Annotated in this window: 100 protein-coding genes, 1 pseudogene and 1 riboswitch (1 of these 102 running past the window's edge); of the genes and pseudogenes, 65 read left to right on the forward strand and 36 right to left on the reverse strand. The window is 72.8% G+C overall.

Annotation, left to right across the window (positions count from 1 at the left end; translation table 11 throughout):
- From CHR28_RS27100 to nusB, 4 genes are all read left to right on the forward strand, one after another.
- Positions 1–781 (forward strand): AAA family ATPase (locus CHR28_RS27100; protein ID WP_179272577.1); only part of this gene is annotated, 781 nt, incomplete at its 5' end.
- Between the two features lie 160 nt (positions 782–941).
- On the forward strand, positions 942–2048 hold the full coding sequence (locus CHR28_RS27105; RefSeq protein WP_094056323.1) for an aminopeptidase P family protein: 1107 nt from the start codon (positions 942–944) through the stop codon (positions 2046–2048).
- 49 nt (positions 2049–2097) lie between these two features.
- On the forward strand, positions 2098–2664 hold the full coding sequence (efp, locus tag CHR28_RS27110) for an elongation factor P (RefSeq protein ID WP_031486831.1): 567 nt from the start codon (positions 2098–2100) through the stop codon (positions 2662–2664).
- A gap of 2 nt (positions 2665–2666) precedes the next feature.
- Positions 2667–3101, forward strand: a complete 435-nt coding sequence (gene nusB, locus CHR28_RS27115) for a transcription antitermination factor NusB (protein ID WP_094056324.1) — start codon at positions 2667–2669, stop codon at positions 3099–3101.
- A 204-nt stretch (positions 3102–3305) separates the two neighbouring features.
- On the opposite strand, the gene bldD is transcribed toward nusB, so the two are convergent.
- Positions 3306–3809, reverse strand: coding sequence for a transcriptional regulator BldD (gene bldD, locus CHR28_RS27120; RefSeq protein WP_030166512.1), 504 nt, complete (start codon positions 3807–3809; stop codon positions 3306–3308).
- A gap of 266 nt (positions 3810–4075) precedes the next feature.
- On the opposite strand from bldD, the gene pyrR reads away from it, so the two are divergent.
- The 14 genes from pyrR to CHR28_RS27190 all read left to right on the forward strand — a co-directional run bounded on the left by pyrR (position 4076) and on the right by CHR28_RS27190 (position 20684).
- Positions 4076–4642 (forward strand): bifunctional pyr operon transcriptional regulator/uracil phosphoribosyltransferase PyrR, encoded by a 567-nt coding sequence (pyrR, locus tag CHR28_RS27125; RefSeq protein ID WP_094056325.1) that lies wholly within the window; start codon positions 4076–4078, stop codon positions 4640–4642.
- 102 nt (positions 4643–4744) lie between these two features.
- A complete protein-coding gene (locus CHR28_RS27130) occupies positions 4745–5722 on the forward strand; it encodes an aspartate carbamoyltransferase catalytic subunit (protein WP_094056326.1) in 978 nt (325 codons plus the stop codon).
- 5 nt (positions 5723–5727) lie between these two features.
- Positions 5728–7014: a dihydroorotase gene (locus CHR28_RS27135; protein WP_094056327.1), complete on the forward strand. Its 1287-nt coding sequence runs from the start codon at positions 5728–5730 to the stop codon at positions 7012–7014.
- A complete protein-coding gene (locus CHR28_RS27140; RefSeq protein WP_094056328.1) occupies positions 7011–7580 on the forward strand; it encodes a PH-like domain-containing protein in 570 nt (189 codons plus the stop codon). The genes CHR28_RS27135 and CHR28_RS27140 overlap by 4 nt, the downstream gene beginning before the upstream one ends.
- Complete coding sequence (gene carA, locus CHR28_RS27145; RefSeq protein ID WP_094056329.1) at positions 7577–8719, forward strand: glutamine-hydrolyzing carbamoyl-phosphate synthase small subunit; 1143 nt, start codon at positions 7577–7579, stop codon at positions 8717–8719. The genes CHR28_RS27140 and carA overlap by 4 nt, the downstream gene beginning before the upstream one ends.
- Positions 8712–12020 carry a carbamoyl-phosphate synthase large subunit gene (gene carB, locus CHR28_RS27150; protein ID WP_094056330.1) on the forward strand — a complete coding sequence of 1103 codons (3309 nt, stop codon included), beginning with the start codon at positions 8712–8714 and terminating at the stop codon, positions 12018–12020. Before carA ends, carB begins: the two co-directional genes overlap by 8 nt.
- A 70-nt stretch (positions 12021–12090) precedes the next feature.
- A complete protein-coding gene (locus tag CHR28_RS27155) occupies positions 12091–13197 on the forward strand; it encodes a quinone-dependent dihydroorotate dehydrogenase (RefSeq protein WP_094056331.1) in 1107 nt (368 codons plus the stop codon).
- Positions 13194–14039, forward strand: coding sequence for an orotidine-5'-phosphate decarboxylase (gene pyrF / locus CHR28_RS27160; protein ID WP_179272578.1), 846 nt, complete (start codon positions 13194–13196; stop codon positions 14037–14039). The genes CHR28_RS27155 and pyrF overlap by 4 nt, the downstream gene beginning before the upstream one ends.
- Positions 14040–14316: 277 nt before the next feature.
- The gene (locus tag CHR28_RS27165) at positions 14317–14640 is read left to right on the forward strand and encodes an integration host factor (protein WP_003977346.1); all 324 of its coding nucleotides are present in this window, start codon (positions 14317–14319) and stop codon (positions 14638–14640) included.
- 58 nt (positions 14641–14698) lie between these two features.
- The gene (gmk, locus tag CHR28_RS27170; protein ID WP_094056332.1) at positions 14699–15292 is read left to right on the forward strand and encodes a guanylate kinase; all 594 of its coding nucleotides are present in this window, start codon (positions 14699–14701) and stop codon (positions 15290–15292) included.
- Between the two features lie 70 nt (positions 15293–15362).
- Positions 15363–15635, forward strand: coding sequence for a DNA-directed RNA polymerase subunit omega (gene rpoZ / locus CHR28_RS27175; protein WP_003988945.1), 273 nt, complete (start codon positions 15363–15365; stop codon positions 15633–15635).
- A gap of 124 nt (positions 15636–15759) precedes the next feature.
- A complete protein-coding gene (coaBC, locus tag CHR28_RS27180; protein WP_094056333.1) occupies positions 15760–16962 on the forward strand; it encodes a bifunctional phosphopantothenoylcysteine decarboxylase/phosphopantothenate--cysteine ligase CoaBC in 1203 nt (400 codons plus the stop codon).
- 237 nt (positions 16963–17199) lie between these two features.
- Positions 17200–18408 (forward strand): methionine adenosyltransferase, encoded by a 1209-nt coding sequence (metK, locus tag CHR28_RS27185; protein ID WP_094056334.1) that lies wholly within the window; start codon positions 17200–17202, stop codon positions 18406–18408.
- 110 nt (positions 18409–18518) lie between these two features.
- Positions 18519–20684 (forward strand): primosomal protein N', encoded by a 2166-nt coding sequence (locus CHR28_RS27190; protein ID WP_094056335.1) that lies wholly within the window; start codon positions 18519–18521, stop codon positions 20682–20684.
- 104 nt (positions 20685–20788) lie between these two features.
- Here the strand turns inward: CHR28_RS27190 and CHR28_RS27195 are convergent, their stop codons facing one another.
- Positions 20789–21334 (reverse strand): hypothetical protein, encoded by a 546-nt coding sequence (locus CHR28_RS27195; RefSeq protein WP_094056336.1) that lies wholly within the window; start codon positions 21332–21334, stop codon positions 20789–20791.
- 245 nt (positions 21335–21579) lie between these two features.
- On the opposite strand from CHR28_RS27195, the gene fmt reads away from it, so the two are divergent.
- Positions 21580–22512 carry a methionyl-tRNA formyltransferase gene (gene fmt, locus CHR28_RS27200; RefSeq protein ID WP_094056337.1) on the forward strand — a complete coding sequence of 311 codons (933 nt, stop codon included), beginning with the start codon at positions 21580–21582 and terminating at the stop codon, positions 22510–22512.
- 383 nt (positions 22513–22895) lie between these two features.
- Complete coding sequence (locus tag CHR28_RS27205) at positions 22896–24314, forward strand: RsmB/NOP family class I SAM-dependent RNA methyltransferase (RefSeq protein WP_094056338.1); 1419 nt, start codon at positions 22896–22898, stop codon at positions 24312–24314.
- On the opposite strand, the gene CHR28_RS27210 is transcribed toward CHR28_RS27205, so the two are convergent.
- A complete protein-coding gene (locus CHR28_RS27210; RefSeq protein ID WP_094056339.1) occupies positions 24295–26436 on the reverse strand; it encodes an MMPL family transporter in 2142 nt (713 codons plus the stop codon). The two genes, CHR28_RS27205 and CHR28_RS27210, sit on opposite strands and share 20 nt — an antisense overlap.
- A 131-nt stretch (positions 26437–26567) precedes the next feature.
- On the opposite strand from CHR28_RS27210, the gene rpe reads away from it, so the two are divergent.
- From rpe to CHR28_RS27245, 7 genes are all read left to right on the forward strand, one after another.
- Positions 26568–27254 (forward strand): ribulose-phosphate 3-epimerase, encoded by a 687-nt coding sequence (rpe, locus tag CHR28_RS27215; RefSeq protein WP_094056340.1) that lies wholly within the window; start codon positions 26568–26570, stop codon positions 27252–27254.
- Positions 27255–27332: 78 nt separating this feature from the next.
- The gene (locus CHR28_RS27220) at positions 27333–28376 is read left to right on the forward strand and encodes a sugar-binding transcriptional regulator (RefSeq protein ID WP_094056341.1); all 1044 of its coding nucleotides are present in this window, start codon (positions 27333–27335) and stop codon (positions 28374–28376) included.
- Between the two features lie 24 nt (positions 28377–28400).
- Entirely contained in the window at positions 28401–28718 is a 318-nt protein-coding gene (locus tag CHR28_RS27225) for a barstar family protein (protein WP_094056412.1), read from the forward strand.
- Between the two features lie 161 nt (positions 28719–28879).
- Complete coding sequence (locus tag CHR28_RS27230; protein WP_179272579.1) at positions 28880–30322, forward strand: GuaB1 family IMP dehydrogenase-related protein; 1443 nt, start codon at positions 28880–28882, stop codon at positions 30320–30322.
- 298 nt (positions 30323–30620) lie between these two features.
- Positions 30621–32087: an amino acid permease gene (locus tag CHR28_RS27235; RefSeq protein ID WP_094056343.1), complete on the forward strand. Its 1467-nt coding sequence runs from the start codon at positions 30621–30623 to the stop codon at positions 32085–32087.
- A gap of 10 nt (positions 32088–32097) precedes the next feature.
- Positions 32098–32550: an Lrp/AsnC family transcriptional regulator gene (locus tag CHR28_RS27240; protein WP_053668336.1), complete on the forward strand. Its 453-nt coding sequence runs from the start codon at positions 32098–32100 to the stop codon at positions 32548–32550.
- A gap of 136 nt (positions 32551–32686) precedes the next feature.
- Entirely contained in the window at positions 32687–33883 is a 1197-nt protein-coding gene (locus tag CHR28_RS27245; protein ID WP_094056344.1) for an MFS transporter, read from the forward strand.
- Here the strand turns inward: CHR28_RS27245 and CHR28_RS27250 are convergent.
- Complete coding sequence (locus CHR28_RS27250) at positions 33852–34487, reverse strand: Repetin (protein ID WP_094056345.1); 636 nt, start codon at positions 34485–34487, stop codon at positions 33852–33854. The two genes, CHR28_RS27245 and CHR28_RS27250, sit on opposite strands and share 32 nt — an antisense overlap.
- Before the next feature lie 318 nt (positions 34488–34805).
- Here CHR28_RS27250 and CHR28_RS27255 point away from each other — a divergent pair, with 318 nt between their 5' ends.
- The gene (locus tag CHR28_RS27255) at positions 34806–35594 is read left to right on the forward strand and encodes a carbon-nitrogen hydrolase family protein (RefSeq protein WP_094056346.1); all 789 of its coding nucleotides are present in this window, start codon (positions 34806–34808) and stop codon (positions 35592–35594) included.
- Between the two features lie 47 nt (positions 35595–35641).
- Positions 35642–37339, forward strand: a complete 1698-nt coding sequence (locus tag CHR28_RS27260) for a flavin monoamine oxidase family protein (RefSeq protein ID WP_094056347.1) — start codon at positions 35642–35644, stop codon at positions 37337–37339.
- On the opposite strand, the gene CHR28_RS27265 is transcribed toward CHR28_RS27260, so the two are convergent.
- The gene (locus tag CHR28_RS27265) at positions 37336–38049 is read right to left on the reverse strand and encodes a DUF5995 family protein (protein ID WP_094056348.1); all 714 of its coding nucleotides are present in this window, start codon (positions 38047–38049) and stop codon (positions 37336–37338) included. The genes CHR28_RS27260 and CHR28_RS27265 overlap by 4 nt on opposite strands.
- 175 nt (positions 38050–38224) lie before the next feature.
- Between CHR28_RS27265 and CHR28_RS27270 the strand changes: the two genes are divergently transcribed.
- On the forward strand, positions 38225–39355 hold the full coding sequence (locus CHR28_RS27270; RefSeq protein ID WP_094056349.1) for a glycoside hydrolase family 6 protein: 1131 nt from the start codon (positions 38225–38227) through the stop codon (positions 39353–39355).
- Here the strand turns inward: CHR28_RS27270 and CHR28_RS27275 are convergent.
- The gene (locus CHR28_RS27275) at positions 39334–40713 is read right to left on the reverse strand and encodes a uracil-xanthine permease family protein (protein ID WP_094056350.1); all 1380 of its coding nucleotides are present in this window, start codon (positions 40711–40713) and stop codon (positions 39334–39336) included. The two genes, CHR28_RS27270 and CHR28_RS27275, sit on opposite strands and share 22 nt — an antisense overlap.
- A 141-nt stretch (positions 40714–40854) precedes the next feature.
- Here CHR28_RS27275 and CHR28_RS27280 point away from each other — a divergent pair, with 141 nt between their 5' ends.
- A complete protein-coding gene (locus CHR28_RS27280) occupies positions 40855–41313 on the forward strand; it encodes an acyl-CoA thioesterase (protein ID WP_094056351.1) in 459 nt (152 codons plus the stop codon).
- On the opposite strand, the gene CHR28_RS27285 is transcribed toward CHR28_RS27280, so the two are convergent.
- Positions 41273–42478 carry an MFS transporter gene (locus tag CHR28_RS27285; RefSeq protein WP_094056352.1) on the reverse strand — a complete coding sequence of 402 codons (1206 nt, stop codon included), beginning with the start codon at positions 42476–42478 and terminating at the stop codon, positions 41273–41275. The two genes, CHR28_RS27280 and CHR28_RS27285, sit on opposite strands and share 41 nt — an antisense overlap.
- 136 nt (positions 42479–42614) lie before the next feature.
- Between CHR28_RS27285 and CHR28_RS27290 the strand changes: the two genes are divergently transcribed.
- The 10 genes from CHR28_RS27290 to CHR28_RS27335 all read left to right on the forward strand — a co-directional run bounded on the left by CHR28_RS27290 (position 42615) and on the right by CHR28_RS27335 (position 51973).
- A complete protein-coding gene (locus CHR28_RS27290; protein WP_094056353.1) occupies positions 42615–44021 on the forward strand; it encodes an ROK family transcriptional regulator in 1407 nt (468 codons plus the stop codon).
- Positions 44022–44329: 308 nt separating this feature from the next.
- A riboswitch (FMN riboswitch) is annotated at positions 44330–44460 on the forward strand.
- Positions 44461–44605: 145 nt separating this feature from the next.
- Positions 44606–45214, forward strand: a complete 609-nt coding sequence (locus tag CHR28_RS27295) for a riboflavin synthase (RefSeq protein ID WP_094056354.1) — start codon at positions 44606–44608, stop codon at positions 45212–45214.
- Positions 45211–45852 (forward strand): nicotinamide mononucleotide transporter family protein, encoded by a 642-nt coding sequence (locus CHR28_RS27300; protein ID WP_094056355.1) that lies wholly within the window; start codon positions 45211–45213, stop codon positions 45850–45852. The genes CHR28_RS27295 and CHR28_RS27300 overlap by 4 nt, the downstream gene beginning before the upstream one ends.
- On the forward strand, positions 45849–47141 hold the full coding sequence (locus tag CHR28_RS27305) for a bifunctional 3,4-dihydroxy-2-butanone-4-phosphate synthase/GTP cyclohydrolase II (RefSeq protein ID WP_094056356.1): 1293 nt from the start codon (positions 45849–45851) through the stop codon (positions 47139–47141). Before CHR28_RS27300 ends, CHR28_RS27305 begins: the two co-directional genes overlap by 4 nt.
- A gap of 19 nt (positions 47142–47160) precedes the next feature.
- Positions 47161–47646 carry a 6,7-dimethyl-8-ribityllumazine synthase gene (gene ribH, locus CHR28_RS27310; RefSeq protein WP_031116695.1) on the forward strand — a complete coding sequence of 162 codons (486 nt, stop codon included), beginning with the start codon at positions 47161–47163 and terminating at the stop codon, positions 47644–47646.
- Between the two features lie 34 nt (positions 47647–47680).
- On the forward strand, positions 47681–47953 hold the full coding sequence (locus tag CHR28_RS27315) for a phosphoribosyl-ATP diphosphatase (protein WP_028423093.1): 273 nt from the start codon (positions 47681–47683) through the stop codon (positions 47951–47953).
- Positions 47954–48009: 56 nt separating this feature from the next.
- A complete protein-coding gene (hisG, locus tag CHR28_RS27320) occupies positions 48010–48858 on the forward strand; it encodes an ATP phosphoribosyltransferase (protein ID WP_094056357.1) in 849 nt (282 codons plus the stop codon).
- Positions 48859–48871: 13 nt separating this feature from the next.
- Complete coding sequence (locus CHR28_RS27325; protein ID WP_094056358.1) at positions 48872–49327, forward strand: PH domain-containing protein; 456 nt, start codon at positions 48872–48874, stop codon at positions 49325–49327.
- Positions 49328–49565: 238 nt separating this feature from the next.
- On the forward strand, positions 49566–50900 hold the full coding sequence (locus CHR28_RS27330; protein ID WP_094056359.1) for a hemolysin family protein: 1335 nt from the start codon (positions 49566–49568) through the stop codon (positions 50898–50900).
- Positions 50897–51973, forward strand: coding sequence for a hemolysin family protein (locus CHR28_RS27335; RefSeq protein WP_094056360.1), 1077 nt, complete (start codon positions 50897–50899; stop codon positions 51971–51973). The genes CHR28_RS27330 and CHR28_RS27335 overlap by 4 nt, the downstream gene beginning before the upstream one ends.
- Before the next feature lie 10 nt (positions 51974–51983).
- Here the strand turns inward: CHR28_RS27335 and CHR28_RS27340 are convergent, their stop codons facing one another.
- Together CHR28_RS27340 and CHR28_RS27345 are read right to left on the reverse strand one after the other, a co-directional pair.
- Positions 51984–53846 carry an AAA family ATPase gene (locus tag CHR28_RS27340; protein ID WP_094056361.1) on the reverse strand — a complete coding sequence of 621 codons (1863 nt, stop codon included), beginning with the start codon at positions 53844–53846 and terminating at the stop codon, positions 51984–51986.
- A gap of 433 nt (positions 53847–54279) precedes the next feature.
- Entirely contained in the window at positions 54280–54933 is a 654-nt protein-coding gene (locus CHR28_RS27345) for a hypothetical protein (RefSeq protein WP_094056413.1), read from the reverse strand.
- 221 nt (positions 54934–55154) lie between these two features.
- On the opposite strand from CHR28_RS27345, the gene CHR28_RS27350 reads away from it, so the two are divergent.
- From CHR28_RS27350 to CHR28_RS27355, 3 genes are all read left to right on the forward strand, one after another.
- Positions 55155–56534, forward strand: a complete 1380-nt coding sequence (locus CHR28_RS27350) for a peptidase C39 family protein (protein WP_094056362.1) — start codon at positions 55155–55157, stop codon at positions 56532–56534.
- A 91-nt stretch (positions 56535–56625) separates the two neighbouring features.
- Positions 56626–56772 carry an SCO1431 family membrane protein gene (locus CHR28_RS37310; protein ID WP_107473142.1) on the forward strand — a complete coding sequence of 49 codons (147 nt, stop codon included), beginning with the start codon at positions 56626–56628 and terminating at the stop codon, positions 56770–56772.
- 75 nt (positions 56773–56847) lie between these two features.
- Positions 56848–57504, forward strand: a complete 657-nt coding sequence (locus tag CHR28_RS27355) for a TetR/AcrR family transcriptional regulator (protein ID WP_094056363.1) — start codon at positions 56848–56850, stop codon at positions 57502–57504.
- Between the two features lie 51 nt (positions 57505–57555).
- Here the strand turns inward: CHR28_RS27355 and CHR28_RS27360 are convergent, their stop codons facing one another.
- A complete protein-coding gene (locus CHR28_RS27360; RefSeq protein WP_094056364.1) occupies positions 57556–58818 on the reverse strand; it encodes a glycoside hydrolase family 18 protein in 1263 nt (420 codons plus the stop codon).
- 332 nt (positions 58819–59150) lie between these two features.
- Between CHR28_RS27360 and CHR28_RS27365 the strand changes: the two genes are divergently transcribed.
- Positions 59151–60323, forward strand: a complete 1173-nt coding sequence (locus tag CHR28_RS27365) for an acyl-CoA dehydrogenase (protein WP_094056365.1) — start codon at positions 59151–59153, stop codon at positions 60321–60323.
- Here the strand turns inward: CHR28_RS27365 and CHR28_RS39025 are convergent.
- The gene (locus CHR28_RS39025) at positions 60286–60534 is read right to left on the reverse strand and encodes a hypothetical protein (RefSeq protein ID WP_094056366.1); all 249 of its coding nucleotides are present in this window, start codon (positions 60532–60534) and stop codon (positions 60286–60288) included. The genes CHR28_RS27365 and CHR28_RS39025 overlap by 38 nt on opposite strands.
- Before the next feature lie 158 nt (positions 60535–60692).
- Positions 60693–61127 carry a hypothetical protein gene (locus tag CHR28_RS27375; RefSeq protein ID WP_094056367.1) on the reverse strand — a complete coding sequence of 145 codons (435 nt, stop codon included), beginning with the start codon at positions 61125–61127 and terminating at the stop codon, positions 60693–60695.
- A gap of 269 nt (positions 61128–61396) precedes the next feature.
- On the opposite strand from CHR28_RS27375, the gene CHR28_RS27380 reads away from it, so the two are divergent.
- From CHR28_RS27380 to fxsA, 4 genes are all read left to right on the forward strand, one after another.
- Positions 61397–61837: an Lrp/AsnC family transcriptional regulator gene (locus CHR28_RS27380; RefSeq protein ID WP_006136660.1), complete on the forward strand. Its 441-nt coding sequence runs from the start codon at positions 61397–61399 to the stop codon at positions 61835–61837.
- A gap of 51 nt (positions 61838–61888) precedes the next feature.
- Positions 61889–63490: an amidohydrolase gene (locus tag CHR28_RS27385; protein ID WP_094056414.1), complete on the forward strand. Its 1602-nt coding sequence runs from the start codon at positions 61889–61891 to the stop codon at positions 63488–63490.
- 537 nt (positions 63491–64027) lie between these two features.
- Positions 64028–64858, forward strand: coding sequence for a polyprenol monophosphomannose synthase (locus CHR28_RS27390; protein ID WP_094056368.1), 831 nt, complete (start codon positions 64028–64030; stop codon positions 64856–64858).
- Between the two features lie 81 nt (positions 64859–64939).
- Positions 64940–65518, forward strand: coding sequence for an FxsA family membrane protein (gene fxsA / locus CHR28_RS27395; protein ID WP_094056369.1), 579 nt, complete (start codon positions 64940–64942; stop codon positions 65516–65518).
- Between the two features lie 138 nt (positions 65519–65656).
- Here fxsA and CHR28_RS27400 read toward each other — a convergent pair whose 3' ends face one another.
- The 4 genes from CHR28_RS27400 to yczE all read right to left on the reverse strand — a co-directional run bounded on the left by CHR28_RS27400 (position 65657) and on the right by yczE (position 69147).
- Entirely contained in the window at positions 65657–66031 is a 375-nt protein-coding gene (locus CHR28_RS27400; protein ID WP_003977404.1) for an RNA polymerase-binding protein RbpA, read from the reverse strand.
- A 266-nt stretch (positions 66032–66297) separates the two neighbouring features.
- On the reverse strand, positions 66298–67644 hold the full coding sequence (locus CHR28_RS27405; protein WP_107473143.1) for an MFS transporter: 1347 nt from the start codon (positions 67642–67644) through the stop codon (positions 66298–66300).
- A 49-nt stretch (positions 67645–67693) separates the two neighbouring features.
- A complete protein-coding gene (locus CHR28_RS27410) occupies positions 67694–68461 on the reverse strand; it encodes a glycerophosphodiester phosphodiesterase (RefSeq protein ID WP_094056370.1) in 768 nt (255 codons plus the stop codon).
- Positions 68458–69147, reverse strand: a complete 690-nt coding sequence (gene yczE, locus CHR28_RS27415) for a membrane protein YczE (protein WP_179272580.1) — start codon at positions 69145–69147, stop codon at positions 68458–68460. Before yczE ends, CHR28_RS27410 begins: the two co-directional genes overlap by 4 nt.
- Before the next feature lie 64 nt (positions 69148–69211).
- Here yczE and CHR28_RS27420 point away from each other — a divergent pair, with 64 nt between their 5' ends.
- On the forward strand, positions 69212–70711 hold the full coding sequence (locus tag CHR28_RS27420; RefSeq protein ID WP_094056372.1) for an SCO1417 family MocR-like transcription factor: 1500 nt from the start codon (positions 69212–69214) through the stop codon (positions 70709–70711).
- 520 nt (positions 70712–71231) lie between these two features.
- On the opposite strand, the pseudogene CHR28_RS27425 reads toward CHR28_RS27420, so the two are convergent.
- Positions 71232–72765 (reverse strand): annotated as a pseudogene (locus CHR28_RS27425) (hypothetical protein); the annotation flags it as partial.
- A gap of 37 nt (positions 72766–72802) precedes the next feature.
- Entirely contained in the window at positions 72803–72997 is a 195-nt protein-coding gene (locus CHR28_RS27430) for a hypothetical protein (protein ID WP_030843336.1), read from the reverse strand.
- A 297-nt stretch (positions 72998–73294) separates the two neighbouring features.
- Between CHR28_RS27430 and CHR28_RS27435 the strand changes: the two genes are divergently transcribed.
- The 5 genes from CHR28_RS27435 to CHR28_RS27460 all read left to right on the forward strand — a co-directional run bounded on the left by CHR28_RS27435 (position 73295) and on the right by CHR28_RS27460 (position 78794).
- Positions 73295–73687, forward strand: a complete 393-nt coding sequence (locus CHR28_RS27435; protein ID WP_094056373.1) for an ankyrin repeat domain-containing protein — start codon at positions 73295–73297, stop codon at positions 73685–73687.
- A gap of 300 nt (positions 73688–73987) precedes the next feature.
- A complete protein-coding gene (locus tag CHR28_RS27445; protein ID WP_094056374.1) occupies positions 73988–75406 on the forward strand; it encodes a hypothetical protein in 1419 nt (472 codons plus the stop codon).
- Between the two features lie 186 nt (positions 75407–75592).
- Positions 75593–76720 (forward strand): glycosyltransferase family 4 protein, encoded by a 1128-nt coding sequence (locus CHR28_RS27450; protein ID WP_094056375.1) that lies wholly within the window; start codon positions 75593–75595, stop codon positions 76718–76720.
- Positions 76717–77895 carry a glycosyltransferase gene (locus tag CHR28_RS27455; protein ID WP_094056376.1) on the forward strand — a complete coding sequence of 393 codons (1179 nt, stop codon included), beginning with the start codon at positions 76717–76719 and terminating at the stop codon, positions 77893–77895. The genes CHR28_RS27450 and CHR28_RS27455 overlap by 4 nt, the downstream gene beginning before the upstream one ends.
- A gap of 68 nt (positions 77896–77963) precedes the next feature.
- A complete protein-coding gene (locus CHR28_RS27460) occupies positions 77964–78794 on the forward strand; it encodes an SGNH/GDSL hydrolase family protein (RefSeq protein ID WP_256984433.1) in 831 nt (276 codons plus the stop codon).
- Between the two features lie 305 nt (positions 78795–79099).
- Here CHR28_RS27460 and CHR28_RS27465 read toward each other — a convergent pair whose 3' ends face one another.
- Genes CHR28_RS27465 through CHR28_RS27485 form a run of 5 tightly spaced genes read right to left on the reverse strand, consistent with a single transcriptional unit; the run spans position 79100 to position 83481 of the window.
- Positions 79100–79969: a biotin-dependent carboxyltransferase family protein gene (locus CHR28_RS27465; RefSeq protein WP_094056378.1), complete on the reverse strand. Its 870-nt coding sequence runs from the start codon at positions 79967–79969 to the stop codon at positions 79100–79102.
- Entirely contained in the window at positions 79966–80583 is a 618-nt protein-coding gene (locus CHR28_RS27470; RefSeq protein ID WP_094056379.1) for a 5-oxoprolinase subunit B family protein, read from the reverse strand. Before CHR28_RS27470 ends, CHR28_RS27465 begins: the two co-directional genes overlap by 4 nt.
- On the reverse strand, positions 80580–81338 hold the full coding sequence (locus tag CHR28_RS27475) for a LamB/YcsF family protein (protein WP_094056380.1): 759 nt from the start codon (positions 81336–81338) through the stop codon (positions 80580–80582). The genes CHR28_RS27470 and CHR28_RS27475 overlap by 4 nt, the downstream gene beginning before the upstream one ends.
- 17 nt (positions 81339–81355) lie before the next feature.
- Positions 81356–82183 (reverse strand): putative hydro-lyase, encoded by an 828-nt coding sequence (locus CHR28_RS27480; RefSeq protein ID WP_094056381.1) that lies wholly within the window; start codon positions 82181–82183, stop codon positions 81356–81358.
- On the reverse strand, positions 82180–83481 hold the full coding sequence (locus CHR28_RS27485) for an MFS transporter (RefSeq protein WP_094056382.1): 1302 nt from the start codon (positions 83479–83481) through the stop codon (positions 82180–82182). Before CHR28_RS27485 ends, CHR28_RS27480 begins: the two co-directional genes overlap by 4 nt.
- A gap of 170 nt (positions 83482–83651) precedes the next feature.
- Between CHR28_RS27485 and CHR28_RS27490 the strand changes: the two genes are divergently transcribed.
- From CHR28_RS27490 to CHR28_RS27505, 4 genes are all read left to right on the forward strand, one after another.
- Positions 83652–84347, forward strand: coding sequence for a GntR family transcriptional regulator (locus tag CHR28_RS27490; RefSeq protein WP_094056383.1), 696 nt, complete (start codon positions 83652–83654; stop codon positions 84345–84347).
- Positions 84348–84417: 70 nt separating this feature from the next.
- A complete protein-coding gene (locus CHR28_RS27495) occupies positions 84418–85944 on the forward strand; it encodes a hypothetical protein (RefSeq protein ID WP_094056384.1) in 1527 nt (508 codons plus the stop codon).
- A 109-nt stretch (positions 85945–86053) separates the two neighbouring features.
- The gene (locus CHR28_RS27500) at positions 86054–86935 is read left to right on the forward strand and encodes a hypothetical protein (protein WP_094056385.1); all 882 of its coding nucleotides are present in this window, start codon (positions 86054–86056) and stop codon (positions 86933–86935) included.
- A 63-nt stretch (positions 86936–86998) separates the two neighbouring features.
- Entirely contained in the window at positions 86999–91651 is a 4653-nt protein-coding gene (locus CHR28_RS27505) for a hypothetical protein (protein WP_094056386.1), read from the forward strand.
- 51 nt (positions 91652–91702) lie between these two features.
- Here the strand turns inward: CHR28_RS27505 and CHR28_RS27510 are convergent, their stop codons facing one another.
- From CHR28_RS27510 to CHR28_RS27545, 8 genes are all read right to left on the reverse strand, one after another.
- Entirely contained in the window at positions 91703–93253 is a 1551-nt protein-coding gene (locus CHR28_RS27510; protein WP_094056387.1) for a GMC family oxidoreductase, read from the reverse strand.
- 16 nt (positions 93254–93269) lie between these two features.
- The gene (locus CHR28_RS27515; RefSeq protein ID WP_094056388.1) at positions 93270–94832 is read right to left on the reverse strand and encodes an APC family permease; all 1563 of its coding nucleotides are present in this window, start codon (positions 94830–94832) and stop codon (positions 93270–93272) included.
- A 39-nt stretch (positions 94833–94871) separates the two neighbouring features.
- On the reverse strand, positions 94872–96338 hold the full coding sequence (locus CHR28_RS27520) for an aldehyde dehydrogenase family protein (protein WP_094056389.1): 1467 nt from the start codon (positions 96336–96338) through the stop codon (positions 94872–94874).
- The gene (locus tag CHR28_RS27525; protein ID WP_094056390.1) at positions 96313–97461 is read right to left on the reverse strand and encodes an aromatic ring-hydroxylating oxygenase subunit alpha; all 1149 of its coding nucleotides are present in this window, start codon (positions 97459–97461) and stop codon (positions 96313–96315) included. Before CHR28_RS27525 ends, CHR28_RS27520 begins: the two co-directional genes overlap by 26 nt.
- Before the next feature lie 14 nt (positions 97462–97475).
- A complete protein-coding gene (locus tag CHR28_RS27530) occupies positions 97476–99926 on the reverse strand; it encodes a GcvT family protein (RefSeq protein WP_094056391.1) in 2451 nt (816 codons plus the stop codon).
- Positions 99927–100000: 74 nt separating this feature from the next.
- A complete protein-coding gene (locus CHR28_RS27535; RefSeq protein WP_143655907.1) occupies positions 100001–100228 on the reverse strand; it encodes a hypothetical protein in 228 nt (75 codons plus the stop codon).
- Between the two features lie 5 nt (positions 100229–100233).
- Positions 100234–101319 (reverse strand): S-(hydroxymethyl)mycothiol dehydrogenase, encoded by a 1086-nt coding sequence (locus tag CHR28_RS27540; protein WP_094056393.1) that lies wholly within the window; start codon positions 101317–101319, stop codon positions 100234–100236.
- A gap of 249 nt (positions 101320–101568) precedes the next feature.
- Complete coding sequence (locus CHR28_RS27545; protein WP_179272581.1) at positions 101569–102399, reverse strand: IclR family transcriptional regulator; 831 nt, start codon at positions 102397–102399, stop codon at positions 101569–101571.
- Between the two features lie 309 nt (positions 102400–102708).
- Here CHR28_RS27545 and CHR28_RS27550 point away from each other — a divergent pair, with 309 nt between their 5' ends.
- Entirely contained in the window at positions 102709–103032 is a 324-nt protein-coding gene (locus tag CHR28_RS27550) for a bifunctional 3-phenylpropionate/cinnamic acid dioxygenase ferredoxin subunit (protein WP_094056394.1), read from the forward strand.
- A gap of 88 nt (positions 103033–103120) precedes the next feature.
- On the forward strand, positions 103121–104302 hold the full coding sequence (locus tag CHR28_RS27555; protein ID WP_179272582.1) for an NAD(P)/FAD-dependent oxidoreductase: 1182 nt from the start codon (positions 103121–103123) through the stop codon (positions 104300–104302).
- A 220-nt stretch (positions 104303–104522) separates the two neighbouring features.
- Here CHR28_RS27555 and CHR28_RS27560 read toward each other — a convergent pair whose 3' ends face one another.
- Entirely contained in the window at positions 104523–105047 is a 525-nt protein-coding gene (locus CHR28_RS27560; protein WP_179272583.1) for a hypothetical protein, read from the reverse strand.
- Between the two features lie 420 nt (positions 105048–105467).
- On the opposite strand from CHR28_RS27560, the gene CHR28_RS27565 reads away from it, so the two are divergent.
- The 4 genes from CHR28_RS27565 (at position 105468) to CHR28_RS27580 (ending at position 110011) form a co-directional block, all read left to right on the forward strand.
- On the forward strand, positions 105468–108488 hold the full coding sequence (locus CHR28_RS27565) for a sensor histidine kinase (protein ID WP_094056396.1): 3021 nt from the start codon (positions 105468–105470) through the stop codon (positions 108486–108488).
- A complete protein-coding gene (locus CHR28_RS27570) occupies positions 108485–108919 on the forward strand; it encodes a roadblock/LC7 domain-containing protein (RefSeq protein WP_094056397.1) in 435 nt (144 codons plus the stop codon). Before CHR28_RS27565 ends, CHR28_RS27570 begins: the two co-directional genes overlap by 4 nt.
- A 9-nt stretch (positions 108920–108928) precedes the next feature.
- Complete coding sequence (locus CHR28_RS27575; RefSeq protein WP_094056398.1) at positions 108929–109324, forward strand: DUF742 domain-containing protein; 396 nt, start codon at positions 108929–108931, stop codon at positions 109322–109324.
- A gap of 81 nt (positions 109325–109405) precedes the next feature.
- Positions 109406–110011, forward strand: a complete 606-nt coding sequence (locus CHR28_RS27580) for a GTP-binding protein (RefSeq protein ID WP_094056399.1) — start codon at positions 109406–109408, stop codon at positions 110009–110011.
- A gap of 106 nt (positions 110012–110117) precedes the next feature.
- Here the strand turns inward: CHR28_RS27580 and glpK are convergent, their stop codons facing one another.
- The 4 genes from glpK to CHR28_RS27600 form a co-directional block, all read right to left on the reverse strand.
- The gene (gene glpK / locus CHR28_RS27585) at positions 110118–111635 is read right to left on the reverse strand and encodes a glycerol kinase GlpK (protein ID WP_094056400.1); all 1518 of its coding nucleotides are present in this window, start codon (positions 111633–111635) and stop codon (positions 110118–110120) included.
- A gap of 19 nt (positions 111636–111654) precedes the next feature.
- Positions 111655–112452, reverse strand: a complete 798-nt coding sequence (locus CHR28_RS27590) for an MIP/aquaporin family protein (protein ID WP_094056401.1) — start codon at positions 112450–112452, stop codon at positions 111655–111657.
- A 951-nt stretch (positions 112453–113403) separates the two neighbouring features.
- Positions 113404–115074: a bifunctional diguanylate cyclase/phosphodiesterase gene (locus CHR28_RS27595; protein ID WP_094056402.1), complete on the reverse strand. Its 1671-nt coding sequence runs from the start codon at positions 115072–115074 to the stop codon at positions 113404–113406.
- Positions 115075–115327: 253 nt separating this feature from the next.
- Positions 115328–115343: the 3' portion of a lipid-transfer protein gene (locus CHR28_RS27600; protein WP_094056403.1), read on the reverse strand. It continues 1175 nt past the right edge of the window; 16 of the gene's 1191 nt are visible here — the last part of the coding sequence; its start codon lies beyond the right edge, outside the window — the gene reads right to left on this strand; its stop codon occupies positions 115328–115330.

Genomic DNA, 115343 nt, shown 5'->3' on the forward strand with positions numbered 1-115343 from the left:
CCCGGCCGCGCCACCACCGCATGCCGCGCCCCCGCCCGGCCCGGCCGCGCCACCACCGCATGCCGCGCCCCCGCCCGGCCCCGCCGCGCCGCCACCGCAGGCCTCTCCGCCACCGCAGGCCTCCGTTCCGCCGCCGGACACCACCGGCCATGTGCCGCTGCCGCCGGGCGGCCCGGTCGCCATGCCGAGCGCGCCACCCGCCGCGGCGGCTCCCGACCCTTCCGGTACGACGCTCGCCGTGCTGCTCATCGGCCCCGCGGGCGCGGGCAAGACCAGCGTCGCCAAGTACTGGGCGGACCACCGCCGCGTGCCCACGGCGCACATCAGCCTCGACGACGTGCGCGAGTGGGTCCGCTCCGGCTTCGCCGACCCGCAGTCCGGGTGGAACGACAACTCCGAGGCGCAGTACCGCCTCGCCCGCCGCACCTGCGGCTTCGCCGCGCGCAACTTCCTGGCCAACGGCATCTCGTGCATCCTCGACGACGCGGTCTTCCCCGACCGGCCGGTCGTCGGCCTCGGCGGCTGGAAGCGTCATGTCGGGCCCGGCCTGCTGCCGGTCGTCCTCCTGCCCGGGCTGGACATCGTCCTCGAACGCAACGCGGAGCGCTCGGGGAACCGGCGGCTGTCGGACGAGGAGGTCGCCCGTATCCACGGCCGGATGGCCGGCTGGTACGGATCGGGTCTGCCGATCATCGACAACTCCCAGCTGGACGTCCCGGAGACGGCGAGGGTCCTGGACGACGTCCTGGCCAGGTCGATAGCGAGCCCACCGCAGTGGTGAACGCCCCGCGGGGGCGCGGGGAACCGCGCACCGAGCCCCCACGCACGCGCGGACGGCACGCCACCCCGAACGGCACCCCCACCCACCCGGACATCCCGGGCACCGCCCACTCGGACGCCCTCGACCGGCGCCGAACCGGCGGACCTCATAGGCTCGGGTCATGTCAGAGGTGTACGCGGCCCGCCGGACGCGTCTGAGGGAATACTGCAACGCGGGCGGCAGCGCGGCGGCGCTGGTCTCCCGCCCCGCCAACGTGCGCTATCTCGCGGGCGCCGCCCCGCACGGCGCCGTCCTGCTGCTCGGCAAGACCGAGGATCTCCTGGTGTGCGGCCCGTCCGCGGACCGCCCGTCACAGGAGCGCCCCGACGAGGCCCTGCGCGTCCAGACCCTGCCCGGAGCCGCCGGCGGCGACCCGGCCGTCGCGGCAGCCGACCTGGCCCAGGGCCAGGGCGCCGACTCCCTCGCCGTCGAGGAGCACCACCTCACCGTGGCCCGGCACAGAGCCCTCGGTTCCGTCGCCCCCCGGCTCCGTCTCGCCGGCCTCGGCGGCGCGGTCGAGCAGCTCAGGGTCGTCAAGGACGAGGAGGAGATCTCCTGCATGCGCATCGGCGCGGAGATCGCCGACCAGGCCCTCGGCGAACTGCTGGAGTCCATCCTCGTCGGCCGCACCGAGCGTCACCTCGCCCTGGAGCTGGAGAGACGCCTGGTCGACCACGGAGCCGACGGACCGGCCTTCCCGACCTCCGTCGCCACGGGGCCGAACGCCGGACGCCCCGGCCACCGCCCCACCGACCGCCGTGTGGAGGAGGGCGACTTCCTCTCCGTCTGCCTCGGTGCGACCTACCGCGGCTACCGCTGCGAGATCGGCCGCACGTTCGTCATCGGCACCGCTCCCGCGGACTGGCAGATCGAGCTGTACGACCTGGTCTTCGCCGCCCAGCGGGCCGGGCGTGAGAGCCTGGTACCCGGCGCCGCCTGCCGGGACGTCGACCGTGCCGCCCGCCAGGTCCTGGACTCCGCGGGGTACACCGAAGGCCTCACGGCCCTGACCGGACACGGTGTGGGGCTCGAAATCGACGAGGACCCTCAGTTGAGTCCCGCGGCCATGGGTAAACTGGACGCTTGCGTGCCGGTCACCGTCGAACCGGGGGTCCACCTCCCGGGCCGGGGCGGTGTCCGGATCGATGACACGCTCGTCGTCCGCCCCGAGGCGGACGGCGGACCCGAGCTACTCACCATCACGACCAAGGAGCTGCTCGCCCTCTAGGAAGGTGCGTGCACCGGGGTCGTACGTCAGTCCAGGAGATTCCGCAACCGTGGCTTCCACGAACGACCTCAAGAACGGCATGGTGCTCAAGCTCGAAGGCGGCCAGCTCTGGTCCGTCGTCGAGTTCCAGCACGTCAAGCCCGGCAAGGGCCCGGCCTTCGTGCGCACCAAGCTCAAGAACGTGCTCTCCGGCAAGGTCGTCGACAAGACCTTCAACGCCGGCGTCAAGGTCGAAACGGCCACCGTCGACAAGCGCGACATGCAGTTCTCCTACATGGACGGCGAGTACTTCGTCTTCATGGACATGGAGACCTACGACCAGCTCATGGTCGACCGCAAGGCCGTCGGCGACGCCGCCAACTTCCTGATCGAGGGCTTCACCGCCACCGTCGCCCAGCACGAGGGCGAGGTGCTCTTCGTCGAGCTGCCCGCCGCCGTCGAGCTCGTCGTCCAGGAGACCGAGCCGGGCGTCCAGGGCGACCGCTCCACCGGTGGCACCAAGCCCGCCACGCTGGAGACCGGCCACCAGATCCAGGTCCCGCTCTTCATCACCACCGGTGAGAAGATCAAGGTCGACACCCGCACCAGCGACTACCTCGGCCGGGTGAACAGCTAACCGTGGCTGCCCGCAACACGGCCCGCAAGCGCGCCTTCCAGATCCTCTTCGAGGGGGACCAGCGCGGCGCCGAGGTCCTGACGGTCCTCGCGGACTGGGTCCGGCTCTCCCGGACGGACACCCGCCAGCCGCCGGTCAGCGAGTACACGATGGCGCTGGTCGAGGGCTACGCGAAGCACGCGAAGCGCATCGACGAGCTGATCGCCCAGTACTCGGTCGGCTGGACGCTGGACCGGATGCCCGTGGTCGACCGCAACATCCTGCGGCTCGGCGCGTACGAGCTGATCTGGGTCGACGGCACCCCGGACGCGGTCGTCCTGGACGAGATGGTGCAGCTCGCCAAGGAGTTCTCCACGGACGAGTCGCCCGCCTTCGTGAACGGCCTGCTCGGCCGGCTGAAGGAGCTCAAGCCGTCACTGCGCCGCGACGAGGCCTGAGCCGCGACGGGGTCTCTAGAGAGGCCGAACAGACGGAACGCCGGAGGGCCCGCAGCAGGAGTGCTGCGGGCCCTCCGGCGTCCCCGCGTACGGCGGGGGCTGCCCGCCTGGCGCAGACGCCGCCGGGGGTGGCTGGAACCCTCTGGTTCCAGCCACCCCCGGCGGCACGTTTCTGCTGGCTCCGCGGGCGGTCCCGCGGAGCGGTCAGCCCTCCTCGTGGGAGGCGACCGCGCGGCGCGCGTCCGCGTCCAGGACGCCCCAGCTGATCAGCTGCTCGGTGAGCACCGAGGGCGACTGGTCGTAGATGACGGCGAGTGTGCGCAGGTCGTCCTGGCGGATCGAGAGCACCTTGCCGTTGTAGTCACCGCGCTGCGACTGGATCGTGGCCGCGTAGCGCTGCAGGGGGCCCGCCTTCTCGGCCGGCACCGTGGCCAGCCGCTCCAGGTCCAGGACCAGCTTCGGCGGCGGCTCGGCGGCGCCGCCCGGGGTCGTGCCCGGGAGCAGCTCCTGCACCGGAACGCCGTAGAAATCCGCCAGCTCGGCAAGGCGCTGCACGGTCACGGCACGGTCGCCGCGCTCGTACGAACCGACCACGACCGCCTTCCAGCGTCCCTGGGACTTCTCCTCGACACCGTGGAGGGAAAGGCCCTGCTGGGTGCGGATCGCCCGGAGCTTGGCCCCGAGCTGTTTGGCGTATTCGCTGGACATATAGCTCCCCGGCACTGTGTCGACGCGTCTGGCGTGGGTGCCAGCCCGCGCGGCTGGTAACTCACTGTGAGGTTACGCAGCGTTACTCTGCCGCGTCAAGCCGAATGGTCCGCACCGACTCTTCCGTGGTATCGGCACCCCGTTGGGCCGAATAGGTGATCCGAGGGGGCCGTCCGGGCGATCGCCGGGGCCTGCTACCGTGGATGGCGCAATCCCGACGTCCTTTAAGGTCCGTCCCGTGAGGCGGAGAAGGAGGTCCGTTTCGTATGGACACGCACGACGCACCGTCCGATGCCCGGCCCGTTCTCGAAGGGCCCGACATCGCGCGGGTACTGACCCGCATCGCCCACGAGATCGTCGAACGCGCCAAGGGCGCCGACGACGTGGTGCTCCTCGGCATCCCGACCCGGGGCGTCTTCCTCGCCCGGCGGATCGCCGACAAGCTGGAGCAGATCACCGAGCGCAAGGTCCCCTGCGGCTCGCTCGACATCACCATGTACCGCGACGACCTGCGCATGCACCCGCCGCGTGCGCTGGCCCGCACCGAGATCCCCGGTGACGGCATCGACGGCAAGCTGGTCGTCCTCGTCGACGACGTGCTCTTCTCCGGCCGCACCATCCGCGCCGCCCTCGACGCCCTGAACGACATCGGGCGCCCGCGCGCGGTGCAGCTCGCCGTGCTCGTCGACCGCGGCCACCGCGAACTGCCCATTCGCGCCGACTACGTCGGCAAGAACCTCCCCACGTCGTTGCGGGAGACGGTCAAGGTCCAGCTCGCCGAGGAGGACGGTCGCGACACCGTGCTGCTCGGTGCCAAGCCGGACGCCCAGTAGCGCCTCGGGCGTACGCCGCTGTCGTACGCCGGCTCAATGCGCGCGCCCGCGCGCCCGTCTGCCCCGAATCTCCCGTTTGAACTGCCTTACGGAGCCTGACAGATGCAGCGTCATCTCATCTCGGCCGCCGACCTCACCCGTGACGACGCCGTCCTGATCCTCGACACCGCCGAGGAGATGGCCCGGGTCGCCGACCGGCCGATCAAGAAGCTGCCGACCCTGCGCGGCCGCACGATCGTCAACCTCTTCTTCGAGGACTCCACCCGCACCCGGATCTCCTTCGAGGCCGCCGAGAAGCGCCTCTCCGCGGACGTCATCAACTTCACCGCCAAGGGCTCCAGCGTCTCCAAGGGCGAGTCCCTGAAGGACACCGCCCAGACCCTGGAGGCCATGGGCGTCGACGCCGTGGTCATCCGGCACGGCGCCTCGGGCGCCCCGTACCGGCTGGCGAACTCCGGCTGGATCGACGCGGTCGTCGTCAACGCCGGCGACGGCACGCACCAGCACCCCACCCAGGCCCTGCTGGACGCCTTCACCATGCGCCGCCGCCTGATCGGCCCGGACGCCGGACTCGGCCAGGACCTCGACGGCCGGCGCATCACCATCGTCGGCGACGTCCTGCACAGCCGGGTCGCCCGCTCCAACGTCGACCTGCTGCACACCCTCGGCGCCGAGGTCACCCTCGTCGCCCCGCCGACGCTGCTGCCCGTCGGCGTCGAGGCCTGGCCCTGCGAGGTCTCCTACGACCTCGACAGCACGCTGACCAAGTCCGACGCGGTGATGATGCTGCGCGTGCAGCGCGAGCGGATGAACGCCGCGTTCTTCCCGACCGAGCGCGAGTACTCCCGCCGCTACGGCCTCGACGGCGACCGCATGGCGCGGATGCCCGAGCACGCCGTCGTGATGCACCCCGGGCCGATGGTCCGCGGCATGGAGATCACCGCCGAGGTCGCCGACTCCGACCGCTGCACCGTCGTCGAGCAGGTCGCCAACGGCGTCTCCATCCGGATGGCCGTCCTGTACCTGCTGCTCGGTGGAAACGAGCCCGCCGTCACCCACCCCCGTACCGAGGAGAAGTAAGACAGATGAGCAAGACCCTGATCCGTGGTGCGAAGGTGCTCGGCGGCGAGCCGCAGGACGTGCTGATCGACGGCGGGACCATCGCCGAGGTGGGTGCCGGTCTGAGCGCCGAGGGCGCCGAGGTCGTCGAGGCCGACGGCAAGGTGCTGCTGCCGGGCCTGGTCGACCTGCACACCCACCTGCGCGAGCCCGGCCGCGAGGACTCCGAGACCGTCCTCACCGGCACCCGGGCCGCGGCCTCCGGCGGCTACACCACCGTCTTCGCCATGGCCAACACCTTCCCCGTCGCCGACACCGCCGGCGTCGTCGAGCAGGTCTGGCGGCTCGGCAAGGAGCACGGCTACTGCGACGTCCAGCCGATCGGCGCCGTCACCGTCGGCCTCGACGGCAGGAAGCTCGCCGAGCTGGGCGCCATGCACGAGTCGGCCGCCGGCGTCACCGTCTTCTCCGACGACGGCAAGTGCGTGCACGACGCCGTGATCATGCGCCGGGCCCTGGAGTACGTGAAGGCCTTCGGCGGCGTCATCGCGCAGCACGCGCAGGAGCCGCGGCTGACCGAGGGCGCCCAGATGAACGAGGGGATCGTCTCCGCCGAGCTGGGACTCGGCGGCTGGCCCGCGGTGGCCGAGGAGTCGATCATCGCCCGGGACGTCCTGCTCGCCGAGCACGTCGGCTCCCGCGTCCACATCTGCCACCTGTCGACCGCCGGGTCCGTCGAGATCGTCCGCTGGGCCAAGTCCCGCGGCATCGCCGTGACCGCCGAGGTCACCCCGCACCACCTGCTCCTCACCGACGAGCTGGTCCGCACGTACAACCCCGTCTACAAGGTCAACCCGCCGCTGCGCACCGAGCGGGACGTGATGGCCCTGCGCGAGGCCCTCGCCGACGGCACGATCGACATCGTCGCCACCGACCACGCCCCGCACCCGCACGAGGACAAGGACTGCGAGTGGGCCGCGGCCGCCATGGGCATGGTCGGGCTGGAGACCGCGCTGTCGGTGGTGCAGGAGACCATGGTCGACACGGGCCTGCTGGACTGGGCCGGCGTCGCCGACCGGATGTCCGTCAAGCCCGCGCAGATCGGACAGGCCACGGGCCACGGCCGCCCCGTCTCGGCAGGTGAGCCCGCCAACCTCACCCTGGTCGACACGGCATACCGTGGACTGGTGGAACCCGCGGGCTTCGCCTCGCGCAGCCGCAACACCCCCTACGAGGGGCGTGAGCTGCCGGGCCGTGTGACGCACACGTGGCTGCGGGGCAAGGCCACGCTCGTCGACGGGAAGCTCACGTGACACCTGTACTCCTGCTGGCCGCCGAGAAGGAATCGGCGGAAGTGACCGACTGGGCCGCCCGCATCGGCTGGGTCGTCGGCCTCGCCCTCTTCGTCGCACTCGTCTACTGGCTGATGCGCGAGGGCTGGAAGTGGCGCGGCACCCTCCAGGGCGACCTGCCCGAGCTGCCCGTCACCCCGGACGACCCGGGCCCGGCACGCCTGACCATGAGCGGCCGGTACCACGGCTCCACCACCGCCGGGCAGTGGCTCGACCGCATCGTCGCCCAGGGCCTGGGCACCCGCAGCCGCGCCGAGCTCACACTGACGGACGCCGGCCTGGACGTCGTACGCCCCGGGGCACAGGACTTCTTCGTCCCGCTGGCACAGCTGCGCGAGGCCCGGCTGGACAAGGGCATCGCCGGCAAGGTGCTCACCGAGGGCGGCCTGCTGGTCGTCACGTGGGCGCACGGCGACCGGGTGATCGACTCCGGCTTCCGCTCCGACCACGCGGCCGAGCACAACGAGTGGGCCGACACCATCAACACCATGATCGAGAAGAACACCAGGGAAGGCGCCGAACGATGACCACCTCCACCAGGGGAGCCGCAAAAACTCCCGCCGTACTCGTCCTGGAGGACGGCCGGGTCTTCCGCGGCCGCGCCTACGGGGCCGTGGGGGAGACCTTCGGCGAAGCGGTGTTCTCCACCGGCATGACCGGCTACCAGGAGACCCTCACCGACCCCTCGTACCACCGCCAGGTCGTGGTGATGACCGCCCCGCACATCGGCAACACGGGCGTCAACGACGAGGACATGGAGTCCAAGCGCATCTGGGTCTCCGGCTATGTCGTGCGCGACCCCGCGCGGGTGCCGTCCAGCTGGCGCTCCCGGCGCACGCTGGACGAGGAGCTGGCCGCGCAGGGCGTCGTCGGGATCTCCGGCGTCGACACCCGCGCCCTCACCCGCCACCTGCGCGAGCGCGGCGCCATGCGCGTCGGCATCTTCAGCGGCGAGGCCGTCCGCGACGACGCGGCGCTCCTCGCGCGCGTGCAGGAAGCCCCGCAGATGAAGGGCGCGAACCTCTCCGCCGAGGTCGCCACCACCGAGCCCTACGTCGTGCCCGCGATCGGCGAGAAGAAGTTCACCGTCGCCGCGGTCGACCTCGGCATCAAGGGCATGACCCCGCACCGCATGGCCGAGCGCGGCATCGAGGTGCACGTGCTCCCGGCCACCGCCACCGTCGAGGACGTCTACGCGGTGAACCCGGACGGCGTGTTCTTCTCCAACGGCCCGGGCGACCCGGCCACCGCCGACCTCCCCGTCTCCGTGATGCAGGGCGTCCTGGAGCGCGGCACCCCGCTGTTCGGCATCTGCTTCGGCAACCAGATCCTCGGCCGCGCCCTCGGCTTCGGCACCTACAAGCTGAAGTACGGCCACCGCGGCATCAACCAGCCGGTGCAGGACCGCACGACCGGCAAGGTCGAGGTCACCGCGCACAACCACGGCTTCGCCGTCGACGCCCCGCTCGACCAGGTCTCCGAGACCCCGTTCGGCCGCGCCGAGGTGTCGCACGTCTGCCTGAACGACAACGTGGTGGAAGGGCTCCAGCTCCTCGACCGCCCCGCCTTCAGCGTCCAGTACCACCCCGAAGCGGCAGCGGGCCCGCACGACGCCGCCTACCTGTTCGACCGCTTCGTTTCCCTGATGGAGGGCCAGCGTGCCTAAGCGCACCGATATCCAGTCCGTCCTGGTCATCGGCTCCGGCCCGATCGTCATCGGCCAGGCCGCCGAGTTCGACTACTCCGGCACCCAGGCGTGCCGCGTCCTGAAGTCCGAGGGCCTCAGGGTCGTCCTGGTGAACTCCAACCCGGCGACGATCATGACCGACCCGGAGATCGCCGACGCCACCTACGTCGAGCCGATCACCCCCGAGTTCGTCGAGAAGATCATCGCCAAGGAGCGCCCCGACGCGCTGCTGCCCACCCTGGGCGGCCAGACGGCCCTGAACACCGCCATCTCGCTGCACGAGAACGGCGTCCTCGACAAGTACGGCGTCGAGCTGATCGGCGCCAACGTGCAGGCGATCCACAAGGGCGAGGACCGCGACCTGTTCAAGGAGGTCGTGGAGGAGGTCCGCAAGAAGATCGGCCACGGCGAGTCCGCCCGGTCCTACATCTGCCACTCCATGGACGACGTCCTCAAGGGCGTCGAGGAGCTCGGCGGCTACCCGGTCGTCGTCCGCCCCTCCTTCACCATGGGAGGCGCCGGCTCCGGCTTCGCCCACGACGAGGAGGAGCTGCGCCGCATCGCCGGCCAGGGCCTCACGCTCTCCCCGACCACCGAGGTGCTCCTGGAGGAGTCCATCCTCGGCTGGAAGGAGTACGAGCTGGAGCTGATGCGCGACAAGCACGACAACGTCGTGGTCGTCTGCTCCATCGAGAACTTCGACCCGATGGGCGTGCACACCGGCGACTCCATCACCGTCGCGCCCGCGATGACGCTGACCGACCGCGAGTACCAGGTGCTGCGCGACGTCGGCATCGCGATCATCCGCGAGGTCGGCGTCGACACCGGCGGCTGCAACATCCAGTTCGCGGTGAACCCCGAGGACGGCCGGGTCATCGTCATCGAGATGAACCCGCGCGTCTCCCGCTCCTCGGCCCTCGCCTCCAAGGCGACCGGCTTCCCGATCGCCAAGATCGCCGCCAAGCTGGCCGTCGGCTACACGCTGGACGAGATCCCGAACGACATCACCCAGGAGACCCCGGCCTCCTTCGAGCCGACGCTCGACTACGTGGTCGTGAAGGCCCCGCGCTTCGCCTTCGAGAAGTTCCCCAGCGCCGACTCCACCCTCACCACCACCATGAAGTCGGTCGGCGAGGCCATGGCCATCGGGCGCAACTTCACCGAGGCCTTCCAGAAGGCCCTGCGGTCGCTGGAGAAGAAGGGCAGCCAGTTCACCTTCGTCGGCGAGCCGGGCGACAAGACGCAGCTGCTGGAGCAGGCCGTCCGCCCCACCGACGGCCGCATCAACACCGTCATGCAGGCCATCCGCGCGGGCGCCACGCCCGAGGAGGTCTTCGACTACACGAAGATCGACCCCTGGTTCGTCGACCAGCTCTTCCTGATCAAGGAGATCGCCGACGAACTGGCCGAGGCACCCGAGCTCACCGCCGACCTGCTCGCCGAGGCCAAGCGGCACGGCTTCTCCGACCAGCAGATCGGCGAGATCCGCCGCCTGCGCGAGGACGTCGTCCGCGAGGTGCGGCACGCGCTCGGGATCCGCCCGGTCTACAAGACGGTCGACACCTGCGCCGCCGAGTTCGCCGCGAAGACGCCGTACTTCTACTCCTCCTACGACGAGGAGACGGAGGTCGCCCCCCGGACCAAGCCCGCCGTCATCATCCTGGGCTCCGGCCCGAACCGCATCGGCCAGGGCATCGAGTTCGACTACTCCTGCGTCCACGCCTCCTTCGCCCTGAGCGACGCGGGCTACGAGACCGTGATGGTCAACTGCAACCCGGAGACCGTCTCCACCGACTACGACACCTCCGACCGCCTGTACTTCGAGCCGCTGACGCTGGAGGACGTGCTGGAGATCGTGCACGCCGAGCAGCAGGCCGGACCGGTCGCGGGCGTCGTCGTGCAGCTCGGCGGCCAGACCCCGCTGGGCCTGTCGCAGGCGCTGAAGGACAACGGCGTGCCGATCGTCGGCACCTCCCCGGAGGCCATCCACGCCGCCGAGGACCGGGGCGCCTTCGGCCAGGTCCTCAAGGAGGCCGGCCTCCCGGCCCCCAAGCACGGCACCGCCACCACCTTCGCCGAGGCCAAGGCCATCGCCGACGAGATCGGCTACCCGGTCCTGGTGCGCCCCTCGTACGTGCTCGGCGGGCGCGGCATGGAGATCGTCTACGACGAAACCCGGCTGGAGTCCTACATCGCCGAGTCCACCGAGATCAGCCCCTCCCGGCCGGTCCTGGTCGACCGCTTCCTCGACGACGCCATCGAGATCGACGTCGACGCCCTCTACGACGGCGAGGAGCTGTACCTCGGCGGCGTCATGGAGCACATCGAGGAGGCCGGCATCCACTCCGGCGACTCGGCGTGCGCCCTGCCCCCGATCACCCTCGGCGGCTTCGACATCAAGCGGCTGCGCGCCTCTACGGAGGGCATCGCCAAGGGCGTCGGCGTACGCGGCCTGATCAACATCCAGTTCGCGCTCGCGGGCGACATCCTCTACGTGCTGGAAGCCAACCCGCGCGCGTCCCGGACCGTCCCCTTCACCTCGAAGGCGACGGCGGTGCCGCTGGCCAAGGCCGCCGCCCGGATCTCGCTGGGCGCGACCATCGCCGAGCTGCGCGAGGAGGGGCTGCTGCCGAAGAACGGCGACGGCGGCGAGCTGCCGCTGGACGCGCCGATCTCCGTCAAGGAGGCCGTCATGCCGTGGTCGCGCTTCCGCGACATCCACGGCCGCGGCGTCGACACGGTCCTCGGCCCGGAGATGCGCTCCACCGGCGAGGTCATGGGTATCGACTCCGTCTTCGGCACGGCCTACGCCAAGTCGCAGGCGGGCGCCTACGGCCCGCTGCCCACCAAGGGCCGCGCGTTCATCTCGGTCGCCAACCGCGACAAGCGCTCGATGATCTTCCCGGCCCGCGAGCTGGTCGCCCACGGCTTCGAGCTGCTGGCCACCTCCGGGACGGCCGAGGTCCTCAAGCGCAACGGCATCAACGCCACGGTCGTGCGCAAGCAGTCCGAGGGCGTGGGCCCGAACGGCGAGAAGACCATCGTCCAGCTCATCCACGACGGCGAGGTCGACCTCATCGTCAACACCCCGTACGGCACCGGCGGCCGCCTCGACGGCTACGACATCCGTACGGCGGCCGTGGCGCGCTCCGTGCCGTGCCTGACCACGGTCCAGGCGCTCGCCGCGGCGGTCCAGGGCATCGACGCCCTCAACCGCGGTGACGTGAGCGTCCGCTCGCTCCAGGAACACGCGGAACACCTGACCGCGGCCCGCGACTAGCAGCCCCGAGGGGGACACCGGAAACGGTGTCCCCCTCTTCGTGAGGACGCCACGTCCTCGTGAGGACACCATGTACAAGATCTTCTTCCGTCTCGTCTTCAAGCGGCTGGATGCGGAGCAGGCCCACCACCTGGCCTTCCGCTGGATCCGCCTGGCCGCCCGCGTGCCCGTGCTGCGCACCTTCCTCGCGGCCGCCCTCGCGCCCCGCCACAAGGAGCTGCGCACCGAGGCCCTCGGCCTGCGCATGCACGGCCCCTTCGGGCTCGCGGCCGGCTTCGACAAGAACGCCGTCGGCGTCGACGGCATGGCCATGCTCGGCTTCGACCACGTCGAGATCGGCACGGTGACCGGCGAGCCGCAGCCCGGCAACCCCAAGAAGCGGCTGTTCCGCCTGGTCGAGGACCGGGCGCTGATCAACCGCATGGGCTTCAACAACGACGGCTCCCTGCGTGTCGCCGCCCGCCTGGCCTCCCGGACGCCCGTCTTCCGGACCGTCGTGGGCGTCAACATCGGCAAGACCAAGGCCGTACCCGAGGAGGAGGCCGTCGCGGACTACGTGAAGTCCGCCGAGCGGCTCGCGCCCTACGCCGACTACCTGGTGGTCAACGTCTCCTCCCCGAACACGCCCGGGCTGCGCGACCTCCAGGCCACCGAGGCCCTGCGCCCCCTGCTGAGCGCCGTCCGCGAGGCCGCCGACCGCACGGTGCCCGCGCGGCGCGTCCCGCTGCTGGTGAAGATCGCCCCGGACCTCGCCGACGAGGACGTCGACGCCGTCGCCGACCTCGCCGTGGAACTGGGCCTGGACGGCATCATCGCCACGAACACCACCATCGCGCGGGACGGACTCGGCCTGGCCTCCGACCCGGCGCTGGTCAAGGAGACCGGCGGCCTGTCCGGCGCGCCCCTGAAGGAGCGCTCCCTGGAGGTCCTGCGCCGCCTCTACGCGCGCGTGGGCGACCGCATCACCCTGGTGGGCGTCGGCGGCGTCGAGAACGCCGAGGACGCCTGGCAGCGCATCCTGGCCGGTGCCACCTTGGTCCAGGGCTACAGCGCCTTCGTTTACGAGGGGCCCTTCTACGCCCGCGCGATCCACAAGGGGCTCGCCGCGCGCCTGCGCACCAGCCCGTACGCCACGCTCGCCGACGCGGTGGGCGCCGACGTGAGGAAGACGGCATGAGTGGTCTGGAACCCTTCGGCGCGCGCCTGCGCCGGGCGATGGACGAGCGCGGTCCGCTGTGCGTGGGCATCGACCCGCACGCCTCCCTGCTCGCCGAGTGGGGCCTGAACGACGACGTGGCGGGCCTGGAGCGGTTCAGCCGCACGGTCGTCGAGGCGGTCGCCGACCGGGTCGCCGTGCTCAAGCCGCAGAGCGCGTTCTTCGAGCGCTTCGGCTCGCGCGGCGTCGCGGTCCTGGAGCAGTCCGTCGCCGAGGCCCGGGCGGCGGGCGCGCTGGTCGTGATGGACGCCAAGCGGGGCGACATCGGCTCCACCATGGCGGCCTACGCCGAGTCCTTCCTGCACAAGGACGCGCCGCTGTTCTCCGACGCGCTGACCGTCTCGCCCTACCTCGGCTACGGCTCGCTCGCCCCGGCGGTCGCGCTGGCCCGGGAGAGCGGCGCGGGCCTGTTCGTGCTGGCGCTGACGTCCAACCCGGAGGGCGGCGAGGTGCAGCACGCCGTGCGCCCCGACGGCCGGAACGTCGGAGCGACGATGCTGGCGCACCTGGCCGCCGAGAACACGGGGGAGCAGCCCCTGGGCTCCTTCGGGGCGGTCGTCGGCGCCACCCTCGGTGATCTCTCGACGTACGACCTCGCCATCAACGGACCGCTCCTCGCGCCCGGCATCGGCGCCCAGGGGGCGACGCCGGCGGATCTGCCCCGGGTCTTCGGGGCGGCCGTGGGCAACGTCGTGCCGAACGTCAGCCGGGGCGTGCTGCGCCACGGTCCCGACGTGGTCGCTCTGCGTGACGCCGCGGCACGCTGCGCGGACGACATCCGGCAGGCCGTGACGTCCTCCTGAGGCGGTCCAGACCATACCGCGAGACCTCCGATGAGTGGTCCGGGGGGCCTCTGAGTCTGAATACATCCTCAAATCCGGGGCAGTATGTCCTAAATGTCCGTTCAGGTGAAGGCTGACCAGGACTTTTCCGCTGTTCTCGCTGACTCTGGCGCACTTGCCCGCTAGTCTCCGACGAGAGAGCGGGCAAGCGTGTGTTGCTCGTGGCTCCCCAGGTGTGGGGCGACTAGGTTCCTCACCGGTCCGTATCCGACAGTTCGACATCCGAGGTGACGTAGGCGTGGCTCTTCCGCCCCTTACCCCTGAACAGCGCGCAGCCGCGCTCGAAAAGGCCGCCGCGGCTCGCCGGGAGCGGGCCGAGGTCAAGAATCGACTCAAGCACTCCGGCGCCTCCCTCCACGAGGTCATCAAGCAGGGCCAGGAGAACGACGTCATCGGCAAGATGAAGGTCTCCGCCCTGCTGGAGTCCCTGCCGGGCGTGGGCAAGGTCCGCGCCAAGCAGATCATGGAGCGACTGGGCATCTCCGAGAGCCGCCGCGTGCGCGGTCTCGGTTCCAACCAGATCGCCTCCCTGGAGCGCGAGTTCGGCAGCACCGGTTCCTGAACCGGTCACTCCGGGGAAGCGAGTAACGGGCACTCCGGGATTGCTGGATAATCGCTGCATGGCTGCAACACCCCGGGGGACGACCCCCGTGCCCCCGGACGTACGTCCGCGGCTGACCGTGCTCTCCGGCCCCTCCGGGGTCGGCAAGAGCACGGTCGTCGCTCATATGCGCAAGGAACACCCCGAGGTCTGGCTCTCGGTGTCGGCGACGACCCGCAAGCCGCGCCCCGGCGAGCAGCACGGCGTCCACTACTTCTTCGTCACGGACGACGAGATGGACAAGCTGATCGCCAACGGCGAGCTGCTGGAGTGGGCCGAGTTCGCCGGCAACCGCTACGGCACGCCGCGTGCGGCCGTGGCGGAGCGCCTGGAGAAGGGCGAGTCCGTCCTGCTGGAGATCGACCTGCAGGGCGCCCGGCTGGTCCGCGAGTCGATGCCCGAGGCCCAGCTGGTGTTCCTGGCCCCTCCCTCCTGGGAGGAGCTCGTGCGCAGGCTCACCGGGCGGGGCACCGAACCGCCCGAGGTGATCGAGCGCAGGCTGGAGGCCGCCAAGATCGAGCTTGCCGCCGAACCGGAGTTCGACACGACGCTGGTCAACACCTCCGTCGAGGACGTGGCGCGCGAGCTGCTAGCCTTGATGAACGTCGTGTGACCATCGCTGGCCGATCCGGTCCTCGCTGATCATCCCGACAGAATCTTTCCCATCCATCGGAAGGTAGAGCGTGTCCTCTTCCATCTCCGCGCCCGAGGGCATCATCAACCCGCCGATCGACGAGCTCCTCGAGGCCACCGACTCGAAGTACAGCCTCGTGATCTACGCGGCCAAGCGGGCCCGCCAGATCAACGCGTACTACTCGCAGCTCGGCGAGGGTCTCCTCGAGTACGTCGGTCCTCTCGTCGACACCCACGTCCACGAGAAGCCGCTCTCGATCGCCCTTCGCGAGATCAACGCGGGGCTGCTCACGTCCGAGGCCGTCGAAGGCCCGGCGCAGTAAGTAGTATTTGCAGCTTGACGCTGACTTTTCCACAGGCCCGGCAGGCCGACTGCCGGGCCTGTGGTGTGTCATGGAGTCGTACGGTGGGCCGGTCGCCGAGGTCCGGGGAGAGACGGGGAGAGACGTGGACAAGCCGAAGGTCGTTCTGGGGGTCAGCGGCGGCATCGCCGCGTACAAGGCCTGTGAGCTGCTGCGGCGGCTGACGGAGTCGGGTCACGACGTGCGCGTGGTGCCCACCGCGTCCGCGCTGCACTTCGTCGGTGCCGCGACCTGGTCCGCGCTCTCCGGCAAGCCGGTCTCCACCGAGGTCTGGGACGACGTGCACGAGGTGCCGCACGTCCGCATCGGGCAGCAGGCCGACCTGGTCGTCGTCGCCCCGGCCACCACCGACCTGCTCGCCAAGGCGGCCCACGGCCTCGCTGACGACCTCCTCACCAACACCCTGCTCACCGCCCGCTGTCCGGTCGTCTTCGCCCCCGCCATGCACACCGAGATGTGGGAGCACCCGGCCACCCGGGAGAACGTGGCAACGCTGCGCCGCCGCGGCGCCGTCGTCATCGAGCCCGCCGTGGGCCGCCTGACCGGCGTGGACACCGGCAAGGGCCGGCTGCCCGACCCGGCCGAGATCTTCGAGGTGTGCCGCCGCGTGCTCGCCCGGGGCGTCCGCGAGCCGGACCTCACCGGCCGGCACGTCGTCGTCAGCGCCGGAGGCACCCGCGAGCCCCTGGACCCGGTCCGCTTCCTCGGCAACCGCTCCTCCGGCAAGCAGGGCTACGCCCTCGCCCGCACCGCCGCCGCCCGGGGCGCCCGCGTCACGCTGATCGCGGCCAACAGCGCCCTGCCGGACCCGGCCGGGGTGGACGTCGTTTCCGTGGGCACGGCCGTCCAGCTGCGCGAAGCGGTGCTGGAGGCCGCCTCCGACGCCGACGCCGTGGTCATGGCGGCGGCGGTCGCCGACTTCCGCCCCGCCGTCTACGCGGCCGGGAAGATCAAGAAGAAGGACGACCGGGAGCCGGAGCCGATCACGCTGGTGCGCAATCCGGACATCCTCGCGGAGATCTCCGCCGAGCGGGCCCGCGCCGGACAGGTCGTCGTCGGCTTCGCCGCGGAGACCGACGACGTCCTCGCCAACGGCCGGGCCAAGCTGAAGCGCAAGGGCTGCGACCTGCTCGTGGTCAACGAAGTGGGGGAGCGCAAGACGTTCGGCTCCGAGGAGAACGAGGCCGTCGTGCTCGGTGCCGACGGCAGCGAGACGCCCGTGGCGCACGGACCGAAGGAAGCCCTGGCCGAAACCGTGTGGGACCTGGTCGCCGAGCGCCTGCGCTGATGTTTCCGGAGCTTCGCGGCCCTGTGAAACCCGGCCAGTCGGGGCGTGGCGCCTCTGGTCAAGCTCGCTCGGCATTGGGCAGAATGCCCGTGCCGCAGGTCACAGCACTCCCGAGTGGCGAGACGGGGGGACCGTGTCCGAAGCGTGACCCGTAAACTGTTCCACGGACGGCGCCGGGTGCAGCCCCCGCCGTCCGCCAATGATCAGCCAGCAGCCGCTGCAACCCCAGGGAGCGTTGTGTCCCGTCGTCTGTTCACCTCGGAGTCCGTGACCGAGGGTCACCCCGACAAGATCGCTGACCAGATCAGCGACACCATTCTCGACGCGCTCCTGCGTGAGGACCCGACCTCCCGGGTCGCCGTCGAGACTCTGATCACGACCGGCCTGGTGCACGTGGCCGGTGAGGTCACCACCAAGACGTACGCGGACATCGCGACGCTGGTCCGGAGCAAGATCCTCGAAATCGGCTACGACTCCTCGAAGAAGGGCTTCGACGGCGCCTCCTGCGGCGTCTCGGTGTCCATCGGCGCCCAGTCGCCCGACATCGCCCAGGGTGTGGACACGGCGTACGAGTCCCGGGTCGAGGGCGACGAGGACGAGCTCGACAAGCAGGGCGCGGGCGACCAGGGCCTGATGTTCGGCTACGCGACGGACGAGACGCCGACGCTGATGCCGCTGCCGATCTTCCTGGCCCACCGCCTGTCCAAGCGCCTGTCCGACGTGCGCAAGAACGGCACGATCCCCTACCTGCGCCCGGACGGCAAGACGCAGGTCACCATCGAGTACGACGGCGACAAGGCGGTCCGCCTGGACACCGTCGTCGTCTCCTCGCAGCACGCCTCCGACATCGACCTCGACTCGCTGCTGGCTCCCGACATCAAGGAGTTCGTCGTCGAGCCGGAGCTGAAGGCGCTCCTGGACGAGGGCATCAAGCTCGACACGGAGAACTACCGCCTGCTGGTCAACCCCACCGGCCGCTTCGAGATCGGCGGCCCCATGGGCGACGCCGGCCTCACCGGCCGCAAGATCATCATCGACACCTACGGCGGCATGGCCCGCCACGGCGGCGGCGCCTTCTCCGGCAAGGACCCGTCCAAGGTCGACCGCTCCGCCGCGTACGCGATGCGCTGGGTCGCCAAGAACGTGGTCGCCGCGGGCCTCGCCACCCGCTGCGAGGTCCAGGTCGCGTACGCGATCGGCAAGGCCGAGCCGGTCGGTCTGTTCGTCGAGACCTTCGGCACCGCCAAGGTCGACACGGACCGGATCGAGAAGGCGATCGACGAGGTCTTCGACCTCCGCCCGGCCGCCATCATCCGCGACCTCGACCTGCTCCGGCCGATCTACTCCCAGACGGCGGCGTACGGCCACTTCGGCCGTGAGCTGCCCGACTTCACCTGGGAGCGCACGGACCGCGTGGACGCGCTGCGCAAGGCGGCGGGGCTGTAACGAGCCCCCAGGCCTGAGGCCCGGTTCCCCTCGGGGGCCGGGCCTTCGCCCTGTCCCGAGCCCTTCCCGGGCGCCGCCGGATGTCAGTGGTGTTTGGTAAGAATGCAAGCGTGAGCAGCGAGAACGGACAGGCGGACGGCGGTGCGGAGGGTGCGCCGCCCGAGCAGCTCGCGCTCATCCGGGAGAGCGTGCGCAAGGCGCAGACGCCCCGGGCCAAGCCGCGGACGTGGCGGGGCGCCGCGCTCGCCAAGGAGCTGCCCGTCGCCCGGGTGCTCGTCGACAAGGGCGTGCTCCACCTCGACCGGTACTTCGACTACGCGGTCCCCGAGGAACTGGACGAGCAGGCCCAGCCGGGCGTGCGGGTGCGGGTCCGGTTCGGGGCCGGGCGCCACCGGGTGCGGGAGGGGCGCCGGGAGGGTGGCGGCCTGATCGACGGGTTCCTCGTCGAGCGGCTGCCCGAGTCCGACTACTCCGGGCCGCTGGCCGCCCTCGCCCAGGTCGTGTCGCCCGAGCGGGTGCTGAGCGAGGAGTTGCTGGGGCTGGCCCGGGCGGTCGCCGACCGCTACGCGGGCAGTCTCGCCGACGTCCTGCAGCTCGCCGTGCCGCCGCGCAACGCACGGGCCGAGCAGCGCGCGTCCCCAGAGCCCCTGCCCCCGCCGCCGGCGCCCGGGGCTGGGTCCTGGCAGCGGTACGAGCGGGGAGCGGCCTTCCTGGAGTCGCTGGCCTCGGGCGGCGCCCCCCGGGCCGTGTGGAACGCGCTGCCGGGCCCGCAGTGGAGCGAGGAGCTGGCCCGGGCCGTCGCGGCGACGCTGGCCTCCGGCCGTGGGGCGCTCGTCGTCCTGCCCGACGGACGGGCCGTCGCCCGGGCCGACGCCGCGCTGACGGCCCTGCTGGGGGAGGGGCGGCACGCGGTGCTCACCGCCGACGCCGGCCCCGAGAAGCGGTACGCGCAGTGGCTCGCGGTGCGGCGGGGCTCCGTACGGGCCGTGATCGGCACCCGGGCCGCGATGTTCGCGCCGGTCCAGGACCTCGGGCTGGTCGCCCTCTGGGACGACGGGGACGACAGCCACAGCGAGCAGCACGCCCCGCAGCCGCACGCCCGCGAGGTGCTCCTGCTGCGGGCCGCCCAGGACAAGTGCGGCTTCCTGCTGGGCAGCTGGGCCTGCACGGTGGAGGCCGCGCAGCTCGTCGAGAGCGGCTGGGCGCGGCCGCTCGTCGCCGGGCGGGACCAGGTGCGCGCCGCCGCCCCGCTGGTACGGACCGTCGGGGACGGCGATCTCGCGCGGGACGAGGCCGCCCGGGCCGCCCGGCTGCCGACCCTGGCCTGGCAGGCCGTCCGGGAGGGCCTGCGGCAGGGGCCGGTGCTGGTCCAGGTGCCGCGCCGGGGATACGTGCCGCGCATGGCCTGTGCCGGCTGCCGGGCTCCCGCCCGGTGCCGGCACTGCTCGGGGCCGTTGGAGGCGCCGGACGGCGGTGCCCTGTGCTGCGCCTGGTGCGGCCGCGCGGAGGAGAGCTGGCACTGCCCGGAGTGCGGGTCCTTCCGGCTGCGCGCCACGGTGGTGGGGGCGCGGCGGACGGCCGAGGAGCTGGGCCGGGCCTTCCCGGCGGTGCCGGTGCGCACCTCCGGGCGCGAGCATGTGCTGGACACGGTGCCTGGGGCGCCCGCGCTGGTGGTGAGCACGCCGGGCGCGGAACCCGTCGCCGAGGGCGGTTACGCGGCGGCGCTGCTGCTGGACGGCTGGGCCATGCTCGGGCGGCCCGATCTGCGGGCCGGTGAGGACGCCCTCCGGCGGTGGATCGCGGCCGCTTCGCTGGTCCGGCCGCAGTCCGCGGGCGGCACGGTGGTGGTCGTGGCCGAGCCGACGCTGCGGCCGGTGCAGGCGCTGGTCCGGTGGGACCCCGTCGGGCACGCGGTGCGGGAACTGGCCGAGCGGGCCGAACTGGGCTTCCCGCCGGTGTCCCGGATGGCGGCCGTGTCGGGTCCGCCGGAGGCCGTCGCCGACTTCCTCCGTACGGCCGCACTGCCGCCGGAGGCCGAGGTGCTGGGGCCGGTGCCGCTGCCCGTCACCACGGCCGGGCGTCCCCGTCGGACCGGGGCCCCGCCGCCGGGGGAGCAGTGGGAGCGGGCGCTGGTGCGGGTGCCGCCCGGGCGGGGAGCGGCGCTGGCCGCCTCGCTGAAGGCCGCGCAGGCCGCGCGGATGGCCCGGGGGAGCGCGGGTGGGAGCGGCGCGGGAGCCGCGGTCTGGGTGCGGATCGATCCGGCCGACATCGGCTGACCGGCCGGCCGCTCGAAGACGCCGTCCGGGAGCCCGGCCGCGTCGCCCGGACACGCGGCTGCCCTCCCGGGTGCGGTCCGGGAGGGCAGGGCAGAGGGGGGCTGTCAGCCGTTGCGCGGGCCGGGGAAGGCCGTCGGCCTCGCCTCGTCGCGCAGAGCCGGGCTGCCCGCGGTGGGCTGCGTCGGCATGGAGCGGGCGGCGGGGACCGTCGGGACCGTGGGCAGGCCGGTGGTCACGTTGACCGTGCGGCTGCCGGACGGCTCCGGCGTGTGCTCCGGCTCCGCCGTCGCGGTCTGCGCCGTGGCCCGGCGTGCGCCGTAACGGCGGTGGACCGCCTGCTTGGTGACTCCCAGTGCGGAGCCCACCGCGTCCCACGAGAAGCCGAGTGAGCGGTCGAAGTCCACGGCCGCCGTGACCAGCGTCTCGACACTGTCCCGCAGCTCCTGGGCGAGACGTACGGTCGGGGCGGGGGCGCGTCCGTAGACGACGAAGCCCGTGGAGGGGCCGGAGCGGCGCGGGCGGTAGACGTTGCCCAGCTGGGCGGTGAGGGTGCGCAGTGCGTCCACCTGCCGGCGGACCCGCTCGATGTCCCGCACCAGCAAGTGCAGGCTGGCCCGAGCCTGGGCGTCGTGGGTTGCGTGGTCGGCCATGAACAAGCCTCTCGAACCGGCGTTGAAAGGAATGGGCCGCCATCGCGGCCCGTTGTGGTCAACTCTGTCTTGACCAACGCGGATTCGCTCTGCTGGTCACGGTGTGGGGGCGCGGGAGCATATGCGTGCGCCCGTTTGCGCCGGGCGTGCGCCTCGGGCTCCTGCCGCCGGCGGCGATCCGTTTCCGGCTCATAGACTTGGGCCTTGCACACGATCGCCCCCGACCGAGAGGCCGCCACCACCCCATGAAGCTCGTCTTCGCCGGTACCCCCGAGGTCGCCGTTCCCGCTCTGGACGCTCTCCTCGCCTCCGGGCGGCACGAGGTGGCCGCCGTCGTCACGCGGCCCGACGCGCCGGCCGGGCGCGGGCGCAGGCTGGTCGCGTCGCCCGTCGCCGAGCGGGCGGAGGAGGCCGGGATCGAGGTGCTGAAGCCGGCGAAGCCGAGGGACCCCGAGTTCCTGGAGCGGTTGCGGGAGATCGGCCCCGACTGCTGCCCGGTCGTCGCCTACGGCGCGCTGCTGCCCCGGGTCGCCCTCGACATCCCCGCGCACGGCTGGGTCAATCTGCACTTCTCGCTGCTGCCGGCCTGGCGGGGCGCGGCGCCCGTGCAGCACGCCATCATGGCCGGCGACGAGATCACCGGGGCCTCCACCTTCCTGATCGAGGAGGGGCTCGACTCGGGGCCGGTGTACGGCACGGTGACCGAGGAGATCCGGGCCACCGACACCAGCGGGGACCTGCTCACCCGGCTCGCCTTCGCGGGGGCCGGGCTGCTCTCGGCGACCATGGACGGGATCGAGGACGGCACGCTGAAGGCCGTGCCGCAGCCGGCCGAGGGAGTCAGCCTGGCCCCCAAGGTCAACGTCGAGGACGCCCACCTCGACTGGAACGCGCCCGCGCTGCGCGTCGACCGGGTGGTGCGGGGCTGCACGCCGGCGCCCGGCGCCTGGACCACGTTCCGCGGTGAGCGGCTCAAGCTCATCCAGGCCGCTCCCGTGCCCGAGCGGACGGACCTCGCCCCGGGGCAGATCGCGGCCGGCAAGAACAACGTGTACGTCGGCACCGGCTCCTACGGGGTCGAGCTGCTGTGGGTGCAGGCGCAGGGCAAGAAGCCGATGCGGGCGGCGGACTGGGCCCGTGGCGTGCGCATCGCCGAAGGGGAGCGGCTCGGCACCTGACCCGCTCCCCGGGCGGGTTCCGGCTCGCCAGCGGTGCGCGCCGCGGATCCCGCCCGGCCGGCCCGTGGGCCCTGCCCGGCCACCCCGCGTGTCCCGTTGGGCCCACCCCTTGGGTCCCGCCGGCCACCTCGCGGGTCCCGCCGGGCTCACCACCCGCGTGTGTCCCGCCCGGTCCACACCATGTGTGCCGTCCGGCGGCCCCGTGGATCCCGGCCGGCCACCTCGCGGGTCCCGCCCGGCCCACATTCGGCCCACCACCCCCGTGTGTCCTGTCCAGCCCACCCCGTCTGTCCCGCCCTCCAGCCCACCTGCCCCGGGGCTCCTAGCCCGGTGCGGCGTAGGCTGGGGCGCGCACTTCCTCTCACCACCGGAGCACCTTTTTCGTGAGCGACCAGCCCCGTCGGCCCCGCCCGTCCGGCAAGCCCTACCGCCGGCCCAAGAAGGACCCCGTCCGCATCCTCGCCTTCGAGGCGCTGAGGGCCGTGGACGAGCGGGACGCCTACGCCAACCTCGTCCTGCCGCCGCTGCTGCGCAAGGCGCGGGACAAGGGTGACTTCGACGCCCGGGACGCGGCGCTCGCGACCGAGCTGGTGTACGGGACGCTGCGGCGGCAGGGCACGTACGACGCGATCATCGCGACCTGTGTCGACCGGCCGCTCGGCGAGGTCGACCCGCCGGTGCTGGACGTGCTCGGCCTCGGCGCGCACCAGTTGCTCGGCACGCGCATCCCGACGCACGCGGCCGTGTCCGCCACCGTCGAACTCGCCCGGGTCGTGCTCGGCGACGGCCGGGCCAAGTTCGTCAACGCCGTGCTGCGCAAGGTCGCGCAGGACGACCTGGACGGCTGGCTGGAGCGGGTCGCGCCGCCGTACGACGAGGATCCCGAGGACCATCTCGCCGTCGTGCACTCGCATCCGCGGTGGGTCGTGTCCGCGCTGTGGGACTCCCTGGGCGGCGGGCGCGCCGGCATCGAGGAGCTGCTGCGGGCCGACAACGAGCGGCCCGAGGTGACGCTCGTGGCGCGGCCCGGCCGGGCCACCGCCGAGGAACTGCTCGACGAGGACGCCGCCGTGCCGGGGCGCTGGTCGCCCTACGCGGTGCGGCTGAGCGAGGGCGGCGAGCCGGGCGCGGTGCCGGCCGTGCGGGACGGGCGCGCCGGGGTGCAGGACGAGGGCAGCCAGCTCGTGGCGATCGCGCTGGCCAACGCCCCGGTGGAGGGCCCCGACCGGCGCTGGCTGGACGGGTGCGCCGGCCCCGGGGGCAAGGCCGCGCTGCTCGGTGCCCTGGCCGCCGAGCGCGGTGCCCTGCTCGTCGCCTCCGAGAAGCAGACCCACCGTGCCGGGCTGGTGGCCCGGGCGCTGGACGGCAACCCCGGGCCGTACCAGGTGATCGCCGCGGACGGGACCCGGCCGGCGTGGCGGCCCGGCAGTTTCGACCGGGTGCTGGTCGACGTGCCGTGCACCGGCCTCGGCGCCCTGCGCCGCCGCCCGGAGGCACGCTGGCGGCGCCGCCCCCAGGACCTGGAGGGCTTCGCGCCGCTCCAGCGCGGCCTGCTGCGCACGGCCCTGGAGTCGGTGCGGGTCGGCGGCGTCGTGGGCTACGCGACCTGCTCGCCGCACCTCGCCGAGACCCGGGCCGTCGTCGCCGACGTCCTCAAGCAGCACCCCGACACCGACCTGGTGGACGCGCGGCCCCTGCTGCCGGGCGTGCCGGATCTGGGCGACGGTCCGGACGTGCAGCTGTGGCCGCATCTGCACGGGACCGACGCGATGTACCTGGCGCTCATTCGCCGGACCGGCTGACCCCCGCCCCGACGCTCTCCCGGGCCGCCGCGCCGCCGTCCTCCCGCGCCAGCCGGTGCGGCCACCACACCTTCGGGCCGACGTCCATGAACAGGGACGTCACCAGGACCGAGCGCACGATGAAGGTGTCGATGAGGACGCCGAGCGCGACCGCGAAGCCGATCTCGGCGAAGCCGACCATCGGGAGGGTGCCGAGGGCGGCGAAGGTGCCGGCCAGGACCAGACCGGCCGAGGTGATGACGGCCCCGGTGGCGGCCAGGCCGGTGATCACGCCCGGCCTCGTGCCCTGGCGGGCCGCCTCCTCGCGGATGCGGGTGGTCAGGAAGATGTTGTAGTCGATGCCGAGGGCCACCAGGAAGACGAAGACGAACAGCGGGAAGTCGGTCGACTCCCCGGCGTAGTCGAAGACGTACCGGAACGCGAGCGCGCTGATGCCGAGGGCCGCCGCGAACGACAGGATCACCGTCCCGATCAGCAGCAGCGGGGCGATCAGGGCCCGCAGCAGGACGCCGAGGATCAGCAGCACGACGAGCAGCACCAGCGGGATGATCAGCACGTTGTCGTGCGTGGTCGCCCGGTCCATGTCGAGCAGGGCCGCCGTACCGCCGCCCACCCGGGCGTCGGCGTCCGGCACCGCGTGCACGGCGTCCCGGACCCGCTCCACCGTCTGCTTGGCGGCCTCGCTGTCGGCCGGGGCGGTCATGGTGGCCTCGAACAGGACCTTGCCCTCGAAGGCCGGTCTGGTGCCGGGCGGCAGGCCGAGGGACTGGGGGACCACGCCCGGCGTCGCCGCGACCGCGCGGCCCACCTGCACGGCCTGGGCCTGGTTGCTGATGATCACCAGGGGGTCACCGCTGCCCGCCGGGAAGTAGCGTGCCGAGACCTCCTGGCCGGTGATCGAGTCCGGCTTCCCGGTGAAGGCGTCGGCGTTGCCGATCCCCTCCGCGCGCAGCTGGATCAGGCCCAGCGAGCACACCGCCAGGGCCAGGGCCGTCACGGCCCAGGTCATACGGGGGCGGCGGGCGATCCGGCGTCCGGTGCGCGCCCAGATGCCGTGCTCGGTCGGGTCGGCGGCCCCGTAGTGCGGGATCACCGGCCAGAAGATCCACCGGCCGAAGACCACCAGCAGGGCCGGGAACAGGCTCATCATCGCGAGCAGGGCGACCGCGACGCCGATCGCGGCGACCGGGCCGAGGCCCCTGGTCGAGTTCATCTCGGCGGCCAGCAGCACCAGCATGCTCAGCACGACCGTCGCGCCGGAGGCCAGCACGGCGGGGCCCGCGCGGTGCAGGGCCAGGGCCATCGCCTCGTGCCGGTCCTCGTGGCGGCGCAGCTCCTCCCGGTAGCGGGCGACCAGCAGCAGCGCGTAGTCCGTGCCCGCGCCGAAGACGAGCACCGTGAGGATGCCGGCGCTCTGCCCGTTGACGGTCAGGCCCGCGTGCTCGGCCAGCAGATAGATCAGCGCCTGTGCGGTGAACAGCGCGCACACCACCGCGATCAGGGGGACCAGCAGCAGGGTCAGGCTGCGATAGGTGATGAGCAGCATGACGACGACGACCGCCATCGCCGAGAACAGCAGCGTCGAGTCGATGCCCTCGAAGGCCTCGGCGAAGTCCGCTGAGGTGCCGCCCGGGCCCGTGATGTGGACGGCCAGTCCGCCGCCGCCCTCGCCGACGTCGTCCCGGATGGAGTCGACGGCCGGGGCGATCCGCTCCCAGCCCTGCTCGTCCATCGTGATCGGCACGAAGACCTGCGCCGCGCGCGGATCGGCCGGCCGGTCGAAGACCGGGCCCCGGGTCTGCGCGCCGATGATCCCGTGGTCGCGCAGCTGTTTCAGCTGCCGGACGTCCTCGGCGATCTCCGCCCGGTCCTGCGGCGTCAGGCCCCCGTCGCGCGCGTAGATCACGACCGCCGGGATCTGCTCCGGCCGGAAGTCCTCCGACGCCTCCAGCACCTGCGTCGACTCCGCGGACCCCGGCAGCCACGAGGCCGCGTCGTTGTCCTGCGCGTCGGTGAGCTTCATGGCGAACGGCGCGGCCACGAACAGGATCACCAGCCACAGGGCCACCACCAGCCACTTGGCCCGCCGTCCGCAGACGAGATGCGCGACGCCCTGTTTCATGGCAGCCCCCTCCGCGGAAGGGCCCCGCGAGGTGCGCGGGGAACCGTGCGGCGGGCCTCGTCCGGCCCGCACCCAACAGACCACCCGGGACCGATGCCCGCAACCCCCGCAGGGCATGGCAGTCTTAGGACATGGCCGTGCAGATCAACCCCAGCATCCTGTCCGCCGACTTCGCCCGCCTCGCGGACGAGGCGAAGGCCGTGGAGGGAGCCGACTGGCTCCACGTCGACGTCATGGACAACCATTTCGTCCCGAACCTCACGCTCGGCGTGCCGGTCGTAGAGTCGCTCGCCCGTGCGACGGACACCCCGCTGGACTGCCATCTGATGATCGAGGCCCCCGATCGCTGGGCGCCCCAGTACGTGGAAGCGGGGGCCGGTTCCGTCACCTTCCACGTCGAGGCCGCCGCCGCCCCGGTCCGGCTCGCGCGGGAGATCCGGGCCAAGGGCGCCCGTGCCTCCATGGCGCTGAAGCCCGCGACCCCCATCGAGCCGTACGAGGACCTGCTCCCCGAGCTCGACATGCTGCTGATCATGACGGTCGAACCGGGCTTCGGGGGACAGGCCTTCCTCGACATCATGCTTCCGAAGATTCGGCGCACCCGCGAGTTGATCAACAAGCACGGACTGGAGCTCTGGCTCCAGGTCGACGGCGGAGTTTCCGCGTCCACCATCGAGCGCTGCGCCGACGCCGGAGCCGACGTCTTCGTGGCCGGATCGGCGGTCTACGGGGCAAACGACCCGGCAGAGGCGGTACGTGCACTACGCAGCCAGGCCGAGGCGACGACGGCGAAGGCCTCCTGGGCCTGCGACCACTGAGCCACAGCAAAGTGAACGGCTCTCATCAGGGCTGATCATCCGCGCCGGATCTGCAAGGATGAACGGCGAATCCAGAGTGTGAACAGCAGTGAGGAGATCGCCGTGTCGGGTATGTCGGCGGGCCGGTCAGCCATGCGGATGGGACCCGCTGAGCTGGTGCAGGCGGCGGCCATGGCCCGCCGCTTCTACCTCGAGGGGAAGTCCAAGATCCAGATCGCCGAGGAGTTCGGCGTGAGCCGCTTCAAGGTGGCCCGGGTCCTGGAGACCGCCCTCGAACGGGATCTCGTACGTATCGAGATCCGTGTGCCTGCGGAGCTGGACGCCGAGCGCTCGGACGCGCTGCGCGCCCGCTACGGCCTCAGGCACGCCGTCGTGGTCGAATCCCCGGCCGAGGCCGAGGAGACGCCCGACCCCGAGAACCTGGGAGAGGTGGCCGCCGACCTGCTCGGCGAACTGGTCAACGAAGGTGATGTGCTGGGCCTGGCCTGGGGCCGCTCCACCATCCACATGGCGGCGGCCCTCGACCGGCTGCCCCCGTGCACGGTGGTGCAGCTGACGGGCGTGTACGACGCCGGGACCGCCGAGCGCGGCTCGGTGGAGGCCGTGCGCCGCGCCGCCCAGGTGGCCGGCGGGGACGCCCACCCCATCTACGCGCCCATGCTGCTGCCCGACGCGGCCACGGCCGCGGCGCTGCGCAACCAGACGGGCATCGCCCGGGCCTTCGAGCACTTCGACAAGGTCACCGTGGCCTGTGTCTCCATCGGCTCCTGGGAGCCGGGCATCTCCACGGTGCACGACATGCTCAGCGACGAGGAGCGGGCGCACTACGCCTCCCTCGGGGTCGCCGCCGAGATGTCCGCGCACCTCTTCGACGCCGAGGGCCGCCGGGTCGGGCGGGACCTGGGCGAGCGGTGCATCACCGTCAAGGCCGACCAGCTGCGCCGCATCCCCGAGGTCGTCGCGATCGCGGGCGGACAGCGCAAGGGGCCCGCGATCGACGCGGTGCTGCGCTCCGGCCTCGTCACCAGCCTGGTGACGGACACGTCGGCCGCGGACTACCTGATGACGGCGGGCCCGGCACCCAAGCCGGCGCTCAACCGGGCCGACCCGGACGGGGTCTGAGAGGTGGCGGACCGGGCGCACGCGGTGCCGGACGACCCGGCCGGGCGGATCGTCGTCGTCCTGGACCTCGACGGGGTCACGGACAAGGCGGGCCTGATGGACCGCTGCGCCCGTGACCTGTCCCTGCCCGAGTGGTTCGGGCGCAACTGGGACGCCCTCGCCGACTGCCTGTCCGACCCCGCGCTCTGGCCCGAGGGCGCGGGGGAGCGGGGGCTGCTGGTCGTCGTGACGGGCTGGCGGGCCTACGCCGAGGCGCGGCCCGAGGAGTGGCAGGTCGCCGAGGAGATCTTCGCCGAGGCGACGGACCGGGGACCGGGACTCTTCGTGACCCTGGGCTCCTAGTCCCCACCCCGCTTGGAGCATCCTCCGAACAGGCCCGTGACCAGCCTGGACGATCCGCCGGGGGTGGTTCGCACGCCCGGCGTGGGAGAATGAAGTACGTGCTCTTTCCCCCTGGCCGGCCGGTCGGGGGGTCACCTCTGAACGACTGGGATGTGCAGCACGTGCGTTTCCTCAATGACATCCAGCCCGGGTACGACCTGACGTACGACGACGTCTTCATGGTGCCGAGCCGCTCCTCGGTGGGCTCGCGGCAGGCCGTCGACCTCAGCTCCCCGGACGGCACGGGCACCACCATCCCGCTCGTCGTCGCCAACATGACCGCCATCGCCGGGCGCCGCATGGCCGAGACCGTGGCCCGCCGCGGCGGCCTGGTGGTGATACCGCAGGACATCCCGATCGACGTGGTCACCGACGTCGTCTCCTGGGTCAAGAGCCGCCACCTGGTGCTGGACACCCCGATCATCCTGTCCCCGCAGCAGACCGTCGCGGACGCCCTGGCGCTGCTGCCCAAGCGGGCGCACAACGCCGGCGTCGTCGTCGACGAGGACCACAAGCCGGTCGGCGTGGTCACCGACTCCGACCTGTCCGGCGTCGACCGCTTCACGCAGCTCTCCGAGGTCATGTCCCGGGACCTGCTGCTCATCGACGCGGACATGGACCCGGGCGAGGCCTTCGGCACCCTCGACCACGCCAACCGCCGCTACGCCCCCGCGGTCAACGAGGACGGCACGCTCGCCGGCATCCTCACCCGCAAGGGCGCCCTGCGGGCCACGCTGTACACCCCGGCCACCGACGCGCGGGGCCGCCTGCGCATCGCCGCCGCCGTCGGCATCAACGGCGACGTCGCGGGCAAGGCCAAGCAGCTGCTGGACGCCGGCGTCGACGCGCTCGTCATCGACACCGCGCACGGCCACCAGGAGTCGATGATCAGCGCCCTGAAGCTGGTGCGCGACCTCGACCCGCAGGTGCCGATCGTCGCGGGCAACGTGGTGGCCGCCGCGGGCGTGCGCGACCTCATCGAGGCCGGCGCGGACATCGTCAAGGTCGGTGTCGGCCCGGGCGCCATGTGCACCACGCGCATGATGACCGGCGTCGGCCGGCCGCAGTTCTCCGCCGTCCTGGAGTGCGCCGCCGAGGCGAGGAAGTACGGCAAGCACGTGTGGGCCGACGGCGGTGTCCGCCACCCCCGCGACGTGGCCATGGCGCTCGCCGCCGGCGCGTCCAACGTGATGATCGGCTCCTGGTTCGCGGGCACCTACGAGTCCCCGGGCGACCTGCAGCACGACGCGCAGGGCCGCGCCTACAAGGAGTCCTTCGGCATGGCGTCCGCCCGTGCCGTGCGCAACCGCACCTCGGAGGAGTCGGCGTACGACCGGGCCCGCAAGGCGCTGTTCGAGGAGGGCATCTCCACCTCCCGCATGTTCCTCGACCCGGCCCGCCCGGGCGTCGAGGACCTGATCGACTCGATCATCGCGGGCGTCCGCTCCTCCTGCACGTACGCCGGTGCCGGCTCCCTGGAGGAGTTCGCCGAGAAGGCCATCGTCGGCATCCAGAGCGCCGCGGGCTACGCCGAGGGCAAGCCGCTGCACGCCAGCTGGAGCTGACCGGCCCGACTCCCGTCCGTACGGCCCCCGTTCGACCTGCCCGGCAGGAAGAGGCGGGGGCCGTTCGCGTGCGCCCGCGCAACGGTCGAAAGCCGCGGTGCAACGAACCTCCGGCCGGCCCCCAGCTACGCAATGATCTTGCGCGGATGCGCAAGGTTGCTGCATTTCGACAGCAACGCCCCTCCTCATAGGCTGTCGCCTCGTACGTGGCGTGGCGGGGACTCCGCTCGGCGGGTCCCTGCTCAAGGGCGCCCGCGGTCCCTGCCGCCCTGACCGGCAGCGATGAAGGAGCCAACGCGTGCTCGACCAAGGCGCACCCCCGCACAGCCCAAGCCAGACCGCCCCGCCGTCCCCGGGCGTCGCTGCCCGTCTGATGCGCCGCAAGCCCGTGGAACGCCTGGTCGCAGAGGGTGGCCAGGGTGAGGGAGGATCGCTGCGGCGCACCCTCGGGCTGTGGCAGCTCACCATGATCAGCATCGGTGCCACCCTCGGCACCGGCATCTTCGTCGTCCTCGGCGAGGCTGTGCCCAAGGCGGGCCCGGCCGTCACGCTCTCCTTCGTCATCGCCGGCCTGACCGCCCTGTTCTCGGCCCTGTCCTACGCCGAACTGGCGGGCACCATCCCGGTCTCCGGCTCCTCCTACTCGTATGCGTACGCAACGATGGGCGAGCTGATCGCCTGGATCTGCGGCTGGTGCCTGGTCCTGGAGTACGGCGTGTCCGTGGCCGCCGTCGCGGTCGGCTGGGGCGAGTACCTCAACGAACTGCTCGACGGGACCATAGGCGTCACCATCCCGGCCGCCCTGTCCGCGCCGCCCGGTGACGGCGGCGTGTTCAACCTGCCCGCGCTGATCGTCGTCCTGCTCGCCATGGCGTTCCTGCTGGGCGGCGCCCGCGAGTCCGCCCGCGCCAACACGGTCATGGTCGTCGTGAAGATCGCCGCGCTGGTGATGTTCTGCGCCATCGGCGTCCAGGGCTTCCGCTCCGGCAACTACGAGAACTTCATGCCGCTCGGCATGGCCGGGGTCAGCGCCGCCGGTGCCACGCTGTTCTTCTCCTACATCGGCTTCGACGCCGCCTCCACCGCCGGTGAGGAGGCGAAGAACGCCCAGCGCGACCTGCCCCGCGCGATCATGCTGTCGCTGGTCATCGTCACCGCGCTGTACGTGCTCGTCGCGGCCGTCGCCGTCGGCGCCAAGCCCTGGCGGAACTTCACCGACTCCGAGGCCGCGCTCGCCCAGATCATGCGCGAGGTCACGGGGCAGACCTTCTGGGGCACGCTGCTGGCGTTCTGCGCCGTCATCGCCATCGCGAGCGTCGTCCTGACCGTGCTCTACGGCCAGACCCGCATCCTGTTCGCCATGTCCCGCGACGGGCTGGTGCCCAAGGTGTTCGCGCGGGTCCACCCGAAGACCGGCACGCCCCGTGCCAACACCCTGATCGTCTCCCTGTTCTGCGGTGTGCTGGCCGCCGCGATCCCGCTCGGGCAGCTCGCCGACGCCACCAGCATCGGCACCCTGTTCGCCTTCGCACTGGTCAACGTGGCCGTCGTGGTGCTGCGCCGGACCAAGCCGGACATGCCCCGCACCTTCCGCGTGCCGCTCTCGCCGGTCCTGCCCGCGCTGGGCTTCGCCTTCTGCGTGTGGATGATGGGCAGCCTGTCGACCGTCACCTGGGTGGTCTTCGGTGTCTGGATGGCCGCCGGGCTCGTGTTCTACTTCGTGTACGGCTACCGCCGTTCCCGACTGGCACCATCCGAGAAGTGAACGACCCACAGTGCTGAACGATCTCGACGAACGCATCGTGCACGCCCTCGCCGAGGACGCCCGCCGCTCCTACGCCGACATCGGCCAACTCGTCGGCCTGTCCGCGCCCGCCGTCAAACGGCGCGTGGACCGGCTGCGGGCCACCGGAGCCATCACCGGCTTCACCGTCCGCGTGGACCCGGGCGCCCTCGGCTGGGAGACCGAGGGGTTCGTCGAGATCTACTGCCGCGGCAACACCTCCCCGGAGACCATCCAGCGGGGCCTGGAGCGCTACCAGGAGGTCGTGGCCGCCTCGACCGTCACCGGGGACGCGGACGCGATCGCCCAGGTCTTCGCCTCCGACATGCGGCACTTCGAGCGGGTCCTGGAGCGCATCGCCGGGGAGCCGTTCGTCGAGCGGACCAAGTCCGTGCTCGTCCTGTCGCCGCTGCTGCGGCGCTTCTCGTCCGGGTCGCCCACGTAAAGCACGGGCCGGTCCGGACGACAGGCCCTAGCATCGGTGTCATGACCTGGCGACATTGATCCCCCCGCCGTGCCTCCCGAGGACCGCCTCGGCCGCCGTACCTCCGGCGTCCGAACGGTCCTGACGGGAAGGCCCCATGACACTCTCACCCGCACGCGTGCCCGCCACCGGCGTCCGGCGGCTGACGACCACGCTGTACGGCTACGCGTTCCTCGACGACTTCGTCCTGCTCTACCCGGTGTACGCGCTGCTGTTCGCCGACACCGGCCTGTCGCTCTGGCAGATCTCCTCCCTGTTCGCCCTGTGGTCGGTCACCGGCGTGCTGCTCGAAGTGCCCTCCGGCGCCTGGGCCGACGCCGTCTCGCGCCGCCGGCTGCTGTGGATCGGCCCGCTGCTCACCGCCGCCGGCTTCGCGCTGTGGGTGGCGGTTCCGTCGTACGGGGCCTTCGCGGCCGGCTTCGTCCTGTGGGGCGCCGGCGGCGCGCTCGGCTCGGGCGCGCTGGAGGCCCTGGTCTACGACGAACTGGACCACCTCGGCGCCGCCGGCCGGTACGCCCGGGTCATGGGCCGGGCCCGCGCCGCCCGGCTGACAGGAACCGTGGCCTCCCTCGGCCTCGCCGGCCCGGTCTTCGCCCAGGGCGGCTACGCGGCCGTCGGCGCCGCCAGCATCATGGCCTGTGGCCTGACCGCACTCACCGCGACCCGCTTCCCCGAGCACCGGACACGCCCGGAGACCTCCGGCGACCGCTGGGCGGCGACCCTGCGGACCGGGCTCGCCCAGGTTCGCGGCGACCGTGCGGTGCGCGGCGCCCTGCTGCTGGTCCCGGCCGTCGCCGCGGTGTGGGGCGCGCTCGACGAGTACACCCCGCTGCTGGTCCGGGACACCGGCGTCGCGGAGGCGACGGTGCCCTACCTGGTCATGCTGATCTGGGCGGGCGTCACCGCCGGCAGCCTGCTCGCCGGACCGGCCGAGCGCCTCGGCACGGCCGGTTTCGCGGCCCTGCTCGCGGGCGGAGCGCTCGCCCTGGCCGTGGGCGCCGCCTCCCGCTCACTGGCCGGCATCGCCCTCGTCGGCCTGGCCTTCGCCGCGTTCCAGCTGGCGGAGGTGCTGGCCGACGTCCGTCTCCAGCACCGCATCGACGAGTCCCGCCGGGCCACGCTCACCTCGGTGGCGAGCCTGGGCACCGAGCTGGCCACGGTCGCCACGTTCGGCGTGTACGCGCAGCTCGGCACCCGTCTGGCCCACGGGACCGTCTTCGCGGTGCTCGCCGTGCCCTACCTGGTGACGGCCCTGGCGCTGCTCAGAACTCGGGCTGCCAGGGCACGACCGTGAAGTCGCCCGTCCCCTTCGCGACCTTCTCGAAGGGGGCGGAGCTCACGCACTTGGGCAGCCCGTCCATCTCGGCGGGGGTGCCCGTCGCGGCCCAGCTGTAGCCGAGCCGGTCGTGGCGGCCGAGGTCGTGGACGGTGACCCCGACCCGCTTGCCCTCGACGCCCGGCAGGTCGGACTCGGTCACGATGCCCGAGACGACGGCGACCTTGCCGCCGGTCAGCAGACAGTCGACGGCGACCTCGGCCCGGGCCCCGTCGCCGTTCTGGTAGTGGCTGAACGCGAAGGTGCCGGTGGCCTTCATCGGGTCGGCCTTGTCCTTCGCGGCCAGGTGCGCGTCGAAGGAGAAGGTGATGTCGTCCCCGGCCGAGCGGTGCAGCTTGGCGGTGCCGGTGAGAGCCGCGGCCTCGCGCGGCCGGTCCGTCTCCGGCGCCGCCACCTCGTGCGGCCGGGGCGCTTGCGACACCGCCGCCTCGTGCGGCCGGGGTGCTTCCGGCGCCGCCGCCCCGCGCGGCGAGGGTGCCTCCGAGGCGGTCGCGGCCGAGGCCGCCCCGGCGGTGAGCAGCAGTGCGGAGCCGAGCACGACGATCTTGGTACGGCGCTTCATTTCGGTCCTTTCCGCAGGTCGTGTGGACAGCCCTCACTCTCCCCGTCCGGCGCGCACGGGACATCGCGCTGCGGACGGGACCCCGCCTCCGCCGCGCGGCGGGGAAGACCGGACCGGACCGGGCTCCCAGGGGGAGCGGGGCTAGGCCCGAAGTCGCGCAACGAATCGCCGCCGACCCCCGAAAGGACGCAACAATCCGTTCGCCGACGCGCAACGGCTCCTTCTTGTCCCCCCTGGTCAGACGCCCGTACCGTCTACGTGGCCCCTTCAACCATCCGGTGGGCCCGCCAACCACCCTTCGCCCGGTGAGGAACACGCATGCGCACCGCCCTGCTCCAGAGCTCCGGCCGCCCCGGCTCCACCGTCGAGAACCTCAAGGTCCTCGACGAGGCCGCGGGCCGGGCCGCAGCCGCGGGCGCCGGGCTGCTCCTCACACCGGAGATGTTCCTGACCGGGTACGCGATCGGCGACGACATCGGCCGGCTCGCCGAGCCCGCCGACGGCGACTGCGCGGACGCGATCGCCGAGATCGCGACGAGCCACGGCCTGGCGATCGCCTACGGCTACCCCGAGCGGGCCGGCGAGGCGGTGTTCAACTCCGCCCAGCTGATCTCCGCCGACGGAACCCGCCTGGCGAACTACCGCAAGACCCACCTCTTCGGCTGCTTCGAACGCGACCACTTCACGCCCGGCGAGCAGCAGGTCGTCCAGGCCGAGATCGACGGCGTGCGCGTCGGCCTGCTCATCTGCTACGACGTGGAGTTCCCGGAGAACGTCCGCGCCCACGCCCTGGCCGGCACCGACCTGCTGGTCGTCCCGACCGCGCAGATGCACCCGTTCCAGTTCGTCGCCGAGTCGATGATCCCGGTGCGTGCCTTCGAGAGCCAGATGTACGTCGCGTACGTCAACCGGGTCGGCCGCGAGGGCGAGTTCGAGTTCGTGGGCCTGTCCACGCTCGCCGGGCCCGACGGCATCGCCCGGACCCGGGCCGGCCGGGGCGAGGACCTCGTCCTGGCCGACGTCGACCCGGCCTTCCTCGCCGCGTCGCGCGAGCACAACCCGTATCTGCGGGACCGGCGCCCCGGCCTGTACGGGTCGCTCGTCTGACACCCCCTCACCCGCCTGTTCACATCTGTGCAAGGAGTCCGTACCCCATGACGTCCACCGTGCCCAACGCCGTCGAGCACGCAGACGCGCAGCAGCCGCCGATCACCATGTTCGGCCCGGACTTCCCGTACGCCTACGACGACTTCCTCGCCCACCCGGCGGGCCTCGGCCAGATACCCGCGACCGAGCACGGCACGGAGGTCGCGGTCATCGGCGGCGGCCTGTCCGGCATCGTCGCCGCGTACGAGCTGATGAAGATGGGGCTCAAGCCGGTCGTCTACGAGGCCGACCAGATCGGCGGGCGGCTGCGCACGGTCGGCTTCGAGGGCTGCGACGACTCCCTCACCGCCGAGATGGGCGCGATGCGGTTCCCGCCGTCCTCCACGGCCCTGCAGCACTACATCGACCTCGTCGGCCTGCAGACGCGGCCGTTCCCCAACCCCCTCGCGGAGGCGACCCCGTCGACCGTCGTCGACCTCAAGGGCGAGTCGCACTACGCCGAGACGATCGAGGACCTGCCGCAGGTCTACCGGGACGTCGCCGAGGCCTGGGGCCGGTGCCTGGAGGAGGGCGCCGACTTCTCCGACATGAACCGGGCCCTGCGCGAGCGGGACGTCCCGCGCATCCGCGAGATCTGGTCCAGGCTCGTCGAGAAGCTCGACAACCAGACCTTCTACGGCTTCCTGTGCGACTCCGAGGCCTTCAAGTCCTTCCGGCACCGGGAGATCTTCGGCCAGGTCGGCTTCGGCACGGGCGGCTGGGACACCGACTTCCCGAACTCCATCCTGGAGATCCTGCGCGTCGTCTACACCGAGGCCGACGACCACCACCGCGGCATCGTGGGCGGCTCCCAGCAGCTGCCGCTGCGCCTGTGGGAGCGCGAGCCGCAGAAGATCGTCCACTGGTCCCAGGGGACCTCGCTGGCGAGCCTGCACGAGGGCCGCGAGCCCCGCCCGGCGGTGACCCGGCTGCACCGCACGGCCGGCAACCGCATCACCGTGACGGATGCGCGCGGCGACATCCGCACCTACCGGGCGGCGATCTTCACCGCGCAGTCCTGGATGCTGCTGTCGAAGATCGACTGCGACGACTCGCTCTTCCCGATCGACCACTGGACCGCGATCGAGCGCACGCACTACATGGAGAGCTCCAAGCTGTTCGTGCCGGTGGACCGCCCGTTCTGGCTGGACAAGGACGAGGAGACCGGCCGGGACGTCATGTCGATGACGCTCACCGACCGCATGACCCGCGGCACCTACCTGCTCGACGACGGCCCGGACAAGCCCGCCGTCATCTGCCTCTCCTACACCTGGTGCGACGACAGCCTGAAGTGGCTGCCGCTGTCCGCGAACGAGCGGATGGAGGTCATGCTGAAGTCGCTCGGCGAGATCTATCCCAAGGTCGACATCCGCAAGCACATCATCGGCAACCCGGTGACCGTGTCCTGGGAGAACGAGCCCTACTTCATGGGCGCGTTCAAGGCGAACCTGCCCGGCCACTACCGCTACCAGCGGCGCCTGTTCACGCACTTCATGCAGGACCGGCTGCCCGAGGACAAGCGCGGCATCTTCCTCGCCGGCGACGACATCTCCTGGACGGCCGGCTGGGCCGAGGGCGCGATCCAGACCGCCCTCAACGCGGTGTGGGGCGTCATGCACCACCTCGGCGGCACGACCGACCCGACCAACCCGGGCCCGGGCGACGTGTACGACGAGATCGCCCCCGTCGAACTGCCGGAGGACTAGCCCCTGAGCGGCGGTTCGGCCAGCGGCGTGAGCAGCATGCGGCCCGCGAGGCCGACCGCCGTGTCCAGGCGCTCGGTGAACTCCCCGGCGATGTCGGGGAGTTCGCGCAGGGCCCACAGGGCGCGGGCCGCCGTCCAGGCCGCGTCGCGGGCGCGCTCCAGGCTCCAGGAGCCCAGCAGATGGGTCAGCGGGTCGGCGATCTGCAGGAGGTCGGGGCCCGGCATCAGATCTTCGCGGATGCGCTCCTCCAGCGACACGAGGAGATCGCCCACGGTGTCGAACGCGTCCTCCAGCTCGGCGGGAGCGCAGTCGAGCGTACGGCAGGTGTCCACGACGGCCAGCGCGAGATCGTGCCCGATGTGCGCGTTGATGCCCGCCAGCGCGAACTGCAACGGGCGTACTCCGGGATGGCGGCGGAACTGGAACAGCGGCCGCCAGCAGGCCGGCGCGCGCCCGTCCCCCGCCGCCGCCGCGACGGCGTCCAGATACCGCCCCGCGAACCGCACGTCCAGCGTGATCGCGGCGTGCCGGTCCGCGAACCGCCCGGTGTCGACGTACCGGTCCACCGTCTCCGTCACGGTGAGGTAGACGCGGTTGAAGACGGCCACCCCGTCCCGCGGGTGCAGGGCCGCGTCGAGGGCGCGCATCCGGCGGACGACTGTGTCTACCGGTGTGTCCACGGCTGTGGGGACTTGTTCGCATCGCGGCATGCGGGCAGAGTCCCAGCTCTAGGCTGGCGGGAGTACCGGCGGGCCCGGCGCTTCCCCGAAACGGGGGAACACCGCCCGCCGCAGGGGGAGGGGGAGCAGCAGCGTGTCAGGCTCGCGTGCGCAGCGCCTGGCCGCCCGCAGGGCCGCGCGCAGGCGTGCCGCCCGGCGCGGCGCGATGGTCGCCGCGGCCGCCGTCGTGGTGGTGGCGGGCGTGGTCGCCGGGACGCTCTCGGCGCTGGACGGCGGAGAGCGCGGCGCCGACCAGGCGAGGACTCCCGAGGTGACCGCCTCCCCGCGCCTTGCGCCGCTGCCCGCGGTGCCCTCGCCGTCCCCGTCCGCGGCCGAGTCCTCGGCCCTGCCGTCCGCGAGCGCGAGTCCCTCGCCCTCGCCGTCCCCGTCGAGGAGCAGGGCCGTGCGGCAGCAGCGCGGCGCCCCGGCGGCCGGCCGGCTCTACCGCCACCCCGACTCCCAGGTGCTCGACTGGGTCCGCACCCACTCCGGCGACCCCCGGCACGCGGTCATCGCGTCCCGTATCGCCGAGCAGCCGGCCGCGGTCTGGTTCGCCGAGTACGCGCCGGAGACCGTGACCGCCCGGGTCGCCGCCGTCACCTCGGGCGGTGCCGCCCAGGGCCGGGTGCCCGTGCTCGTGCCGTACGCGATCCCCGGCCGGGACTGCGGCGGCCACTCCCAGGGCGGGGCGCCCGGACTGGACGCCTACGACGCCTGGATCGACCGGTTCGCCGCCGGGCTGGGCTCGGGCGAGGTCATCGTCGTCCTGGAGCCGGACTCGGTCGCCCAGGCCGAGTGCCTCTCCGCCGGTGCGCGCGCCGACCGCTTCGCCTCCCTGGCCCGGGCCGGACGCGTCCTGAAGGCCGCCAACCCCCGGGCCCGCGTCTACTTCGACGCGGGACACTCGGGCTGGAACGCGCCCGGCAGGCAGGCCGCCTGGCTGCGGCAGGCGGGGGCCGCCTCACCCGACTCCTCGGACGGCATCTTCAGCAACGTCTCCAACTTCCACACCACCGCCGACGAGATCGCCTACGACCGGCGGGTGCTGGACGCGCTCGGCGGCCCGGCGGGCCTCGGCGCCGTCATCGACACCAGCCGCAACGGCAACGGCGCCCCGGCCGACGGCGAGTGGTGCGACCCCGCGGGCCGCAGCCTCGGCCGGACCCCGACCCTGACCACCGGCGAGCCCCGGATCGACGCCTATCTGTGGGTCAAGCTGCCGGGGGAGTCGGACGGCTGCAAGGGCAGGCCGGGGACCTTCACCGCCTCCTACGCCTACGACTTGGCCTCGTCGTAGGAGGAGGTGCCCTCGTCCAGCAGCGGCGTCTGCGTCTTCAGATGGGCCGGGGCGAAGGCCCGCAGCGCGTGGTAGCCGGTGATGACGACGACGGTGCCGAGCGCGATGCCGCTCAGCGAGAACGTGTCCGTGAACTTCAGCGACACGTTGCCGACGCCGATGATGATGCCCGCCGCCGCCGGGACCAGGTTCAGCGGATTGCGCAGATCCACCTCGGCGTTGATCCAGATCTGCGCGCCGAGCAGGCCGATCATGCCGTACAGGATGACGGTGATGCCGCCGAGCACCCCGCCGGGGATCGCCGCGACGACCGCGCCGAACTTCGGGCACAGGCCGAAGAGCAGGGCGAAGCCGGCGGCGGCCCAGTAGGCGGCCGTGGAGTAGACGCGGGTCGCGGCCATCACGCCGATGTTCTCGGAGTACGTGGTGTTGGGCGGGCCGCCGACCGCGGTGGACAGCATCGAGCCGACGCCGTCGGCCGCGATGGCCGTGCCGAGCTTGTCGTCCAGCGAGTCGCCGGTCATCTCGCCGACCGCCTTCACATGGCCGGCGTTCTCCGCGACCAGCGCGATCACGACCGGGAGCGCCACGAGGATCGCCGACCACTCGAACGACGGGCCGTGCAGCGTCGGCAGCCCGATCCAGTCGGCCTGGCCCACGCCGGACAGGTCAAGCCGCCAGTGGTCGGTGACCTTGCCGCTGCCGTCCGCCGAGTGGATCTTCCCGAAGACCAGGTCGAAGACCCAGGAGATGCCGTATCCGAAGACCAGGCCCAGGAAGATCGCGATCCGGGACCAGAAACCGCGCAGGCAGACCACCGCCAGTCCGGTGAACAGCATCACCAGCAGGGCCGTCCACTGGTCCTGCGGCCAGTAGGTCGCGGCCGTCACCGGAGCCAGGTTGAAGCCGATCAGCATCACCACCGCGCCGGTCACGATCGGCGGCATCGTGGCGTGGATGATCCGCGCCCCGAACCGCCGCACGGCCAGACCCACCAGGAACAGCGCGGCCCCGACGACGAAGACCGCGCCGGTGACGGTGGCGCTGCTGCCGCCCTGCGCGCGGATCACGGCCGCCACCCCGACGAAGGAGAGCGAGCAGCCCAGGTAGCTGGGCACCCGGCCGCGGGTGGCCAGCAGGAACACCACGGTCGCGACGCCCGACATCATGATCGCCAGGTTCGGGTCCAGCCCCATCAGGACCGGCGCCACGAAGGACGCCCCGAACATGGCCACCACGTGCTGGGCGCCGAGTCCGGCCGTGCGGGGCCAGGAGAGCCGCTCATCGGGCCGGACCACCGCACCGGGCGCCGGAACGCGTCCGTCGCCGTGCAGTTTCCAGCGGACGCCGAGATCCATGGGGGTGTCGCTTTCGTCGTACGGGCAGCTGAGTCCGGACCATTGTCCGGGCTCGCGGGGCATGCTCCGTACACGTGAGCGGACGCTTAGGATGACGGTCGCTGTAGTGACCACCGATCCGTACGCCCAGGAGCGCCGCCCGTGACCGCCGAAGCCCTGACCAGCCCTGCCCTGTCCTATGGCCGGCTGGTCCCCGTCACCGTCCACTTCGACGACCTGGACGCGCTGGGCCTGCTGCACAACGCCCGCTACCCGCTCATGGCCGAGCGGGCCTGGGCCGAGCTGTGGCAGGAGCGGGGCATCCGCTTCGAGGGCGACTGGGCGGCCGCGGGCGACGCCTGCAACGCGGTGAAAGAGCTGACGGTCACATACGAGGCTCCGGTGACCCGGCCCGGCCCCTACGCCGTCCACCTCTGGCTGGAGCGGCTCGGCACGACCGGGCTGACGTACGGCTTCCGGTTCTGCTCGGCGGACGGCGCCACCACCTACGCCCGGGGGACCCGGGTGCTGGTCCGGCTGGACGCGGCCACGCTGCGCCCGGCCCCCTGGAGCGAGGAGTTCAGGGCCGCGGGTCGGGAACTGCTGCGTCCGGGCTGCTGATCTTCACCCGGTCGCCGGGGCGCAGCACCCGCGCGAAGGCGACCAGGCCGCCGGAGAGCAGCGTCACCAGGCAGAACGACACCATCAGGCTGGTCGCCTGGGCCAGCATCCCGATCGCGCTCGGCGCGATCAGGCCCGAGGTGTAGGTGATGGTCGCGACGCCCGCGATGGCCAGACTCGGGTTGGCGCCGCTGCGGCCCGCCGCGGCGAAGCACAGCGGCACGACGACCGCGATGCCCAGCCCCATCAGGGCGAACCCGGTCATCGCGACCGCCGGGTGCTGCGCGAGCACGATCAGCAGGCCGCCGAGGACAGCGAACACCCCGCTCGCCCGCACGGTCCGCACGGCTCCGAAACGGTCCACCACCTTGTCGCCGGCGATCCGGGCGATGGCCATGGTGAGCGTGAAGCCCGTCGTGCAGGCCGCCGCGAGACCGGCCGAGGTCTCCAGCTGTTCCCGCAGGTACACCGCCGACCAGTCCAGGCTCGCGCCCTCCGCGAACACCGCGCAGAACCCGATCGCGCCGATGAGCAGCGCGGAGCGGGGCGGCAGCGCGAACCGGGGCGGCGGCTCCTCGTCCTCGGCGGGCTGCAGGTCCAGTACCCACTGGCAGGACAGCACGCCGACGACGGTGAGGACCGCGGCCGCCAGGACGTGGTGCAGCCGGGCGTCCGAGCCCAGGTGTGCGGCGAGCGTGCCGGCCGCCGAGCCGACCAGGGCGCCCGCGCTCCACATGCCGTGCAGCCCGGACATGATCGACCGGTCGAGACGGTTCTCGACCTCCACGCCCAGCGCGTTCATCGCCACGTCCGCCATGCCCGCCGTCGCGCCGTAGACGAACAGGGCCAGGCAGAGGGTGAGCAGGTTCGGCGCCAGGGACGGCAGCACCAGCGACAGCGTCCACAGGGCGATCAGTCCGCGCAGCGCGTTCCGGGCGCCGAAACGGTGGCTGACACTGCCGGCCAGCGGCATCGCGAGGGAGGCGCCGAGGGCGGGGAACGCCAGGGCGATGCCCAGCTGTCCGGCGCTGACGCCCGCGTGGTCCTGGATCCAGGGCACGCGGGTGGCGAACGAGCCGGTCACGGCGCCGTGCACCGCGAAGACGGCGGCCACGGCGTACCGCGACCGCTTCACCTCGCGCTGTTCGTCGACCACGTTGCCCATTCTGCGGCCCCCTCCTGCTCGCCTCCCGTGCACCACGTGGTGCCGCCGTAAACTATCAGGAACCCTGCCTGATAATAAGAGGGTCTCCCCGTCGGGCCCCGGCCGAAAGGGCCCGGCGATCTGGAAGGATCCCGGCATGCCCGCATCCCCGAGCACCGCCCGGGCCATCAACGACCGGCTCGCCCTGCGTCTGCTCCAGCAGGAGGGCCCGCTGACGGCAGGGCAGTTGAAACAGCTGACCGGTCTGTCCCGGCCGACCGTCGCCGACCTCGTCGACCGCCTCACCGCCGCCGGCCTGATCGCGGTCGTCGGCGAGGCGGGGGAGCAGCGGCGCGGACCCAACGCCAAGGTCTACGGCATCGTCGCCGACCGGGCGCACCTCGCCGCGCTGGACGTGCGCACCGAGGGCGTGGCCGTGGCCGTCGCCGACCTGGTGGGGCGGGTGCTGGCCGAGGCGTCGGTGCCGATCGGCGGGGACACCGGCACCGGTCCCGCCGTGGAGCAGGCCGTCGCGCTGGTCGAGCGCGTGGCCAAGGAGGCCGGGACGGACCGGCTGCACACCGTCTGCATCGGGGCGCCCGGGCTGATCGACCCGGCCAGTGGCGAACTGCGCGACTCCTCCGGGCTGCCCGAGTGGCACCGCCGGCTGGTCGCGGCCCTCCAGGAGCGGCTGCCCGAGGCGCGGGTGAGCGTGGAGAACGAGACCAACCTCGCGGCCGTGGCCGAGCAGCGCGACGGCGCCGCCCGGGACCGCGACACGTTCGTCCTGCTGTGGCTGGGCCACGGCACGGGAGCGGCGGTGGTCCTGGACGGCGCCCTGCGCCGCGGCTCCTCCGGCGGTACCGGCGAGATCGGCTTCCTGCCCGTCCCGGGCACCGGCGCCCTGCCCACCGCGACCGACTGCGAGGGCGGCTTCCACTCCCTGGCCTCGGCGGCGGCAGTGCTCGACCTCGCGACACGCTCCGGCCTGCCACCGGCGGCAGGCCAGGAACCCTCGGCGGTGGGGGTGCTACGGGCGGCCGCCGCCCTGGTCGGGGAGGCGGTGGCCAGAGAGGCCGAGCCCGCGCCGGTCGGGGAGGCGGTGGCCCCGGGGGCTGCGCCCGCACTGGCCGGGAAGACGTCGGTCCGGGTGACTGCGCCCGCGCCGGTCGTAGAGGCGGCGGCTCCGGAGGCCGCGCCCGTACCCGTCGGGAAGGCGGCGGTCCGGGTGACTGCGCCCGCGCCGGCCGCCCGGGAAGCCGCCCCCGCACCCGCTGCCCGTTTCCTGGACGCCCTCGCCGATCGGCTGGTCGTCGGGGTCGCCTCTGTCGTTGCGATTCTCGACCCGGGGTGTGTGGTGCTCGGTGGTGAGGTCGGGCGGGCCGGGGGTGCGGTGCTCGCCGCGCGGGTGCGTGAGCGCCTCGTCCGGATGACACCGCTGCCCACCGAGGTGCGGGCCACCACCCTGGGCGGTGGCGCGGTCCTGCGCGGCGCGCTGCTGACGGCGCGCGACCGCGCACAGGGCGAACTGTTCACGCGGGGTGAGACGGCGCCGCGCTGGTAGCGCCCGCGGCGCGGGGGCGCCCCCGCGCTGGAAGGCCCGACGGCGGGCAAGGGCCGTCGTCACCGCCGCCGGGCCGGTCCGTGGGGGGTGGGAAGTGCCGACCCTGGCGCTGACCCTAGAAAGGACTAGACCACAGCGTCAATAGGTGCGGACCAAGCGGTGCGGACCAAGCCGAGTCCCGGACCGCTCGCGGGAGTTGGCCGCACCGTCGCGCTCGGAAAGGAGGGCGCCACGTTCTGTGAGGCACCCCACACCGTTCGCCCGTCTGGACCTCGATCGGGCGTGGCACACTGGCCGTGTACCAACAGCAGCGCACTCCGGGGTCGGTGAAAGTCCGAACCGGCGGTTACAGTCCGCGACCCGGTCGCCTCCAGCGACCGGTTGACCAGGTGAAATTCCTGGACCGACGGTTAAAGTCCGGATGGGAGGCAGTGCGCGGCGAGCGGGCATCCGTGCGCGCCGCCCGAGCGGTCCGTCCTGAGGACGGACTCCATCCGGCGTCGTCCCCGGTGTTCCCGTTCGTGTGATCTGTCGTCATCGACAGCCCCGGAGTCCGTGCCCGAAGAGGCAGGAGGACCCGGGAAGTGTTCACCGGAATCGTCGAAGAGCTGGGCGAGGTCACCGCCGTCGAGACCCTCGACGACGCCTGTCGCTTCCGCCTGCGCGGCCCCGTCGTCACACAGGGCGCGAAGCACGGCGATTCCATCGCCGTCAACGGCGTCTGCCTCACGGTCGTCGACCACGAGGGCGACGAGTTCACGGCCGACGTCATGGCCGAGACCCTGAACCGCTCAAGCCTCGGCGCCCTGAAGCCCGGCTCCCGCGTCAACCTCGAACGCCCCATGGCCGTCGGCGACCGCCTCGGCGGGCACATCGTGCAGGGCCATGTCGACGGCACCGGCGAAATCCTGGAGCGCAAGCCCTCGGAGCACTGGGAGATCGTCAAGATCTCCCTCCCCGCCGACCTCACCCGGTACGTCGTCGAGAAGGGCTCCATCACCGTCGACGGCATCAGCCTCACCGTCGTCGACGCCGGCCTCGACCACTTCACGGTCAGCCTGATCCCCACCACCCTCGACCTGACCACGCTCGGCCACAAGCAGCCCGGCGACCCGGTCAACCTCGAAGTGGACGTCATCGCCAAGTACGTCGAGCGCATGCTGGGCGACCGCGCGCGGGGGGCGGCCGAGTGAACACGCTGAACTCCGAGGCGTTCGTCCTCTTCGGCCAGCACATCCTCTGGTCCGACATGGTCGGCAACCTCTTCGGCCTGGCCGCCCTCGCCCTCGGCTGGCGGCGCTCCATCTGGACCTGGCCCGTGCAGTTCCTGGCCGGCCTCATCCTCTTCGGCGCCTTCTTCGGCCACCTCACCGGCAGCGCGGGCAAGCAGGCGGTCGTCATGGTCGTTGCCCTGTACGGCTGGTGGCAGTGGCAGCGCGGCAAGGGACAGGGCGAGGACGGCCACATCGCCGTCCGGTTCGCCACCTGGCGCGAGCGGGCCGCGATGGCCGCCGCGGCCGCCGCCGGCACGGTCGCGGTGGCGCTGCTCTTCACGGCCTACCCGAAGCTGTCCTGGGACCCCTGGCCGGACGCCTACATCTTCGTCGGCACAGTCGTCGCGATGTACGCCCAGGCCCGCGGCATGGTCGAGTTCTGGTTCGCCTGGCTGCTCGTCGACCTCGTCGGCGTGCCCCTCAACTTCGCCAACGGCTACGCCTTCTCCGGCTTCGTCTACGTCATCTACGGCGCGCTCGTCCTGTGGGGCCTGCGCGACTGGTGGCTGCGCTCGCGTCAGGCCGCGCGGCCCACCCTGGAAGGAGCGCCGGCATGAGTGCCGCACCGATCCTGTACAGCACCGACGGCGCGTTCGAGGACCTCGCGCTCGACCCCGTCGAACAGGCCGTCGCCGACATCGCCGCCGGCCGCCCGGTCGTGGTCGTCGACGACGAGGACCGGGAGAACGAGGGCGACCTCGTCATCGCCGCCGAGAAGGCGACCCCCGAGATCGTCGCCTTCATGATGAGCGAGTGCCGCGGCCTGATCTGCGCCCCCATGGAGGGCGACGAACTCGACCGGCTGCGGCTGCCGCAGATGGTCGACGACAACACCGAGTCGATGAAGACCGCCTTCACGGTCTCCGTCGACGCCTCCGCCGCGCACGGCGTGAGCACCGGCATCTCCGCCGCCGACCGCGCCACCACCCTCCGGCTGCTCGCCGACGGCGTGTCCGGGCCCGACGACTTCGTCCGCCCCGGCCACATCTTCCCGCTGCGCGCCCGGCCCGGCGGCGTCCTCACCCGCAACGGCCACACCGAGGCCGCCGTCGACCTGGCCCGCCTCGCCGGCCTGCGCCCGGCCGGCGCCATCGTCGAGATCGCCGGCGAGGACGGGCGCATGCTGCGCCTGCCCGAGCTCGTCCCCTTCGCCCGCAAGCACGGCCTGACGATCATCTCCATCGAGGACCTGATCGCCTACCGCCGCAGCAGCGAGCCCACCGTCCGCCGCGAGGCGAAGACCCAGCTGCCCACCGCCCACGGCACGTTCACCGCCCACGGCTACCGCTCCACCGTCGACGGCGTCGAGCACGTCGCCCTGGTGCACGGCGAGATCGGCGACGGCGACGACGTCCTCGTGCGCGTCCACTCCGAATGCCTCACCGGCGACGTCTTCGGCTCCGCCCGCTGCGACTGCGGACCCCAGCTGGACGCCTCCCTGGCCCGCATCCAGGAGGAGGGCCGCGGTGTGGTGGTCTACCTGCGCGGACACGAGGGCCGCGGCATCGGCCTGATGTCCAAGCTGCGCGCCTACGAGCTCCAGGAGCGCGGCCGGGACACCCTCGACGCCAACCTCGAACTGGGCCTGCCCGCCGACGCCCGCGACTACGGGGCCGGAGCGCAGATCCTCGCCGACCTCGGCGTGCGCAGCGTACGGCTGCTGACCAACAACCCCGACAAGACCGACGCCCTCACCCGGCACGGCATCGTCGTCAAGGCACGCGTGCCGATGCCGGTCAGCGCCGGCGAGCACAACCTCCGCTACCTGCGCACCAAGCGGGACCGGATGGGCCACGACCTGCCCTGGCTCGACACGACCACCGTGCCGGCCTGCGGCAACCAGTAACAGAGCACAAGGGAGCAACGTGAGCGGCAAGGGTGCACCGGAACTGTCCGTACGCAATGTGGGTGATCTCCGGGTCGCCGTCATCGCGGCGCAGTGGCACGAGAAGGTGATGGACGGTCTGGTCGACGGCGCCCTGCGCGCCCTGCACGACCTGGGCATCGACGAGCCGACCCTGCTCAGGGTCCCCGGCAGCTGGGAGCTGCCGGTCGTCGCCAAGGTCCTCGCGGGCCGCGGCTACGACGCGATCGTCGCCCTCGGCGTCGTCATCCGCGGCGGAACCCCCCACTTCGACTACGTGTGCCAGGGCGTCACCCAGGGCCTCACCCAGGTGTCCGTCGACACCGGCGTGCCCGTCGGCTTCGGCGTGCTGACCTGCGACACCGAGGAGCAGGCGCTCGACCGCGCCGGAATCGAGGGCTCCAGCGAGGACAAGGGACACGAGGCGGTGACGGCCGCGGTGGCGACCGCGGCCACGCTCCGCTCAGTATCCGAACCCTGGCGCTGACGAAAGACGTATGTGGCATAGGCTGAGCGTCACCATGTCCAAGAAGACGTTCGAGGAGCTCTTCACCGAGCTCCAGCACAAGGCCGCCCACGGCGACCCCGCCTCTTCCCGCACCGCAGAACTGGTCGGCAAGGGCGTCCACGCCATCGGCAAGAAGGTCGTCGAGGAGGCCGCCGAAGTGTGGATGGCCGCCGAGTACGAGGGCAAGGAGGCGGCAGCCGAGGAGATCTCGCAGCTGCTGTACCACGTCCAGGTGATGATGGTCGCCCGCGGCATCAGCCTCGACGACGTCTACGCCCACCTCTGAGCCGCATCCGTCCCTCCCCCCCCCCGCACCACACCCACGCAAAGGAAGCCGACCTCATGCTGCGCATCGCCGTCCCCAACAAGGGTTCCCTCTCAGGCCCTGCGGCGGAGATGCTGCATGAGGCCGGCTACCAGCAGCGCAGGGAGTCCAAGGAACTGCGGATCGTCGACCCGACCAACGAGGTCGAGTTCTTCTACCTGCGCCCCCGCGACATCGCGATCTACGTCGCCTCCGGTCAGCTCGACATCGGCCTCACCGGCCGGGACCTGCTGATCGACTCGGGCGCCGACGCCGAGGAGATCCTCCCGCTCGGCTTCGCCCGCTCCACGTTCCGCTACGCCGGCAAGCCCGGCACCATCGACGGCCTGGCCGACCTGGCGGGCAAGACCGTCGCCACGTCCTACGAGGGCATCGTCGCGGGCCACCTCGCCGAGCACGGCATCGAGGCCTCCGTCGTCCACCTCGACGGCGCCGTCGAGACCGCCATCCAGCTCGGCGTCGCCCAGGTCATCGCCGACGTCGTCGAGACCGGCACCTCCCTGCGCAACGCGGGCCTTGAGGTCGTCGGCGAGCCCATCATGCAGTCCGAGGCCGTCGTGATCCGCCGCACCGGCGCCGACCCCGACGACCCCAAGGTCCAGCAGTTCCTGCGCCGCCTCCAGGGCGTCCTGGTCGCCCGGACGTACGTGATGATGGACTACGACTGCCGCGTCGAGCAGCTGGAGAAGGCCGTCGCCCTCACCCCCGGTCTGGAGTCGCCGACCGTCTCCCCGCTGCACAACGAGGGCTGGGTCGCCGTCCGCGCGATGGTCCCGGCCAAGGAGGCCCAGCGGATCATGGACGACCTGTACGACATCGGCGCCCGGGCCATCCTGACCACGGCCATCCACGCCTGCCGTCTCTGAGGGGCGTACCGCCATGTCCGACCTGCCCACCCTGCCCGTCACGTTCCGGCCGGGCAGCACCCGCGCGGTGCTGCTCGGGGCCGCCGTCGCGATCCTCGTGGTGATCACGGCCGTCGCGATGCTGCTGCAGCAGCTCAGCCCCGCCGAGCGCCTCAGCTTCGTCGTCACGGCACTGCTGCTGGACGCCGTGCTGCTCCTGCTGGCGCGTCCCAAGGTCGTCGCCGACGAGAACGGCGTCACCGTGGTCAACCTCACGAACAAGCGCCGGCTGGCGTGGGCCGAGATCCTCCAGGTGACCCTCCGGCCCGGCGACCCCTGGGTGTTCCTGGGCCTCAGCGACGGCACCAGCCTGCCCGCCCTGGGCATCCAGCCGGGCATCGCGAGGCAGCGCGCCATCGCCGACGCCCGGGCGCTGCGGGCGCTCGTCGAGGCGCGTTCCGTGGCGGATCCCGAGCGGCCCCGGAGCTGAGGCGTGGCAAGCCGCACGGCGGTCGCCACTGCCGCTGCGGGCGGTGTCTTGATTAATCTGTTGGCGGAGGCGCGACGGACGCGCCTTCGCCGCTGCTGCCCCGCCCGGTGCGCAGAGGCTTCCTGCTGACAGAGGAGTGACCCCCTCCGGCGATGGACGGATCGTCCTGTAGTACCTGCGCCGCCCCCTGCCGACATAGCGCGGACCGTGTCCGCGACCGTGGCGAGGCGGCGGCATCATGACCACCCCCCTGCTGCTTCTGGCAGCCGCGTTCCTGCTGATTCTCGCCAACGGATTCTTCGTGGCGGCCGAGTTCGGACTCGTGACGGTCGAACGGCCCGAGGCCGAGAAGGCCGCCGCCGAGGGCGACCGGCGCGCCCAGCGCGTCGTCGAATCACTCAAGGAACTGTCCTTCCAGCTCTCCGGCACCCAGCTCGGCATCACCATCACCTCCCTCGTCGTCGGCATGCTCGCGGAGCCGGCGCTCGCGGAGCTGCTGCACGGCCCGTTCACCTCGATCGGCGTCCCCGAGGGCGCCGTCTCCGGTGTCACGGTCGTCGTCGGCATGCTGGTGGCCTCCGCCGTGCAGATGGTGATCGGCGAACTGCTCCCCAAGAACTGGGCGGTGTCCAGACCGCTGCAGGTCGCGCGTTTCGTCGCGGCACCGCAGCACGTCTTCGCCCGGCTGTTCCGCCCGGTCATCGCGGGCCTCAACGCCGTCGCGAACCGGCTCGTGCGGGCCCTGGGCTTCGAGCCCGCCGAGGAACTGGCCTCCGCCCGCACCCCCGGCGAGCTGGTCTCCCTGGCCCGCCACTCCGCCCTGGCCGGCGCCCTGGAACAGGACACGGCCGACCTCTTCGTGCGGACCCTGTCCCTCGGCGAGCTGACCGCCCAGCACGTGATGACGCCGCGCGTGAAGGTCAGCGCCCTGCAGTCCTCGGCCACCGCGGAGGACGTGGTGAACCTGACCCGCGCCACCGGCCTGTCCCGCTTCCCCGTCTACCGGGAGCGGATCGACGAGGTCGTCGGCATGGTCCACCTCAAGGACGCCCTCGCCGTGCCCGTGCAGGACCGGCTGCGCACGCCCGTCGGCCGCATCGCCCGCCCGGCGCTGCTCGTCCCCGAGACCCTGCCCGTCAAGCCCCTGCTGACCCGGCTGCGCAGCGAGCAGCCCATCGCGGTCGTCGTCGACGAGTACGGCGGCACGGCCGGGGTCGTCACGCTGGAGGACATCGTGGAGGAGCTCGTCGGCGAGGTCCGCGACGAGCACGACGGCCACGACCTGCCCGAGCTGGCCTCCGCGCCGCCCGAGGACGGCAGGCCCGCCTGGGACGTCGACGGCAGCTGCCGCGTCGACGTGCTCCGGCGCATAGGCCTCGACGTGCCCGAGGGCCCGTACGAGACGGTCGCCGGGCTGATCGCCGACCTGCTGGGCCGGATCCCGGCCGTCGGCGACAAGGCCGAGCTGCCCGGCTGGCGCCTCGCGGTGCGCCAGGTCGGGCACTACCGCGCGGAACGGGTCCGGCTCGTGCGGACCGCCCCGGTGACCGCCACGACGGAGGCCGTCCGATGAGCCTGCTCCAACTGCTCTTCGCCGCACTGCTCGTGCTGGCCAACGGGTTCTTCGTCGGCGCCGAGTTCGCGCTGGTCTCCGTACGCCGCAGCCAGATCGAACCCCTCGGCACGGCCCGCGCCCGCCAGGTGCTGTACGGCCTGGAGCGGCTGCCGCAGATGATGGCGGCGGCCCAGTTCGGCATCACGGTCTGCTCCCTGACCCTCGGCGCGGTCGCCGAACCGACCGTGGCGCATCTGCTGGAGCCGCTCTTCGAGCGGGTCCACCTGCCCGAGGGCATGATCCACCCGCTCACCTATGTGATCGCCCTGGCCGCCGTGGTCTTCTTCCACCTCGTCATCGGCGAGATGGTCCCGAAGAACCTGGCGATGGCGGCGCCCGAGAAGGCCGCGCTCTGGCTCAGCCCGGGCCTGGTCTGGTTCGCCCGCTTCTGCAAGCCGGTCACCTTCGCCCTCGGCGCCGTCTCCCAGGGCATCCTGCGGCTGTTCCACGTCGAGCCCAAGGACGAGGTCGAGGCCGTCTTCACCAGCGAGCAGCTCAACCGGCTGGTGGAGGACGCGGGGCAGGCGGGCCTGCTCGACCCGGAGGAGGCCGAGCGCCTGGAGGACGCGCTGGAGCTGGGTTCCCGCCCGGTGACGGACGTCCTGCTGCGGCGCGAGTCACTCGTGACGGTCAGCCCCTCGGTCACGCCGGCGCGGATCGTCGGGCTCACCGCCCGCACGGGCTACTCCCGCTTCCCGGTGGCCGCGGACAACGGCGCGTTCATGGGCTACCTGCACGTCAAGGACGTCCTGGACCTGGAGGACTCGGAGCGGGCCGTGCCGCAGCACCTGTGGCGGCCCATGACGACCCTGCGGTCGGAACTGCCGCTGGACGACGCGCTGACGGTCATGCGCCGGGCGGCGACGCACCTGGCCCAGGTGGCCGACGGCTCCGGGAAGGTACTCGGACTCGTGGCGCTGGAAGACGTGCTCGAACTGCTGGTCGGGGAGGTGCGCGACCCCGCCCACCGCCAGGTGCGCGAGGTACGGCTGACCGAGCCGAGGTCGGGCGAGGAGGTACTGGCGACGTAGGGCCGGTACGTCACAGTCCGGGCGGATCCTGCGGGCCCCGCCCGGACAGCACCTCGCCGTACGCCTGCATCAGATCCGGCAGCCGCAGCGTCGCCAGGTCCTCGCGCCCCAGCACCCCGGGGTACACCGACAGCCGCAGATCCCGGTACGCGCAGCTCTTCTCGTACAGCGTGCGCAGGAACCGCCCGTTGCCCAGCTCGTCGATCCACCCCTGGTCCACCACGTGGCCGGCGATGGAGCGCAGCTCGTCGAGGGCCTCCTCGTCCCAGACGTCGCCGTTCTCCGCGGCCAGCACCTTGCCGATCTCGGTGAGTTCGAGGGGGCGGTAGGACGGGAAGTCGACGCGCGTGGTGAAGCGGGAGGACAGCCCGGGGTTCGCGGCGAGGAGCCGGTCCATGCCCTCGGGGTAGCCGGCCAGGATCACCACGAGGTGGTCGCGATTGTCCTCGGCCCGCTTCAGCAGCACCTGGAGCGCCTCGTCGCCGTAGGCGTCCCCTTTGCCGTAGCCCGAGTTGGACAGCGCGTACGCCTCGTCGACGAAGAGGACGCCGCCGAGGGCCGAGTCGATCAGTTCGTTCGCCTTCACGGCGGTCTGCCCGAGGTACTCGCCGACCAGGTCGGCGCGCTGGGCCTCCACGAGATGGTCGCCGCCGAGCAGTCCGAGGGCGTAGAAGACGCGGCCGAGGATGCGGGCGACGGTGGTCTTGCCGGTGCCGGAGGGGCCGGAGAAGACGAAGTGGCGTTTCGGCGGCTGGACGGGCAGCCCCTGGCCCGCCCGCAGCCGGGCCATGTTCAACTGTGCCGACAACGCCTTGACCTGGCGCTTCACCGGCTCCAGCCCCACCATCCGCTCCAGCTCGGCGAGTGCCTCCTCCAGTAACGCGGGATCGGTGGGCCCGGTGGGCAGGGACGGCGTCGGACCGCCGCGCTCGCGGACGGCGGGGCCGGTGACCGGTGGCAGGGGAGCGGAGACGGGCGGCTCCAGGTCGGGCAGGCGCAGGTCGCGGCCCTCGATGCCGAAGAGCGGGTCGAAGCCGTCCGGCCCGTCCACGGCGTCCTGCCCGGTGCCGGTGAGCGTGATCGCCGCGAGGCCGGCGGCGTCCTCGTACCCGTCGCCCTCGGCGATCGCGGCGAGCCGGGCCGAGGTGTCCATGAACGCCGGGTCGACCCGGTGCACGGCCCGGTACAGGGGGAGCGCGGCGGCGCTGCGGCCGGTGCCCTCGTGGGCCCGGGCGAGCCAGTAGCGCAGCTCCTTGCGCTGCGGCTGCTCGCTGCGGCAGCGCATCAGCGCCGCGGACAGCAGCGGCTCGGCCTGCCCGTACATCTCCAGCCGCACCCGGGCCATGCCGCCGAACAGCCCCGCCTCGATGCCGAGCATGGGGTCGTCGAGCAGCGGATCGGTGTGCCGGACCAACTGCTCCCAGTCCTTGACCAGATAGGCGCGGCAGGCGTGCAGGAAGCGGACCTGGTGGTCGGTGTCCACCGGCGGCAGTCCGGCCAGGGCCCGGTCCAGCTCCGGGACGTGCCGGCCGTCCAGCCAGTGGGAGGCGTGCGCGAGCAGCAGGTCGCGCGGGCTCTCCAGCACGGGCTGCACCCACCAGCCCAGCCAGTACCAGGAGTTGAGCGTGCGGCGGTAGCGGGTGCGCTGTTCGCCGAAGCGGTCCCGGTGGCGGAACATCCGCAGCAGCGCGGTCGTCGTGTCGACGCGCAGCGCGTGCAGCCCGAGCCAGCCGTCGGCCATCCCGGGGTCGATCCGCACGGCGGCCCGGAACTCCTCCTCGGCCTGCGGATAGGCGCCCATGGTGTACGCGTCCACGCCGCGTAGCCAGGCGAGGTCGGCCGGGGCCTGAGGGCCCTGCGTGCCGAAGTCCATCACGTCCCCCACGAAGCGTGCCCCCGTCGGTATGCCAACGAGCCGTCCCCCGGTCGGCTGCCCTGCTCGAACCGCTGTGCCACGGACCGGAGTTGCACCGTGTGCGCAGCAACCGTCCGCAGGTCGCGACGAGGGCATCGTACCCGCGGCGGCGGCGCGTCCGTAGGGTGCCGCACGGGCCGTTCGGCGAGGTGGGAGGGGCTGCGGCGCGGTCGCGGCCGGTGACCGAGGGTGAGCGTTCGGCGCCGCGCGGCGCGCGGAGAACCGCGAGAAGACAGAACGAAGCCCCCGATCACGGGGGAACAACCGGGGGCTTCGCGTCCTGGGGCGGCCCTCGATGGCCGCACATGGAGAACGTAAGACCTGTACGGGCCGTCGGTCAAGCCGAGTTGAGGCACTCCCGGAAGATGCCCGGCACGGTCTCTTCACACGTTCAGCACACTGCGGGCGGTTCGTCACCCTGAGTGAGGGCGCGGTCCGTTTCGGAGTTCCCCGCCGGCCCCGGAAGCACCTCGTATCCCTCTTCCCTCTGCCGTACCAACGCGTCGGCGAACGGCCGCGAGGGGTCGGCGGCGAAATGCCGGCGCTCCGCCGGGACCCAGCCGTTCCAGAACTCCCGCTGTTCCTCCCCGTCCCGCGATCGCCCCCGCGCCCAGGCCTCCTCGCACGGCAGGTCGAGCCACAGCAGCAGGGCCAGGTGGGGGCGGAGCGCACGGCGTCCCGCGCCGACACCCTCCAGGAGGAGCACCGGGGCCGGGGGCAGCGGGCGGGGCGGGCCGAAGCGGCGGGCCCGCCAGTCGTAGGGGGAGTAGTGCGCGGTGCGGCCGTGGGCCAGTGGTTCGATCACCTGCTCCAGCAGCCGGCCGGTCCAGTCGAAGAGTTCGTCGTGGCTGGCGATGTCGTCCAGCCGCAGCACCGGCGCGCCGTCCAGCGCCGCGGCCAACTCCCGGGTGAACGTGGTCTTCCCGGAGCCGGCGTGCCCGTCGACGCCGACGAGCCGGACGGGGCCGCAGGACGGCGGCAGGCGGCGGATCCGGGCGGCCAGGCCGCCGAGGGACCCCGGTGCGGGGCGGAAGGGCACATTCATCTCGCGCAGCACTCTAACGACGGGCCCGTGTCACTCCGACGACGGTGCCCCGGGCCGGTGCCACTGGTCGACGCCAATATTGGTGGGCGTGGCGCGGGTCGAAGTGCTGGCAGGACCCGGCGGGCTGTGCTCATATGTGGCGCACACACGGATGCGATGCGACCGACCGTGTGCCGGACCTGCCCCGCCCCTGCCCGACTCCGACCACCGGGGGTCCCGCCATGCGCAGAGCCGATCAGCCCTCCCGCAGAACCGTCCTGGCCGCCATGGCCGCCGCCGCCGTCACCGGAAGCGCGGGTGTGGCGGCCGCCGATCCCGAGGCCGCCATGACGACCGACTCCGCAGCCGCCGGCCGGGCGGCCCCGACCCGGACCGTGGACGACCGGGCCTGGTTCACCTACGGCGACTGGTGTTCCGGTACCGCCCGGGGCACCCGTGCCGTCGCGGGCGACCGCCCGGGCCTGGTCCTCGCCACCCCCGCCGGGACCACCGACTACACGGACCCGCACACCGGCACCACCGCCTCCTGGCAGTACGGCACCTGGACGTCCCCCGCGCACCGGCTCGCCGTTCCCGCGACGGAGGCGATCGTCTCCTGGAACGCGCACACCCCGCCCGGCACCTGGATCCGGATCGAGGCCCGGGTCACCTACTCGGACGGCACCAGCGGCCCCTGGTACGTGATGGGCCGCTGGGCCTCCGGCGACCAGGACATCCGCCGCACCTCGGTCGACGACCAGAGCGACGGCAGGAGCACCGTCTGGACGGACACCCTGGCGATCGACGATCCGGCGGCCGGACTGCGCCTGGCCTCCTGCCGGCTGCGTCTGACCCTCTACCGCAGGCCCGGCACCCGGGCCACGCCCACCGTCTGGCGGCTGCACGCGATGGGCTCCGACGTCCCCGCCCGCTTCACCGTCCCGGCCTCCGCGCCCGGCCTCGCGAAGGAACTGGCCGTCCCGCGCTACTCGCAGGAGATCCACAAGGGCCAGTACCCCGAGTACGACAACGGCGGCGAGGCCTGGTGCAGCCCCACGTCCTCCCAGATGATCGTCGAGTACTGGGGCGGCCGGCTCACCCCGGAGCAGCTGGCCTGGGTGAACACGTCGTACGCCGATCCGCAGGTCTGCCACGCGGCCCGGTTCACCTACGACCACCAGTACGGCGGCTGCGGCAACTGGCCGTTCAACGCCGCCTACGCGGCGACCTTCGAGGGCCTCGGGGGCGTGGTCACGCGGCTCGGCTCGCTCACCGACCTGGAGACGCTGATCGCGGCCGGGGTCCCGGCCATAACGTCCCAGTCGTTCACCAAGGGAGAGCTGACCGGCGCCGGGTACGGCACCGCGGGGCACCTGATGACCGTCATCGGCTTCACCGCCGACGGCGACGTGATCGCCAACGACCCGTACTCCGAGAGCAACGAGGCCGTGCGGCGCGTCTACCGGCGGCGCGAGTTCGAGAACATCTGGCTGCGGACCAAGCGGTACAACAGCTCCGGCACGGTCGTCTCCGGCACGGGCGGCGTCTGCTACCTCTACTTCCCGGCGGACCCGACCGCGGCCCAGCGCAGGGCCCTGGCGGCCGTGGGCGTGCGCATGTGAGCAAGCTCTCGGCCGCACAAGCCGCTCCGGGTGGCAAGGTGGGACGGAACTCCGGGGGAAGTCCGCCCGCACCACCGAACGAGCGAGAACCATGACCGCGCACTCCGCCACCGCCTCCGCCGTCCGCGCCCGCACCGGAGGGCCCCGCGAAGACGGCCCGAAGATCGTCGAGCACGTCATGGGCTGGGCCCTGGTCGTGGTCGTCGCGATGCTTGTGACCCAGCTCGGGCTGTTGTGACCTGACCCACGCACCGGGTGTGGGGCCTGCCATACTGCGGAGGTCCCGCCCCCGCCCGTGAGACCAGGGTCGAAAGTGAATACCAGCCCCCAGCCCGCCGCGCGCCCCCGGGCCCGCGGCACCGAGCGCTCGACGGCGCGTCGTGCCGAACTCATCGCCATCGGGCGGAGGTTGTTCGCCGACACGTCCTACGACGCCCTGTCGATGGACGACATCGCCCGGCAGGCGCACGTCGCCAAGGGGCTGATCTACTACTACTTCCAGTCCAAGCGCGGCTACTACCTGGCCATCATCCAGGACTCGGTCGCCGAGCTGATCACGCTGGCGGCGGGCGGGCTCGAACTGCCCCCGGTCGACCGGGTCCAGCGCACCGTCGACAGCTATCTGCGCTACGCCGAGCACAACCAGGCCGCGTACCGCACGATCGTCAGCGGCGGCGTCGGCTTCGACACCGAGGTGCACGCCATCCGTGACGGGGTGCGCGCGGCCGTGGTCGCCACGATCGCCGAGGGCGCGTACGGCCGTGCCGACGTCACCCCGCTGGCGCGCATGGCCCTGCTGGCCTGGGTCTGCAGCGTCGAGGGCGCCACGCTGGAGTGGATCGACCGTCCGGAGCTGCCCCGCGCGACCATGTGCGAGCTGCTGGTGAAGACGCTCGGCGGCGCCCTGCGGGCCATCGAGGAGCTGGACCCGGCCTACCGGGCCCCGGAACCGGCCCGCCGGGGCACATGAGCAAGGGCGGAGCGTCCGCACGGACCCTCCGCCCCTCTCGGTCGCCCGGGACTACTTGATGGCCTTGATCAGCTCACCGTTGGCGGTGTCGCCGCTCAGCTCCCAGAAGAACGTGCCGCCCAGCCCCTGCTGGTTCTTGTAGTTCATCTTGGTCGCGATGGTCGCCGGGGTGTCGTAACTCCACCAGTCGCTGCCGCACTTGGCGTACGCCGTGCCGGCCACCGTCCCCGTCGCCGGGCACTTGGTCTTCAGGACCTTGTAGTCCTCGATGCCCTGCTCGTAGGTGCCCGCCGCCGGGCCGGTCGCGGTGCCGCCCGGGGCCGCCTGGGTGACACCGGTCCAGCCGCGGCCGTAGAAGCCGATGCCGAGCAGCAGCTTCGAGGCGGGGATGCCGAGGCCCTTCAGCTTCGCGATGGTCGCCGAGGAGTGGTTGTCCGCCTTCGGTATGCCGGCGTACGAGGTCAGCGGCGAGTGCGGGGCCGTCGGTCCGGCGGCGTCCCAGGCGCCGAAGAAGTCGTAGGTCATCGGGTTGTACCAGTCGACGTACCGGGCGGCGCCCGCGTAGTCGGCGGCGTCGATCTTGCCGCCCGGGGTGGCGTCGGCGGTGATCGCCGCGGTGACCAGGTTCTTCGAGCCGAACTTGGCGCGCAGCGCCTGCATCAGGTTGGTGAAGGCGGCCTTGCCGCTGGTGTCGCAGGTGGCGCCGCAGGCGTTCGGGTACTCCCAGTCGATGTCGATGCCGTCGAAGACGTCGGCCCACTTGGAGTTCTCGACCAGGTCGTAGCAGGACTGGGCGAAGGCGGCCGGGTTCTTCGCGGCCTCGCCGAACCCGGCCGACCAGGTCCAGCCGCCGAAGGACCACAGGACCTTGAGGTCCGGGTGCTTCTGCTTGAGCTTGCGCAGCTGGTTGAAGTTGCCGCGCAGCGGCTGGTCCCAGGTGTCGGCCTTGCCGTCGACGGACTCGGCGGCGGTGTAGGCCCGGTCGGTGGCCGCGTAGGCGTCGCCCATGGCGCACTTGCCGCCGGTGACGTTGCCGAAGGCGTAGTTGATGTGGGTGAGCCTCGCGCCCGAGCCGGACGTCTCGATGTTCTTGACGTGGTACTTACGGTCGTAGGTGCCCCATTCGGTGAAGTACCCGAGGACCTTGGAGCCGGCCTTGGCCTGCGGGGCGGCCTGGACGTCTGCGGCGGCCTCCTGAGCCGAGGTCGCCGCGGTGGCGGTGGTGCCCGCGCCGGCCAGCAGCCCGGCGCCGAGGACGGCGCAACAGGCGGCGGACACGATGGCCCGGAAGCGGGAAGGGTGGGGGGTGTGCATCCGGTGTCTCCTCGTGGGGAGAGGGGAACGCCGCGCTCATTGGCATGAACGCGGTGAGTCGGTGGAGCGAAACAGTAGGAGGACTAGACCAGTTGGTCAATGGTGCGGACCAATTTCGCGGGCCCCGGCACGCTCGGCCATTTCTTGGAGTAAGCGGTCGTTAACTGGTGACGGGATGCCTCCGATCGGGCATACTCACAGCGCACAGCCGCTGGTCAGCAGCTTCCGCGACCCGGGACTGCAAGCATCGGCCAGGCACCAGAACGACCCGGCGGCGTCGCCCCCACCCATGGGCCCGTCCGCCAGCGCCCGACAGGGAGGAGAGCGTCGCCATGCCCGACCGCGCCCCGCAGCCGGTGGACCGACAACTGCCCACGGAGGAGGCCCGGGACCTGATCTCACTCGTGCGCGACATCGCGCAGCAGGAGATCGTCCCGGCCGCGGCCGAGGAGGAGGACGCCGGCCGTTTCCCGCGCGAGCTCTTCACCCTGCTCTCGCGCTCCGGCCTGCTCGGCCTGCCCTACGACTCCGAGTACGGCGGCGGCGACCAGCCCTACGAGGTCTATCTCCAGGTGCTAGAGGAACTCGCGGCGGCCCGCCTCACCGTCGGCCTGGGGGTCAGCGTGCACACCCTGGCCTCCTACGCCCTGGCCGCCTACGGCACCAAGGAGCAGCAGGTCGAGCATCTGCCCGCGATGCTCGGCGGCGGCCTGCTCGGCGCCTACTGCCTCTCCGAGCCGCACTCCGGCTCGGACGCCGCCGCCCTGCGCACCAGGGCCGTCCGGGACGGCGACGACTGGGTGATCACCGGGTCCAAGGCCTGGATCACCCACGGCGGCGTCGCGGACTTCTACACCGTCATGGCCCGCACCGGCGAGGAGGGCCCGCGCGGGATCACCGCCTTCCTGGTGCCCGGCGACGCGCCGGGGGTGAGTGCCGCGCCGCCCGAGAAGAAGATGGGCATGAAGGGCTCGCCCACGGCCCAGGTCCACTTCGACGGCGTCCGGGTCCCCGACGCCCGCCGCATCGGCGAGGAGGGACTGGGCTTCGCGATCGCCCTGTCGTCCCTGGACTCCGGGCGGCTCGGCATCGCGGCGTGCGCGATCGGCCTGGCGCAGGCGGCGCTCGACGAGGCGCTGGCCTACGCGGCGCAGCGACGCCAGTTCGGCAAGCCGATCGCCGACTTCCAGGGCCTGCGCTTCATGCTCGCCGACATGGCCACGCAGATCGAGGCGGGCCGGGCGCTCTACCTCGCGGCGGCCCGGCTGCGCGACGCGGGCCGGCCGTTCGCCCGGCAGGCCGCCATGGCCAAGCTGCACTGCACGGACACGGCGATGCGCGTCACCACCGACGCCGTGCAGATCCTCGGCGGCTACGGCTACACCGCCGACTTCCCGGCCGAGCGCTACATGCGCGAGGCCAAGGTGCTGCAGATCGTGGAGGGCACCAATCAGATCCAGCGCATGGTCATCGCCCGCCACCTGCTGGGTCCAGAGGAACGCTGAACTGGTCGAGGCCCCGCCAGGGCGCCGCGAGCCGCATCCACTCCGGGTCGTGCCGGCCCGGCAGGGTGCGGCCGCCCTCGGCCCAGGTGCGCATCAAGTCGCGGTAGATCGGCGGGTCCTGATATCGCGGCGGACTCGGCCGAACCGATTCTGCGGGCGGCGGGACGTACAGGAGGCGCTGACGCCCGGTCGCTGAGGAGATGGGGGTCATACCCGGGCAACGCGGCAGAGGCCGGACAGGTCACCGGGTGACGGAATCGGGCGTGCGTTCAGGGTGCGCCCGGCTCCGGACGTACCGGTCCCGCACCACGGCGGTCCATGCCGCGGTGCGGGGGCAGTCACGGGGGTGGAGCGGGGCGGAACCGCCGCTCAGGCCGCGTTGCGGCGCATGACCGGGACCCTGATCGGGCGCGAGCCCGGGCCGCCGACGTGCGAGAAGGGCTGGGTGCGCCAGTCGAGCCCCTGAGGGAGCGTCAACAGCAGGGCCGTGTCCTGCTCCTGCGGCTCCACGGACTCGTCCGCGGGGCGGGCGTCGGCGGCCCTGCGGCCGGTTCCGGCACAGACCGTGAGCCCGAACGGGTTCCACGGCGAGGCGCACAGCGCGTGCTCCGGGAGCACCTCCTCGTCCGCCAGCAGGGCGATGGGCTGCGCGCAGTCCGGGCAGACCACCCGGAACATCTCGAAGGTGTCGTAGGCGTCGAACTCGTCGTCGTAGGCGTCGGGTTCGACGCCCTCCGGCTCGGGCTCGACGACGAGCTGGGGCCGCTTGGGTGCGGTGCGACCAGGGCGCTTAAGACTCTGCATTGGGTTCTCCCCCTCGGGCTGGGCCGTATCAGGCACTGCGGCCTCGACCACAGCAAGCACTTCCCGTCCCCCCTGGGTGGTAATCACGAGAACATCACGGAGACTGTTCGATCCCTGTGGCGTTCGTCACATGCCGAGCGCAGGTGCCCCCTGCGGCGGGTTTGTCCCCCGGACGGGTGACCGCCGCCTCCCGGCCACATCACGAACCGGGCATGACCTGGGCTCCTCGGGTATCCCGGGAGATCAACCGCCCTGTAGGTTCTTGCGCCATGGAGGAGCTGGACCGACAGATCGTGCAGCTGCTCGTCAAGGACGGGCGGATGAGCTACACCGACCTGGGCAAGGCCACGGGGTTGTCCACCTCGGCCGTGCACCAGCGGGTGCGGCGGCTGGAGCAGCGCGGGGTCATCCGCGGCTACGCGGCGGTCGTCGACCCGGAGGCCGTGGGACTGCCCATGACCGCGTTCATCTCCGTGAAGCCGTTCGACCCGAGCGCTCCGGACGACATCGCCGACCGGCTGGCCGGGGTGCCGGAGATCGAGGCCTGCCACAGCGTGGCCGGCGACGAGAACTACATCCTCAAGGTGCGCGTGGCGACGCCGCACGAGCTGGAGGAGTTGCTGGCCCGGGTGCGGTCGCTGGCGGGCGTGTCCACGCGTACCACGGTGGTGCTGTCCACGCCGTACGAGGCGCGGCCGCCCAGGATCTGACCGGCCCACCCCTTCGCGGGGCGGGAGGCGCGGCCTGTGAAACTGTGCTCCATGAGTGAGTCCCGTACGCCGCCCCGCACCGTCCTGCTCCGCCGCGGAGAGGTCCACAGCCCCGCCGACCCGTTCGCCACCGCGATGGTCGTGGAGCGGGGGCAGGTCGCCTGGGTCGGTTCCGAGGGTGCCGCCGACGCCTTCGCTGACGGGGTCGACGAGGTCGTCGACCTGGACGGAGCGCTGGTCACCCCCGCGTTCACGGACGCGCATGTGCACACCACCGCGACCGGCCTCGCCCTCACCGGCCTCGACCTGTCGAACGCCCCCTCCCTCGAAGCCGCCCTCGCCCTCGTCCGGGACTTCGCCGCCGCCCGCCCGCGGGACCGCGTGCTGCTCGGGCACGGCTGGGACGCCGCACGCTGGCCCGGCGGCCGCCCGCCCACGCGGACCGAGCTGGACGAGGCCACCGGGCACCGGCCGCTGTACCTGAGCCGGATCGACGTCCACTCGGCGGTCGTCACGACCGCCCTGCTCGACCTCGCCCCGGACGCACCCCGCGAGGACGGGCCGCTCACCGCCGACGCCCACCACGCCGTCCGGGCCGCCGCGTTCGCGGCCGTGACGCCCGCCCAGCGCACCGAGGCACAGCGCGCCGCCCTCGCGCACGCCGCCTCGCTCGGCATCGGCACGGTCCACGAGTGCGCCGGCCCGGAGATCTCCTCCGAGGACGACTTCACCGGCCTGCTGCGCCTCGCCGGCGACGAGCCCGGACCCCGCGTCGTCGGCTACTGGGCCGAGCAGGACGTCGCCAAGGCACGCGAACTGGGCGCGGTCGGCGCCGCCGGGGACCTGTTCGCCGACGGCGCCCTCGGCTCGCACACGGCCTGCCTGCACGAGCCGTACGCCGACGCCGGGCACACCGGCCGGGCCTACCTGGACGCCACCGCGATCGCCGCGCACGTCACCGCCTGCACCGAGGCAGGACTCCAGGCCGGCTTCCACGCCATCGGGGACGCGGCCGTGGACGCCGTGGTCGAGGGCGTGCGCGCCGCCGCCGAGAAGCTGGGCCTCGCCCGGATCCGGGCCGCCCGGCACCGCGTGGAGCACGCCGAGATGCTCACCCCGGAGTCGATCGCCGCCTTTGCCGAACTCGGCCTCACCGCCTCCGTCCAGCCCGCCTTCGACGCCCTGTGGGGCGGCGAGAACGGCATGTACGCCCAGCGGCTCGGGGCGGAGCGGGCCCGCGCCCTGAACCCCTTCGCGGCCCTGCTGCGCGCCGGTGTGCCGCTTGCCTTCGGCTCCGACAGCCCGGTCACCCCGCTCGACCCCTGGGGCACGGTCCGGGCCGCCGCCTTCCACCGCACGCCCGGGCACCGCGTCTCCGTGCGCGCCGCGTTCACGGCGCACACGCGCGGCGGCTGGCGGGCCGTCGGACGGGACGACGCGGGGGTCCTGGTCCCGGGTGCCCCGGCCGACTACGCCGTCTGGCGCACCGGCGAGCTCGTCGTCCAGGCCCCGGACGACCGGGTGGCCCGCTGGTCGACCGACCCCCGCTCCGGCACCCCGGGGCTGCCCGACCTCACCCCCGGCCGCGACCTGCCCGTCTGCCTGCGGACGGTGGTGGGCGGACGCACGGTCTTCGTACGGCCGGGCGAGTGATCTACGGGGGTGGCGCGCACGCGATCGTGCGCCGCGCCCCCCGCGCGCGACCTGCGCATCCACGGCACTGACCTGGACTTTGCCGCGGAATGCGCAGGTCAAACGGCTGTTGACAGGCAGCCGCAGGGGGCCGGTAGGTTCGGCCGAGTCCACCACCGGACGCCCGACCGGGGAGCGTTCGCACACTCGCCGCAGCGCCGCCGGGTCAGGGACGGTGTGCCGCACCGGGGCACCGCCACTGGGAGCCAGGCTCAGGCCGGCGCAGCGCCGAGGGAGCGTTCCGGCCGGTCGGGGAGGTGTGACCCGGGTGGGGCCCGGGCGCTCAGTAGACAACGGCTTTCGGTCGATCCGCAGCCGGCGGATCCCAGGTCGGCCCGAAGGGCGCCGGGCCCCCATCCGCCGTACGCGCGCGTCGCGAAGGCGCGCATTCCTACCCGCGTCTAGCGGATTCGACACCACCATTCGAACGTCCTGTCACGTCAGCGCAGACGAGGGCCACTATGGTGGACCCCTGCGTACGGACATGAAGGGGCAGCAGTGAACGACGGCGACGGCACCCTCGCGGCAGGAGCCCAGGGGAGGAAGTTCGGCCCGCTCGGCACGGCCTTGGTGATCATCCCGACCTACAACGAGGCGGAGAACATCAAGAGCATCGTCGGCCGGGTGCGCGAGGCCGTCCCCGAGGCGCACGTGCTCGTGGCCGACGACAACAGCCCGGACGGCACCGGCAAGCTCGCCGACGAGCTGGCGGTCTCGGACGACCAGGTCCACGTGCTGCACCGCAAGGGCAAGGAGGGCCTCGGCGCGGCCTACCTCGCGGGCTTCCGCTGGGGCCTGGAGCGCGACTACGGCGTGCTGGTCGAGATGGACGCCGACGGCTCCCACCAGCCCGAGGAGCTGCCCCGTCTGCTCACCGCCCTCAAGAACGCCGACCTGGTGCTGGGCTCGCGCTGGGTGCCCGGCGGCCGGGTGGTGAACTGGCCGAAGTCCCGCGAGGTCATCTCCCGGGGCGGCAGCCTCTACTCCCGGCTGGCGCTGGACCTGCCGCTGCGCGACATCACCGGCGGCTACCGCGCCTTCCGCCGCGAGACCCTGGAGGGCCTCGGCCTCGACGAGGTCGCCTCGCAGGGCTACTGCTTCCAGGTGGACCTCGCCCGCCGCGCCGTGAAGGCCGGCTACCAGGTCGTCGAGGTGCCCATCACCTTCGTCGAGCGCGAACTGGGCGACTCCAAGATGAGCCGCGACATTCTCGTCGAGGCCCTGTGGCGGGTCACGGCCTGGGGCGTGGGGGAGCGCGTCGGCAAGGTCACGGGGCGCGGCGCCAAGCCGCCCGTCACGGGGCGCGGCGGCGAGCCGTCGAAGCCGTAGCCGCCGCGGGCCCGCCCCCGTACAGGAACGCCTGATCGGGGCCTTATCCCGTGCTGAGCCGGGGCCGGGCACACTGGAGTCATGACGACTGGCGCTCAGACCCCCAGCCACCCCGCCCGGCCCCGGCGCTCCCGCCTGCGCACGTTCCTGCCGTTGGGGATCGCCGCGTGGCTCGTGCTGGAGATCTGGCTGCTCACGCTGGTCGCCGGGGCGTCGAGCGGCCTGGTGGTCTTCCTGGTCCTGCTGGCGGGCCTCGTCCTCGGTTCCGTGGTGATCAAGCGGGCAGGCCGGCGTGCCTTCCGCAAGCTCTCCGAGACGCTGCAACAGCAGCAGAGCGGTGTGATGCCCGCGGCGGCCCGGCCCAACAGCGAGGGCAACGGCCTGATGATGCTGGGCGGTCTGCTCCTGATGATCCCGGGCCTGATCTCGGACGCCGTGGGCCTGCTCCTGCTGCTGCCCCCGGTCCAGAAGGCCGTGAGCCGCTCCGCCGAGCGCACCTTCGAGCGCAAGCTCCGCGAGGCCGACCCGGGCACCCTGGGCGGCGCCTTCCAGCAAGCGCGTATGTACCGCCCCGACGGCAAGGTCGTCCAGGGCGAGGTCATCCGGGACGAGCCGGGCGGCGGCGCCACCGAGCAGCAGCGCCCGCCCCTGACGCACTGATCAGGGCGCGAGGACACCCGCATGACCCTGATCCGGCCGTGAAAGCGACCGCATGAGAAAACCGCGGGCGCCGTACGTGGAGTACGGCGCCCGCGGTTATCGATGTGCGCTGATCAATCCGCCAGGCCTTGCAGGGACCTAGGCCGACTTGCGGCTGTCCCGGGGATGAACCGCGATGTTCATCGCACCGGAACGGAGAACCGCCAGGCGCTCCTCGAGGACCTCTTCGAGTTCCTCACGGGTACGCCGCTCCATCAGCATGTCCCAATGCGTACGCGCGGGCTTGGCCTTCTTCTCTTCCGGGCCGTCGCCGTCCACCAGGAGTGCCTGGGCCCCGCAGACCTTGCACTCCCACTCCGGCGGGATCTCCGCCTCGACCGAGAAGGGCATCTCGAAGCGGTGCCCCTTCTCGCATGCGTACTCCACGGCCTGGCGCGGGGCCAGGTCGATGCCGCGGTCCGTCTCGTAGCTGGTCACCACGAGGCGCGTGCCGCGAAGAGCTCGCTCACTCATGAATCGTGCCTCCCGGGCTTGTCGCCCACAGGACAGGTGTCGCTGTCGTCGTCATCCGGTCAACGTCCGGTCGGCGGTAAAGATTCCCGTTCCGAGTCCCGTTCCGGGTCATGCGTCGCCGTCGTAGCCGCCCTTGTTGTACCCACCAGCGCCCGGTTTGTCACATCTGCTAGCAGATGTAACCCACCGTTTCGGCATCTTTGACGCGCAGTAACGGTACGCCTGGCAGGCCAAACGCGTACACTACAGCCCTTTCGCGTCGAGTGCTAAATCCTGTCAGGAACCGGATTCCCCGCTTCTTCGATCGCACGCCGTACCGGCACCCGTGCGAGCAGGGCGAATCCGAGGACGAAGAAGATCACCAGCGAGATGATCGCGTCGCGGTAGCTTCCGGTGAGCTGGTAGGTGAGCCCGAACAGCAGCGGGCCGAGCCAGCTCATGCCGCGGTCGCTCAGCTCGTACGCGGAGAAGTATTCGGCCTCCTTGCCCGGCGGGACGAGGTGGGAGAACAGGGAGCGGGACAGCGCCTGGCTGCCGCCGAGCACCAGACCGATCCCGGCGGCCAGGACGAAGAACCACACCGGTGCGCCGGCCGGCAGGAAGAACCCGGCCGCCAGCGTCACCGTCCAGGCGACGAGCGAGCCGAGGATCGTGCGCTTGGCGCCGTGGATCCGGGCCAGCCGTCCCATCACCAGCGCGCCCGCCACGGCCAGCACCTGCACCAGCAGCACGGCCCCGATCAGGGTGGACTGCCCGAGGCCCAGTTCCTTGGAGCCGTAGACCGAGGCCTGGGAGATCACCGTCTGGATGCCGTCGTTGTAGAGCAGGTAGGCGAGCAGGAACGCGAGGGTCAGGGGGTGGCGGCGCATGTCGCGGACCGTCGCGGCGAGCTGCCGGAAGCCGGGCAGGGCCGCCGCCTCCCGCGGGGCCGGCTTCCGGTCGCGCAGCCGGGTCAGCGGGATCAGCGCGAAGGCGCCCCACCACAGACCGGCCGACGCCAGGCAGATGCGCACGGCCGTGCCCTCCGAGACGCCGAAGCCCTCATGGCCGGTGTACAGCACCAGGTTGGCGACGAGGACCAGCGCGCCGGCCGCGTACCCGAAGGCCCAGCCCCGCGAGGACACCGCGTCCCGCTGTTCGGGCGGGGCGATCTGCGGCAAGTAGGCGTTGTAGAGCATCATCGCCACGGACTGCGCGGCGTTGGCGACGACCAGCAGCGCGCCGCCGAGCAGGTAGCGGTCGCCGTCCAGCAGGAACATGGCCGTCGTCGCCCCGGCACCCGTGTACGCGGCGGCCGCGAGGAGGGGCTTCTTGCGGCCGGTGCGGTCGGCGGCGGCGCCCACCAGCGGCATGACCAGCACGGCCACGATCACCGACAGGGACACCGAGTACGCGAAGAAGGACCCGGCGCGCACCGGGATGCCGAGCGGGTGGACGTATCCGTCGCCGTCCGCGGCCGACTCCGCGACCGACGTCAGATAGGGGCCGAGGAAGACGGTGAGCACGCTCGTCGAGTAGACGGAGCAGGCCCAGTCGTAGAAGTACCAGCCGCGCTGCTCGCGTCTGAGATCCGCCCCGTCGGCGGGCGGTGTCCGCAGGGTGTCGGTGCCCACCCGTGCCCTCGCTTCCCCGTGTCCGCGCGAAGGCGCCGGGCCCGGGGTCTCAGACCCAGACGCCGCGGTCCTCCATGACCTTGCGCAACGTGTCGATGTGATCGGTCATGATGCCATCCACACCGAGGTCGAGGAGCCGGTGCATGCTCTCGGGATCGTTGACCGTCCAGACGTGCACCTGGAGCCCGCGCGCGTGGGCGGCGCGCACGAAGCGGTGGTCGACGACCTGGATCCCCGACTGCACCTCCGGCACCTGCGCGGCCACCGCCGAGCGGCGCACCGCCGCCGGCAGCCCCCAGGAGCGCAGCCGCAGACCGAGCACGCCACGGGTGCCGTACGACGTGGCCAGCCGCGGCCCGGCCAGGCGCTGGGCGCGCACCACCCGTGCCTCGGAGAACGAGCCGAGGCAGATCCGGTCCCAGGAATCGGTCCGGCCGACCAGGTCGAGGAAGGGGAGCAGGGCGGCCTCCGCCTTGACGTCCACGTTCCAGCGCACGTCGGGGAAGGTCTCCAGCAGTTCCTCGAAGAGCGGTACGGGTTCGCGGCCCGCCACGCGCGCCTGCCGCACCTCATGCCACGGCAGGTCGGCGATGCGTCCCGCGCCGTCGGTCACCCGGTCCAGCGTCGCGTCGTGGAAGGCGACGAGGGTGCCGTCCCGGGTGGTGTGCACGTCGGTCTCGACGTACCGGTAGCCGGCCTCGACGGCGGCGCGGAACTGCCGCACCGTGTTCTCCAGGCCGTCCGCGGCCCCGCCCCGGTGGGCGAAGGGGATCGGGCCGGGATGGTCGAGGTAGGGGTGGCGTATCCGCGGGGTCACGGACGCAGTATCGCCCCTTCGGGTTGACCGGTGGCAACGACGGTGCTGCCGACGGGTGCCGCGGGGACGGCGAACAGCCGCAGGAACACCTGGGCGAGCGGGCCGATGGACAGCGCGTACAGCAGGGTGCCGACCCCGACGGTGCCGCCCAGGGCGAAGCCGGTCGCCACGACGGTGAGCTCGATGCCCGTACGGACCAGACGGATCGACACGCCCGTGAGCTGGTGCAGCCCGGTCATCAGGCCGTCGCGCGGGCCCGGTCCGAAGCGCGCGGCGATGTACAGACCGGTCGCCGCGCCGTTCAGGATGATCCCGGCCGTCATCTCGGTCACGCGGAGAGGCCAGCCGTGCGCGTCGGGTACCAGGGCCAGGGTCGCGTCCATCGCCATGCCGATCACCAGCACGTTGGAGATCGTGCCCAGGCCCGGTCGCTGGCGGAGCGGGATCCACGCGAGCAGCACGGCCGCGCCGACGATCGTCAGGACGACGCCGATCGAGAGCCCCGTCCGCTCGGCGAGGCCCTGGTGCAGGACGTTCCACGGCTCCAGGCCGAGACCCGAGCGGACGAGCAGGGCGGAACTCGCGCCGTACAGCGCGAGACCGGCGTAGAGCTGGACGAGCCGCCGGGTGAGATGCCCCCGCGTGGCCATGATGTGCCCCCGTGTGGTGGTAGTGGACTGATGCATGACACCCTGTGGCTTGGATGGAGCGGCCATCCAGGGCCAATCCGGGGAAGGTGGACTTATTCCGATGGCGCAGTGGACCTCGGCCGTGGGGGCGGCACAGCTCGCCCGGCTGCTCAACTCCCAGCAGGACCGCCCGGCAGGACCCGGCACACGCCGCCCGCCCGCCTATCGCGCGCTCGCCGACGGCATCCGCCTGCTGGTGCTCGAAGGGCGCGTCCCGGTGGCCGCCCGGCTGCCCGCCGAACGGGAACTCGCCCTCTCCCTCAGCGTCAGCCGTACGACGGTCGCCGCCGCCTACGAGGCGCTGCGCAGCGAGGGGTTCCTGGAGTCGCGGCGGGGAGCGGGCAGCTGGACCGCCGTACCCGCCGGGAACCCGCTGCCCGCCCGGGGACTGGAGCCGCTGCCGCCGGAGGCCCTGGGCTCGATGATCGACCTCGGCTGCGCCGCGCTGCCCGCCCCCGAGCCCTGGCTCACCCGGGCCGTGCAGGGCGCGCTGGAGGAGCTGCCGCCGTACGCGCACACGCACGGCGACTATCCCGCCGGGCTTCCCGCGCTGCGGGCGATGATCGCCGAGCGGTACACGCTGCGCGGCATCCCCACCATGCCCGAGCAGATCATGGTGACGACCGGGGCGATGGGGGCGATCGACGCCATCTGCCATCTCTTCGGCGGGCGGGGCGAGCGCATCGCCGTCGAGTCGCCCTCCTACGCCAACATCCTCCAGCTGATGCGGGAGGCCGGGGCCCGGCTGGTGCCCGTCGCGATGGCCGAGGGGCTCACCGGCTGGGACATGGACCGCTGGCGGCAGGTCCTGCGCGACGCCGCGCCCCGGATCGCCTACGTCGTGGCCGACTTCCACAACCCGACGGGCGCGCTCGCCGACGAGGACCAGCGGCGGCGGCTGGTGGACGCGGCGCGGTCCGCGGGGACGGTGCTGATCGCCGACGAGACGATGAGCGAGCTGTGGCTCGACCCGGACGTGGAGATGCCGCGGCCGGTGTGCGCCTTCGATCCCGCCGGGTCGACCGTGATCACCGTGGGGTCGGCGAGCAAGGCGTTCTGGGCCGGCATGCGCATCGGGTGGGTGCGGGCCGCGCCGGACGTGATCCGCAGCCTGGTCGCGGCCCGGGCCTACGCCGATCTGGGGACGCCCGTGCTGGAGCAGCTGGCCGTCAACTGGCTGTTCGGCACCGGGGGCTGGGAGCAGGCCGTGCAGGTGCGGCGGGACCAGGCCCGGTCGAACAGGGACGAGCTGGTGGCGGCCGTGCGCCGGGAGCTGCCCTCGTGGGAGTTCGAGGTGCCGCAGGGCGGGCTGACCCTGTGGGTGCGGACCGGGGGGCTGTCCGGGTCGCGGCTCGCGGAGGCGGGGGAGCGCGTGGGCGTGCGCGTGCCGTCCGGGCCGCGGTTCGGGGTGGACGGGGCGTTCGAGGGGTATGTGCGGCTGCCGTTCACCGTGGGCGGGGCGGTGGCCGAGGAGGCGGCGGTACGGCTGGCCGCGGCGGCGGGTCTGGTGGAGTCGGGCGGAGTGGCCGGCACGGAGGCGCCGCGCACGTTCGTCGCGTAGGGGGCGAACGCCCGCCCCCTGCGCCCTGCCCGGCAGGGCTAGCCCTGCTGTGCCTCCGTCGGCTTCGTGAGAACGGGGACCGGGTCCGGAAGGGGGTCCCTGGTGAGGACGGGGTGTGTGTTCGGCCGGGGGTCCTTGGTGAGGACGGGGACCGGGTCCGGCAGGGGGGCCTTGGTGAGGGCCGGGTCTGTATCCGGCAGAGGGTCCTTGGTGAGGACCGGGACCGGTGTCGGCACGGGGTCCTTCGTGAGGACCGGGACCGGGCTCGGGCTCGGGCTCGGCGAGGGTTCCTCGGTGAGGGCCGGCTGGGGTTCCGGCTGCGGCTGCGGCTGCGGCTGCGGCTCCGGCGGCTCGGTGGTCACCGTCGCCGCGGCGGGCTCCGCGGTCACGGCCGCCGGGACGGGCTCCGGTTCCTGCTCCGTCGGTACATGCTCTGTCGGTACATGCTCTGTCGGCACCTGGTCAGTCGGCACCTGTTCCGTCGGTACCGGCTCCGGCTCGCCGGGTGATCCGTCCGGCTCGGGGACCGTCTCCCCGTCGGCCGGTGTCGTGCGCGGCGGCAGGAGGGCGAGGACCGCCTCGCGGTATGCCTCGGGGGCCGCGTCGTCGAAGGGATTGGGCGTGGCCGGCACCTGGAGGCGGTGGACCGGCCCCGTGCCCAGGCGGGCGTAACCGCGCCCGGGCGGGATCTGGTCCACGGGCGTGGTGTGCGGGGGCGCGCCCAGCACCGACTCGAGCTGTTCGGCCGTGGCCGGGCCGAGGACCACGCACGCCCGGGTGTGCCGGTGCACCGGCTCGCCGAGGGCCTCCAGGGCGTCGAGCTGGTCGGCCACCACCACGGTCACGTTCGCCGGGCGCCCGTGCCGCAGCGGCACCTGGAGGAGGGACTGCGGATCCTTGCGGTCGTCGGCCGCGGCCAGGTGGGTGAACGCGGTGGGGCGGTCCAGCAGGATCCACAGCGGCCGCTTGGTGTCGTCGGGCGGGGGGTGGCCCGCCTGGTGGGCGCGGTTGGCGGCGATGAGGCGGCGCTCCGTCTCGGTCGCGGCCCACTCCAGGCTGGCCGTCGCGCCGCTGAGGCCGCACTCGACGGCCAGGACGCCGTCCCGGCCGGTCAGGCAGGCGTACTCGCCGGTGCCGCCGCCGTCGACGATCACCACGTCGCCGTGCCGGAGGGCCTGCAGCGCGATGGAGCGCAGCAGCGTCGAGACGCCGCTGCCGGGCTGGCCCAGGACGAGCAGGTGCGGCTCCGTGGAGCGCAGGCCCGTGCGCCACACGACCGGGGGCACGTCCCGCCGCTGCTCGCCCTGGCCGACGGGAAGCGTGCGCCGGACCCGGGTCGGGTCGGTGAAGCCCAGGACCGTCTCGCCGGGGGCGGTGACGAAGCGCTGGGCCGTGATGTCGACGGGGAGGGGCAGCAGCACGCCGAGCGTCAACTGGTTGCCCTCCTCGTCCCACGTGAAGTGGTACTCGCGGCCGCGGCCGGACTTGGCCGCGAGGAGGTGCTCGATCCGCGCGCGGGCCTCGGCCTCGCCGTCGGTGAAGTATGCCGGGTAGCGCACCACCAGATGGGAGATCCGGCCGCCGCCGTCGAACGCGTAGGTGGGGAAGGCCTTGTCCCACGCGCCGCCGTGCGCGTACAGCGGCTCGGGGTCCTCGGCGGTGGAGAAGTACGGCACGAGCGCCTCGTACAGCGACTTCAGGCGCTCGGTCTGCGACTCGTCGGGCCCGTCGGGAGCCGCCGGTGTGCGGTCCCGGCCCTGCCAGGCCGCGGCCGCCATCAGGGTGATGGCGGCCAGCAGCGGCCCGTACGGCACCAGGGCCACCACGAGGATCACGGAGGCCACCAGGAACAGCAGCGCCCCCCGCTTCTCCTTCGGGGTCTCGGTCCATCTGCGCCGCCCGGCCGCTGCCAGCCGGCGCAGACCCCGCGTGATCGTGATCAGCGGGTGGAGGACGTCGGTGGCGCTGTCGGCGGCCGTCCGGGCCAGCTCCCGGCTCCGGGCGAGCTGGGCGCTGCCGTTGCTCAGAATGCGGGGGAGGGGGCGCCGGGCCACTGATGCCTCCAGTCGGTGCGTACGGGGAGTGGGGTGGTCAGAACTTGATGCCGCCGAGGAGGCTCGCCAGGCTCTCGCCGCCCGCCTTGATGCTCGGGGCGATGGCCGTGCTCGCCAGGTAGAAGCCGAAGAGCATCGCCACCACCGCGTGCGAGGCCTTCAGGCCGTCCTTGCGGAAGAAGATGAAGACGACGATGCCGAGCAGGACCACGCCTGAGATGGACAGGATCATTTGAGTTCTCCTGGTTCGCGGGGACAGTCACCATGAGTACTTCCAGGCTCACAGGATGTATCCATACGATAAAAGGTGCAACTGGGTGAAATTCGGACGATTTCCCCCGAGTGGCGGAGTGGTCCGTGGTCCTGCGGGCACGGCTGTTGCGCCCGGCCACGTCTGTGGTGATCTTTACCTCGGGCACATCGGGTCATGTGCCGCGCGAGCCAGTACCCTGGCGATTCACTCGTACGGCTGCACCCGGCGCAGTCGTAGGCACCCGGCGTGACGTGTAGCGGAGAGGCGGTCCGGCCGATGACCGAAGTCCCCGACCCCGAGGTCGTGGAGCTCGCGACCAAGATCTTCGATCTGGCCCGGCGGGGACAGACCGAGGCGCTCGTGGCGTACGTCGACGCGGGTGTCCCGGCCAACCTCACCAACGACCGCGGCGACTCGCTCGTGATGCTCGCCGCCTACCACGGCCACTCCGACGCCGTGCGCGCCCTGCTCGCCCGCGGCGCCGAGGCGGACCGGGTGAACGACCGGGGCCAGACCCCGCTCGCCGGGGCCGTCTTCAAGGGCGAGACGGACGTGATCAAGGCCCTTCTGGAGGGCGGCGCCGACCCGTCCGCCGGCACGCCCTCGGCCGTCGACACGGCCCGGATGTTCGGCCGGACGGAACTGCTCGAACTGTTCGGCGAGCACTAGGCCGACCGGTCCGACCTGGAACGACGACGGAAACGGGGGAGGCGGAACGGGGCCGCCGAAATTTCGGTCGCGGCAGACGGAAGTGCCGAGTCATCATGACGACGTGGTTCACGGACGTGATGGTTGGGCAGGTGTTGCCGCACCGCGCGGGCCGTGACGCGGTCCGCAAGGGCCACCGACGAGAGGCAGAGGAAGATGGTCTACAGCAAGCAGGAAACGGCGGGCACTCCGACGTGTTGTCGCGCGGCCAGGTAGTACACGTCCCCGGTTGCGTCGACGCTTGATGTGAGGCTGTTTCCCATGTTCGATCCGGTCATAGCGCCCAGCGGTACGCTGCTCGGCCTGCTCCAGCGGGGCCGCGGCGACGGCACACTGCACGCGCTCACCGCCCCGCGCCCCGAGGCGCTCGCGGCGCTCAACCACTGCGTGCTGCGAGATCCCCGCCACGACTGGCAGGTGGAGAACCGCTCCCTCTACTACGCCCGCCTCTACCTCGACCTCAACGGCGAGCTCGACGAGATCGAGGCCCACCTCTTCGACGCCGAGGACGTCCTCGACGCCGACGAGTCACGCACCGGGCTCGCCCTCGCCGTCCTCGGGCACCTCGCCTCCTACGGCAGGCGGGACGCGCTCGAACTGCTGCGCAGATACGCCGCCCACGGCAGCAACTGGGCCTGGGCCCTCGACGAACTGGCCCTGCGGGACGACGACGCTGGCCTGCGCGCCCTCGCCGCCCCCGTCCTCGCGCGGTTCCCGGCCGACCCGGAGGGCGAGGCCGAGCTGGCCGCGGCCGTCCGGGACGCCTTCGAGCCCCGGCCGTGGCGGCTGTGGGCCGAGGACCCCCGCTCCTCCATCGCCACGCGCGTGCGTGCCGCCCACGAGGCCGGCTGCTTCGACCGCTGGCAGCGGCAGATGCGCCCCTCCGGCCCCCGCCCCGGCTGGAGCGTCCAGGCCGTCTTCGACTGGGCCCAGCAGGGCCTCGAACGCGGCGCGGCGCTCCACGTCCCCGCCGCCCGCTGCCTCACCGCGGTGGCGGGGCCCGAGGACCGGGCCGAGATCGTCGGCGCCGCGAAGGACGGCGGTGACGGCGCCCGGTGCACTGCCCTGCGCTACCTCGCCGACGGCAACGATCCCGACGCCCTCGACCTGATCGAGGGCGCCGTGGCCACCGGCTCGACGGTCGTCGTGGACGCCGCCGTCGACGCCTTCGAACGGATGCGCTCCCTCGCGGCCGTCGACCGGGCGCGCGGCTGGGCCCGGCGGCCCGACGCCCTCGGCGCCGCCGCCGGACGCGTCCTCGCCTGCCGGGGCGGCGCCCAGGACCGCGACCTGGTCCTCACCGCCCTCCGGGAGGCCGTGCGGGGCGAGGGCCCCGACGCACCGACCCTGTGGACCCTCGTCGACGGCACCGGACGGCTCGGCATCGCCTGCGCCGCACCCGTCCTGCGCCACGTCTACCGCGAGACCGCCTCCTCCCACCTGCGCGGCCGGACCGCCCGCGCCCTCGCCGCCACCGACCCCTCCTTCGCCACCGGCTTCGCCGTCGAATGCCTGTGGGACTGCGAGGAGACCACCCGCGAACTCGCCGCCCGGCACGCCGAGACCGGTGACGCCCGCGTCGTGGAGCGCCTGCGCCGGCTCGCCGCCGACCCCGCCGAGGAGGCCGAGGTCCAGACGGCCGTCCGCAGCCGGATCGGCCCGGAGGAAACCGCCGTGTGACCCCCTCCGCGCGGGACTGCCGAGGCCGCATCAGGCCAGGGAGATGAACGTCGGATGACCCGCGGGTCAGGAGGGCATGGACACGGCCTGACCTGCGCGGGTGCGCATCGGAACGCTCATGACACGTTCCTCGGCCGGAAAGATCGACGTTGACGCGGCCACGTCCGGCACGGCGACAACACCGGTATGCGTGTCGTCATCGTGACCGAATCCTTTCCCCCCGACGTGAACGGCGTGGCCCACTGCGCGCTCCAGACCGCCCGGCACCTCGTCGAGCGCGGTCACGCCCCCGTCGTCGTCGCACCGGCCCCCGCACCGGGGAACAAGCCCGACGCGTCCGCGCCGTGCCCCGTCGTCCACGTCCCCTCCCTCCCGCTCCCCGGCTACCCCCAGGTCCGCGTGGCCCTCCCCAGCCGCCGCCTGGCCGCCACCCTCGTCGAGCACCGTGCCGACGTCGTCCACCTGGCCAGCCCCTTCGTCCTCGGGGTGCGCGGCATGGCCGCCGCCGCCCGCCTCGGCATCCCCGCCGTCGCCGTCTACCAGACCGACCTGGCCGGATACGCCCGCACCTACATGGGCGCCGGGGAAGCCGCCGCCTGGCGGCGCATCCGCTCCGTCCACGGCGCCGCCGACCTCACCCTCGCCCCCTCCAGCGCGGCCCTGCACGACCTGCGCACCCACGGAGTGCCCCGGGTCGAGCTGTGGCCGCGCGGCGTCGACACCGAACGGTTCCGGCCCGACCGGCGCGACGAGACCCTGCGCCGCGAACTCGCACCCGACGGCGAGCTGATCGTCGGATACGTCGGCCGCCTCGCCCCTGAGAAGCAGGTCGAACTCCTCGCCGGCGCCTGCGGCCTGGACGGCGTGCGCGTCGTGATCGTCGGCGACGGTCCCAGCCGGCCCACGCTGGAGCAGGCGCTGCCCGGCGCCGTCTTCCTCGGCCGCCGCACCGGCGACGACCTCGCCCGGGTCTTCGCCTCGCTGGACCTGTTCGTGCACACCGGCCCCTTCGAGACCTTCTGCCAGACCGTGCAGGAGGCCATGGCCAGCGGGCTGCCCGTCGTGGCACCCGCAGCGGGCGGACCGCTCGACCTGGTCGCGCACGGGCACACCGGACTGCTGGTGCCGCCGCGCGACGCGGACGCCGTACGGGAGGCCGTGCGCGCTCTGGCCGCCGAGCCGGCGCTGCGTGCCGCCTTCGGCGCCGCCGGGCGCGCCACCGTCGAGGGCCGCACCTGGGCCGCCGTCGGAGACCGGCTCATCGGGCACTACACCGATGTGCTCGCCGGACGCCGCACGGCGGTGGCGGCATGAGCGCGCACACCGCCGACCGCCGCGCGCTCCGGATCGTCCGGCTCGCGAACTTCGTCGCCCCCTCCTCCGGCGGTCTGCGCACCGCCCTGCGTGAGCTCGGCAAGGGCTACCGGGCGGCGGGGCACGAACCCGTCCTCGTGGTTCCCGGCGAGCGGACGAGCGACCGCGAGACCGAGCAGGGCAGGGTGATCACCCTGCCGGGTCCGCTGCTGCCCGGCACCGGCGGCTACCGCGTCCTCACCGACAGGCGGCGGGTGGCCGGGCTGCTGGAGGAACTCGCGCCCGACCGGCTGGAGGTGTCCGACCGCACCACCCTGCGGTGGACCGGCAAGTGGGCACGGCGCGCCCGGATCCCGGCCGTGATGGTCTCCCACGAGACCGCCGACGGGGTCCTGCGCACCTGGGGCCTGCCCGAGGGAGCCGCCCGGCGCGCCGCCGACGCCCTCAACGTCCGTACGGCCCACACGTACGCGCGCGTGGTGTGCACCACCGAGTTCGCCGAGCGGGAGTTCGTACGGATCGGGGCGCGCAACGTCGTGCGGGCCCCGCTCGGGGTCGACCTGGTGCAGCGGCACCCCGCCCTGCGCGACCCCGCGCTGCGGGCCCGGCACGCGCGCGAGGACGAGACGCTGCTGGTGATGTGCTCGCGGCTGTCCGTGGAGAAGCGGCCCGGCACCGCGCTGGACGCCCTGGAGGCGCTGCGGCGGCGCGGCCGCCGGGCGGTGCTGGTGGTGGCCGGGGACGGCCCGCTGCGGTCGCGCCTCGAACAGCGGGCACGGGAGAGCGGCCTGCCGGTCACCTTCCTCGGGCACCTCTCCGACCGCGCCCTGCTCGGCGCGCTCCAGGCGTCCGCCGACGTGGCCCTGGCGCCCGGGCCCGCCGAGACCTTCGGGCTCGCCGCGCTGGAGGCCATGGCCTGCGGAACGCCCGTGGTGGCGAGCGCCTCCTCGGCGCTGCCGGAGGTGATCGGCTCCGCCGGGGCCGTCGCCGCGGACCACGGGGAGGCCTTCGCGGACGCCGTGGACCTGCTGCTGGAACGGCTGGAGGCGGACCGCCGCGAGGCGGCACGCGCGCGTGCGGAGTGTTTCGGGTGGGACGCGGCGGTCGACGCGTTCCTCGCCGCCCATGACGCGGCCGTCCCCGCGCGGCCGTTCGTGCCCGGAGGCGTGGCATGAGACCCGCGCCGGGGGAGGGGACCTCGCGTTGTGACGGGCCCGGCGGGAGCGGCGGGGCCTTGAGTTTCGTGGCTCTCGGGGACTCGCTGACCGAGGGCGTGGGCGACCCGGTGGGCGACGGGTGGCGCGGCTGGGCCGCGCTGCTCGCCGCCGGGCTGCGGACGGGAGACGTCCGGTTCACCAACCTGGCGGTGAGCGGGGCGCAGACCGGGGACGTGCTGGACCGGCAGCTTCCCGTCGCGCTCGGGCTGCGCCCCGACCTCGTGTCCGTCGTCGTCGGCGTCAACGACACCCTGCGCTGCACCTTCGACATCCAGGCCGTGGCGGCCCGGCTCGACCGGGTCTACGCGGCCTGCGCCGGACAGGGCGCGACGCTGCTCACGGCCTGTCTGCCCGACCCGGGCACGATGCTCGGGCTGCCGGGGGCGCTGGCCCATCCGCTGGCCCGGCGGCAACGGGCCGTGAACACGGTGGTCCACGCCCTGTCCGACCGGTACGGGGCGCTGCACCTGCACGCCTGCGAGGGCGACTGGATCACCGACCGGGCCATGTGGAGCGCGGACCGGCTGCACCCGGGCGAGCGGGGGCACCGGCAGCTGGCCCTGCGCTTCCACGCGCTGCTCGCCGAGCGCGGTCTCGCCAGCGGGCCCGCGCCGTCGCGGGAGCCTGAGTTCCCCGGGCCGACGAGGTCGGCGAGCCTGTGGTGGCTGGCCACGGCCGGCACCGGCTGGGTGGCCCGGCGGTGCACCGACCTGCTGCCGCAGCTGCTGACCCTCGCCGCCGACGAGCTACGGCACCGCGCCCGGGGCACCAGTGCCCGGCTCGATCTGCGGGCCTCGGCGGCCGTGTCCGCGGCCCTGACCGCACTGTCGCTGGGGGAGCAGACGGAGGCGGCCTGACCGCGCCGGTCCGCGCCCCAAGGGGCGCGGGGAACTGCGCGATCAACCCCCACCGCGCCGCGGACGGCACACGACCACGACTCCTGCCGGGTCCGGCCGCGCCCGGTAACGCGGTGCGCCCGTCGGGCCCGGCTGCGCCCGGTACCCCGGTACCCCGGTGCGCCCGTCGGGCCCGGCCGCACTCCACGCCCGGTGCGCCTGCCGAGTGCAGCCGTGCTGGGTGCCCGGCGGCCGGGTGGTGAACTGGCCGAAGTCCCGCCCGGCACCCCACGCTCCCGGGCCCCGGCCGCGCCGACGCGGCCGGCCTAGCGGCGGCGCACCGCCACGAACCGCACCGGCGTGCCCGGCATCGCCTGGGCGGCGGCCGGGAGGTCGGCGGGACGCACGACGGCGATCACCGGGTAGCCGCCGGTGGTCGGATGGTCGGCCAGGAACACCACCGGCCGTCCGTCCGGCGGGACCTGCACGGCGCCCAGCACCATGCCCTCGCTGGGCAGCTCCCCGGGCCGGCCGCGCTCCAGCGCCGGCCCGTCCATGCGCAGGCCGATGCGATTGCTCGCCGGGGACACCCGGTAGGCGCGGGAGACCAGGGTCCGTACGGCCTCCGGTGTGAACCAGTCCTCGCGCGGGCCGAGGGTCACCCGCAGGACCAGTTCGGCCGGAGGCGCCGGCTGCGGGGCGACGTCCACGCGCGCGTGCACACCCGTGGGCCGGCCCAGCGGCAGCACCGTGCCGTCCGTGAGGGGGACCGGGCCGAGGCCGGACAGCAGGTCGGTGGAGCGGCTGCCGAGCACCGGCTCGACGGCGATGCCCCCCGAGACGCCCACGTAGGAGCGCACGCCCGCGACGGCCGGGCCGACGTCCAGCAGCGCACCGCCCGGCACCCGCACCGGCGCGCCCCAGGCGGCGGGCCGGCTGTCCACCGTGACCCGGCAGGGCGCGCCCGCCACCGCCACCGTGACGTCCGAACGGGGCCGCAGCGCACAGCCGTCGAGGGTCGTCTCCAGCACGGCCGCCCCGGGCTGATTGCCGGTCAGCCGGTTGACGAGCTCCGCGGCGGGCCGGTCCAGCGCCCCGGAACGGGGCACGCCGAGGTGCGCGTGTCCGGGGCGGCCCCGGTCCTGCACGGTGGTGAGGGCCCCGGCGCGTACGACGGCGAGCGCGCGGTCCGTCATGACTCCGCCCTGGGGACGAACCGCACGCGCGCGCCCGGCGACAGCAGCGCGGCCGGCACGCGCGCGTGGTCCCACAGCACCGCGTCCGTGGTGCCGATCAGCTGCCAGCCGCCCGGCGAGGAGCGCGGGTAGACGCCCGTGTACGGGCCGGCCAGCGCCACCGACCCGGCCGGGACGGAGGTGCGCGGGGTGGCGCGGCGCGGGACGTCGTAGCGGGGCGGCAGGCCGGTGAGGTAGCCGAAGCCGGGTGCGAAGCCGCAGAAGGCGACCCGGAACTCGGTGCGCGCGTGGATGCGGGCGACCTCCGGTTCCGGCACGCCCCAGTGCGCGGCGACGTCGGCCAGGTCCGGGCCGTCGTAGCGCACGGGAATCTCGATCACGTCGCCCGCGGGCGGAGGCGCGGCCGGGAGGTCGGCCGCGGTCAGCTCCGCGGCCACCCGGTCCGGCGCGTCGAGGCCGTCGAGGAGGACCGTGCGGGCCGCCGGGACGATCTCACGCGCCGACAGGGAGCCCTCGGCGCGGCGCCGCAGCAGCTCCGCGTGCAGGGCCTGGGCCTCGTCGCCCGAGGAGACCTCGACGAGCAGGGCGTCCTCGCCGACGGGCAGCACCTTCATGCGAACGCCTCCACCCGGACGCCGGAGGACTCCAGCCGCTCCCGGACGCGGCGGGCCAGCTCCACCGCGCCGGGCGTGTCGCCGTGCAGGCACAGGGACCGCGCACGCACCGCGATGCGCGCCCCCGACTCGGACACCACTTCGCCCGAGGCGGCCAGGGCGAGGGACCGCTCGACGACGGCGTCCGGCTCGGTGATCACCGCGCCCTCCCGGGAGCGGGGCACGAGGGTGCCCGCGTCGGTGTAGGCGCGGTCCGCGAACGCCTCCGGGACGACCGGCAGCCCCGCCTTCCCGGCCAGCTCCAGCAGCCGCGACCCGGGCAGCCCCAGGACGGGCAGTGCGGCGTCCGCCAGGAGCACGCCCTCGACCACCGCGGCGGCCTGCTCCTCGTCGTGCACGACCCGGTTGTAGAGCGCGCCGTGCGGTTTGACGTAGGCCACGCGGGAGCCGGCCGCGCGCGCGAACACCTCCAGGGCGCCGATCTGGTAGGCGACCTCGGCCGCCAGCTCGGCGGGCGGCACGTCCATGGCGCGCCGCCCGAACCCGGCCAGGTCCCGGTAGGACACCTGGGCGCCGATGCGCACCCCGCGCTCGGCCGCCAGCGCGCACACCCGGCGCATGGTGACCGCGTCCCCGGCGTGGAAGCCGCAGGCCACGTTGGCGCTGGTGACGACGGACAGCAGACGTTCGTCGTCGGTGAGCCGCCAGCGGCCGAAGCCCTCGCCGAGGTCGGCGTTCAGGTCGATGCAGGCCATGATTCCAGTGTCTCCTGTCAGACCACGCGGTACTGCTCGTCGCGGGCGTCGGTGAGGAACATCTGCCCCGGGGCGTGGGTGAGCGCGAACGGCGGGCGGGAGGCCATGACGGCCGCCTGCGGAGTCACCCCGCACGCCCAGAACACCGGGATGTCGTCCGGTTCGGCGGCCACCGGGTCGCCGAAGTCGGGGCGGCCGAGGTCGTCGATGCCCAGCCCCGCCGGGTCGCCGCAGTGCACCGGGCTGCCGTGCACCGCCGGCAGCAGACTGCTCTCCCGGATCGCCGCCGACAGGTGGCGGGGCGGCACCGGCCGCATCGACACCACCAGCGGTCCGTGCAGCCGTCCCGCCGGGCGGCACTGCCGGCTCGTCACGTACATCGGGACGTTGCGGCCCTGCTCGACATGGCGGATCGGCACGCCCGCCTCGCCCAGCGCCCACTCGAAGGTGAAGCTGCATCCGATGAGGAACGACACGAGGTCGTCGCGCCAGTACCCGCGCACGTCGGTCGGCTCGTCCACCAGCTCGCCGTCCCGCCACACCCGGTAGCGCGGCAGGTCGGTGCGCAGATCGGCGCCCTCGGCGAGCACGGTCGTCCAGGACCCGGCGTCGGTGACGTCCAGGACGGGACAGGGCTTGGGGTTGCGCTGGCAGAACAGCAGCATCTCGTAGGCCCAGTCGGCGGGCACCGAGATCAGGTTGACCTGGGTGTGGCCGCCCGCGACCCCGGCCGTGGGGCCGGTGAGGCCGTCCCGGAACCGGGCCCGGGCGGTTTTCGGGCTCCACGCGCGCGCGTGCTCGTCGACCAGGACCACGGGACGGTCCCCGGTGCTCGTGCGGTTCATGTGAGCTCCTTCCCGCGCGTCTCGGGCAGCCCGAGCAGCGCCAGTGCCGCGATGCCGTAGCCGATGGCGCCGAAGACCAGCGCGCCGCCCACGCCCCAGCTGTCCGCCAGGAAGCCGACCGTCGTCGGGAACACGGCACCCACCGCGCGCCCGGTGTTGTACGTGAAGCCCTGCCCCGTGCCGCGCACGGCCGTCGGGTACAGCTCGCTCAGGTACGAGCCGAAGCCGCTGAAGATCGCCGACATGCAGAAGCCGAGCGGGAAACCGAGCACCAGGAGCAGGGTGTTGGCGCCGCTCGGGATGTTCGCGTACGCCAGGATGCAGAGCGCCGACAGCAGGGCGAAGAGCCAGATGTTGCGCCGCCGGCCCAGCTTGTCGGTGAGGTAGCCGCCGGTCAGGTAGCCGATGAAGGCGCCCGAGATGAGGAACGTGAGATAGCCGCCGGTGCCGACGACCGACAGGTCACGCTCGGACTTCAGATACGTCGGCACCCAGGTGGCCAGCGTGTAGTAGCCGCCCTGGACCCCGGTCGACAGCAGCCCGGCGAAGAGCGTGACCCGCAGCAGGCCGGGCCGGAAGATGGCCTTGAACGAGCCCTTCTCCGCGCTCTGTTCGCGCGCGGCGGTCGCCGCGGGCGCGTCGTGCACACTGCGCCGCAGCCAGACGACGAGCAGCGCGGGCAGCGCCCCGGTCCAGAACATGATGCGCCAGGCCAGGTCGTCGCCGGCCAGTGAGAAGACGACCGTGTAGACGATCACGGCGAGGCCCCAGCCCACCGCCCAGGAGCTCTGGATGGCGCCGAGCGTGCGGCCGCGGTGCTTGGCGCTGGCGTACTCGGCGACCAGGATCGCGCCGACCGCCCATTCGCCGCCGAAGCCGAGGCCCTGCAGGGCGCGGAAGACCAGCAGCGTCTCGTAGTTGGGCGCGAAGCCGCAGGCGACGGTGAAGACCGCGTACGTGATCACCGTGATCATCAGGGCCTTGACCCGGCCGATGCGGTCCGCGAGGACGCCCGCGAGGGCGCCGCCGACCGCGGAGACCACCAGGGTGACCGTGGTGAAGAGGCCGGTCTGGCCGCTGTTCAGGCCGAAGTAGGCCGACAGCGCGACCATGCTGAGCGGCAGCGTGAAGTAGTCGTACGAGTCCAGGGCATAGCCGCCGAAGGCGCCGGCGAAGGCGCGGCGGCCGCGCGGGCCCAGGGCCCGCAGCCAGCCGAACGCCCCGTCGTCCGGGGCGGGTTCGGTGGACGCGTCGCGGGTCCCGTCGGTCAGGGCCTGCGGTGGAGGGGTCGTGCTCATGGGCACCTCGCAGAGGGAGGAGGAGGGTGCTTGGGGGTGAGCCGTGCCGTGCGGGAGCGGTCGGCGCCGCGGTGGGGAAGCGACGTCGTGCGTAGCACCGTAGAGGATTGTTCAACGATCCCTCAATACCCATGTTGGTTCGTTCTTGGGATCTGCGATTGAATTCCGGCATGGCAGAGCAGCTGAAGGACCTCGCCGACGACCGGGCTCTCCTGGGGCGCACCAGCACTGCGGAGCGGGTCTCGGACATCCTCAGGAGCCGCATCGCCGAGGGCTACTTCCCGCCCGGCACGCGCCTGTCGGAGGACAGCATCGGCGGCGCGCTCGGGGTCTCCCGCAACACGCTGCGCGAGGCGTTCCGGCTGCTCACCCACGAACGCCTGCTCGTCCACGAGCTGAACCGGGGCGTCTTCGTCCGGGTCCTGACCGTGGAGGACGTCGAGGACATCTACCGCACCCGGCGGCTCGTCGAGTGCGCCGTCGTCCGGGGCCTCGGGGACCCGCCGTACGGTCTCGACGGACTGGCCGCCGCCGTGGAGGAGGGGCGGCGGGCGGCGCGCGAAGGTGACTGGAAGGGCGTGGGTACCGCCAACATCCACTTCCACCGCGAGCTGGTCGCGCTGGCCGCGAGCGAGCGCACCGCCGAGCTGATGCGCAGCGTCTTCGCCGAACTCCGGCTGGCGTTCCACGTGGTGGACGAACCGCAGCGGCTGCACGAACCGTACATCGCGCGAAATGTCGCGATCCTCCAGGCCCTTCAGGCCGGAGACCGCGCCCGGGCCGAGAACCTGCTCGCCGGTTACCTCGACGACTCGCTGGAACGGGTCGTCGAGGTGTACCGCCGCCGCGTCGGCGAGGACGGCTGAGGACCGGGCGCCGCGGAGGCGTACCGCGTCGTTTGGGCCGATGTCAGACCCAGGACCTAGTCTGTGCACCGTGACTTCGCCTGCATCGACGGACAGCGTTCCGCCCCAGCTCAGCGCGGGGCCGCGTCCCGCACCGGGGCCGGCCGCCGACGAGGGCCTGGCGCGGCGCCTGCGCGCGCTCGCCTGCACCGCGCCGCTGCACGACCTCGACGCACGCAAGGCCAACCTCGCCGGTGAGTACTCGGTGTACGGCATGGCGGAGGTCGCCCTCGCGGCCATCGACCTCGTCACGCTGAACATGGACTTCGACACGGGCGCGGACCACGACCAGATCGTCGCCCGCCTCATCCCGCGCATCGCCGCCCAGGCCCCGCAGCGCCCCGCCGCCGAGCACGAACGGGTGGCCCGCTGGGTCCTGGAGAACCTGATCAACGTCGGCAGCGTCGACCGCGGCTTCCGCGCGGTGTACGGCACGTTCGGGGCGGACGGCACCTATGTGCGCCGGGACTACGACTTCAAGCTGATCGAGGAGGTCCCAGGGCCCGGCGGCGCGGTGTATCTGCGGACGACGGACGAGGCGGTCAACGTCCTCGTCGGCGCCCTCGACACGGACGTCACCAGCGCGCAGATCGCGGCCGAGGTCAAGCTGGAGGTGCTGATCAGCCGCGGCCGGCTCGCCGACGCCCAGCTCGCGGCCGAGCAGGCCCGCTACCGCACGGTGCAGTACTCGGAAACCCTCCGTAAGGCGCTGGACGCGACCCGGCGCAACGTCCGCGCGGTCGACTGGCTCAGCGCGGTGCCCGACATGATCGCCGAGGCCCTGGAGCACGTGGCCGACCGCTACCGCCACGAGAACGCGATCCTCACGAACATCCGCAAGGCGCGCGACGAGTCCGAGGACCCGGAGCACAAGCGCCGCGCCGCCGAGCTGGTCGACATCGTCAAGGACTGCATCCGGCGCCACACGCAGCTGCAGTCCCGGCTGCTGGAGGCCGGGCCGCTGTTCCGCGCCGAGCAGGACCGGCAGGCGTTCGCGACGCCGATGACCACCTCGGGGATAGACCTCTACGGGCACCTCGTCTCGCCCGTCCTGCCCCTGCCGCTGGAGCAGGCCGTACGGGTCACGGACGCGTTCTTCGGCCGGGGCACCGGGCTGCGCACGCCCGTGTCCGTCCGGGTCGCCGACCTCGTCGACATACTGCTCACGCCGCCCGTCGAGCGGGAGCACCTCGGCGCCGAGATGCCCGAGCCGGACCTCATCGCCACGCCGGACGACAGCCGGTTCAGCGAGGAGCAGATGGCGGCGGCGCAGGAGCTCCTCGACCTGCCGGCGGACGCGCCGCGGCGCCTGTCGGGACTGCTGGCCGAGGCCCGCAGGCAGGACCCCGAGCTGCCGTACCTGGTCGCGTTGCTGGCGGTGCACGCCGCGAGTCCGCCGGTCGGTACGGCGTACCGGCAGGGCGAGCAGAAGCTGCTGTTCGCCGTGGACGACGGGACCGAGCTCGACGACCCGGAGTTCGGCGGGGCCGACCTCATCGTCGGGACGGCCCTGCTGGACGCGGCGGGGATGGCGGCGGACAGGACGGAGGCCGCGTGATGCCGCCCCCGGTGACCGGCCGCGGCGCCCTCGCGCCCGGTCGCGCAGTTCCCCGCGCCCCAGAGGGCGCGGCCCGCACTTTCGTCTACAAGGTCAAGGAGTTCACGTCGTGAGCGAGCACGTCGAGTGGGGCGACGCGGAGAGCCCGGCCCCGGCGGCCACCGCCGCCGTCACTCCCGCCGACGCCGCCGACGCGGCCCGGCTCGTGTCCTTCGGGCTGCAGCCCAAGCTGCAGCCCGCCCGCGACCAGGAGTACGCGGACCTGCTGCGGCGCTACCGCGAGGACCCGCCGTTCGCGCGGCTCGCCGACGCCGTGGCGACCGGTCTCGGCCTGATCGTGCTGGAGGTGTCCCCACGCGCGGGCATGGCCGTGACCGCCGCCGAGGACTCGGTGTTCGCCGTCCGCATGGGGGACTACGCGCGTCGTACGTCCGCCGACGGCGGCGACCGCTTCCTCCACGGACTGGCCCATCTCGCCGTCGCCGCCATGGCGTTCCCCCGGCCCGAGGACCTCGCCGACGACGGCTACATCGGCCGTGTCACGGTCAACGGCGTCGACGCCTTCGTGCGCCAGGCCTGCCGCCGCCTGGAGGAACGCGCCGCCGAGCAGGGCGAGAACACCGACCCGGCCACCGACGCGCCCGGCCTGGAGGCAGCCTGGCGGATCTGGGTGCGGCGCAGCGCGACCGGCGCCACCAAGGACGCGCGCCGGCTCGCCGGTTCCACCACCGGCATCGTCGCCAAGGCCGTCGCCTTCCTCACCGACTCCGGCTTCCTCCAGCGCACCGGCGACGACAACGGCGGCACGTACCGCACCACCGCCCGCTACCAGCTCCAGGTCCGCGACCTGGCCGGCAGCGCAGCCCTCGCCGAGCTGCTGGAACTGGGCGTCGTCCCGGTCACCGACGGCACCCCGACGCTGCTGCCGCCCGAGGAGGGCGACGACCTGGACCTGGTCGCCGACGCCGGGCTGCCGTTCCACTCCTCCTGAACACCCTCACTTGAGCACCCCCACCTGAACCCCCCACCTGACGAAGACTTACGAGAGTCCGCCATGTACGAGCTGTCCCGCGTCCGCCTCTACTCCATCGGGCCCGCCGGTGCGCGCTACGCCGACACCGTGCTCGACCTGCGGGGCGTGGGCGAGATCGTGCCCGACCCCGCGCCCACGCAGGCGGAGTTCTTCGAAGAGGAGCCGGTCGGCCCGCCGCGTCGTCCCGCCCCCGCGGGCGTGCTGTTCCTGGAGAACGGCGGTGGCAAGTCGGTGCTGCTCAAGCTGATCTTCTCCGTGATGCTGCCCGGCCACCGCAACACCCTCGGCGGCGCCAGCTCCGGCGTGCTGCGCAAGTTCCTCCTCGCCGACGACTGCGGGCACGTCGCGCTGGAGTGGCAGCACGTGCTGACCGGCGAGTGCGTCGTCGTCGGCAAGGTCAGCGAATGGCGCGGCCGGCAGGTCTCCAACGACCCGCGCAAGTTCGCCGAGGCCTGGTATTCCTTCCGCCCCGGTCCCGGACTGAGCCTGGACAACCTCCCCGTCGCCGAGTCCACCGCCGTACGGCCCCCGGCCGAGGGGCAGTCGGGGGCGCGCGGCCGGCGCCGCACGATGAAGGGCTTCCGCGACGCCCTCACCGAGGCGGGCAGGACCTACCCGCACCTGGAGGTGCACTGGGAGGAGATCCACGACCGCTGGATCGAGCACCTCGGCGAGCTCGGCCTCGACCCCGAACTCTTCCGCTACCAGCGCGAGATGAACGCCGACGAAGGCGAGGCCGCCGGACTCTTCGCCGTCAAGAAGGACGCCGACTTCACCGACCTGCTGCTGCGTGCCGTCACCGACACGCGGGACACCGACGGGCTCGCCGACCTGGTCAGCGGCTTCGGCAACAAGCTGGGCCGGCGCGCCGAGCTGATGGCCGAACGCGACTTCACCGCCGGCTCCGTCGACCTGCTGGGACGCATCGTCGAGGCCGCCGAGGCCCGCTCACGTGCCCGGGAGGTCCACACGGCGGCCGAGCGCCGCACCCGCACCCTCGCCCGCCGGCTCTCCGCGCGCGGCGTGCAGGAACGGGCCCGCGCCGCCGACCTCGCCCAGCGCGTGACCGCCGCCGCCTACGCCGTCACGCACGCCGAGGCGGCCCGCGAGCGCAGCGCGCTGATCTCCGCCGAACTCGCCTACCGGCACGCCTCCCTGGCCCTCGCGGCGGCGGAGAAGTCCGCCGCCGCGCAAAAGCGCGAACTCGCCGACGCCCGCACGCTGTACTCGGCCTGGCAGGCCGCCGAGGCCGTGCTGCGCCACCGCGCCGCCGCCGACCGCGTCGCGCGCGTGTCCGCCGCGATCCAGGAGGCGGAGCGGGACGCCGCCCCGGCGCTGGCCGCCCGCGCCAAGGCCGCCGTCGACCTCGTCCGGGCCCTGCACGCCGCCGCGGAGAAGGCCGAGCAGCACGCCAACGAGGAGGAGGAGCGCTCCGCCGCCCTCCAGGAGGTCAGCGACGCCGCCTACCGGGACTCCACCGCCGCGGCCACCCAGGCCCAGCGCGCCCGCAGCGAGATCGGCCACCTCAAGCAGCGCCTCGCCGAGGTCGAGCAGGAGACCGCCGAGGCCGTCCGGGCCGGCTGGCTCGACGACAGCGCGCCGGACGCCGACCCGGCCCGCGCGGCCCTCGCCGCCAGCGACGCCGAGAAGACCGCCGTGGCGGCCTGGGACTCCGCCCGCGAGGCCGCCCGCCGCGCCGCGGAGCACGCGCGCGAGGCCGCCGCCACCGAGACCCGGGCCGAACTGACCGCGGCCCGCGCGGCCGACGCGGCCACGGCCGCCGAGCGTGCCTACGAGGCCGAGCGCCGCACCGCCGAGGCGCTGGCCCGCGAGGAGCGGCTGGCGGAGCTGCTCGGCCTGGCCCCCGAAGCACTGACCCCCGAAGCGCGCCCGGGCATCCCGCAGCCCCGCCACGGCACGGACGGTGAGCCTCCCGCCCCGCCCGCCGGAGCGGAACAGGGGCTCGGCCCCGAGGAGCTCGACCGCTGCGCCGACGACCTGCGCGAACTCCTCGACGACGCCGTCTCCTCCGCCGAACGGCAGCTGTTCGACCTGCGCACGGCCGCCGCCGACGACGCCCGCATCCTGGGCGCCCTCGGTGACGGCGGGCTGCTGCCGCCCGGCCCGGACGTGCTCGCCACGGTCGAGTTCCTCGGCGAGCACGGCATCCCCGCCCTGCCGGGCTGGCGCTACCTCGCCCAGGCCGTCGACCCGGCCGACCACGCACGCGTGCTGGCCGCCCGGCCCGAGCTCGTCGACGGCGTGATCATCACCGACCCCGGCTCGCACGCCCGCGCCCGGGAGGCACTGGGCGACGCCGCGCTGCTGCCCCGCTCCGCCGTGGCCGTCGGCACCGCCGCCGCCCTGCTCGCCCCGACCCCCGCCCCGGACAGCGACGACGGCGACGTGTTCCTGGTGCCGCCGAACCCGGCCATGCACGACGAGCACGCCGCCGACGAGGAACGGCAGGCGCTGCGCGCCCGGGCCACCGAGCGGGACGAGGAGATCCGCACGCTCGCCGCCCGGCTCGGCAAGGACCGCGAACTGGCCGCCCGGCTCGCCTCCTGGCGCACCGGCTGCCCCGCCGGCCGGCTGACCGAACTGGCACAGGCGGCGCACGACACACGCGCCTTCGCCGAGGAGTCCGAGGCCGAGCTGGCCGAGGCCCGCACCGTCCGCGCCGAGGCCGACGAGGCCGCCACCGAGGCGGCCCGCGTCCGCGACGAGCGGCAGGAGACCGCCCAGAAGGCCCGCCGCTCCGCCGACGCCCTCGCCGGGCTCGCCTTCCGGCTGCGCGAGCGCGCCGGCTGGCAGGTCAAGCTGCGCGAACTGGCCGACGAGGCCGCCGAGTCCGAGGCGGGCGCCCAGGCCTGCCTGGAGCGGGCACGGGCCGCCGACGAGGACCGGCGCGCCGCCCAGCGCGCCGCCGACGACGCCCGCCGCACCGCGCGCGCCCTGCGCGCCGAGCGCTCCGAGATCGCCGGCGCCCCCGACGACGTGCCCGAGGACGACACGGACACCCCCAAGACGTCCCTGCCCGCGCTGCGCGAGGCCTACCGGGCCGCCTCCCAGGTGTACGAGAAGGTCGGGGTGGGCGCCGACCTGCGCGCCGAACAGGCCCGCGCGGAGAGCGACGAGAGCGCGGCCCGCGCGGAGCTGGACCGGCTGAGCAACAAGGTCCGCACACGCGCGGAGCAGCTCCTCGAATCCCCCGACGGCTCCGACGGCCCCAGCCGCCAGGCCGCCGCCGCCCGGGCCGAGGAGCTGGTGCAGCTCCTGGAGACCCGGATGTCGACCGCGAGCGAGCAGCTCGGCCGGCTGCGCGGCGAGGCCGAACGGCTCGCTCCCGAGGACGGCGAGGCCCACACCGACCTCCCCGAGGAACTGCGGCCGCGCGACGCCGAGCACGCGCAGACCCTGCTGCGCACCGCCACGGCGGAACTCGCCTCCCACACCGAGGCGCTGCACCAGGCCCGCGAGGCGCACGCCGAGCTTCTCGACGCCCACCGCGCCGCCGAGGACGCGGCGAGCGGCTTCGACGAGATCGCGGCGATGCTCCGCGACCTGCTGCGCGAGCACACCACCGAGGAGGAGCAGGAGGAGACCGAGCCGTACCCCGGCAGCCCGGAGGAGGCCCGGCAGTCCGCCGCCGAGGCCCGCCGGTCGCTGCGCGGCTGCGCCGCCGACCTGTCCGCGGCCGAGGCCGCCGTACGCGAGGCCAGTGACGTCCTCGTCCGGCACGCCAACTCCACACGCTACGAACAGGTCCGCACCCCGGCCCGGCAGCAGATCCGCGAACTGCCCGCCGCCGCGCTGCCCGAGCACGCCCAGAAGTGGGCGGACGCCTTCGCCCCCCGGCTCCGCGTCCTCACCGACGAGCTGGAGCAGCTGGAACGCAACCGCGACTCGATCGTGGACCGGCTGCGCGGTCTGGTCGAATCGGCCCTGGCCACCCTGCGCTCCGCACAGCGGCTCTCCCGGCTGCCCGAGGGCCTCGGTGAGTGGTCGGGTCAGGAGTTCCTGCGCATCCGCTTCGAGGAGCCCGACCAGGCCACGCTCACCGAGCGGCTCGGCGAGGTCATCGACGAGGCGACCCGCGCGGCCGTGAAGAAGAACTCCGACCTGCGGCGCGACGGCATGTCCCTGCTGCTGCGCGGGGTGGCCGCCGCGCTGCAGCCCAAGGGCGTGGCCGTCGAGATCCTCAAACCGGACGCGGTGCTGCGTGCCGAGCGCGTGCCCGTCGGGCAGATGGGCGACGTCTTCTCCGGCGGCCAGCTGCTCACCGCCGCCATCGCCCTGTACTGCACGATGGCCGCGCTGCGCTCGAACGACCGGGGCCGCGACAAGCACCGGCACGCGGGCACGCTGTTCCTTGACAACCCCATCGGCCGCGCCAACGCCACGTACCTGCTGGAACTGCAGCGGGCGGTGTCGGACGCCCTCGGTGTCCAGCTCCTGTACACCACGGGCCTGTTCGACACCACCGCACTGGCCGAGTTCCCCCTGGTCATCCGGATGCGCAACGACGCCGACCTCAGGGCGGGCCTGAAGTACATCAGCGTCGAGGAGCACCTCCGCCCGGGCCTGCCGCAGCAGCCCCAGGCGGGGGAGGCGGTCCACAGCGAGATCACGGCGACCAGGATGTACAAACGCCCGGCGTCCGCGACGCCCTAGGGGCGCGGGGAACTGCGCGACCGCCCACGACGGCCGCGCAGCCGCCCACGGTCAGGCGTCCTCCCGCAGCAGATCCGCGCACTTCTCGCCGATCATCATGGTCGTGATGCACGGGTTGACGGTGACCAGGTCCGGCATCACCGACCCGTCGGCCACCCGCAGCCCCTCGACCCCCTTGACCCGCAACCGCGCGTCCAAGGGGGCCGACGGATCGTCGTCCGCGCCCATCCTCACCGTGCAGGACGGGTGGTAGACGGTGTTGTGCGTGGTGCGGATGTAGTCGAGCAGCTCGTCGTCCGTCCGCACCTCCGGCCCGGGGGCCAGTTCCGCTCCCGCCCACCCACTCAGCGCGGGCTGCCCGGCGATCCGCCGCGCCAGCCTCAGCCCGTACGTCATCACCCGCACGTCGTGGTCGTGGGTGAAGTACCGCGGATCGACCTTCGGCTTGTCCCGGTAGTCCCGGGTCCGCAGCCGCACGGTCCCGCGTGACCTGGCCCGCGTCACGTTGGGCGTGAGGCAGAACGCGTTTTCCGAGGTGGGGTAGCCGTGCCGGGCCGTGTTCATGTCGAACGGCACCGAGCCGTAGTGGAACATCAGGTCCGGCCGGTCCAGCCCGGGCGCGGTGTCGTAGAAGATGCCCGCCTCCCACCACTGGCTGGAGGTGGTGGTCATGGGCTGCCGGGCCTCCCACATGATCACGCCCTCCGGGTGGTCCTGGAGGTTCTCGCCGACACCGGGCGCGTCCACGACCACCTCGACTCCGGTCTCGCGCAGGTGCCCGGCCGGGCCGATGCCCGACAGCATCAGCAGCTTCGGCGAGTCGATCGCCCCGCACGAGACGATCACCTCGCGCCGGGCCCGTACCGTCCGGGTGTGGATCAGGTCCGGGTCCAGGTACTCGGCGCCCACGCAGCGCCGCCCGTCGAGCACCAGCTTCTTGGCGCGCACGCCGGTGCGCACCTCCAGGTTGGGCCGCTTGCCGAGGACCGGGTGCAGATAGGCGACCGAGGACGACTGGCGGATGTTGTTCTCGTCGGCGTTGATCTGGAACCAGTTGGCGCCCCGGATCACCGTCCGGCCGGTGTTGAAGGGGACGGTGGGGATGCCCGCCTGGGCGCACGCCTCCAGCAGGGCGGTGCCGCACGGGTCGTCGCTCTTGAGCGTGCGCAGCTTCACCGGGCCGGTGCGGCCGTGGTGGTCGCCGGGCGCGTCGTTGTTCTCCAGCCGCCGGTACAGCGGGAACAGGCCGGCGGCGCTCCAGCCCGTACAGCCCGCGGCCGCCCAGTCGTCGAGGTCCTCGGCCGGGGCCCAGAAGGCGATGCAGGAATTGTGCGAGGAGCAGCCGCCGAGCACCTTGGCGCGGGCGTGCCGCAGGAAGCCGTTGCCACGGGCCTGCGGCTCGACCGGGTAGTCCCAGTCGTAGCCGGACTCCAGCAGGCCCATCCAGCGTTCCAGGCGCAGGACGTCGTCGTCACCGACGTCGCTGGGGCCGGCCTCCAGCACGCACACGGTGACGGCGGGGTCCTCGGAGAGCCGGGCGGCCACCACGTTGCCCGCGGTGCCGCCACCGACGACGACGTAGTCGAACTCATGCGTACTCATGGTCCTCCTTCGGTCCTCAGTCGGCCGCCGGCGCGGCGAGGGGAGCGGGGGCCGTCGCCTCCGAGCGGTGCTCGGCGAGCACGCCGGTGCGGTGCCGCTGGACGAACCAGTAGTAGGCGAAGCCGCCGCCCGCGATGACGGCGACGAACAGCACCGCGCCCCAGCGCAGATACCAGTGGTAGGGCTCGGTGGCGTTGTAGACGGCGGCCCGCGGCCAGATCAGGTTCAGCGTCATCGCCCCGCCCCACAGCACGGCCAGGATGTTGACCGGCAGGCCCCAGCGGCCCAGCGAGAAGCGGCCCTCGCCCGCGGGCTGCCACCTGCCCCGCAGCCGGGCGACCAGCAGCGGCACCGTGACGCCCAGGTAGGCGAGGTAGATCATGATGATGCCGATGCTGGTGACGACGGTGAAGATCTGCGGCTGACGGATGTTGACCACCAGGATCGCCAGCGCCAGGATCCCGATGATCACGGTCGGCAGGACCGGCGTCTGGAACCGGGGATGGCACCTGGCCAGCTTCGCGGACGCCGGCAGGTTGTTGTCGCGGGCCATCGCGAACGCCAGCCGGACCGCCGCCGTGTGCACCGCCAGCGCGCACACCGTCACCGCGATCAGCACGCACCACAGCATCGCCTTGCCGGCCGTCGGACCGAGCACGTCCAGCACGATGTACTGCAGACCGTCCGTGGAGAGCTTCTCGCCGTTCAGAGTGGACACGCTCATCAACGCGAGCAACAGGATCAACCCGCCCAGGATGAACGACGCGACGATCGCCCGGATGATCGCCCGGGGCGCGTTGCGGGTCGGGTTGAGCGATTCCTCGCCGAGCGAGGCGGCGGTGTCGAAGCCGTACATGACGTACGCCGAGGCCAGCGAGGCCACCAGGAAGGCGCCCAGGTACCCGTTGCCGTAGCCCGCCCCGGTGCCGTGCGTCTCCATGACGACCTGGGGGCCGCGGGTGATGTGGACGGCGAACAGGACGATCAATACGACGGTGGCGATCAACTCGATGAACACGCCCGCCGTGTTGATCCGGGCCATCAGCTTGACGCCGAAGGCGTTCACCAGGGTCGTGAACAGGATCAACACCGCGGCCAGGATGACCGCGTTGGTCGCCACGTCGTACGTACCGGTGCCGTCTCCCACGAACTGGAAGAACGACGAGATCTGCGGCAGCGTCAACTGGTAGGCCAGCGCCACGGCCGATATGGACACGATCGAGGCGATCAGCATCATCCAGCCGGCGAGCCAGCCGAGGTGCGGATTGCCGATCTTCTTCGACCAGTTGTAGACGGAACCGGCCACGGGATAGCGGGCGGCGAGCTCCGCGAAGCACAACGCGACCATGAACTGGCCGGCGAAGACCATCGGCCACGACCACCAGTAGGCGGGGCCGCCGCTGCCGTAGCCGAAGTAGAAGAGCTGGAACGTTCCGGTCAGGATGGAGATGTAGCTGATGCCGGCGGCGAAGGTGTGGAAGTTGCCGAGGGTGCGTTTCAGCTCGGGTCTGTAGCCGAACTCGGTCAGTTCGGCGTCGTCGTCGCCGTGGGTGTCGGTGGACTGCGCGGCTTGTCTCATGGGCGGTTCCTCAATGGGTGTTCCCTGGGGCCGGTTCGGTCAGTCGAACCAACCCTGAGGGGTGGGGCGGGTGTTGCGCCAGATGTGCTTCGTCTCGCGGTACTCGGCGAGCCCCGCGGGCCCGAGTTCGCGTCCGAATCCGGACTGCTTGAATCCGCCCCACTCCGCCTGCGGGACGTAGGGGTGGTAGTCGTTGATCCAGACCGTGCCGAGCCGCAGCCGGGCCGCGACCCGGGCCGCGCGGGCCTCGTCGCTCGTCCACACCGCCCCGGCGAGGCCGTAGACCGTGTCGCCGGCCAGGCGCAGGGCCTCGTCCTCGCTGGTGAACCGTTCGACGGTGAGGACCGGTCCGAAGGACTCCTCCCGGACCACGGACATGCCGGCGGTGCACTCGTCGAGCACCGTCGGCAGGTAGTAGAAGCCGTCCGCCAGGTCCGGACGGTCCGGGCGCGCCCCGCCGCAGCGCAGCACGGCGCCCTCCGCCAGGCCGCGGGCCACGTACTGCTCGACCTTGGCGCGGTGCGCCGCCGAGATCAGCGGCCCGGTCCGCGCCCGCTCGTCGAACGGCCCGCCCAGCCGGATGGCCCGCGCCCGGCGGACGAGCTCGTCGACGAACCGGTCGTGCAGGGAGTCCTCCACGAGCAGCCGCGCCCCGGCCGAGCACACCTGCCCGGAGTGCAGGAAGACCGCGGTCAGCGCCATGTCGACGGCCGCCTCGAAGCCGGCGTCGGCGAAGACGATGTTCGGGTTCTTGCCGCCCAGTTCCAGCGCCAGTTTCTTGACCGTCCCGGCGGCGGCCGCCATCAGCCGGCGGCCGGTGTGCAGGCCCCCCGTGAAGGAGAGCAGGTCCACGTCCGGATGGTCGGCGAGCGGGGCGCCCGCCTCCGGCCCGGCGCCCAGGACCAGGTTCCCGGCACCCGGCGGAAGCCCGGCCTCGGCCAGCAGCCGGAGCAGGTGGATCGCGGTGTGCGGGGTGAGCTCGCTCGGCTTGAGCACGAAGGTGGCGCCCGCCGCCAGGGCCGGGGCGACCTTCCAGGCCGTCTGCAGCAGCGGGTAGTTCCAGGGGGTGATGAGACCGCACACCCCGACCGGCTCGTACACCACCCGGCTGTCCACGTCCGCCCGGCCGGTGTCCACCACCCGGCCGGTCTCGCCGGCCACCAGCCGCCCGAAGTAGCGGAAGCAGTGCGCGACGTCGTCGATGTCGTAGCGGCTCTCGACGAGCCGCTTGCCCGTGTCCAGGGACTCGGCGCGGGCGAGGGCCTCCTTGTCCCGCAGCAGCAGGTCCGCCACGCGCAGCAGCAGATCGCCGCGCTCCTGGGCCGGGGTCCGCGGCCAGGGCCCTTCGTCGAAGGCCCGGCGGGCCGCGGCGATCGCTTCCCCCGTGTCCTTGCCGCCCGCCTCGTCCACGACCCCGACCGGGGAGCCGTCGGCCGGGCAGCGGATCTCACGGGTGCGCCCGTCGAGCGCGGCCCGCCACTCACCGCCGATGAACAGGTCCGGCATGCTCGCCTCCCAGCCGTTCGAGGAGCCATTCGTGGAAGATCCCGATGTGGTGCTCGTTGGGGACCAGCACACCGCCGTCGCGGTACGCGCGGGAAGACATCGCGGGCTGCGTCCTTTCACAGGCGGCGAAGTCCTGGACGTTGACCCGGTGGAAGAGCTCGACGGACTTCGACAGGTCCGCCCCCGACTCCACCACCTCGGGCGCGTAGAGCCAGTCGCACTCGACGACCGTGCGGTCCTCGGCGAGCGGGAACATGCGGTGCAGGATGACGTGGTCCGGGACGAGGTTGACGAACACGGTCGGCTTGACCGTGATGGCGTAGTAGCGGCGGTCCTGGTCGTCGCCGACCGCGGGGAGCCGGCCGAAGCCCTCGCTGCCGTCGACCGTGAAGCCCTTGACCGCCGCGCCGAACTCGGCGCCGTGCCCCACGTAGTACTGGGCGGCGTAGCCGTCGGCGAACTCGGGCAGCACCTCCGTCAGTTCGGGGTGGATCGTCGCGCAGTGGTAGCACTCCATGAAGTTCTCGACGATCAGTTTCCAGTTCGCCCTCACGTCATAGGTGATGCGTTTGCCGAGCGCGAGGTTGTCCGTGCCGTAGTGCTCGATCGCGGCGGCGTCGCCGAGGCGCTCGACGGCGGCGTGCACGACCGTGTCCTCGAAGGACGGCGGTTCGTCCGCCAGACACACCCAGGCGTAGCCCAGCCACTCGCGCAGCTCCACCTTGATCAACCCGTACGCGACCCGGTCGACGTCCGGCATCTTGATCAAGTTGGGTGCGGCGATCAACCTGCCGTCGAGGTCGTACGTCCACGCGTGGTACGGGCATTGGAGCGTGCGGCGGATCTCGCCGGACTCCTCCGTGCACAGCCGGGCCCCGCGGTGCCGGCAGACGTTGAGGAAGGCACGCAGGTCGCCTGTGCGGGTCCGGGTGATGATGACGCTCTCGCGGCCCACCCGGACGGTACGGAACGCGCCCGGCCGGTCCAGGTCGGAGCTGCGGACCGCGCAGAACCACAGCGACTCGAAGACGTGCTCCTGCTCCTGGCGGAAGACGTCCGGGTCGGTGTAGTAGCGGCCGGGGAGGGTGGCGATCAGGCTCGGGGTGATCGGGGTCGTCGTCACGAGGGGAACGCCTCCTACCGGCGGATACGGGTCATCTTCGGGTCGAACAGCGGCTCGTCGGCGACCGTGGCCGGGACCTTCTCGCCGAAGTACTCGATGTGCACGCCCGTGCCGGTGGCGAGCCCGGCCGGCAGCCAGGCATAGGCGACGCAGCGGCCGAGCGTGTAGCCGTACGAGGCGCTGGTGACGTATCCGGCGGGCGCCCCGTCGACGTAGACGGGCTCCTTGCCCAGGACGACGGCGGCCGGGTCGTCGAGGAGGAGGGGCGTGAGCCGGCGGGTGGGCTCCGGGCGGTCCCGCAGCGCGTCCTGCCCGACGAAGTGCTCCTTGTCCATGCGCACGGCGAAGCCGACTCCCGCCTCGAACGGGTCGTGCTCGTCGGTCATGTCGACGCCCCAGGCCCGGTAACCCTTCTCCAGACGCAGGGAGTTGAACGCCGAACGGCCCGCCGCGATCACGCCGAGCTCGCGGCCGGCCTCCCACAGCGTGTCCCAGAGCCTGAGCCCCAGGTCGGCCGTGGTGTACAGCTCCCAGCCCAGCTCCCCGACGTAGCTCAGCCGCAGCGCGGTCACCGGGACGTGCCCGACATACGTCTCCTTCGCCCGGAAGTAGCCGAACGCCTCGTGCGAGAAGTCGTCCGGGGTGAGCGGCTGGACGAGGTCCCGGGCGAGCGGCCCCCAGACGCCGACACAGCAGGTGCCGGCGGTGATGTCCCGGATGTGGACGTCGGCGGGGGCGTGGCGCAGCAGCCGGTCCAGGTCGGCGGGGGAGTTGGCGCCGACCTGGAAGCGGTCGGGTGCGAGGCGGGCCACGGTGAGGTCGGAGCGGATGCCGCCGGACTCGTCGAGCAGCAGCGTGTAGGTGACCGCGCCGGGCTTCTTGCGGAGGTTGTTGCTGGTCATGCGGTCGAGGAAGGCGAGGGCTCCCGGGCCGGTGACCTCCAGGCGGCGCAGGGGCGTCATGTCGTAGAGGGCGACGCCCTCGCGGGTGGCCCGCGCCTCGGCCGCCGCGATCGGGGACCAGTGGCGGGCCGACCAGGCGTCCCGCTCGGGCAGGGCACCGAGGGCGTCCACGAGCGGGGCGTTCGCCTCGTACCAGTGCGGACGCTCCCAGGCCCCGCCCTCCAGAAAGTACGCGCCGAGCTGCTGCTGCCGGGCGTGGAAGGGGCTGACGCGCAGCGGACGCGGCCGTTCCATCGGCTGCAGCGGATGGATCACGTCGTACACCTCGACGAACTGCTGAGCACCGCGCTCCAGGACGTACGACGGTGAGCGCTGTGCCTCCTCGAAACGTGTGAGGTCGCACTCGTGCAGGTCGAGCGAGGCCCGCCCGTCCACCATCCACTCGGCGACGGCCCGGGCGACGCCCGCGGAGTGGGTGACCCAGACCGCCTCGGCGAGCCAGAATCCGCGCAGCTGCCGCGACTCGCCGAGCACCGGCATGCCGTCCGGGGTGAAGGAGAAGACGCCGTTGAAGCCGGACTCGATCTCCGTGTCCCGCAGCGCGGGCAGCAGACGCCGGCAGTCCTCCCAACTGGGGGCCCAGTCCTCCGCCGTGAAGGGATACGAGGACGGCATGTCCATGTTCCGGGCGCGTGCCTCGTCGTACGGCAGGACCGCGAACGGGTCGACGGGCAGGGGCCGGTGCGCGTAGGAGCCGATGCCGATGCGGTCGGCGTGCTCGCGGAAGTACAGGTCCCGGTCCTGGAAGCGGAGGATCGGCTTCGAGGCCTCCGCGGTCGCGCCGCCCAGCGCCGGGAGCGGCCCGGTCCTGGCGTACTGGTGGGCCAGCGGCTGCAGCGGCACGTCGACCCCGGCCATGCGGCCGATCACCGGGCCCCAGAAGCCGGCCGCGGAGACGACGTGGTCGGCCGGGAAGGTGCCCCGGTCGGTGACGACCGCGGTGACGTGGCCGTGCTGCCGTTCGATGCCGGTCACCGTGTGCCGTTCCAGGAAACGGGCGCCCCGCGCGGCGGCCCGGGTCATCTGGGCACGGGCCGCGAGCAGGGCGCGGGCCAGGCCGTCGTCCGGGGTGTGGAAGCCGCCGAGGACCACCGACTCGTCGAGCAGCGGCCACAGTTCCTTGCAGCGCGCGGCGGTGACGACCTCACCGCGCACGCCCCAGGAGGCGGCGTACCCGGCCCTGCGGTGCAGCTCGGCGAGGCGCTCGGGGGTGGTGGCCAGCTCCAGGCCGCCCACCTGCTGGAAGCAGCCGACGCCGTCGACGTCGAGGGAGCGGAACTTCTCGACCGTGTAGCGGGCGAAGGCGGTGAGGGTCTTGGAGGGGCTGGTCTGGAAGACGAGACCGGGCGCGTGCGAGGTGGAGCCGCCGGGGGCGGGCAGCGGGCCCTGTTCGAGGACGGTGACGTCGGTCCAGCCGCGGGCGGTGAGTTCGTCGGCGAGCGAACAGCCGACGATGCCGGCGCCGACGACGACCACGCGGGGGTTATCGGGTGTGCTGGACATGCCCCTCCTTGCCGGGACGGTGTGAAGGCGGTGGGGGAGTGGGGCGTTCGGAGTCTTCGGAGTCTTCGGGGGCTTCAGGGCGCCGGACGGTCCGAGGAGGAGCGGCCGGTGGCGCCGGGGTGGAGGAGAGGGATGGGCACGCCGGTCCGCACGGGCAGCCGGGGCGCCGCGTCGAGGGCCGGCACTTCCTCGTCGCCCACTAGCCGGACGTCGGTGGCGGCGTCGAACGTCTCCCCGTCCGGGCCGAACGGGCCGGAGGAGGTGCCGGCGGTGCCGGGGGTGACGACGGGCCGAACGCGCACGGCGCTCACAGGACGACCACCGAGCGCAGCACCTCACCCCTTTGCATCTTCGCGAACGCCTCCTCCACCCCGTCCAGCGCGATCGTCTCGCTGACGAACGCGTTGAGGTCCAGCAGCCCGTACAGGTACTGGTCGACGAGGTAGGGGAAGTCGCGGCTGGGCAGGCAGTCGCCGTACCAGGACGACTTGATCGCGCCGCCCCGTGAGAACACGTCGATCAGCGGCAGTTCGGCCGTCATGCCGGGCGAGGGCACACCGACCTGCACCAGGACACCCGCGTGGTCGCGCATGTAGAACGCCTGCCGGAAGGTCTCCGGCCGGCCCACGGCGTCGATGGCGATGTCGACGCCGAAGCCGTCGGTCAGGGCCCGCACCGCCTCGACCGGGTCGATGCCGCGGGAGTTGACGGTGTGCGTCGCGCCGAACTTCTCGGCCAGGTCGAGCTTGCGGTCGTCGATGTCCACGGCGATGACCTTCATGGCGCCGTTCAGACAGGCGCCCGCGATCGCGGCGTTGCCGACACCACCGCAGCCGATCACGGCGACCGAGTCGCCGCGGCCCACGCCGCCCGTGTTGACGGCGGCGCCGTAGCCGGCCATCACACCGCAGCCGATGAGGCCCGCCGCCTCGGGCCGCGCCGCCGGGTCGATCTTCACCGCCTGCCCCGCGGCGACCAGCGTCTTCTCGGCGAAGGCGCCGATCCCCAGCGCGTTGGTGAGGGGCGTGCCGTCCCGCAGGGTCGTCGACTGCGTCGCGTTGCGGGAGTCGAAGCAGTACCAGGGGCGGCCGCGGCGACAGGAACGGCAACTGCCGCACGGGGCGCGCCAGGCGAGCACCACGTAGTCGCCCGGCCGGAGGCCGGTGACTCCCGCGCCGACCGCCTCGATCGTGCCGGCCGCCTCATGGCCCAGCAGGAACGGGAAGTCGTCGCTGATCGCGCCCTCCCGGTAGTGCAGGTCCGTGTGGCAGACCCCGCAGGCCTGCACCGCGACGAGGACCTCCCCGGGGCCCGGATCGGGAACCACGACCGTCCGCACCTCGACCGGTGCGCCCTGCTCGACAGCGACTACGGCACGGACCTCGTGTGGCACGGCCAAGCTCCTCTGCTTGTTGCGCAATGCACGATGGGTTGCGCGGTGGGGAACATAGTGAGAACGCCATCCAGGGGCCGTCAAGAGGTGCGGCCACGGTTCGCGTCAACGTTGGGAAAACTGGCCGGGAGGCAGGAAACACCCCTGACACACGACAGCGCGGGACCAGGTGTCTCACCTGGTCCCGCGCTGTGCGCACCACGCCGTGGGCCGGCGGCCGGGCGGCCCCGCTGCGTCGCCTCCGCTACGTCAGAAGCCGTAGCCCATACGGCGGGACAGCTCGGCCGCGGCCGCCTCGGTCCGTTTCGCGATGTCCGGCAGGCGCTCCGGGCTGAGCCGGTAGACCGGCCCCGAGACGCTGAGCGACGCGATGACCTTGCCGTCGTGCGCCCGGACCGGGGAGGCGGCGGCCGCCAGCCCGATCTCCAGCTCCTCGACCGTGATCGCGTACCCCTGCTGCACGACGGTGTCCAACTCGCCGCGCAGCATGGACGCGACCGTGACCGTGCGCTCCGTGAAACGGTGCAGCGGACGCGCCAGCAGGCCCTCGCGCAGGGTGGGCGGCAGATGGGCGAGCAGCACCTTGCCGCTGGAGGTGGCGTGCAGCGGGGTGCGCCGGCCGAGCCAGTTCTGCGCCGTGACGGAGGCGGTGCCGCGTGCCTGCATGATGTTGACGGCCGCGTCGTCGTCCAGCACCGCGATGTTGACCGTCTCGCCCAGCTCGTCGGCGAGTTCCCGGCAGACCGGGACGCCCTCCTGGGAGACGTCCAGCCGCACTGCCGCCGCCCCCGCGAGGCGCAGTACGCCGGCTCCCAGGTAGTACTTGCCGCGGTCCTTCGCCTGCGCCACCAGGCCGCGGTTCTCCAGGACGCCGAGCAGCCGGAACGCCGTGGACTTGTGCACGTCGAGCTCGTCGGCGATCTCGGTGACGCCCGCCTCGCCGTGCCGGGCGAGGATCTCCAGCACACTCACCGCGCGGTCCACCGACTGCACGGCGCTCGCCCCGCCTCTGCCGCTCTGCTTCGCTCCGTCGTCCCTGGGACGCTCGTCGCCGGAGGACTGCTTCTGCGTGCGGGCCATGGCCAACTCTCACCACCTGCCGGCCCTGTTTGGGCCGCATCTCAGGGAACCCCTTGACGCGACGGTCGCCCCGCCCGGATTCTGTTGCGTATAGCGCTTGCTCATGCGCCATGTGAAACATCATGTTACCGAAGCGTCCGCATCCCGGAAGGGGACGAGCGCCCTCCCGGGCCTCGGCTCCGACGGCCGGGCCGGACGACGTGCACCACCACCCTTTCGTGCCCGGGACCGGCCCGGTCCGGCACTTCACACACTGTCTACAGTCTGGCCGAACGGTCCGGCCCACGCCCCGGACCGAGAGGGGGGCCCGTGATTCCCGTCTGCCGCATCGAAGACCTCCCCAAGGGCGAGTCCGTCCGCGTCGAAGCGACACCGCCCGTCGCCGTGTTCCACACCGACGACGGCGAGCTCCACGCCATCGACGACACCTGCACCCACCAGGACGCCTCCCTCTCCGAGGGCTGGCTGGAGGGCTGCCTGGTCGAATGCCCGCTGCACGCCGCCTCGTTCGACCTGCGCACCGGCATGCCCACGTGCCTCCCGGCCCGCCGCGCCGTCCGCACGCACCGCGTCACCGTCGACGACGGCGTCATCCACGTCCACCTCGCGGCGGAGGAGGGGACAGCCGCGTGAGCCCGGGAGGGGGCGGCCGCGTCAGTCCAAGAGGGGGCGGCCGCGTCAGTGGAAACGGTGCGTTCCGCAGCGCGAGGAGGCACCCCGTATGCGCACCGTGACCGTCGTCGGCGCCTCGCTCTCCGGCCTGTACGCCGCCCGGGAACTGCGCGCCCAGGGCTACGACGGGCATCTCGTCGTCATCGGCGACGAACCCCATCACCCCTACGACCGGCCGCCGCTCTCCAAGGGCTTCCTCACCGGCCGCGCCGACGAGAACCAACTCGCTCTCACCGACGCCGAGGAGAGCGCCGAACTCGACGCCGAGTGGATGCTCGGCGTCCGCGCCCGGGCGCTGGACGCCCGCGGCCGCACCGTCGTCCTGGACGACGGCCGCACCGTGTCCACCGACGGCCTCGTCATCGCCACCGGAGCCCGCGCCCGCCGTCTGCCCGGCGACGCCCTCGCCGGAGTCCACACGCTGCGCACCCTCGACGACGCCCGGGCGCTGCGCGAGGAACTCACCCGGGGCCCACGCCGGGTCGTCGTCATCGGCGGCGGCTTCGTCGGCGCCGAGACCGCTTCCTCCTGCTCCTCGCTCGGCCACAGTGTCACCGTCGTCGAGGCCGCCCCGCTCCCGCTCACGCCCCACCTGGGCACCGGCATGGCCGCCGTGTGCGCCGCGCTGCACCGCCGCGGCGGCGTGGACCTCGTCACCGGCACCGGCGTCGCCGGGCTCCGCGGCACCCTCACCGTCAGCGGCGTGGAGCTCACCGACGGGCGCACACTCGCCGCCGACCTCGTGATCGTAGGGATCGGCGCCACCCCCAACACCTCCTGGCTGGCCGGTTCGGCCCTCGCCCTACGCGACGGCGTCCTGTGCGACGACGGCTGTGTGACGGCCCTGCCGCAGGTGGTCGCCGTCGGCGATGTCGCCCGTGTCGGCGGCGTCCGCGCGGAGCACTGGACCTCCGCCACCCAGCAGCCCCGCGTCGCCGTGACCAACCTGCTCGCCGGGCGCACGGTCGCGACCGCGGACGCGGTGCCCTACTTCTGGTCCGACCAGTACGGCGCCCGCATCCAGTTCGCGGGCCGACGGGGCGAGGGCGACACCGTCCGCATCACCGAGGGCGAGCTCTCCGACGGCGCACCGGCCGAGGGCGGATTCCTCGCCCGCTACGAACGCAACGGCCGTACGACCGCGGTGCTCGCGGTGGACCGCCCCCGCCCCTTCATGCGGGCGAGACGCGAACTCACCCGGGAGACGGCTGTCGCCGCCACCGGGGAGTAGCGCAAGGGCTCGCCGACGAGAGGGCAATCGCCGAAGAGAGGCCACCATCAGACGACCGGCCAGTCCTCACGGCGACTGGCCAGCCTCCACGTCGACTAGCCAGCCTCCACGGGGACCGGCCAGCCCCACGGCGACTGGCCAGCCCCACGGCGACTGGCCAGCCCCACGGCGACGGCCAGCCCCACAGCGACCGACCAGCCCTCCCGGCGCCCGCTCAGCGCTACGAGTGGGACAGCTGCCCGGCCCCGCCGCGCCGGCGTATCCGTGCCTGCGTCCGCGCCACGGCCCGCTCCTGACGCCGGGCCCGGCGCCGCTCGCGCCGCAGCGCCCGCGCCGTGCTGCTCGGCACGGACACCACGCCGTGGCGCTGGTTCCACACCTGGCGCGTCACCCACACGTCCAGGGCTCCCCACGTCGCCGCGATGGTGCTCACGACACTGCTGATCACCATGGGGAAGGCCAGCCAGGACCCGGCCATCGCGCACAGGAAGGCCACCATCGCCTGAATCAGCGTCACCGCTATGAGGAGCACCGCCCGCACGGCCGCCGTACGGACCGGATCCGGCAACCGGCGCCGCCGCGCCGGCTCCTCGACCCAGAGGGGCCGGTAGTACTGCTGCTCCTGTGCCGGAATCTCCGCCTCGTCCGCCGAGTCCTTGCGATCGGTCGCCCCGAAGGCCCGATGCCCCCTCGCCCGCACCCCATCGGCCCTCGGCGCTTCGCGCCGCCGCTCCGCCGTGCCCATCACCGTGTCACTCCCCACCGCCAGCAGACCGCTCGCTCGTTTCCGAAGACCCGTGCTTCCCAGTGGCTGCCCGGCTTGCGCTGTTTTACGCCGCCCGGGTGCAGGATGCGGCTCCTGTTGTCGATTCCGCCCCCGTTTCCCGTAGTGAAGGACGAACGACCCGTCACGAAGATTCCCCCGAATCGAAAAAATTCGGCCAACCGCCTTGGCCGACCCCGTGGATGACCCCGCGCTGTCACCATCGGTTTCGTGGAGACAACTCCCGCAATGCCCGGACAACTCGGCATGACTCGTCGCTGGCGCGGAAGTTCGGCCTCAGGCCCGGTCTTCGAGTTCCCTGTGCGTCGGTAGTAGGCTCGCGCCGTTTGTTGACGCACATGTGTACCCCCGGTAGCCCGGGGGGCCGAGCTGGGGGAGGCCATGCGCTTTCGCGGGAAGTCCATCCGCCGGAAGATCGTGGCGCTGCTTCTCGTGCCGCTGGTGTCCCTGACCGCGATCTGGTCCTTCGCCACCGTGCTCACGGGGCGTGAGGCGGGCGACCTCTTCAATGTGTCGACCGTCGTGGAGAAGATCGGCTACCCCATCGAGGACACCGTCCGCGTTCTCCAGGAGGAACGCCGCCAGACCCTGGTCCACCTCGCCGACCCCCGCGCCTCCGACGGACTCGCCGCGCTCCGGCGCAGCCGCACCGCCACCGACGAGGCCGTGGGCGGCATCCGGCGGAACGCCGAGAATCCGGACGTGCGCGACGCGATGGGCGAGGCCACCGACGAGCGCCTGACCGCGGTCCTGGACGCTTTCGAGGGCATCGATTCGCTGCGCCGCAGCGTCGAGGACGGCACCGTCGACCGCTCCCAGGCCCTCGACCTCTACAACCGGCTCGTCGACCCGTGCTACGTCCTCCTGGCCAACCTGCACGTGGTCGACAACGTCGAACTCGACAAGCAGTACCGCGCGTTGGTCAATCTCGCCCGCGCCCGCGAACTGCTCTCCCGCGAGGACGCCCTCCTCGGCTCCGCGCTGATCGTCGGCCGGATCACCCGCTCCGAAGAGCGCGACATCTCCGACCTCGTCGCCCAGCGCACGCTGATGTACGACGTCAACCTGCAACTGCTGCCCGTCGCCGAGCGCGACCGCTACCAGACCTTCTGGAAGAACGCCTCCTCCGCGCCGCTGCGCGTGGCCGAGGAAGCGGCCCTCGACTCGGGGGCCGGGACGCCCCGCGGCGTCACCGCCAAGAGCTGGGACAGCGCCGCGGGCAACGTGCTCGACGAACTCGGCACCCTCAACGACCAGGCCAACGACCGCTACCAGGACCGCGTCCACCCGGTGGCCGTCGGTGTCATCGCCAAGGCCGTCATCGCCGGCGCCCTCGGCCTGATCGCCCTGCTGGTCTCGCTCTTCCTGTCCGTGCGCGTCGGCCGCACCCTCATCCGCGACCTGCGGCAGCTGCGCCTGGAGGCCCACGAGGCGTCGGGCGTGCGGCTGCCCAGCGTGATGCGCCGCCTCTCCGCGGGCGAGCAGGTCGACGTCGAGACCGAGGTGCCGCGCCTGGAGTACGACAAGAACGAGATGGGCGAGGTCGGCCAGGCCCTCAACACCCTGCAGCGCGCCGCCGTCGAGGCCGCCGTCAAGCAGGCCGAACTGCGCGCCGGCGTCTCCGAGGTGTTCGTCAACCTCGCACGCCGCAGCCAGGTCCTCCTCCACAAGCAGCTCACCCTGCTCGACGCCATGGAGCGCAGGACCGAGGACACCGAGGAACTCGCCGACCTGTTCCGCCTCGACCACCTGACCACCCGTATGCGCCGCCACGCCGAAGGCCTCGTGATCCTCTCCGGCGCGGCGCCCTCCCGGCAGTGGCGCAAGCCCGTGCAGCTCATGGACGTCGTCCGGGCCGCCGTCGCCGAGGTCGAGGACTACGAGCGCATCGAGGTCCGCCGTCTCCCGCGGATCGCCGTCACCGGCCCGGCCGTCGCCGACCTCACGCACCTCGTGGCCGAACTCCTGGAGAACGCCACGGTCTTCTCCCCGCCGCACACCGCCGTCCAGGTCCTGGGCGAGCGGGTCGCCAACGGCTTCACCCTGGAGATCCACGACCGCGGCCTGGGCATGGCGGCCGAGGCGCTGCTCGACGCCAACCTCCGGCTCGCCGAGACCCCGGAGTTCGAGCTGTCCGACACCGACCGGCTCGGCCTGTTCGTGGTCAGCCGGCTCGCCCAGCGGCAGAACGTCCGGGTCTCCCTGCAGCCCTCCCCGTACGGCGGCACGACCGCCGTCGTCTTCATCCCCGACGCCCTGCTCACGGACGACGTGCCCGACACGAACGGCATCGGCTTCCGGCTCGACCGCCCCCAGTTGACGGCGCACGGCGGCGAGCCACAGGACGGCCGCCGCACCGCCCTGTCCAAGGCGCCGGCGTCGCGCCCCGGCCTGCCGGCCTCCCTGCTGGACGGACCGGTGGAGCTGGAGGCCCCCGTCGACCTGGACGCCATCGGCGACTTCCCGGACGCCATCGAGGACGAGGACAGCGAACACGGCGGCCTCTTCCGCCCCCGCCACTCCCTCACCCGCGCCCAGGACGAGACCACCGGCCGCCGCACCGACGCACACCAGCAGGCCGGCGACGCCCCGGGCGCGCGGGAGCGCACCGACGCGGGGGACGAGCTGAGCGCCCCGGTCCCGCTGCCCCGCCGCCATGCCCCCAAGCTGGTCAGCTCGCACGGCCGCCCGGTCACCGACCAGCGGCCCCGGCGCGGCAAGGCCGACGAGAAGATCACGGACACCGGCCGGGCCGGGCCCCCGCCGCTCCCGGCCCGTCGCAGGGGCGCGGAGGAGTCCGCAGGCCGCGGCACCCTCGGTGCCTCCGGCCGGGACGACGGCCGCGGGCCGTCGGCCGGCTCGTCCAGTGGCGCCTTCGGCGATGCCGACAAGTCGTCCGCCCTGCCCCGCAGGACCCGCCGCGCGGAGATCGCCTCCAGCGGCGTGGACGGACCCGACCGCCCCAGCGGCCCCCCGCCGGAGCGCACCGCCGGACCCACGCGCCCCGTCGCGGGCTCCGCCACCAGAGGCGCCACCACCGGCCCAGAAGAGGACACCGCCCGCCAAGGAGACGGCACCATCCGCCCGGGAGACGCGACCACCCGCCGGGCAGACGCCACCGCCCGCCCCGGAGACGGTGCCGCCCGCTCCGGAGACGGCGCCGGCACCGCGCCCCTGCCCCGGCGCGTCCGGCAGGCCAACCTGGCCCCTCAGCTGAAGAAGGGACCTGACCCGCGTACCGAGGACCGGACCGAGCCCGCCGAACGGGACGCCGAGGAAGTACGCAGCCGTATGGCCTCACTCCAGCGCGGCTGGCAGCGGGGCCGTAGGGAGAACGCCGCGGGCGATGCCGCCCACAGCGGCACAGCACCACAAGGAACGACAGAGGGGGACGGTCGATGACCGCACCGAAGGCGACCGGCCACACCGCGAACAGCCAGGGGGAGCTGAACTGGCTCCTCGACGACCTGGTGGACCGCGTCGCGAGCATCCGCAAGGCCCTCGTGCTCTCCGGCGACGGTTTGCCCACGGGCGTGTCCAGGGACCTGACCCGGGAGGACAGCGAGCACCTGGCCGCCGTGGCCTCCGGGTTCCACAGCCTCGCCAAGGGCGTGGGGCGCCACTTCGAGGCCGGCAACGTCCGCCAGACGGTCGTCGAACTCGACGACGCCTTCCTGTTCGTGACCGCGGCCGGCGACGGCAGCTGCCTCGCGGTCCTCTCGGACGCCGACTCCGACGTCGGCCAGGTCGCCTACGAGATGACGCTCCTGGTGAAGCGGGTGGGTGTGCATCTGGGCGCCGCTCCGCGCACCGATCTGCCCGCGGGCGGGTAGTGGGATGACATGAGCGCTGACGGTCAGGGAAGAAGCCACTGGTTCGACGACGAGGCCGGGCCGGTCGTCCGTCCGTACGCCATGACGCGCGGCCGCACCAGCAGTCAGGGCCAGCACCGCCTGGACCTGATCGCGGTCGTGGTCGCGGAGCCGCACGCGGACGACGCGGAAGCGGACCACATGCTCTCCCCGGAGCACGTGGACATCGTCGAACTGTGCCGTGAGGACCCGCAGTCGGTCGCCGAACTCGCGGCGGAACTTGACCTGCCGATCGGAGTGGTCCGGGTCCTGGTCGGAGATCTCGTGGACGCCGAATTCGTCCATGTGAACCGGCCCGTGCCCCCTGCCGAACTGCCGGACGAGAGTATTCTGCGCGACGTGATCAACGGCCTGCGGGCGCTGTGAGGAGCGCGAAGGATCGCAACCCCGGCGGCGGAGGCTACGGTCCGCCGTCGCCCGACCCCCATCAAGCAGGAGAAGAGATCGATGATCTTCGGGCGTTCTGAGCGCGGCAAGCCCCCGGTCGAGCCCGTCACGCTCAAGATCCTGGTGGCCGGCGGCTTCGGCGTGGGCAAGACCACGCTCGTCGGCGCGGTCAGCGAGATCAGGCCGCTGCGCACCGAGGAACTGCTCACCGAGGCCGGCCGCCCGGTCGACGACCTCAGCGGTGTGGAGTCCAAGCACACCACGACCGTGGCCATGGACTTCGGCCGCATCACCCTGCGCGAGGACCTCGTGCTGTACCTCTTCGGCACACCCGGGCAGGAACGGTTCTGGTTCATGTGGGACGAGCTCTCCGAGGGCGCGCTCGGAGCCGTCGTGCTCGCCGACACCCGCCGCCTGGAGGACTGCTTCGCCGCCGTCGACTACTTCGAACGGCGCTCGATCCCCTTCCTCGTCGGCGTCAACTGCTTCGAGGGAGCGCCCCGTTACCCCGTCGAGGACGTCCGCCAGGCCCTCGACCTCGACGAGGGCGTCCCGCTCCTGATGTGCGACGCGCGTGACCGCGAGTCGGTCAAGGAGGCCCTCATCGGCGTCGTCGAGCACGCGATGGCGTACGCGGCCGACCGCCGCCAAGCGGTGACCGGCTGACGCTCCCCGGACACGGGCACGGCCCGTACCCCCGCCGACAGGGGTACGGGCCGCAGTACACAAGGGGTACGCAAGGGGTACGCAAGGCAGCCCCACGCGCGCGTGGTCAGCTGTCGCCCTCCTCCCAGCCGAAGCTCTTCTCCACGGCCTTGCGCCAGTTGTGGTACTCGCGGTCGCGCACCGACGCCTCCATGGACGGCGTCCACTCGACGTCCTTCTGCCAGTGGGCCTTGAGTTCGTCCAGGTCGTTCCAGACGCCGGTGGCCAGGCCGGCCGCGTACGCGGCGCCCAGACAGGTCGTCTCGGAGACCTTCGGCCGCACCACCGGAACGTCGAGCACATCCGCCTGGTGCTGCATGAGCAGGTTGTTCTTCGTCATGCCGCCGTCGACCTTCAGGGTGGTGATCTGCACCCCGGAGTCCTGGTACATGGCGTCGACGACCTCGCGGGTCTGCCAGCTCGTCGCCTCCAGCACCGCGCGCGCGAGGTGCGCCTTGGTGACGTACCGGGTGAGACCGGTGACCACACCGCGCGCGTCGGAGCGCCAGTACGGCGCGAACAGGCCCGAGAACGCGGGCACGATGTAGGCGCCGCCGTTGTCCTCCACGCTCGCGGCCAGGGGCTCGATCTCGTCGGCGGTGCGGATGATGCCGAGCTGGTCGCGGAACCACTGGACCAGCGCGCCCGTGATGGCGATCGAGCCCTCCAGGCAGTAGACCGGAGCCTCCTCGCCGATCTTGTAGCCCATCGTGGTCAGCAGACCGCTCTTCGACGGCACCGGCCGGTTGCCGGTGTTGAGCAGCAGGAAGCTACCCGTGCCGTACGTGTTCTTCGCGGTGCCCACGTCGTAGCAGGCCTGGCCGAACACGGCGGCCTGCTGGTCGCCGAGAGCCGAGGCCACGGGCACGCCGGCCAGTTGCCCGACCGCGGTGCCGTACACCTCGGCGGAGGAACGGATCTCCGGCAGCATGGCCTCCGGGATGTTCATCGCCTCGCAGATCGAGGAGTCCCACTGGAGGGTCTCCAGGTTCATCAGCATGGTGCGCCCGGCGTTGGTCACGTCGGTGACGTGCTGTCCGCCGTCCGTGCCGCCGGTGAGGTTCCAGATGAGCCATGAGTCCATCGTGCCGAAGGCGATCTCACCGCGTTCGGCCCGCGCGCGCAGATCGGGCACGTTGTCCAGCAGCCAGGCCGCCTTGGGCCCGGAGAAATACGTGGCCAGCGGCAGGCCCGTCTGCTCGCGGAAACGGTCCTGCCCGTCCGAGCCGCCCAGTTGGTTGCACAGGGCCGCCGTCCGGGTGTCCTGCCAGACGATGGCGTTGTGCACCGGCTTGCCCGTCGCGCGGTCCCACAGCAGCGTGGTCTCGCGCTGGTTGGTGATGCCCATCGCGCTCAGCTGGTCGGCCCGCAGACCGGCCTTGGCCAGCGCACCGGCCACCACCGCCTGCGTCTTGGACCAGATCTCGGTGGCGTCGTGCTCCACCCAGCCCGGTTTGGGAAAGATCTGGCGGTGCTCGCGCTGGTCGACGGCGACGATCGCGCCGTCCTGGTTGAAGACGATGCAGCGGCTCGACGTGGTGCCCTGGTCGATGGCTGCAACGTGCTTCGCGGCGTTGTCCGTCATGACTACCCCTCGGGCTCGTTCAGAAGGCTGCGTTGTAGATGACGCCACCCAGCAATCCGCCGATCACTGGACCGACGACGGGGATCCACGAGTAACCCCAGTCGGAGGTGCCCTTGTTCGGGATCGGAAGGACGGAGTGGATGATGCGCGGTCCGAGGTCACGCGCCGGGTTGATGGCGTAGCCGGTGGGACCACCCAGCGACAGACCGATGCCGACGACCAGGAGGGCGACCAGCAGGATCACGATGCCGGATCCGTAGATGCCTTCCCCCTGACCCGCGATCTGCCCGATGCCGATGCCCTCCACGTGCCGGTTGCTGCCGACCAGGGCGAGCAGGGGCAGCACCAGGGCGATGGTGGCGAGGATCTCGGTCATCAGGTTGGCGACCGGGTTCCGGATCTCGGGGATCGTGGAGAAGATGCCCAGGGTCGGGACCGGTTCGTCGGCCGTGCCCTCGGTCGTGCCGCCCCTGCGTGTATTGGCCTGGAACTGGGCGAAGTACACCAGGTAGGCCAGCACGGCCCCGAGCATGGCACCGGCCATCTGCCCGAGGAGGTAGACCCAGACCTTGTCCCACACTCCGGTGTCGACGGCGAGGCCGAGGGTGACGGCCGGGTTGAGATGCCCTCCGGAGAGGGGAGCGGCGGTGTACGCGCCGGCCAGTACGGCGAAACCCCAACCGAACGCGATCACGATCCAGCCGGAGGCTCGAGCCTTCGAGAACCTCAGGGTGACGGCGGCGCAGACGCCGGCGCCGAACAGGATCAGGATCGCCGTGCCGATCAATTCGCCGAAGAAGATGTCTCCGTTACTCATGGCGGCTCCTAGGCCGTGGCCCGGGGACGGTGCGCCCCAGTCCTCACGTGCAGGGTGCGATTCCCATGGCTACTTCAGCCGAAGGCAGGGAGATCCCGCGCCCCGCCCGGCATCCGTGACGAGCGTGCCGTCGCAGCCGACTCGCCCGTGGGGGAAGGGGCCTTGGCGCAGGCGCGTCCGCGCGCCGTAGTGCCGGATTACGCCGAGTATGTACGGCGATGTCGACTGACACCGGAAGTGTTCACCGGCACCCAAAGGGCGTCAAGGTCGCCGACCGCAACGGTTGACGGCCATGTGACGGTCGCCGGGCTCCTGCCGGGCCGGGGCCGGTCGTACGGCCGAGGCGGCGCCCGGTGGGTCGTTGTTCAGATGTGATCGGACCCGCGCGCCCTGGCGAGCCGCGCGAGACCTGGCGGATGATGTCCGGCCTCCTGCTCGGTGCCCGGCCGTACCGAACCACGCCGTCGGCGAAAGCTCAGCCGTCCCCGACACCCAGCCTGTTAGTGTCCAGGATCTACCTGACCTGGCGGTTTCTCAACCGGACGAGCCGACTCCCCCTCCGCACCCCGGCCCACGGCCTTGAGCGGACGGCTGACGGACACCAGAGAGCCACGCCCTACGAGCGCCCCGGACGCCAGGAGACCACCAACCCCGCCCCCGCGGCCCCGCGGGAACACCTCGGGCCCGCTGACAGCCAACCCAGCCCGGCAACGGCCCCCGCGGGTCCCTTGGGCGCCCCTGCGGCCCCCGCGGGCACACCTCGGTCCACTGACCGCTCCCGGAGCCCTCCGCGGGCACACCCCGGGGCCCACTGACCGCTCCCGGAGCCCTCCGCGGGCACACCCCGGGGTCCACTGACCGCTCGCGGAGCCCCGCTGCGCCACCCTCGGGTCCACCAATCGCCTCGCGGGTCCACCAATCGCCCCGTGGCCCGCCGCAACAACCCGCCCCCTACCGCCCTCCCGGCTCCGCCGCCACACACCCCGTCGGTGCCGGTGCCGGCGACTGTGCCGGTGTCGGTGTCACCCCCCGGAGGGTCTCGTGTCCCGGCACACCGGCCCGGCCCAGTACCCAGCTCGCCCCGCGCAGCGCCTTCGCCGCCTTCTTCAGCGGCGCCAGGCACGCCGCAGCCTGCCGGTGATCAGCCACGCTGCCGGGCGCGCACAGCACCGTCGCGAGGGACAGCGTGACCGGCAGACCACCCGCCGACCACGGCGTGTCCAGCACGGCCGCGGCCAGCGGATCCAGGCCCTCCGGATCGGCCAGGACCAGGAAGTCGTCCCCGCCGATGTGCCCCACACGGGCGCTGCCCGTCGCCGCCTGCTGCAGCGCCCGCCCCACCGCCCGGATCAGTTCGTCGCCGGCCGCGAACCCCGCGCCGTCGTTGACCTGCTTGAAATGGTCGATGTCCAGCCAGCCCAGGGCGAACGGCCGCCCCGCAGCGATCCGCCGGTCCACCTCACCGGTGATCGCGTCCGAGCCGGGCAACCGCGTCAGCGGGTTCAGCCCGGCCGCCTCCTCCACGCGCGTCTCCGCCAGGGCGCGCACGAGGTCCGCGAGCCGGACGACGCCCACACACCGCCCGTACTCGTCCACCACGGCCACATCGTCCGAGGTGCGGTCCCGCCCCCCGACCGCCACCACGTCCAGGACCTCCCAGGCGGTGGCGTCGACGCCCACCGTCCGCGGCGCGTCCCCGAGCTTGGCCGCGGGCCGGTCGGCGTACAGCGCGTGCCCGTAGCGCCCCGACATCGACAGCAGGAAGCGGGACCGGTGCACCGACCGGACGGGCACCCCGGCGCTGTCCACGAGAAGCACCCCGGACACGTCCGGCGACCCGGTCAGCAACGCCCGCACCTGCCCCGCGGACGCCGTCGCGGGCAGCAGCGCGGCCGGCCGCACGAACTCCCGCACCGACGGCCCCGACCGTGGCACGGACAGATCGGCGGGGGAGCGGGGCGGAACGTAGACGTCCGCGGCGGGCAGCCGGGCCGGCGGCGCGAACAGCTCGCCCTGCGCCAACTGCGCCCCGGCCGCCAGTGCGGCGGCACACTGCCCCTCGGTCTCCACGCCCTCGACGGCCAGCAGCGCTCCGAGCTCGTCGCAGAGCGTCCGCATCGACCGCACCACGGCCGGCCGCGCCAGCAACGACGCGTCCAGCTTCACGAGGTCCGGCGCGAGGTCGGAGAGCAGCCGCAGGGGCACGTCCCCGTCCCCGACGCCGTCCGCGCAGATCCGGAACCCCTGGCGGCGCAGCACGGCCACCGCCTCCAGCAACGCGGGCTGCGGCACGTGGGTGTACGGAGGGCAGACGTCGACGGTCACCTCCCACGGGAGCCGCCCGGACTCGCGCACGGCGTCGTGCAGGGACGGCAGCCCGCCGAGGTCGGCGAGGGTGCCCGCGAACACGTTGACGAAGAGTGGGAGCAGGGTCTCCTTGCGCACCGCCGCGCGCACCGCCGACACCGCCAGCCGGCAGTCGAGCCCGGGATCCCGGCGGGCCTCGGCCAGGATGTCGCCGGTCTCGGGGCGGGCGAGTATCTCCAGTCCGGCGACCGCGCCGGTCGTCGGATTGACCACCGGTTGGAAGGCGAAGCGGAGAGTGTCCGTCCAGGAGTGCACGCGAGCATGATGGCGCGACCGGCGCACGCCCAAGCGCAGTTCATGAGACGTTCACGCAGCATTCCGGCTCGATCACACAGCGTATGGAAGGCGAGCTCAGCGCGGCGCCGGAGGCGGCCCTCGGAGGCGGCCCCGGGATGCCAGGCCCCGGGTGGCCCCGGCTGAGCCACCGTCCCGCACCGCGACCCACCACCACCCCACCTTGTCACCACCCCACCTCATCCCACGCCGTCCCACCACCCCGCCTCCCCCCTCACTGCACCACAACC

Origin of the sequence: Streptomyces sp. XY006, assembly GCF_002237655.1 — a bacterium.
Lineage (GTDB): Bacteria > Actinomycetota > Actinomycetes > Streptomycetales > Streptomycetaceae > Streptomyces > Streptomyces levis.

Coding starts and splice junctions, on each gene's coding strand:
- CHR28_RS27105 (WP_094056323.1), top strand. CDS start 942: ATGTCAGAGGTGTACGCGGCCCGCCGGACGCGTCTGAGGGAATACTGC.
- bldD (WP_030166512.1), bottom strand. CDS start 3,809: ATGTCCAGCGAATACGCCAAACAGCTCGGGGCCAAGCTCCGGGCGATC.
- pyrR (WP_094056325.1), top strand. CDS start 4,076: ATGGACACGCACGACGCACCGTCCGATGCCCGGCCCGTTCTCGAAGGG.
- CHR28_RS27130 (WP_094056326.1), top strand. CDS start 4,745: ATGCAGCGTCATCTCATCTCGGCCGCCGACCTCACCCGTGACGACGCC.
- CHR28_RS27135 (WP_094056327.1), top strand. CDS start 5,728: ATGAGCAAGACCCTGATCCGTGGTGCGAAGGTGCTCGGCGGCGAGCCG.
- carA (WP_094056329.1), top strand. CDS start 7,577: ATGACCACCTCCACCAGGGGAGCCGCAAAAACTCCCGCCGTACTCGTC.
- CHR28_RS27155 (WP_094056331.1), top strand. CDS start 12,091: ATGTACAAGATCTTCTTCCGTCTCGTCTTCAAGCGGCTGGATGCGGAG.
- pyrF (WP_179272578.1), top strand. CDS start 13,194: ATGAGTGGTCTGGAACCCTTCGGCGCGCGCCTGCGCCGGGCGATGGAC.
- gmk (WP_094056332.1), top strand. CDS start 14,699: ATGGCTGCAACACCCCGGGGGACGACCCCCGTGCCCCCGGACGTACGT.
- CHR28_RS27195 (WP_094056336.1), bottom strand. CDS start 21,334: ATGGCCGACCACGCAACCCACGACGCCCAGGCTCGGGCCAGCCTGCAC.
- fmt (WP_094056337.1), top strand. CDS start 21,580: ATGAAGCTCGTCTTCGCCGGTACCCCCGAGGTCGCCGTTCCCGCTCTG.
- CHR28_RS27210 (WP_094056339.1), bottom strand. CDS start 26,436: ATGAAACAGGGCGTCGCGCATCTCGTCTGCGGACGGCGGGCCAAGTGG.
- rpe (WP_094056340.1), top strand. CDS start 26,568: ATGGCCGTGCAGATCAACCCCAGCATCCTGTCCGCCGACTTCGCCCGC.
- CHR28_RS27245 (WP_094056344.1), top strand. CDS start 32,687: ATGACACTCTCACCCGCACGCGTGCCCGCCACCGGCGTCCGGCGGCTG.
- CHR28_RS27250 (WP_094056345.1), bottom strand. CDS start 34,487: ATGAAGCGCCGTACCAAGATCGTCGTGCTCGGCTCCGCACTGCTGCTC.
- CHR28_RS27255 (WP_094056346.1), top strand. CDS start 34,806: ATGCGCACCGCCCTGCTCCAGAGCTCCGGCCGCCCCGGCTCCACCGTC.
- CHR28_RS27260 (WP_094056347.1), top strand. CDS start 35,642: ATGACGTCCACCGTGCCCAACGCCGTCGAGCACGCAGACGCGCAGCAG.
- CHR28_RS27265 (WP_094056348.1), bottom strand. CDS start 38,049: ATGCCGCGATGCGAACAAGTCCCCACAGCCGTGGACACACCGGTAGAC.
- CHR28_RS27270 (WP_094056349.1), top strand. CDS start 38,225: ATGGTCGCCGCGGCCGCCGTCGTGGTGGTGGCGGGCGTGGTCGCCGGG.
- CHR28_RS27275 (WP_094056350.1), bottom strand. CDS start 40,713: ATGGATCTCGGCGTCCGCTGGAAACTGCACGGCGACGGACGCGTTCCG.
- CHR28_RS27285 (WP_094056352.1), bottom strand. CDS start 42,478: ATGGGCAACGTGGTCGACGAACAGCGCGAGGTGAAGCGGTCGCGGTAC.
- CHR28_RS27290 (WP_094056353.1), top strand. CDS start 42,615: ATGCCCGCATCCCCGAGCACCGCCCGGGCCATCAACGACCGGCTCGCC.
- CHR28_RS27305 (WP_094056356.1), top strand. CDS start 45,849: ATGAGTGCCGCACCGATCCTGTACAGCACCGACGGCGCGTTCGAGGAC.
- CHR28_RS27315 (WP_028423093.1), top strand. CDS start 47,681: ATGTCCAAGAAGACGTTCGAGGAGCTCTTCACCGAGCTCCAGCACAAG.
- hisG (WP_094056357.1), top strand. CDS start 48,010: ATGCTGCGCATCGCCGTCCCCAACAAGGGTTCCCTCTCAGGCCCTGCG.
- CHR28_RS27325 (WP_094056358.1), top strand. CDS start 48,872: ATGTCCGACCTGCCCACCCTGCCCGTCACGTTCCGGCCGGGCAGCACC.
- CHR28_RS27330 (WP_094056359.1), top strand. CDS start 49,566: ATGACCACCCCCCTGCTGCTTCTGGCAGCCGCGTTCCTGCTGATTCTC.
- CHR28_RS27335 (WP_094056360.1), top strand. CDS start 50,897: ATGAGCCTGCTCCAACTGCTCTTCGCCGCACTGCTCGTGCTGGCCAAC.
- CHR28_RS27340 (WP_094056361.1), bottom strand. CDS start 53,846: ATGGACTTCGGCACGCAGGGCCCTCAGGCCCCGGCCGACCTCGCCTGG.
- CHR28_RS27345 (WP_094056413.1), bottom strand. CDS start 54,933: ATGAATGTGCCCTTCCGCCCCGCACCGGGGTCCCTCGGCGGCCTGGCC.
- CHR28_RS27350 (WP_094056362.1), top strand. CDS start 55,155: ATGCGCAGAGCCGATCAGCCCTCCCGCAGAACCGTCCTGGCCGCCATG.
- CHR28_RS37310 (WP_107473142.1), top strand. CDS start 56,626: ATGACCGCGCACTCCGCCACCGCCTCCGCCGTCCGCGCCCGCACCGGA.
- CHR28_RS27360 (WP_094056364.1), bottom strand. CDS start 58,818: ATGCACACCCCCCACCCTTCCCGCTTCCGGGCCATCGTGTCCGCCGCC.
- CHR28_RS27365 (WP_094056365.1), top strand. CDS start 59,151: ATGCCCGACCGCGCCCCGCAGCCGGTGGACCGACAACTGCCCACGGAG.
- CHR28_RS39025 (WP_094056366.1), bottom strand. CDS start 60,534: ATGACCCCCATCTCCTCAGCGACCGGGCGTCAGCGCCTCCTGTACGTC.
- CHR28_RS27375 (WP_094056367.1), bottom strand. CDS start 61,127: ATGCAGAGTCTTAAGCGCCCTGGTCGCACCGCACCCAAGCGGCCCCAG.
- CHR28_RS27380 (WP_006136660.1), top strand. CDS start 61,397: ATGGAGGAGCTGGACCGACAGATCGTGCAGCTGCTCGTCAAGGACGGG.
- CHR28_RS27385 (WP_094056414.1), top strand. CDS start 61,889: ATGAGTGAGTCCCGTACGCCGCCCCGCACCGTCCTGCTCCGCCGCGGA.
- fxsA (WP_094056369.1), top strand. CDS start 64,940: ATGACGACTGGCGCTCAGACCCCCAGCCACCCCGCCCGGCCCCGGCGC.
- CHR28_RS27400 (WP_003977404.1), bottom strand. CDS start 66,031: ATGAGTGAGCGAGCTCTTCGCGGCACGCGCCTCGTGGTGACCAGCTAC.
- yczE (WP_179272580.1), bottom strand. CDS start 69,147: ATGCATCAGTCCACTACCACCACACGGGGGCACATCATGGCCACGCGG.
- CHR28_RS27420 (WP_094056372.1), top strand. CDS start 69,212: ATGGCGCAGTGGACCTCGGCCGTGGGGGCGGCACAGCTCGCCCGGCTG.
- CHR28_RS27430 (WP_030843336.1), bottom strand. CDS start 72,997: ATGATCCTGTCCATCTCAGGCGTGGTCCTGCTCGGCATCGTCGTCTTC.
- CHR28_RS27435 (WP_094056373.1), top strand. CDS start 73,295: ATGACCGAAGTCCCCGACCCCGAGGTCGTGGAGCTCGCGACCAAGATC.
- CHR28_RS27445 (WP_094056374.1), top strand. CDS start 73,988: ATGTTCGATCCGGTCATAGCGCCCAGCGGTACGCTGCTCGGCCTGCTC.
- CHR28_RS27450 (WP_094056375.1), top strand. CDS start 75,593: ATGCGTGTCGTCATCGTGACCGAATCCTTTCCCCCCGACGTGAACGGC.
- CHR28_RS27455 (WP_094056376.1), top strand. CDS start 76,717: ATGAGCGCGCACACCGCCGACCGCCGCGCGCTCCGGATCGTCCGGCTC.
- CHR28_RS27465 (WP_094056378.1), bottom strand. CDS start 79,969: ATGACGGACCGCGCGCTCGCCGTCGTACGCGCCGGGGCCCTCACCACC.
- CHR28_RS27470 (WP_094056379.1), bottom strand. CDS start 80,583: ATGAAGGTGCTGCCCGTCGGCGAGGACGCCCTGCTCGTCGAGGTCTCC.
- CHR28_RS27475 (WP_094056380.1), bottom strand. CDS start 81,338: ATGGCCTGCATCGACCTGAACGCCGACCTCGGCGAGGGCTTCGGCCGC.
- CHR28_RS27480 (WP_094056381.1), bottom strand. CDS start 82,183: ATGAACCGCACGAGCACCGGGGACCGTCCCGTGGTCCTGGTCGACGAG.
- CHR28_RS27485 (WP_094056382.1), bottom strand. CDS start 83,481: ATGAGCACGACCCCTCCACCGCAGGCCCTGACCGACGGGACCCGCGAC.
- CHR28_RS27490 (WP_094056383.1), top strand. CDS start 83,652: ATGGCAGAGCAGCTGAAGGACCTCGCCGACGACCGGGCTCTCCTGGGG.
- CHR28_RS27505 (WP_094056386.1), top strand. CDS start 86,999: ATGTACGAGCTGTCCCGCGTCCGCCTCTACTCCATCGGGCCCGCCGGT.
- CHR28_RS27510 (WP_094056387.1), bottom strand. CDS start 93,253: ATGAGTACGCATGAGTTCGACTACGTCGTCGTCGGTGGCGGCACCGCG.
- CHR28_RS27515 (WP_094056388.1), bottom strand. CDS start 94,832: ATGAGACAAGCCGCGCAGTCCACCGACACCCACGGCGACGACGACGCC.
- CHR28_RS27520 (WP_094056389.1), bottom strand. CDS start 96,338: ATGCCGGACCTGTTCATCGGCGGTGAGTGGCGGGCCGCGCTCGACGGG.
- CHR28_RS27530 (WP_094056391.1), bottom strand. CDS start 99,926: ATGTCCAGCACACCCGATAACCCCCGCGTGGTCGTCGTCGGCGCCGGC.
- CHR28_RS27545 (WP_179272581.1), bottom strand. CDS start 102,399: ATGGCCCGCACGCAGAAGCAGTCCTCCGGCGACGAGCGTCCCAGGGAC.
- CHR28_RS27555 (WP_179272582.1), top strand. CDS start 103,121: ATGCGCACCGTGACCGTCGTCGGCGCCTCGCTCTCCGGCCTGTACGCC.
- CHR28_RS27560 (WP_179272583.1), bottom strand. CDS start 105,047: ATGGGCACGGCGGAGCGGCGGCGCGAAGCGCCGAGGGCCGATGGGGTG.
- CHR28_RS27565 (WP_094056396.1), top strand. CDS start 105,468: ATGCGCTTTCGCGGGAAGTCCATCCGCCGGAAGATCGTGGCGCTGCTT.
- CHR28_RS27570 (WP_094056397.1), top strand. CDS start 108,485: ATGACCGCACCGAAGGCGACCGGCCACACCGCGAACAGCCAGGGGGAG.
- CHR28_RS27575 (WP_094056398.1), top strand. CDS start 108,929: ATGAGCGCTGACGGTCAGGGAAGAAGCCACTGGTTCGACGACGAGGCC.
- CHR28_RS27580 (WP_094056399.1), top strand. CDS start 109,406: ATGATCTTCGGGCGTTCTGAGCGCGGCAAGCCCCCGGTCGAGCCCGTC.
- glpK (WP_094056400.1), bottom strand. CDS start 111,635: ATGACGGACAACGCCGCGAAGCACGTTGCAGCCATCGACCAGGGCACC.
- CHR28_RS27590 (WP_094056401.1), bottom strand. CDS start 112,452: ATGAGTAACGGAGACATCTTCTTCGGCGAATTGATCGGCACGGCGATC.